The organism is Streptomyces sp. NPDC059816 (assembly GCF_042732055.1).
In the GTDB taxonomy this organism is placed as follows: domain Bacteria; phylum Actinomycetota; class Actinomycetes; order Streptomycetales; family Streptomycetaceae; genus Streptomyces.
Map to the genome: position 1 here is coordinate 402340 of NZ_JBHWIQ010000002.1, position 115343 is coordinate 517682.

Sequence of the window (115343 nt, forward strand, 5' to 3'; positions counted from 1 at the left end):
ACGGAGGTTTCCACCACCGGTGACGTCGCCGAGAAGGCCACGGGCCGTTTCCTGGCCGCGCCCGCCCAGCAGGGCGCCCAGGCGCAGTTGCGGGGCCGCAACGCGGACGGCAGCGTCCTGCACGCCCTGCACTAGGTGCGTCCCGACCCTTCCGGCGGCCCGCTCGGGCGGGCTGCCGGAAGGGTCGGTCGGGCGCTCACTTGCCGTCGATCAGCCGCCGCACCTCCGGCGGGAGCTCCGTACCGGAGTGGACGGCGACCAGCGTGACCTCGTCCGGGGTGGCGCCGACGGCGATGGCGACCTTCGGGGACACGCCCTCGACGGCGTAGGCCCTCTCCGTGGTGGCCCTCTCGTCGGCGCCGCTGTGGTCGTTGCAGGGCGGCGAGGTGGCCCGGCCCAGCTCGGCGCCGACGGGCACGTCCCCGGCCCCGATGTCGCCGACGCCGCCGTACGTCCGGTCCTGGTACGTCACCTCGTAGGCGCAGGCCGCGGCCTGGTTGCCCGTTGCGTCGTCGTCCACCGCGCACGCGGACAGCGACACCACCACGAACACGGCCGTCAACGCGCCGACGGACCGCACGGTCCCCTTCATGAACGTCCTCCTCGCCGGGCGCCGGACTCCGGCCGGCGCGCTCGTGCTCCTACGACGGGCGAGCCCGCGGAAACGTTCACCGCGGGAGAGACCCGCTACGGGTGGTGCGGGAGGAAGGAGCGCGCGTCCGGCGGGCGGGGCGGCTCCCAGCCGGTGAGGGCCGGGTCGTGGACCACGATCGGAACGGCGCGGCCCAGCAGGGCGGTCACCGTCCCGGTGGAGGTCAGGGCGTCGGCGGCCCGTTCGCAGGCGTCGGCGAACAGGCCGTAGAGGGCCTCCGCGCAGTCGTCCTCCTCGTCGTCGGTGAGGTCGTCCCCGTCCTCGTACCAGTAGCCGAGCCGTTCGGCCTCCGCCCGGAACGCCGCGGCGCCGTCGGGGTCCTCGGGGCCGCCGCCGATGCGTTCGACCTCGGGGAGCCAGTGCGCCGGGTTCCACCGGGCCTCGTCCGGCCCGTGCCGGTCCAACGCGGCGCGGAACCGGCTCTCGGTGTTGCGGCCGACCGCGAGGTACGGGCGGCGGGGGTCGTCGCCGAGGCGAGCGATGCGGAAGGAGACGACGTAGATCTCCGGGCGCAGGGCGTGGGGGAAGCGGCCGATGGCCTCGGCAGCGGCCCGGCGCAGGTGGTGGGGGTACCTGGTCATGGCGTCTTCGTGCTCCGGATGGTGGGGGGTGAAGGGCCGGTCGGGGTGGGGGGCGTCCGGCGGCCCTTCGTCGGACCATGGAGTACTTCACCACGGGTGGAGCGGCCGTGCGGTGCGGTCCGTCGAGAAACCCGGCCCGCGGTCGGTCGGGTTCCTCCGCCGGTCGGCGGACGCGCCCCGGTCCCGCCCGGAACTGGGAGCCGCGATCGGTACCGGAATCGGCCCTTCTCGCCTACGAACAGGGGGAGTTGGCACGTGGTACCTGAGGTTCCGGTAACGGTCCTCGGGCAGGGCCGGGCTCGCGGGACGGGTGCCGTTAGGGTGTTCCCCATGACGACCGGGGTGCGCCGCAGGATGGGTGTGGAGGAACGACGGCGGCAGTTGATCGGGGTCGCTCTCGACCTGTTCAGCCGCCGTTCGCCCGACGAGGTGTCCATCGACGAGATAGCCGCCGCCGCGGGGATATCCCGACCGCTGGTCTACCACTACTTCCCGGGCAAGCTGAGTCTGTACGAGGCCGCGCTGACCCGGGCCGCCGAGGACCTGGCGGGGCGCTTCGAGGAGCCGCACGAGGGTCCGCTCGGGGACCGGCTGCTACGGGTGATGCGCCGGTTCTTCGACTTCGTGGACGAACACGGGCCGGGGTTCTCGGCCCTGATGCGCGGGGGCCCCGCCATCTCCCTGGGCGAGTCGGTCCCGGTGAACACGGTCCCCGCGACCAACGCCCTGATCGACTCGGTGCGGCAGACCGCGTACGAGCACATCCTGTCCCATCTGTGGGTGGAGGCCACGCCGCCGCGGCTGGAACTCGTGGTGCGGTCCTGGATCTCGCTCGCCGAGTCGACGGCGCTGCTGTGGCTGGACAAGCGGCAGATCCCCCGCCACGAGTTGGAGTTGCAGCTCGTGCACGACTTCGCGGCGCTCCTCGCGGTCAGCTCCGCCTACGACGAGGAGATGGCCCGGATACTGGTCCGCATCCTGGCGGCCGAGCCGGTGGACGGTCCCTTCGGCGATCTCGTGGGCCGGCTGATGGCGTTGGCGCCCCGGGCCCCGGTCTGAGCCGAACCACCAAGGAATCGTTCCTGCACCTCCGGTGCGCCCCGACCCGCGTCCAGCGGTCGGGGGGCGCACGGGCCGGGCCTCAGGGAGAGGTCCACCAGGCGGTCGTGTCGGCGGGCAGTTCACCGTCCGCCCCCAGCGGGGCGCTCGACAGCAGCAGGGTGCCCGGACCCGTCCACGGCACCGGCGCGCCCGTCGTGTTGGCGGCGCAGACGAGGTCGCGCCCCCCGGCGGTGCGTCGGAAGGCAAGCACCCCGGCCGGGGCGTCCAGCCACTGCACCCGGTCGCCGGCGCCCAGCGCGGGGTGGGCCCGACGGGCCGCGAGGGCCGCCCGGTACAGCTCCAGCGTGGAACCCTCGACGCCGGTCTGCGACCGTACGCTCAGCTCGCCCCAGCCGGCGGGTTGCGGCAGCCAGGAACCGCCGGAGCCGAACCCGTACGAGGTGCCGTCCACCGTCCACGGGATCGGCACGCGGCAGCCGTCGCGGAAGCCGTCCTGTCCGGCGGCGCGGAAGAAGGAGGGGTCCTCGCGGACCTCGTCCGGCAGGTCGACCACGTCCGGAAGGCCGAGCTCCTCCCCCTGGTACACGTACGCCGATCCGGGGAGCGCCAGCATCAACAGGGTCGCCGCGCGGGCCCGGCGCAACCCCAGCTCGCGGTCGCCGGCGCTGCGCAGTTGGGTGCCGAGGCCGGGCGGGTTGGCGAAGCGGGTGGCGTGCCGGGTGACGTCGTGGTTGGAGAGCACCCAGGTGGTCGGGGCGCCCACGGACCTCATGGCGTCCAGGGACCGGTCGATGATCGTCCGCAGTTCGGCGGCGTCCCACGGGGTGGTGAGGTAGGGGAAGTTGAACGCCTGGTGCAGCTCGTCGGGGCGGACGTAGCGGGCGGTCCGTTCGATGGTGGGGGTCCACGCCTCGGCGACGAAGATCCGCTCCCCGGGGTACTCGTCGAGCACGGTGCGCCAGGAGCGGTAGACCTCGTGCACGCCGTCCTGGTCGAAGAAGGGTTTCGCCTCGCCGTCGAGCAGGCGCAGCTGTTCGCGGGTGCCGAGGTCGGGCAGGCCGGGGGCCTTGACGAGGCCGTGGGCGACGTCGACGCGGAAGCCGTCCACCCCCATGTCGAGCCAGAAGCGCAAGATGGAACGGAACTCGTCGCCGACGGCCGGGTGGTCCCAGTCGAAGTCCGGTTGTTCCGGGGCGAAGAGGTGCAGGTACCAGTCGCCCGGGGTGCCGTCGGGGTCGGTGGTGCGGGTCCAGGCGGGTCCGCCGAACACCGATTCCCAGTCGTTGGGCGGGAGTTCGCCGCCGGTCCCCCGGCCGGGGCGGAAGTGGTAGCGCTCGCGCAGTGCGGAGCCGGGCCCCTCGGCGAGGGCGCGCCGGAACCACTCGTGCTGCTCGGAGGAGTGGTTGGGGACCAGGTCCACGATGATCCGCAGTCCGTGGGCGTGGACGTCGCGGATCAGGGCGTCGGCGTCGGGCAGGGTGCCGAACACCGGGTCGACGGCGCGGTAGTCGGCGACGTCGTAGCCCGCGTCGGCCTGCGGCGAGGCGTAGAAGGGGCTGAGCCACACCGCGTCGACCCCGAGGTCGCGCAGGTACGGCAGCCGGGAGCGCACGCCTTCGAGGTCGCCCATGCCGTCGCCGTCGCCGTCGGCGAAGCTGCGCGGGTAGACCTGGTAGATGATCGCCTCGGTCCACCAGCCGGGGCTGGTCGCGGCCGGTCCGGTTCCGGACTGCGGCTGGTCGGCGGTGTGCTGACTCATGGTGTCCTCGCTGCGTCGGGGGCGGATGCGCTCGGGAGGTCTGCCGCGGGTCCGGCGGGTCGGGTGCCGGGAGCCGCGCGCGGTGCGGCCGGTGACGAGAGGCTTCGGGGGGCGCGGGGCGCGTGGGGCGACGGGGCGACGGGCTGCCGGGAACGGGGACGCACGGGGTCCGGGTCGGTCCGGCGGTGCGCACCGGAAGAGGTGAACGTAACAGCGGTGCCTTCCCCTACGAAATACCTTGCAGAAAGAATGCGCAAGAAGGTCGCCGTTCCTTCGCAAGGTCTTGCGGTGCGGGTGCGGGTTCGGGTGCGGGGCACGGCTCTTCGGGGCCACCGGGGCTACGCGGACATGCGGGGAGCCGCTCTTCGGGGCTACGTATACGTTGAGCAGGCGCGGGCCGACGGGCCGACCGTGCGTCGCCCGTGAGCGCCGCCCGGTCGGCCGACGTGCCGTCATGTCGCCCCAGCCGCACGCCCGTTCGGCACGAACACGAGGGAGCCCGATGAGCCAGCAGCCCGCGGCGCACCACCCCACCGACCCGGTGTCGCCCCCGGCCCGGGGGTGGGTGGACGACGGGCGGCCCGCGCCCCCGTCGGGGACGGCACGGCTCGCCGACATCGCGGCACGGGCGGGGGTCAGCGAGGCCACCGTCAGCCGGGTCCTCAACGGGAGACCGGGGGTCGCCGCGGCCACCCGCCGGTCGGTGCTCGCCACGCTCGACGGCCTCGGCTACGAACGGCCCCTGCGGCTGCGGCAGCGCAGCGCCGGACTGGTGGGGCTGATCATCCCGGAGCTGGACAACCCGATCTTCCCGGCGCTGGCCCAGGTGATCGCCCAGTCACTGACCGGGGAGGGCTACACCCCGGTGCTCGCCACCCAGGGCCCGGGCGGCTCCACCGAGGACGAGCTCACCGAGATGCTGGTCGAGCGGGGGGTGCGCGGGATCATCTACGTCTCCGGGCTGCACTCCGACACCACCGCCGACCCGGGGCGCTACGAGCGGCTGCGCGCCCAGGGGGTGCCGTTCGTGCTGGTGGACGGGTTCGCCCCGACGGTGCGGGCGCCGGCCATCTCCCCCGACGACCGGGCGGCGGTGGAGTTGGCCGTGACGCACCTGGTCTCCCTCGGTCACACCCGGATCGGTCTGGCGCTCGGGCCGGGGCGGTTCGTGCCCGTCCAGCGGAAGGTCGAGGGCTTCGTCCGGGCGGTGCGCGCGCAGCTCGGCCTCGACGAGGAGGAGATCACGGGGCGGCTGGTCCAGCACTCGCTGTTCTCCCTGGAGGGGGGTCAGGCGGCGGCCGGGATGCTCGTCGACCGGGGGTGCACGGCGGTGGTGTGCGCCAGCGACATGATGGCGTTGGGTGCCGTGCGCGCGGTCCGGCAGCGCGGTCTGGACGTGCCGCGTGACGTGTCCGTCGTCGGGTTCGACGACTCCCCGCTGATGGCGTTCACCGATCCGCCGCTCACGACGGTCCGCAAACCGGTCCCGGCGATGGGGCGGGCCGCGGTGCGCGCCCTGCTGGAGGAGATCGGGGGGACGCCCGCGCCGCCGAGCGAGTTCGTGTTCCTGCCCGAGCTGGTCGTCCGGGGGTCCACGGCCTGCGCACCCGGGCGGCCCGCCCCGCGAGCGGAGCCGCCCCGTACCCGTCCGTGAGCCGGGCCGTCCCCCGCGTCCGCGAGCCGGGCCCGGGCGCGTCCGGTCGTGTGGTGGACCGCGCCCGGGTGTCCCGTACTCCGCGCGGAGGAGGGACGACGGTACGTGAGGGGGACCGAGTGCGGGGTGGGCCCTCCCAAGGGATGATCAGACCTAGCACCATCATCTGGCAGACTCTTCCCCCATGGGTGAGACGACCGTGACACAACTGGAAGGCCGGCAGCAGGCCGCCAGCGGGGAGCCCGGTGCCGCTCCCCGAGGCGGCGTCGCACCCGTGGACGAGCAGGTCAGTGCCCCGCGGCGGACCGGGGGGCACGCTGCGCGCGGGCTGCTCGACCGGATGCGGGCGCCGCGCCGGCCCCGGCTGTGGTTCGAGGTCCTGCTGATCGCCATCAGCTACTGGACCTACTCGTTGATCCGCAACGCCGTGCCCGAGCGGGAAGCGCAGGCGATGCGGAACGCCCACTGGATCTGGGACCTCCAGCAGAGCATGGGGTTGGCCTTCGAGAAGGCGGTCAACCACGCGGTGGACTCGGTCACCTGGCTGGTCGTGGGGATGAACTACTACTACGCCACGTTGCACTTCATCGTGACGCTCGGCGTGCTCGTCTGGCTGTTCCGCAGCCATCCCGGCCGGTACGCGGCCACCCGCACGGTGTTGTTCGCGACGACGGCGGTGGCCCTGGTCGGGTACTACCTGTACCCGCTGGCGCCGCCGCGGCTGATGACCGGCGGCGGTTTCATCGACACGGTCCTCGTGCACGAGACCTGGGGGTCGATGGCCTCCGGGGACCTGAAGAACATGTCGAACCAGTACGCGGCCATGCCGTCGATGCACATCGGGTGGTCCCTGTGGTGCGGGCTCACCCTCTACTTCCTGGCGCGGGTGCCGTGGGTGAAGGTGCTCGCCCTGCTCTACCCGGTCGCCACGCTCGTCGTGATCGTCGCCACCGCCAACCACTTCTGGCTGGACGCGGTCGGCGGGATGCTCTGCCTCGCCTTCGGCTACGGCGTCGCCCGCCTCTGGTACGGCGACTGGCCCTCGCGGCTGCCGCAGACGGTTCCGGCGAGCGGCTGACCCCGCCGCCCACTGGAACCGCCCGCCGGAGCCGCGGGTCAGGTGCGGTGCGTCAGCTGCGGTGGGTGACGCGCCCTGCGACGGTGGTGAGCCTGACCTCCGCCTCGGCGACCTCGTCGGCGGGGGCCTCGACCGGGTCGAGGCCGAGCGCGGTGAGGTCGGCGCGGTAACCGGGGGCGATCCGGCCGGCGACGTCCGCCTCCCCGGCCGCGAGCGCGGCGTGCGAGGTGAGCCCCTCCAAGGCCATGAGCCCGGTGAGCCCGGCCCGGGCGGACGCCGCGCCGCGCGGTGCCCGGGCGGTGGCGAGCACGGACCGGGCGTCGAAGTGGGCGATCGGCCAGTCGGACCCGAGGGCGACCACCGCGCCCGCGTCCCGCAGGTCCCGCACCCGCCAGGCCCGCCCGGCCCGCTCGTCACCGAGCCGCCGGGACCACTCGTCGCTGTGGTCGGCGCGGGTGTAGGCGCTGTGCGGGGGCTGCATGGAGGCGATGGCGCCGAGGGCGGCGAAGCGGGGCAAGGTGTCGTCGGGCACGGTCTCGATGTGTTCGATCCGGTGCCGCAGCCGTCCGCTGTCGCCGAGCGAGGCGACGGTGTCCAGGACGTGCCGTACCGCCGCGTCGCCGATGGCGTGGGTGGCGGTGCGGACCCCGGCCGCGTGCAGGTGGCGCACGGCGTCCGCGTACGCCGCGGGGTCCGGCCAGAGCGCCTCGGTGCCCCGGCCGTGGCAGTCCGGGTGGTCCAGCCAGGCGGTGCCGCCCTCGACGGTGCCGTCCATGAAGAACTTCACCCCGCCGATCCGCCAGCCCCGGCCGCCGCGCCCCTGGAGGGCGATCAGCTCGTCCAGGGCGTCCCGGTCCGCGCCGGGCATGCACCAGGGGGCGAGCCGCAGCCGCAGCGGTAGGTCCGCCTCCTCGGCGACGGCGGCCAGCAGGGCCACGTCACCGGCGTCCATCACCTGGGCGCCGGTCAGCCCGGTGGCCGCCATGGACGACAGCAGCCCGAGCAGTCGGGCGCGCCGTTCGGCGTGCGGCAGCCGGGGCAGTACGGGGGTGAGGAGTTCCATCGCGGCGTGTTCGATCAGATGGCCGGTGGGCCCCTCGGCGTCGCACACGACCTCCGCGCGCTGGGTGAACTCCCGGGGCCCGGTGACGCCGGCCGCGCGCAGGGCGGCCCCGCTGGCCAGTGCGGAGTGGCCGTCGTAGAGGCGGAGCAGGGCCGGGGCGCCGGCCACCGCCTCCTCGATCAGCGCCCGGTGCGGGGCGGCGCCGCCGAAGGCGTTGTGGTCGAGGCCCCAGCCGAGGACCCAGCCGTCGATCCGGTCCGCGGCGGCGAGCGCAGCGCGCAGCCCCGCCAGGTCGGTGACCCCGGTCAGATCGGCTCCGGTGGCCATCTCCAGCCCCCACACGGGGTGGCTGTGCGCATCGGTGAGCCCGGGCACGAGGGTCGCCCCGGCGAGGTCGACGACCTCGGTGCGCGCACCGCGCCAGTCGCGGACGTCGGCGTCGTCGCCGACCGCGGTGATCACGCCCGCGCGCACGGCGACGGCGGTGGCCGCGGGACGGGCGGGGTCGAGGGTGCGGACCCGGGCTCCGGTCAGGACGAGGTCGGCGGCGGTGTCCGGGGCGGGGGCGGCGGGGTGCGGCATCGGATGCTCCTTCTCGCGGCGGGCGGCGCGGGTCACGGTTCCTCTCCCGTCCGGCCACCCGAAACCTAAAGGCTTTCGGTTTTGCCACGGTAGCCTGTGCCGGAGAGGCCCGGAAGGCCCGGTCCGCGCGGCCTCCGCGCCCCCGACGGAAGGCCCACGGCATGGGACGCCCCCGCACCCCGCTCCTCGACCGCGAGCGGATCACCACGACCGCACTGGAACTCGTCGACGAACAGGGCGACTTCAGCGTGCCGCGGATCGCCGCCCGGCTGGGGGCGCGGACCGCTTCCGTCTACCACCACGTCGACGGGCGGGACGGCATCGTGGAGCTGCTGCGCGAGCGGATCTGCGCGGCGATCGACTCCGGGACGCTCGACGCCGAGCCCTGGGAGCGGGCGCTGGCGGACTGGGCCCGCTCCTACCGCGCCGCCTTCGCCGCGCACCCCCGGGCGATCCCCCTGCTGACCACCTCACCGGTGCGCGCGCCCCGGGTGCTCGCCCAGTACGAACGTGCGGTCGTCCGGCTGCTGGGCGCCGGGTTCCGGCTCCCCGACGTGATGCCGGTCGTCATCGCCCTGGAGAACCTGGTGCTGGGCTCGGCGCTGGACCTCGCCGCCCCCGACCCGATGTGGGAGCTCCCCGACCGGACGCCCACCCCGCACCTCGCGGACGCCCTGGCCGCGGGGGGACCGGGGCGCGCGGACCGGGCCTTCGAGTTGGCGCTCACCGGTTTCGTCGCCCATGTCGCGACGCTGCGCGCACCGGGGGCCGACAGGTCGTGACCGGTCGGGGGCCGGGGCCCCGAACCGGCAACCGAACCTTTGCGCGGACGAGTTCGCTCTGAGACGATCACGAAAGTGTGGATCTTCGGCTCCACCCGGAGCGGCCGCCGGTCGTTCCGCCCGTGCGACTCACAGGAGTTCACCGTGCCCATCGAGGACTTCATCACCGGAGCGATCAGCGACGCCACCGACGCGGCCACCGAGGCGGCCACGGACGCGGCGACCGAAGCCGTCGAGTCGGCCACCGACGCGGTGACCGACCCGGTCAGCGACGCCTTCGGCTCGGTCGGCGGCCTCTTCGGCTGACGTCCGAGGGCGGTTCCCGGCTCCCGGCCCGTTGCGGTCCTCCGCTCCGGCCGGTGCCGGGACACGCCGCGGCTCCCCCTCCCCGCCGGACCGGACTTCGGCTGCGCGAGCGGGAGCGGGAGCGGGAAGGCTCAGGAGTCGTAGAACACCTCGTCGACCACCGCACGGGCCCGCCGGGTGACCCGTCGGTAGCCGTCGAGCATCTCGCCGACCTGGCCAGGACCGTAGCCCAGGTAACGCCCCACGGCGGCGAGTTCGCGCCCGTCGGACGGGAAGGTGTCCCCGGCCCGGCCGCGCACCAGCATCACCGCGTTGCGCACCCGGGAGGCGAGCACCCACGCCTCGTCGAGGACGGCTGCTTCCTCACCGCCCAGCAGCTCCGCCGCGCGGGCCGCCGCCAACGCCTCACGGGTCCGGGTGGTGCGCAGGCCCGGTTCCGCCCAGCCGTGCCGCAGTTGGAGCAGTTGCACCGTCCACTCCACGTCCGAGAGACCGCCGCGCCCCAGCTTGGTATGCAGCGTGGGGTCCGCGCCCCGGGGCATCCGCTCGGACTCCATCCGGGCCTTCAGCCGCCGGATCTCCCGGACCGCGTCCACCCCGACGCCCTCCGCCGGGTACCGCAGGGGGTCGACCAGTTCGATGAACCGCTGCCCCAGCTCGACGTCCCCGGCGACCGGTTCGGCCCGCAGCAGGGCCTGCGCCTCCCACACCAGCGACCAGCGCCGGTAGTACGCCGCGTACGAGCCCAGGGTCCGTACCAGCGGTCCGCTCTTGCCCTCCGGGCGCAGGTCCGCGTCGATGAGCAGCGGTGGGTCGGCGCTGGGGATCTGGAGCAGTCTGCGCAGTTCGGCGACGACGGTGTTCGCGGCCTTCGCGGCGACCTGTTCGTCCACGCCGGCGCGCGGCTCGTACACGAACAGGACGTCGGCGTCGGAACCGTAGGACAGTTCGTGCCCGCCGAAGCGCCCCATGCCGATGACGGCGAACCGGGCGGGCAGTTCGTCGCCCCAGCCGGCGCGGACGACCGCGCGCAGCGTGCCGGCCAGGGTCGCGGCCGTCAGGTCGGAGACCGCCCCGCCCACCAGGTCCACGAGCGCGCCCTGATCGGCGACGGCGGGCTCCTCCTCGGTGCCGTAGGAGGAGACGATGTCGGCGGCGGCGGTGCGCAGGAGTTCCCGGCGGCGCACCCCGCGGGCCGCTCCGACGGCCTGTTCCACCCCGTCCGCGCGGCGGACGGCGGCCAGGATCTCCTGTTCCAGCGCGGCCCGGCCCCGGGGCCGCAGTCCGCTGGGGTCACCGAGCAGGGCCACCGCCTCGGGGGCCCGCAGCAGCAGGTCCGGGGCCAGTCGCCCGGCGGACAGCACCCGGGCCAGGTTCTCCGCGGCGGCGCCCTCGTCCCGCAACAGCCGCAGGTACCAAGGGGTCTTGCCGAGCGCGTCGGACACCTTGCGGAAGTTCAGCAGCCCCGCGTCGGGATCGGCCGAGTCCGCGAACCAGCCGAGCAGCACCGGCAGCAGGGTGCGCTGGATGGCGGCCTTGCGGCTCACCCCCGAGGCGAGCGCCTCCAGGTGCCGCAGCGCCGAGGCCGGGTCGGCGTACCCGAGGGCCACCAGACGTTCCCGGGCCGCCTCGGTGCTCAACCGGACTTCTCCCGGGGCGAGTTGGGCGGCGGCGTCGAGCAGCGGGCGGTAGAACAGCTTCTCGTGGAGCCGCCGCACCACCGAGGTGTGCCGCCGCCAGGCCCGGTCGAGTTCCGTGATGGGTTCGGTGCGCATGCCGAGCGAACGGCCGATGCGGCGCAGATCGGCGTCGTCCTCGGGGACCAGATGGGTGCGGCGCAGCCGGAACAGTTGGATGCGGTGTTCCAGGGTCCGCAGGAAGCGGTAGGCGTCATCGAGTTGGGTGGCGTCGACCCGGCCGACGTAGCCGCCGCGCGCCAGTGCGTCGAGCGCGTCCAGGGTGGTGCCGCTGCGCAGGGAGGTGTCGGCGCGGCCGTGCACCAACTGGAGGAGCTGCACCGCGAACTCGACGTCCCGCAGCCCGCCGGGGCCCAGCTTGAGTTCCCGTTCGACCTCGCCCGCGGGGATGTTCTCGACCACGCGTCGCCGCATCTTCTGCACGTCGGCGACGAAGTTCTCCCGTTCGGCCGCCTGCCACACCAGGGGCGCGAGCGTGGCCACGTAACGCGCGCCGAGTTCCTCGTCCCCGGCGACGGGTCGGGCCTTGAGCAGGGCCTGGAACTCCCAGGTCTTCGCCCAGCGCTGGTAGTAGGCGAGATGGCTGGAGAGGGTGCGCACCAGGGGCCCGTTGCGGCCCTCGGGGCGGAGGTTGGCGTCGACGGGCCAGATGGTGCCCTCGACCGTGGTCTCGGAGCAGATCCGCATCAGGTGCGAGGCGAGCCGGGTCGCGGCGCGCAGCGCCTCGGCCTCCTCGCCGCCGTTGCCGTCGCGGCTGTCGTTACCGTCATGGCTGCCGTGACTGCCGTCGTGACTGCCGTTGGCGGCGGGCTCGGCGACGAAGATGACGTCCACGTCGGAGACGTAGTTCAGCTCGTGACCGCCGGTCTTGCCCATCGCGATGACCGCGAGCCGGCACTTGGCGGCGTCCTCGGGGGCCGCCGCGCAGGCCAGCCGCAGCGCGGCCCGCAGGGTCGCCGTGGCGAGGTCGGCGAGTTCGGCGGCCGTCTGGGCGACGTCGGTGGTCCCGCACACGTCCCGGGCGGCGATCGACAGCAGACAGCGCCGGTAGGCGACCCGCAGCGACACGGGGTCGGTGGCCCCGGCCAGCTGGCGGGTGAACTCCCCCACGCCCGGGTGCAGGTCCTGCGCCTCGTAGGTGGCCAGGGCCAGCCAGTCCCGGGGGTGCCGGGCCAGGTGGTCGGCGAGCGCCTCGGAGGCGCCGAGCACCCCGAGCAGCCGGTCGCGCAGGGGCTTCGCGGTGATCAGGGTGTCCAGCAGTTCCCGGGCGCCCACCTCGTCCGGCTGGGCCTCCACCAGCCGGGAGAGCCCCAGCAGGGCGAGATCGGGGTCGGCGGTGCGGCTGAGCGCGTCGAGCAGCACCGGGTCGGCGCGCACCGGGGCGAGCGCCGCGCCGTCCAGCAGCCGTTCGGCCGCGGAGGGGTCGGTGAAGCCGTGCCGCAGCAGCCGGGTGAACGTGCTGCTCCTGCGCCCCTGGGGCACCGTCATCGCCGCGTCCTTCCGACCGCCGTCGCGCCGGCCCGCCCGGGCGGTGCGCCCGCCGGCCCCGTGTTCCGTCCGTCCCGTCCCGCCATCGTTTCGCCGCCCGTCCCTTCCCGTGGTGCGGACCGTCCCGGAACCGGCCGGGAGATCACGCGGCACGCCGAGCCTACGTCGTGACCGATCGGTTCCGCCCGGGAGCACCGTCTACCCTGTGCCGCACCCCGTCGCCGGGGCGGGGGCCGGGCCGTGACGAAGGAGCCGCACCATGCCGCAGGGCGCACCGAACGCAGAACTCAACGCCGACTTCAGTTCGCCGGGGGCGAAGCCCACCGAGTGGTCGCGGGTGGAGGAGGTGCTGTCCGGCGCGGGGACGTTCTGGGTCTCGACGGTACGCCCGGACGGCCGACCGCACGTCACCCCGTTGATCTCGGTGTGGTGGGACGGCGCGCTGCACTTCGCGACCGGCCCCGGGGAGCGCAAGGCGCTGAACCTGGCGGAGAACCCGGAGGTGGTCCTCACCACCGGCACGCCCGCCTGGGACACAGGTACGGACGTGGTGGTGGAGGGCCGGGCCGAGCGGGTCACGGACGAGGCGGAGCTTCAGGAGCTGGCCGGCGCCTGGCAGTCGGCCTACGGGCCCGACTGGGCGTTCGAGGTGCGCGGGGGCGCCTTCGAGGCGGACGGCGGGGTCGCCTGGGTGTTCCGGGTCCCGCCGCGCACCGTCTTCGCCTTCGCCAAGGGGGAGCCGTTCGGCCAGACCCGCTGGCGGCTGGGCTGATCGGTCCGGTCGACGGACGCCGGGCCCCCGCATTCCCCGACGGCGGGCCCGGCCGTTACGGCAACCCGGATCAGCAGGCAGTATGGGCACTGAGCCACGGCGGGCGGCCGGTCGCGCACAGTCGGCCCCACGCCCGAAACGTGCCCGAAACCGTGTGAGGGGATGCTCGTGACCGGACCTTGTCCCATGGCACCGGAGCACGCGGCCTGACCAGCAAGGATGGGTGGAAGTCGACAATGGACAAGCAGCAGGAGTTCGTGCTCCGCACGCTGGAGGAGCGCGACATCCGGTTCGTACGCCTGTGGTTCACGGACGTGCTGGGCTTCCTGAAGTCCGTCGCGGTCGCGCCCGCGGAGCTTGAGCAGGCGTTCGACGAGGGCATCGGCTTCGACGGTTCCGCCATCGAGGGCTTCGCCCGGGTGTACGAGTCCGACATGATCGCCAAGCCCGATCCGGGGACCTTCCAGGTGCTGCCGTGGCGCGCGGAGGCACCCGGGACGGCCCGGATGTTCTGCGACATCCTCATGCCGGACGGTTCGCCGTCCTTCGCGGACCCCCGGTACGTCCTCAAGCGGGCCCTCGCCAAGGCGTCCGACCTGGGCTTCACCTTCTACACCCACCCCGAGATCGAGTTCTTCCTGCTGAAGGACCGGCCGCTGGACGGCTCCCGGCCGACGCCCGCCGACAACTCCGGCTACTTCGACCACACCCCGCAGAACGTCGGCATGGACTTCCGCCGGCAGGCCATCACCATGCTGGAGTCGATGGGCATCTCGGTGGAGTTCAGCCACCACGAGGGCGCCCCCGGGCAGCAGGAGATCGACCTGCGGTACGCGGACGCGCTGTCCACCGCCGACAACGTGATGACCTTCCGGCTGGTGATGAAGCAGGTCGCGCTGGAGCAGGGCGTGCAGGCGACGTTCATGCCGAAGCCGTTCTCCGAGCACCCCGGTTCCGGGATGCACACCCATCTGTCCCTCTTCGAGGGCGACCGCAACGCGTTCTACGAGTCCGGGGCCGAGTACCAGCTCTCCAAGGTGGGGCGCTCCTTCATCGCGGGCCTGCTGCGGCACGCCGCGGAGATCTCCGCGGTCACCAACCAGTGGGTCAACTCGTACAAGCGCATCTGGGGCGGCTCGGAGCGCACCGCGGGTGCGGGCGGCGAGGCGCCCTCGTACATCTGCTGGGGCCACAACAACCGCTCCGCGCTGATCCGGGTGCCGATGTACAAGCCCGGCAAGACCGGCTCGGCGCGGGTGGAGGTCCGTTCCCTGGACTCGGGGGCGAACCCGTACCTCTCGTACGCGGTGCTGCTGGCCGCGGGCCTCAAGGGCATCGAGGAGGGCTACGAGCTGCCGCCGGGCGCCGACGACGACGTCTGGGCGCTGTCCGACGGGGAGCGCCGGGCGATGGGCATCGAGCCGCTGCCCCAGAACCTGGGCGAGGCGATCCGGCTCATGGAGCGCAGCGAGCTGGTCGCCGAGACGCTCGGCGAGCACGTCTACGACTTCTTCCTGCGCAACAAGAAGTCGGAGTGGGAGGAGTACCGCTCCGAGGTCACCGCGTTCGAGCTGCGCAAGAACCTGCCGGTGCTGTAGGCGCGGTCGCGGACGGCCCGGGACGCCGATCGGCCCGGGCCGTCCGCGGGCCGTCGGACTCCGTGGAGTGTCAGTGCCTTGTCGTAGCCTCATGGGGTTGATCTTCTCGACCCACGGGGGTGGGCATGGCGACGTGGCTTCTGGCGTGCAACCAGGAGATGTTCGAGCTCGACCGGTACCGGCAGGACGGGCACAGCCTCGGCTCCTGGAGCGTCGGGCGGTACAGGACGGAGTTGGCCGCCGGCGATCGGTTCGTCATGTGGGTCACGGGGCCTCTCGGAGGACTCGTCGGCCGGGGGCGCATCACGGGTGTCCCGACGCAGCAGGCGAGTGCGCCGGACGAGTACTGGCAGGAGGACCCCGGAACGCGCTGGTACGCACCGCTGGTCATGGACGAATGGCTCCCCGGGGCGATCCCGCGGCAGCGGTTCACGGCGGATGCCCGCTTCGAGGAACAGTCGCCGCTGAACACGCTGTACGCCGCGAACCCGCACCGGGTGACGGAGGGGCAGTGGAGCGCCTTCGAAGAGGCCTTCGCCGACGGTCACGTCGTGGACACCCCACCCGCCTGGCACCTCCTGCCCGGCCAGACCGTCAAGCGCAAGGAGCTGCACGACCGGTACGGCGGCAGCCGCCAGGGCGGCATCAGCAAGTGCGCCAAGTCGAAGAACGTGCTGCTGTTCAGCGACCCCGAGACCGGGCACCAGCACGGCTACTTCGACACCTGGGCCGAAGACGGCACGTTCCACTACACGGGAGACGGACAGACCGGCCCGCAGACCTTCGACAGCCTGGGGAACGCATCCACGCGTGACCACGCGGGCCTCGGGCTCGCACTGCGGCTCTTCGAGGGGTCACGCGGCACCGTTCGGTACGTCGGCGAGTTCGCGGTGGACCCGGAACAGCCGTACTCCTGGGGTGAGGCGCCGGAGACGGGGGGAGGTCCGCTGCGGCCGGTCATCCGGTTCCACCTGGCGCCGGTCGGCAGGGCCACTCAGCCGGCGGGCGTCCCCGTCGGTCGTGGATATCGCGAGGCGGACGAGTCAGTCCAGCCGTCCCCCGCTCGGCCCGGCCCTGCGGACGCGGATCTCGTCGGGCGGAACCTCAAGGCGCACCGCAAGCTACAGAACGACTTGGCCGAGGCCGCTGCTGCGCGCGGACTGGAAGCCTTCTCGCCAGGTGTCGCGGACCCCGACTTCGACCTGGGGTGGCGGCGGAGCACTGCTGAGCTGACGGTGTGCGAGGTGAAGTCGCTGACGCCGGCCAATGAGACCCGTCAGCTTCGGACGGGGATCGGGCAGCTGCTCGACTACCACGACCGGCTCAGGGACAGGGCCACCTCCGTGGCGGCCGTCCTGTGGGTCGAGCGCGAGCCGTCGGATGCGCGGTGGGTCGCCCTGTGCGACCGCGTCGGGATCACTCTCGCTTGGCCCGGCCGTGAGGACGACGTGCTCATCTGATGCAGCTGCCGGTGCGGTCATCGCAGGTCGCGACCCGTCCGGGCCCGCGGCAGCCGTCCGTGGGCCCGCCCCCGGTCTGCCGCCGCCCCAGCCCCGTGCCGGCCCGGACGGGACATTGCGTCGGAGTGACGATTACACTGGGGGGGTGCCTCAACTACGTCTTGCCCTGAACCAGGTCGACTCCACGGTCGGCGCCCTCGCCAGCAACGCCGACGCGGTGCTCCGGTGGACCCGGCACGCCGCCGGGCAGGGGGCCCATCTGATCGCGTTCCCCGAGATGGTCCTGACGGGGTACCCCGTCGAGGACCTGGCGCTGCGCTCCTCCTTCGTGGAGGCGTCCCGCACCGCCCTGCGGGACCTCGCCCGACGCCTGGCCGACGAGGGCTTCGGACAGATCCCGGTGGTCGTCGGCTACCTCGACCGCTGCGAGACGGCGCAGCCGAAGTACGGCCAGCCCGCGGGCGCCCCGCAGAACGCGGCGGCCGTCCTGCACGGCGGCGAGGTGGTGCTCACCTTCGCCAAGCACCACCTGCCGAACTACGGGGTCTTCGACGAGTTCCGGTACTTCGTGCCGGGCGACACGCTGCCCGTCGTGCGGGTGCACGGGGTGGACGTGGCCCTGGCGATCTGCGAGGACCTGTGGCAGGACGGCGGACGGGTGCCGGCCGCCCGGAGCGCGGGGGCGGGCCTGCTGCTGTCGATCAACGCCTCCCCGTACGAGCGGAACAAGGACGACACCCGGCTCGAACTGGTCCGCAAGCGCGCGCAGGAGGCCGGCTGCACCACGGCCTACCTGGCGATGATCGGCGGCCAGGACGAGTTGGTCTTCGACGGTGACTCCATCGTGGTCGACAAGGACGGCGAGGTCGTCGCACGGGCCCCGCAGTTCGCCGAGGGCTGTGTGGTGCTGGACCTGGAACTGCCCGCGGCGAGCGAGGAGCCGCCTGCCGGGGTGGTGGACGACGGGCTGCGGATCGACCACGTGACGCTGTCGGCCGAGCCGCTGCCGCCGTACGAGGCGGAGCTGACCGGGGGGTACGCGGAGCGGCTGGACGACGACGAGGAGGTGTACTCGGCGCTGGTCGTGGGGTTGCGCGCCTATGTCGCGAAGAACGGTTTCCGCTCGGTCCTCGTCGGGCTGTCCGGCGGGATCGACTCGGCGCTCGTGGCGGCCATCGCCTGCGACGCGCTGGGCGCGGAGCACGTGTACGGGGTGTCCATGCCGTCGAAGTACTCGTCGGAGCACTCGAAGGAGGACGCCGCGGAGTTGGCGCGGCGCACCGGGCTGAACTTCCGCACGGTGCCGATCGCCCCCCTGTTCGACGCGTACATGGATGCGGTGGAGCTGACCGGGCTCGCGGAGGAGAACCTCCAGTCCCGGCTGCGCGGCACCCTGCTGATGGCGATCTCCAACCAGGAGGGCCACATCGTGCTGGCCCCGGGCAACAAGTCGGAACTGGCGGTGGGGTACTCCACGCTGTACGGCGACTCGGTGGGCGCCTACGGGCCGATCAAGGACGTGTACAAGACGACGGTGTTCCGGCTGGCCGAGTGGCGCAACCGGGCGGCGGTCGAGCGCGGCCAGGCCCCGCCGATCCCGGAGAACTCGATCAGCAAGCCGCCGAGCGCCGAACTCCGTCCGGACCAGGTGGACACGGACTCCCTGCCGGACTACCCGGTGCTGGACGGCATCCTCGACCTGTACGTGGACCGGGACCAGGGCGCGGACGCGATCGTGGCGGCCGGCTACGAGGCGGAGTTGGTGACCAAGACCCTGCGGATGGTGGACACCGCCGAGTACAAGCGGCGCCAGTACCCGCCGGGCACGAAGACCTCCGCGAAGGGCTTCGGCAAGGACCGGCGGCTGCCGATCACCAGCCGGTGGCGGGAGTCGGCCGCGCCCGCGGAGTGAGTCCGGCCCGGCCCGGGGACGTTCGCGTGCCGGGGCCGGGGTGCACAGCTCAGGGGTACGCGGGTCAGGGGTGCACAGCTCAGGGGTGCGCGGGGCAGGGGTGCGCGGCGGGGCTCAGAGCGTGATGCGGGCGGCGACCGGGAGGTGGTCGCTGGAGGTGCGGGGCAGGGTCCAGGACTTCACCGGTTCGACGCCCTTGACGAGGATCTGGTCGATCCGGGCCAGCGGGAACGCCGCGGGCCAGCTGAAGCCGAACCCGCTGCCCGCGGCGCCCTGGGTGGAACGCATCTGCGCGGTGACGCCGTTGAGGGCGCGGTCGTTCATGGTGCCGTTGAGGTCGCCGAGCAGCACCACCCGCTCCAGCGGTTCCCGGGCGATGGCCTCGCCCAGCGCGTCGGCGCTCTGGTCCCGACGGCTGGCGGTGAAACCGGCGTTCAGCTTCACCCGCACCGACGGCAGGTGTGCGGTGTACACGGCGACGGGGCCCTGCGGCGCGGTCACCGTGGTGCGCATCGCCCGGGTCCAGCCGAGCTTGATGTCGACGGGCCTGGTCCCGCTCAACGGGTACTTGCTCCACACCCCGACCGTGCCCTCGACCTCGTGGTAGCGGTAGGTGCTCTCCAGGACCCGGGAGTACACCGGCACGGCCTGCGGAGTCAGTTCCTCCAGCGCGACGACGTCGGCCCCGGAGGCGGCGACGCCCCGGGCGGTGGCGGCGGGGTCGGGGTTCTCGGCGTTGACGTTGTGGGTGACGACGGTGAGGTCCCCGCCGCTGCCCGTCTTGTCGGTGACGAGACCGCCGAAGAGGTTCGCCCAGGTGACGGCGGGGACCAGCACCGCGATCAGCGCGGTGGCGGACTTGCGGACCACGGCCAGCAGGAACAGCACCGGCACGAACACGCCGAGCCACGGCAGGAACGTCTCGTTGAGGCTGCCGAGGTTGCCGATGGAGTTGGGGATCTGCGCGTGCAGGATCATCACCAGCGCGAGCAGCACGGCGAGCCCGGTGAGGACCAGACCGCGCCGCCAGATCCCCGGATCGCCGCGCCAGCCGGTGAACAGGCGCCGCAGCCGGGAGGCGGGACGGCCGGTCCGCGTGTCGCCTTCGCCGCTGTCCGTGTCCGTCGCGTACGCCTGCTGCGCCATGGGGTCGCCTCACTGCCTGCTGTGCACTTCGTTGCCGCCTGTCATGACCCTAGGCGATGAACGCTGGTGTTCCCGCCCTCCCGCGGCGGCCTTACGGGCAGGAGAACGGCGATGTGCCCCGCGGGGGTTCCGGTACGGGGGCCACCACCGTTCACTGTGACGAAATGCGCACACGTGCCCGGGCGCGGCGACCATACTGCGCCGGGCCCGGGGTCGCCAGTAGGGCGACGGGAATCCGTGTCGCGGGGCCGTGACGTGGGGTCCCTCCGAAAGACGCGCCCCCGGGGACGCCCCGGGGGCGCCCGTCCCGGCTCCCCCGGGGCGGCTGCCCGACCGATCGCAGCGGGGCCGGGGGGACGGGAGTGGCCCGCCGGGTCGGGGGGAGCGGCGGCGCGCCGGGCCGATCCACCGCACCGGCGGCACCCGACTACCGCGGGGCGGCACGAGGTGCCACCATGGAGGTGATCCGGGGACGCCGTCAGGGCGCCTCGAGATGACATGAAGGAGCCGTTGCGATGACGCAACACGTGGCTGCCCGTACGGCCGGTCAGGAAACCGCACCACCACCCGCCGAGGACGGCAGGACGCTCTACGGGGGCAAGGGCACCCGTCGCATCACCGTCCGGGACATCGGCCTCGCCAAGGAACGCGGCGAGAAGTGGCCCATGCTCACCGCCTACGACGCGATGACCGCGTCCGTCTTCGACGAGGCCGGCATCCCGGTCCTCCTGGTGGGCGACTCCATGGGGAACGTCCACCTCGGGTACGAGACGACCGTACCGGTGACGATGGACGAGATGACCGTGTTGGCCGCAGCCGTCGTGCGCGGCACCAAGCGGCCCCTGATCGTCGCCGACCTGCCCTTCGGTTCGTACCAGGAGGGCCCCACCCAGGCGTTGCGCAGCGCCATGCGGCTGGTCAAGGACGCGGGCGTCGGCGCGGTGAAGCTGGAGGGAGGGGAGCGCTCGCACCGCCAGATCGAGTTGATCGTGGAGGCCGGCATCCCCGTGATGGCGCACATCGGGCTCACCCCGCAGTCCGTCAACACCATGGGTTACCGCGTGCAGGGCCGGGGCGAGGAGGCGGCCCAGCAGTTGCTGCGGGACGCCAAGGCCGTCCAGGACGCGGGCGCCTTCGCGGTCGTCCTGGAACTCGTTCCCGCCGAACTGGCCGCCGAGGTGACCCGTACGCTCCACGTCCCCACGGTGGGCATAGGCGCGGGCCCGGACACCGACGCCCAGGTGCTCGTCACCACGGACATGCTGGGCCTCACCAGCGGGCGCATGCCCCGTTTCGTCAAGCAGTACGCGCAGCTGCGCTCCGTGATGGGGGACGCGGCCCGCGCCTTCGCCGACGAGGTCATCGACGGGGCGTTCCCCGCCGAGGAGCACTCCGTCCACTAGCAGCACCCCCGTGACCGGTTCGGCGGCGCCGCCGTCGGACCGGCCCACCGGACCACTGCGGCACCGGGACAGCCCGTCGATCCTCCCCCGTCGACGGGCTGTCGCCGTTCCCGCCTCGGGTGGCTGCTCGGTGCCCGCCCGCTGACGGTACGATCCTCCTACTGCCTGCCCGGACGGCGGGTTTCCCACAGTGACGGGGCCGCGTTCCAACCGGCCCGTTTCCCACGTGGTTTGAGGAGGATTCCCGGGTGTCTTCGCGTCGACTGCCCTCGTGGGCCTGGGTCACCGGCCTACTCAGTGCGGCCCTGGTGGTCGTGGTGGGGCTGGCCGTACGGGTCGAGCCCCTGCCCGAGGGCGGGACCGGAGCCGCGGGTGCGACGGCGAAGCCGAGCGCCACGGCCGGCACCGAGAAGAAGAAACCGGCGGTGGCGCACCCCGTGCCCGAGGAGTCGGGGCAGGGACGGCGGGTGGTGTACTCGCTGGAACTGCGGCGGGTGTGGCTCGTCGACGGTCGGGACAAGGCGCTGCGCACCTTCGAGGTGTGGCCGGGGTCGGTGCACCCGGCGGAGGGCCCGTACAAGGTCTTCTCCCGACTGGAGACCGGCACCGGGACCGATGGCGTGAAGGTCGCGAACGTCGTGTACTTCGCCCGTAGCTCCCAGGTGACCATCGCCTTCTCCAACGCCGTGGACGGCGCCCGGCCGAAGGTCGACCTCGGGGTCCAGACCGGAGCGGTGCGCCAGGGGGTCGCCGACGGTGCGGCCCTGTGGAAGTTCGCCCCCGAGGGCACGCCCGTCCACGTCGTCACCTGACGCTCCCCCGGCCCCGCCGACCGGCGGGGCCGTACAGCACCTGTCGGTGATCTGTCGGTGATCTGTCGGTGGCGGGTGACAGCGTCGGGGCCATGACACGCATCGACGCATCCCAAGGCAGCTCAGCGGAGGACCTCGCGGTCTCCGTACGGGGGCTGGTCAAGCACTACGGGCCGGTGAAGGCCCTGGACGGCGTCGACCTCGACGTCCGCGAGGGCACGGTGATGGGGGTCCTCGGGCCCAACGGCGCCGGGAAGACCACCCTGGTGCGCTGCCTGGCCACGCTCATCGTCCCCGACGCGGGCACCGCGGTCGTCGCCGGCCGGGACGTCGTCCGCCAGCCCTACGCGCTGCGCCGCCGCATCGGCCTCACCGGTCAGTACGCCTCGGTCGACGAGAAGCTCTCGGGCCGCGACAACCTGATCCTCATCGGGCGGCTCCTCGACCTCTCCCGCCGGGACGCCCGGGCCCGCGCGGACGCCCTGCTGGAACGGTTCTCCCTCACCGACGCCGCTCAGCGGCCCGCCCGGACCTACTCCGGCGGCATGCGCCGCAGGCTCGACCTCGCGGCGTCCATGATCGGCCGTCCCGCGGTCCTCTACCTGGACGAACCGACGACCGGTCTGGACCCGCACACCCGCAACGAGGTCTGGGACGAGGTCAAGGCGATGGTCGACGAGGGCGTCACCGTGCTGCTGACCACCCAGTACATGGAGGAGGCGGAACAGCTCGCCGACGAGTTGACCGTCATCGACCACGGCAAGGTCATCGCGCACGGCGAGGTCCATGCGCTCAAGGCCCGGGTCGGCGGCCGGACCCTGCGGGTGCGCCCCGCGGACCCCGGCCAGTTGGAACCCCTCGCCACCGCGCTCGACGGCTCCGGCCTCATCGGACTCGGCCGGGCCACCGTCGACTCCGGCACCGGGACCGTCCTGGTGCCGATCCTCAGCGACGAACAGCTCACGGCCATCGTCGACGTCCTGTCCGCCCGGCGGTTCACGCTCGCCGGCATCTCCACCGAAATGCCCAGTCTGGACGAGGTGTTCCTCTCCCTCACCGGCCACCGTCCGGCCACCACGGAGCCCGTCCCCGCCCTTGAGGAGGCCGCCGTATGAGCGCCACGACCCTAACCACCGCTCCCACCGCTCCCACCACGGCCACCGAGCCCCCCGAGCCCGCCACGCGCGCGAAGGACGACGGCCGGATCGGGCTGCGCGCCCATCTGCGGCACACCGGCGCCCTGGCCCAGCGGAACGTGCTGGCGATCCGCCAGGACCCCCAGTCGATCCTCGACGCGGTGCTGGCGCCGATCATCCTGACGCTGCTGTTCGTCTTCGTGTTCGGCGGCGCGATCTTCCCGAGCCGGGACGCCTACGTCGACTACGTGGTGCCGGGCCTGATGGCGATGATGGGCCTGAACATCGCCATGGCCGTCGGCACCGGCTTCAACCAGGACTTCGAGACCGGGGTCATGGACCGCTTCCGGTCCCTGCCGATCGCCCGTTCCTCGGTGCTCATCGCCAAGATCGTGGTGGAGATCGGCCGGATGCTCATCGCCACGGCGATCCTGCTGGCCATGGGCTTCGCCCTCGGTCTGTCGGTGGACAGCGTCGGCGGTCTGCTGGCCGCGATCGGACTGGCCGTGCTCTTCGGCTCCGCCCTGATGTGGATCTTCCTCACGATGGGTGTCGTGATGAAGAACGCGCAGGCCATCCAGAGTTTGGGATTCCTCGTGTTGATGCCCCTCCAGTTCGGCTCGTCGATCTTCGCCCCCACGGACACCATGCCCGACTGGCTCCAGACGTTCACCGACTACAACCCGTTGTCGGCGCTCGCGGACGCGGCCCGTTCCCTGATCGGCGGCAACGGCGCCAGCGGACACGACCTGGTGGTCGTGCTGGCCTGGACGGCCGCCCTCACCCTGGTGATGGCGCCGGTGGCGATCCGGAAGTTCCAGACGAGGACCTGAGGGTGCGGCCGGCACCCGTCAGAGCAGGGCGGTGGCCGCCTCCAGGGTCAGGGCGGCGCCCTCGGCACGGGCGGCGGCACCGTCCGTCTCGCCCAGGGCGGCGCGGACGGCGGCGTCCGTGCGGGCCATCGTCTCCCGCTCGACCAAGGAGTAGTGGTGTCCGACCGGCCGACGCGCCGCGTGCGCCCCGAGGAGCCGGGCGGCGTCCCGCATCCGGGCGCCGCCGTCCCGCTCGCTGAGCAGGAGGGCCCCGGCCAGCAGGTTCGTGGCCGCCAACTGCGGGGCCATCATCAGACAGATGGGGTCGCCGGAGCGCTCCAGCGCGGTGCGCAACAGCGCGGTCGCGGAGTCGTACCGCCGGTCCAGTACGTCGAGCCAGCCCTCGATCCCGGTGATGTAGGAGTCGAAGACCACGAACCTGACGGCGCCGAACTTCTCCCGCAGCGACCGCACCTGGGCCCGCGCCTGGGGCACCCGCCCGGTGCGCCCCAGGTGCACCGCGAGGAAGAGCCGGGCCGCGGGCATGGCGCCCGTGACGCCGTCCTGTTGCTCGTCGACGATCTCGCGGAGCACGGCCTCCCCCTGGTCGGCCCGCTCCCCGCTCTCGATCCAGGCGCCCCCGAGCCGGGCCCGGAGCACGGCCACCTGACCGTAGGCACCGAGGCCGCGGGAGAGGGCTATGGCTTCCTGGTAGTCGGCCGCCGCCCGGGCGAAGTCGCCCCGCCGCTCTTGGGTCTCGGCCCGTGCGGAGAGCGCCTCCGCCGCGCCCCACGCGTCACCGCACTCACGGAAGATCCCGAGGGCCTCGTCGGCGTCCCGGAGGGGGTCGTGGCCCCGGTCGGACCCGCTGGCCGCCATGTTCGCCCGCAGGTGGAGGGCGTGGGCCAGTTCCCAGGTGTATCCGTAGGTCCGGCACGCCTCGACGGTCCCGTCCATGACGGCCGCCGTCCCTTCCGCGCCCTGGGTGAGGAGCACCGCGAAGAACCACAGGTAGCCGGGGTAGCGGCAGGTCTGCGGCAGGCCCGGCCGGTACGAGGCGACGACCCCCCGCAACCGGGCCATCGCCTCTTCGGTCTGCCAGGCGCCGAACTCCATGTCCATGCAGGCGAGGTGGACCAGGTGCACACCGCGGCGGGCCTCCATGAGCACGTCCGGCGCCATCGGCGGGGGCGCGGCGATCGTCGAGCCGTGCAGCGGTCGTGCCGGGGCGACGGGCGAGCTGAAGGGGTCGGGGCCGAGCGCCCCGGCCTCCCGCGCCCAGGTGCGGGCGTCGCCGCGCAGGTCGTGGATCTGCCAGAACCAGGCGAGGGACAGCACCAGGCACAGGGCCTCCTGCTCGTACCGGGCCGCGACGGCGTGCCGCAGGGCGGTGCGCAGGTTCTCGTACTCGGTGGTGAGCCGCTGGATCGCCGGGAGTTGACCGGCGCCCCGCAGCAGCGGGTCGGTGGTGCGGGCGAGTTCGCGGTAGTGGACGAGGTGGGCGCGTTCGGTGGCGGTCCGCTCGCCCGCCTCGTCGAGACGTTCCGCCGCGTACTCGGCGACGGTCTCCAGGAGCCGGTACCGCATGGTCGCGTCCGGGCCGGGCCCGGCCACCACCAGGGACTTGTCGACCAGGGAGCCCAGGACGTCCAGGGCGGCGGGTCCGCCCACCGCCTCAGCCGCCGCCAGGTCCCAGCCGCCGGCGAAGACGGCGAGCCGCCTCAGCACGGTGCGCTCCTCGACGTCGAGCAGTTCCCAGGACCAGTCGACCACCGCGCGCAACGTCTGTTGGCGGGGCAGCACGGTGCGGGCGCCGCCGGTCAGCAGCCGGAACCGGTCGTCCAGCCGGTCCGCTATCTGTCGGGGCGTCAGCATCCGGAGCCGGGCCGCGGCGAGTTCGATGGCGAGCGGCAGCCCGTCCAGCCGGCGGCAGATCTCGGCGGCGGCGGCCGGATCGTCCGCAGTGCGGAAGCCTGGGCGGGCCGCGGCACCCCGGTCGGCGAGCAACCGCAGCGCGAACGGCTCGGGAAGGGGCTCCACGGGCCGTACGAACTCCCCCGGCACGGCGAGGGGTTCGCGGCTGGTGGCGAGGACGGTCAGCCCCGGGCAGTGGGCGAGGAGCTGGGCGGCGAGCCGCGCGGCGGCGCCGATGACGTGCTCGCAGTTGTCGAGGACCAGCAGCAGTCGGCGTGACCCGCAGTACTCGGTGAGCCGCCGCAGCGGGCGCAGCGGGTCCTGGGAACGCTGCTCGGTGACGGCCCGCATCTCCTCGGCGCCGGCGCCGCGCAGCACGGTCTCCCGGGCGCCGAGGGCGGTGAGCACCGCCTCCGGTACGTCGTCGGGGTCCTCGACGGGGGCCAGCTCCACGAGCCAGGTGCCGTCCGGGAAGTCGGCGGCGACGCTCTCGGCGGCTTCCCACGACAGTCGGGTCTTGCCGGCGCCGCCGGGCCCCAGCAGGGTGATGAGTCGGGCCCGGCGGAGGTCGTCCCGGATGGCGTCGATGTCCGGCGTCCGCCCGACGAAGGAGGTCAGCCGGGCGGGCAGGTTGCCGAGACGGGGGGCGGCCGGGGCGGAGCCGGGCGGAGTGGACGGGGCCGGGGCCGGGGTGGCTGGGGGCCGGCCGGTGGGAGCCGGCGGGGCGGCGGTGCGCAGGAGTTCCTGGTGCAGGGCGCGCAGTTCGGGCCCGGGTTCACTACCGAGGCGTTCGGCGAGTTCCGCGCGGACGGCGCCGTACGCGTCGAGTGCCTGGGCGGCGCGTCCGGAGTCCCGTAGGGCGCGGATGCGCAGCGCCTGGAGCGGTTCGTCCAGGGGCTGCTGCGCGCAGAGCGCGGTGAGTTCGGGCAGCGCGGCGTGCGCGTCCCCGAGGGCGACGACGGCGGCGAGGCGGTCCCGGTGCGCGGCCAGGCGCAGGGTGGACAGCCGGGCGGCGTCGGCGGTGCGGTCGGGGAGGTCGGCGAGCGCGGGGCCGCGCCACAGGTCGAGCGCCCGGTCCAGGAGTTCGACCGCCTTGCCGGGGTCGCCCTCGGTGAGGGCGCGGGCGCCCTCGGAGGCCAGCCGTTCGAACCGGTGCAGGTCGACCCGGTCGGCGTCGACGCGCAGCCGGTAGCCGCCGTCCGCGGAGGCGACGGTGTCGGCGCCGAGCCCGCGGCGCAGCCGTCCCACGAGGGCCTGGAGCGCGCCCGTGGCGTCGGCCGGGGGGTCGGCGCCCCAGACGTCGTCGATCAGGAGCGACACCGGGACGGTCCGGTCCGGCCGCAGGGCGAGCGAGGTCAACAGGGCACGCAGCCGAGCGCCACCGACGGGGCGTACGGTTCCGTCGGCACTCAGTGCCTGGGTGGGGCCGAGGATGCGGTAGTGCACGGGTCCATTGTCCCCCGTCGCGGGAACGGGCCCGCGCCCGGAACCTCCGTCCCGTGGTGGGACGTTCTCTCCGTGGACCGGTACGGTCGGGCAGGCGGTGGCCTCCGGGCGGCCGTCGGTCCGCGGCGGATGCCGGCCCGGTGCCGTGTACCGCCCCGTCCGTACCCAGGAGACGTGTGAGATGACCACCGCTACGATCCCCCGCGGCGACCGCCGGATCAGCCCCGTGTTCCTGGGGATCGTCGCCGTGACCGCCGTCGCGGGGTGGGCGACCTGGACGGACTTCGCCCAGGTGCCCGGCCTCGCGGTGTTCCTGTTCGTGACCGGCGCGTGGATCGTCTCGCTGTGCCTGCACGAGTACGCACACGCGCGCACGGCGCTGCACGGCGGTGACCTCACGATCGGGGCCAAGGGTTATCTGACGCTGAACCCGCTGAAGTACACGCACGCCCTGCTGAGCGTCGTCCTGCCGGTGCTGTTCGTGATCATGGGCGGGATCGGTCTGCCGGGCGGTGCCGTCTTCATCGAGCGCCACCGCATCCAGGGGCGGTGGAAGCACAGCCTGATCTCGGCGGCCGGGCCGCTGACGAACGTGCTGTTCGCCGTCGTGTGCACGGCGCCGTTCTGGCTGGACGTGCTGGACGGGGTCCCGGCGACGTTCCGCTACGCGCTGGGGTTCCTGGCGTTGCTCCAGGTCACCGCGGCGATCCTGAACTTCCTGCCGGTGCCGGGGCTCGACGGCTACGGCGTCATCGAGCCGTGGCTGTCGCACCGGGTGCGGCGCCAGGTGGAGCCGTTCGCACCGTTCGGTCTGCTGTTCGTCTTCGCGGTGCTGTGGATCCCCGAGGTCAACCGGACGTTCTTCGACGTGATCGACGCGCTGTTGCGGTCGCTGGGCGTCGGGGACCTGGAGACGTACTGCGGATACGACCTGTTCCGGTTCTGGCGGGACACGAATCCGCTGTGCGAGGCGCCGTGAGCCCCGCGGGGGATCAGCCGCCGGCGGTCGGGGCGGTGCGGGCCCGCAGCCGGTCGCGCCGCACGTAGTACCAGGCCATGTTGGACGACAGTCCCGCCATCAGCACCCACAGGACGCCGAGCCAGCTGCCGTTGACGAACGACACGACCGCCGCGGCGACGGCGAGCAGGCAGACCACGAGGGCGAAGAGGGCGAGGCGGGACATGGGGGTCGGCTCCTGTCGGGGGACACTGCTTCGCTCCAGTGTCCCCCATCGGCCCCGGGCCGCCCGCACTCCCCCCGCCCGTCCGGCGCGCCCGGTGCCCGTACGGGTGACGGGCGGGCCGGCCGATCCGCGCGCCGCCGGTCAGACGTCCGTGACCCGCAGTCCGGCGTGCGCCTTGTAGCGACGGTTGACGGAGATCAGGTTGGCCACCAGCGACTCGACCTGGTGGGCATTGCGCAGTCGACCGGCGAACACCCCGCGCATCCCGGGGACGCGTCCGGCGAGGGCCTGGACGACGTCGGTGTCGGCGCGGGACTCCCCGAGCACCATGACGTCGGTGTCGATCTCCTCGATCGAGGTGTCCTGGAGGAGGACCGCCGACAGGTGGTGGAAGGCGGCGGTGACCCGGGACTCCGGGAGCAGCGCGGCGGCCTGCTGGGCGGCGCTGCCCTCCTCGGGCTTGAGCGCGTAGGCGCCCTGCTTGTCGAAGCCGAGCGGGTTGACGCAGTCGACGACGATCTTGCCGCGCAGTTCGTCGCGCAGCGATTCCAGGGTCTTGGCGTGGCCGTCCCACGGCACCGCGATGATCACGACGTCGCTGCGCCGGGCGCATTCCGCGTTGTCGGCGCCCTCGATCCCGAGGCCGAGTTCCGCGGCTGCGGCCTCGGCCCGTTCGGCGGCTCGGGACCCGATGACCACCCGCTGGCCGGCCCGGGCCAGCCGGTAGGCGAGGCCGCGCCCCTGGTCGCCGGTGCCGCCGAGCACGCCGATGACGAGTCCGGAGACGTCGGGCAGGGCCCGGGGGTCCTTGGCGGGCGCCTTCGCGGGAGGGGGCGTGGGGGAAGCGGACGGTGCGCTGTCGGTAGAAGTCATGCCCCGACCCTATGTGCCGCGGTGATCTCGTTCAGCGTGGCGGACCTCACGGCCCCGCGCGGCGGAGGTCGGGCCGCCGGCGACCGCACCGACCACCCGGCGCGCCAGCGGATCGCGCCCCAACTCCCGCGCCCAGAAGGTGTGTTCGGTTCGAGCCGGGCGGGCCGCGCGTACCGTTGCGGACAGCGCGCGGCCCCGCCGATCGGGCTCAGACCACCGTGGTGATGCAGAAGGGGTGGCCCGCGGGGTCCAGCAGGACGCGCCACCGGTCGGGTTCCGGCTGGACCGCGGGCTCGACGGCTCCCAGCGCGAGCAGCCGGGCCTGGGCGGCGTCCAGGTCGTCGACCCCCAGTTCCAGGTGGGCCTGCTTCTCCTGGGAGGGGTCCGGCCAGGTGGGGCGCCGGTAGTCGACCAGACGGTTGAGGCCCAGTCCGACCGAGCCCTCCCGGGCGAGCAGGACGAAGTCGTCGGTGGAGTAGGCGACGGGCAGGTCGAGGGCCTCGCCGTAGAAGCGGGCCAGTTCGGCGGGGTCCGGGCAGTCGAAGGTGACCACCGAGAAGCGGATCGCGGGTGTGGGTACGGGTGTCGCGCCAGTGCTCATGCGGCAGACGTTATGGCGCGACTAGGACGGCTGCGGTCCTGATCGTGAGGGCCAACGGCTGAGGGAGGTGTGCGGGCGGTTGGCCCGCACACCTCCCTCGGGGTGCGCTCATCGGTCACCGGGTGATCGGGTGCCGGTCAGGGTGGGTCGCGCCGGTCGAGCCGGTGCGGTGTTTCGTCGGGCGCGTCGCCGGTGTCGTCCGTGTGGTTCCCCCGACGTTCTGGTCCCCCCGGATTCCCCCCGGGGCGAGTGACGGCACGACCGGGGCCGTGCGCTTCACGTGTGCGGACGTCCGCCGTCCGCCGTGGACCGGGCTTCGCGCCCTCACGTCACGACGGTCGCGCTGCCGGGGAGCGGCCGGGCAGCGGTGGCGTCGTGGCGGATCACTCCCGGGTGGGTGCCCGGGAACCCTGACCGCAGCGGCGGCCGGGAGCGGCGAGGAATCAGCCGCGCAGGACGCGGCCGTCCTTGTCGGTGCGGTCGCTGCTCGTGAGGAACAGGATGCCGTCGATGAGGGCCCATATGCCCAGACCACCGCAGGTGAGGAGCTGAGCGACACCGACGCCGACGGAGCCGACGTAGAAGCGTCCGATGCCGAGCGTGCCCAGGAACAGCTGGAGGATGCCGGCGACGATCTTGGACTTGTCCGAGTAGGGACGGCCCTGGGGGTCGTACCCGAAGGGGGCGTCAGGCGTGGGGACGGCCATGAGTGTTTCTCCTGGTTTGAGCGGAACTGGTACCGAATCTGATTGTTCCGGTACGAACGCAGGAGGAAAGCCCGGCGTAGACCGCCGCACTCTGCATCGCCCCCCTGTGACGTGGCAGCGTAAAGAGCGCGACCCCTCTTACGGGAGGGGGTACGGGAGATCGTGCCCGTACCGTGATCAAACCAGTGATTCACGACACCCTTCCGACGGGTAGCCGTGGCCGCCGTCCGCCGGGTCCCGGCAGCTGTGCGCCAGGTCACACGGCGCGCACGGTCACACGGCGTGCACCGTCACACGATGTTGCGCACCACGGTCCACAGCACCGCGACGGAGAGGATCACGATCTGGGTCCGTCGGCTGAACGCGGGCCGCCAGCGACGTCCGCGCAGCCCCTCGAACGCCCAGCGGCCCAGGAGCGCCAGGGCGAAGGGCGCGGCGAGCAGCAGCATCCGGTTGTCGGCCCAGGCGGCGGCGAAGTGACCGTGCATCAGGTCGTAGACCATGCGGGTTCCGCCGCAGGCGGGGCAGAGCAAGCCGGTGACCAGGCGGAACGGGCAGCGCGGCAGGAACTGGCCGCCCTCGTGCGGATCGGTGACGTACAGGTAGCCGGCGCCCAGTAGCCCGGCGGTGAGCACCACCACGGGTGCCACCGCCGGGTTCCGCAGGAGCCGCGCCGCCGCACCGCGCGCGACCGGGGTGTCAGCCGCCACGCAGCGGCCGTCCCTGGGAGTCGGTCGTGTCGCTGCCGGCGAGGATGACGATGCCGTCGATGAGGGCCCAGATGCCCAGTCCACCGCAGGTGAAGAGCTGGGCGAGACCCAGACCGACGTGACCTATGTAGAAGCGTCCGACGCCGAAGCTGCCCAGGAGCAGCGAGAGCACCCCGGCGACGACCTTCGACTTCTCGGAGTACGGACGGCCCATGGGGTCGTAGCCGTAGGGGGCGTTGGGGTCACCCGTGTACGTGCCCGGGGGCACGTAGCCGCCCTGCTGCGGGTACCCGTAGCCCGCCTGCTGCGGATAGCCGTAGCCGGGCTGCGGCGGCGGGGCCTGCTGCTGGTAGGGGTTGGGCGTGGGGGCACCGTACGGGTTCTGGTCGTTCGGGCCGGGGCCCGGGTAGCCCGGGTGGCCGGACGGGGGCTGGGGAGGCTGCTCGCTCAAGGCTCCTGCTTCCGGTGCGCGCTGACGCGCTGACGGGGACGAAATCTCGGGTCATCTTGCAGGACGGAACGGCCTCGGGGAAATCCCCGGACGGTGGAGGCCCGCAGTCCGGTACGGGGGGTGACCGCCGTGACGGGACGGTCCCGGTGGACGGGGCAATTCCGGCCGGGTCGACCGGCGGGGCGGAAATCCGTTTGCCGGCGGGTCGACTCACCCCGGAAGATGGGGACGCGTGACTCCCGACCCCGTCAGGCCCGACGAACCGCCGCAGTCCGTCGCTCCCGGGGCCCCGGCGCCCCCGGACCCCGCCCCGCCGGGTCGGCTCCGTTCATTGCTGCCCGACCTCGCGCCCTGGCGGTCCACCCCGGACTTCCGGCTGTTGTGGACCCAGGGCCTGATCACCTACTGCGGTGCGGCGATGGCCCTCATCGCGCTGCCCCTCCAGATCAAGGACCTGACGGGGTCTCCCTTGGCGGTCGGGGCGATGGGTGCGGTGGAGCTGGTGCCGCTGGTCGTCTTCGGACTGTACGGGGGCGCCCTCGCCGATGCGGTGGACCGCCGCAAGGTGATCGTCGCGACGGAGGCGGGGCTCGGGTTCCTGGCGCTGGTCCTGTTGGTGAACGCGTTGTTGCCGGAGCCGCTGCTGTGGCCGCTGTACCTGGTGGCCGCGGGCGTCGCCGCGCTGGTCGGTCTCCAGCGCCCGGCGCTGGACTCGCTGATAGCCCGGATCGTCCCGCACGAACAACTCGCCGCGGCGGCGGCCCTCAACTCCCTGCGCTGGCAGGCCGGGGAGATCGCGGGCCCGACGCTGGCGGGGGTCGTGGTGGCGTTCTGGGGCAGCGCGGCGGCGTACGGGATCACCCTGTTCACGTTCGTGGTGTCGGTGGTGATGTGTCGACGTCTCGCTCCCGCACCGCCGTCCCACGACGCGGAGAAGCCGTCCCTGCGCGCGCTCACGGAGGGCGCCCGGTACGCCTGGTCGCGTCCCGTGCTGGTGGGCACGTACGCGATCGACCTCGCGGCGATGTTCTTCGCCTTCCCGAACGTCATCTTCCCCTTCCTCGCCGACGAGTTGGACGCCGAGTGGGCGCTCGGGCTGATGTACGCGGCGGGGGCGATCGGCTCGCTGGCCGTCAGCCTCACCAGCGGCTGGCTCTCCCGCTCCCGGCGGCACGGTCTGCTGGTGATCGGGGGCGCCACCCTGTGGGGGCTGTCCATCGCGGCGGCGGGCTGGTTCGACACGGTGTGGCCGGTGCTGCTGTGCCTCGCGTTCGCCGGGGCCGGCGACCTGATCAGCGGGCTGGGCCGGAGCACCATCTGGAACCAGACGATCCCGGACCACCTGCGCGGCCGGCTGGCGGGCATCGAGGTGCTGTCGTACAGCGTGGGCCCGCAGCTCGGGCAGGTCCGCGCGGGGGCGATGGCGAGCTGGACGGGGACCCGGGCGGCGTTCTGGTCCGGCGGGCTGGCCTGCGTGGCCTCGGTCGCCCTGCTGTCGGCCACCCTGCCGAAGCTGTTCACGTACGACGCGGAGACCGATCCCGACGCCCTGCGCAAGAAGGCCGCGACCGGCTCCGGGGACGCGGGGGCGTGAGCCGCGGGGGTACGGGGGCGTGAGGCTCCCGAGGTGCGGGGGTGTCACGCCCCCGCACCGGGACGGTCCCGCGTCACGGCGGGCTCAGCGGTCGTCGTCGTCCTCGCCGCGGGCCACCGCATCGTGCCATCGCGGGTCGTTCTCCCACTCGTGGTTGCGCTCGCGGGCGATCTCCATCGCCGCCCGGGCTTCCTCGGCGGAGGGGTACGGCCCGAGCCGGTCCTTGGCGGGACACTCGGGGCCCTCCTCCACCTTCTGGTGCTCCAGGCAGTAGTACCACTCCCCCGGCTTGCCCACCGCCCGCTTCTTGAACAGCGCCATGTGCCCATCTTCCTCTCCCGGCGCACATCGCGCCCGTCGCGCCCGGCGGGGCCTCGTGAACCGGATCGGCACCCGCCGTTGCGGTACCGCTGACCGCCTACCCGGCAGACGTTCGGGCCATGCCGCCCGGTCCGGCCTGGCTACACTCGCTGCATGTCTGCGCAGCCACTGCTCGTGCCCGGCGAGCTCTCCCCCACCCGTCCCGTCCCGGGGCACATCATCCGTCCGGCGTACGTGGGCAAGCCCGGCCCCGCCCCTTACACCGGCTCCGAGGTCCAGGACGCCGAGACCATCGAGCGGATGCGGATCGCGGGCAGCATCGCCGCACGGGCCATGGCCGCGGCGGCGAGCGCCATCGCACCCGGTGTGACCACGGACGCGCTCGACCGGGTCGCGCACGAGTACCTGTGCGACCACGGCGCCTACCCGTCCACCCTGGGCTACCGGGGGTTCCCGAAGTCGCTGTGCACCTCCGTCAACGAGGTGATCTGCCACGGCATCCCCGACTCGACGGTGCTGCGCGACGGCGACATCGTCAATCTGGACGTCACCGCGTTCATCGGCGGGGTGCACGGCGACAACAACGCGACGTACTTCGTCGGGGACGTGGACGAGGAGTCGCGGCTGCTCGTGGAGCGGACCCGGGAGTCCCTTGACCGGGCGATCAAGGCGGTCCGGCCGGGCCGGCAGATCAATGTGATCGGACGGGTCATCGAGTCGTACGCCAAGCGGTTCGGGTACGGGGTCGTCCGGGACTTCACGGGGCACGGGATCAACACGTCGTTCCACTCAGGCCTGATCGTCCCGCACTACGACAGTCCGCACGCCACGACGGTGATCCAGCCGGGGATGACGTTCACGATCGAGCCGATGCTGACGCTCGGCACGCACGAGTACGACCTGTGGGACGACGGGTGGACGGTCGTCACGAAGGATCGTCGGCGGACCGCGCAGTTCGAACACACGTTGGTCGTCACCGACAGTGGTACGGAGATCCTCACGTTGCCGTAGCCCTTCGGCTGCACCCGCTCTTGCTTGAGCCCGCTCCCGGTTTCGTCGTCCGGGGGCGGGCTCTTCGCTGTGCGTCCCCCTGTCGGGAACCTGCGGGTGCGCTGTGGTTGCTCGCGCCGTTCCCCGCGCCCCCTTCGGGTGCGTCCCGGCGCGGGTGCGCTGTTCCGCGCGGGTGCGGGGTGGTTGCTCGCGCCGTTCCCCGCGCCCCTTTCGGTGCGTCCTGGTGGGCGTGCGCTGTCCGGCGGGCGTGCGTCCCGCGTTCGCGCAGTTCCCCGCGCCCCTGATCGGGGCGCCTCGCTCGGGGTGCGCCGTCCCCTGCGGCACGACCCGGCCCACCGCAGCGCACCCCGCTGAACAACGCACCCCGACAAGGACGCACCTCAGGGGCGCGGGGAACTGCGCGGGCGGCCACGACGCACCCGCACGGAAGCAGCGCACCCGCACCGGGACGCGCCCGAAAGGGGCGCGGGGAACTGCGCGGACGGCCGGAGCGCACCCGCACGGGAACAGCACACGTCCCGTTCACGTGACTCCTACTTACCCTATGGTTCTATAGTGCTAGCTAACTAGATGAATAGAGAGGAGCGAGGGACAGCATGATCGAGTTCCACCTCGACACGCGATCGGGCGTGCCGCCCTACCGACAGCTCGTCGACCAGGTTCACCGGGCGCTGCGCCTGGGCGTACTGACGGAGGGCGACCGACTGCCGACCGTCAAGGAGGTCGCCGCCCAGATGGCGGTGAACCCCAACACCGTGCTCAAGGCGTACCGCGAACTGGAGTACGCGGGCCTGGTCGCACCCAGGCCCGGAGTCGGCACCTTCGTCACCCGCACCCTGGACGACACCGTCCACCCCGAGTACGCACCGCTCCGGCGCGAACTGGTCGACTGGCTGACTCGGGCCCGGGCGGCGGGGCTCGCCGAGGAGAGCATCGAGGCACTGTTCCAGAGCACGCTCGGGGACCGCACCGGTGACCCCCTGCCGGAGACCGGGGCCGCGCGATGAACACGGCGCCGGCACTGGAGGCCACCGGGCTCACCAAGCGGTACGGCCGACGCACCGCGCTCAGCGACTGCACCCTCAGCGTGCCCGCCGGTCACGTGGTCGGTCTCGTCGGGCCGAACGGCGCGGGGAAGTCCACCCTGTTGCAACTCGCCTGCGGGCTGCTCACCCCCAGCTCGGGCACCCTGCGCGTGCTCGGCGAACGGCCCGGCAGCGGTCCCGCCCAGCTCGCCCGGGTCGGCTTCGTCGCCCAGGACAGTCCCGTGTACGCGCGGCTGACCGTCTCCGAGCACTTACGGCTCGGCGAGCGGCTGAACCCGGGCTGGGACGCCCCGCTCGCGGCACGACGGATCGCCCGGCTCGGCCTCGACCCCGAACAACGGGCGGGGGGACTCTCCGGGGGCCAACGCTCACAACTCGCCCTCACCCTGGCCGTCGCCAAGCGGCCCGATCTGCTGATCCTCGACGAACCGGTGGCCGCGCTGGACCCGCTGGCCCGGCGGGAGTTCCACCAGGGATTGATGGAGCACGTGGCGGAGTACGGGACCTCCGTGATCCTCTCCTCCCATCTGATCACCGATCTGGAGCGCACCTGCGACCACCTGATCACCCTGGTCGGCTCGCGGGTCCGACTCGCCGGGGACGTGGAGGACCTGCTCGCCACGCACTTCCGGCTCACCACCGCCCGTCGGGACCCCGGCTCGCTGCCGCCGGGACTGGAGGTGGTCCGGGAACAGCACACCGAGCGGCAGAGCACCTTCGTGGTGCGGTCGGTCATCGACGTGCCCGACCCGACGTGGGAGATGGAGCCGCTCGGCCTGGAGGACCTCGTCCTCCTCTACATGGCCCAGGACCCGCAGGGCCGGACCGCGGGCGCACGGCGGAAGCAGGACCGGGAACAGGGGGTCCGCTCATGATGTGGCTGACCTGGCGGCAGTTCCGGGTGCAGGGCGCCGTGGCGCTGGGCGTGCTCGCGGCGTTCGGGGTGTTCCTGCTGGTCACGGGCCGGAACATGCGCACCGGGCTCACGGAGATCCGGGCCGCCTGCGGCACCGGGTGCGGGGACTCGCTCAACTCGTACGTCCAGGAACAACAGACGCTGGCCGGCCTGGTCGGGGTGGTGCTCATCGCGGCGCCCGCGCTGCTGGGCATGGTGTGGGGCGCTCCCCTGGTCGCGCGTGAGGTGGAGAGCGGGACGCACCGGCTCATCTGGAACCAGAGCATCTCCCGGACCCGTTGGCTGCTGGTCCGGCTGCTGATCGTGGGCGCCGCCGCGGTGCTGGTCACGGGGGTGCTCAGCCTGATGGTGACCTGGTGGGCCCGGCCGATCGACGCAATCACCCAGGACCGGTTCACCCCTCTGGTCTTCGAGGCGCGCGGAGTGGTGCCGCTCGGTTACGCGGCCTTCGCCTTCGCGGTGGGGGCGTGCACGGGGCTGCTGGTCCGCCGCACCGTGCCCGCCGTGGTCGTCACGATGGCCGTGGTGCTGGGGGTGCAGGTCCTGGTCCCGCTGGCGGTGCGCCCGCACCTCATGACGCCGACCACCGCGACGGTGCCGGTGACCGGTCCCGAGGACTGGTCGAAGTCCGGCATCACGGGCGTGGGCCTCCGGCACCGGGGTTCCGGCAGCGACACCCGCCTGGAGGTGACCGTCTCGATGGCGGGCGACTGGGTGGTGTCCGGGCCGGGCACCGCCGTCGACTCCTCGGGGAAGGTCGCCAGGGGCGCGGAGATCTGCGCCCACCAGGGATTCCCGCCCCCGGCGGAGTGCATCGAGGCGATGAAGATCTGGGTCGACGTGGCCTACCAGCCGAAGGACCGGTACTGGACGTTCCAGCTCCTGGAGGCGGGGATCTACGTCCTGCTCGCCGGATTGCTGACCTGGGGCGGCACGGCATGGCTGCGCAGGCGCCCGGCCTGAGGGGAAATGCTTCCCGGACGGGGGTGACCAACACACCCCCGTCCGGGTACATTTTTTCCCGACAGCCTGTCGGAATCCCGTTGACTTAGGTTAGCCTAACCATAGATGATCGGGGCACGCCGCTCCCCGTTCCCCGTCTCGCCGGCTCCCGGAGGTCCCATGGACACGACGTCGTTCTCCTCGCTCATCCGCACCGCGTCCCAGGACGCCCACACCGAGGCGGAGAGCTCCTCCTTCATGGGCGACCTGCTCGGCGGACGGCTGGGAATCGACGCCTACGCCCGTTACACCGAGCAGCTCTGGTTCGTGTACCAGGCGCTGGAGGACGGTGCGGACTCCCTGCGCAACGACCCCGTCGCCGGCCCGTTCGTGCAGCCCGAGCTGATGCGGCGCGAGGCGCTGGAGCGTGACCTCGCCCATCTGCGCGGCTCCTCCTGGCGCACGGGTCTGACCCCGCTGCCCGCGACCACCGCGTACGCGGACCGGGTCGCGCAGTGCGTGCGCGAGTGGCCCGCGGGCTACGTCGCCCACCACTACACCCGCTACCTCGGCGACCTCTCCGGCGGGCAGATCATCCGGGACCGCGCCGAGAAGGCGTGGGGCTTCGCCCGCAAGGGCGACGGCGTCCGGTTCTACGTCTTCGACGAGATCACCAACCCGGCCGCGTTCAAGCGGAACTACCGCGAACTGCTGGACGGGGTGCAGGCCGACGACCTGGAGAAGCAGCGGATCGTCATCGAGTGCAAGCGGGCCTTCGCGCTCAACACGGCCGTGTTCCACGCCCTGGGCGAGGAGTTCCCGCTCAGCGCCTGAGCCGTCACCGCACGTCGAAGGCCCCGCGCCCCGGTTCCGTCCGGGGGCGCGGGGCCTTCGACGTACACGCTAGTCGGGCAACGGCACGTCCGACTGGACCAGCCGGACGCGGCCCCCGACCTCCACCCACCCGTAGGGCTGCGGGGCGGTCAGGAGCTGGGAACCGGAACCCTGGCGGATGTTCAGGGCGCGGCCCAGTTCCGCAGTCAGCAGCAGGGCCGCCGCGCCGGTCGCCTCGTCCTCCTGGATGCCGTCGTCACGGCCGGGGAAGGCCCGCGCCCTGATCCGGCCCGCCCGTTCGTCCTCCCATGCCCAGGCGTAGATCCACTCGCCGGGCGGCGGCACCTCCAGGGCATCCACCTCCGCGGCCGACCCGTACTGCCGCAGGGTGCGTTCGGGTGCCCACTCGGGGAGCGCCTCGATCCAGGAGAACTCCCCGTCCTGGCGGGCGCCCACCACACCCGCCGGCGTGACGAGTTCGGGCACGTCCAGCAGCCAGGCCGCGCCGACGCAGGGGTGCCCCGCGAACGGGAGGCGCAGGGTGGGGCTGTAGATGTCGATCGCGCCGCGCTCGGGGTCGTCCACGAAGACGGTCTCGCTGAACCCGAGCTTGCCCGCGATCTTCTGGCGGGACGCCTCCTGAGGGAGGGGGGTGCCGTCCCGGACGACGCCCAGCTCGTTGCCGCCCCTGGCGCCGTCGGGGCCGCAGAAGACTCGTAGTACGTCGAGTTGGGTCACCGGTGCATTGTGCCTGGGCGGCGGGCCACTCGGAAATCCGGCGGTCGACCTCACGGACATCCGCCGGTGTGGGGGTGTCCGCGCGTAGTTCCCCGCCCCCTCCGGTGCACTCGGCTGCGGGTGCGTCGTTCCGCAACGTGCGCCGGGGGGTGCGCAGTTCCCCGTACCCCTGGCTGGTGGGTCCCGGTGGGCGTCCGCGTTCCACACGGCCGGTTGGGGGGTGGGGGGGTGGAAGGTCAGCATTCATGATCGCAAAATGCGATTACAGTTCCGCTGTTTCCGCACGTCAACGGATTGGACAGGTACTTTGCGCAGACGCACCAGCCGAAGCCTCGTGGCCCTCGCCACCGCCACACTGGGGGTGACCCTGCTGACTCCCACGGCCGCCCAGGCGGAGGAGGTCACCACGGGCAACTACACGGCGACCTTCAACTACACCAAGCCGAACGGTTCCAACGACACCTCGATCAGCACGGGCCTCGGCACCCTGATCGACCTCGCCAAGCCGGGCAGCACGCTGTACATGAGCATGTACTGGCTCAGCGACGCCAACGGGATCGAGGCGAAGCTGCTCGCCGCGCACGCCCGGAACGTCACGGTGAAGGTCGTCATCGAGAGCTTCACGAACGTTCCGCAGGCGCTGAAGACCGGCCTGACCGGCAACAGCAAGCTGACCGAGTGCTACCGGGGCTGTCTCGACAACCCCGACCCCGAAGACGACAAGGCCATCAACCACAACAAGTTCGTCGTCTTCGACGAGCTGACCGACGGCCGCACCAACGTGGTCTGGCAGTCCTCCCAGAACATGTCCCCGAGCCAGAACGGCGAGCTGAACAACGCCATCACCGTCTCGGGCAACGTCTCCCTGGCGATCAAGTACCGCGCGGCCTTCACCCGGCAGGTCTCGCGCGCGGGCGTCACCGGCACCGTCAAGTACAACAGCACCTACGACGCCCCGACCGCCTCGGTGGAACCCATCTTCTTCCCGCGGGACACGGGGACGGGACCGACCGACACCGGGTCCGACCACCAGGTGTACGGCAACCCGGACATCGTGGCCCACCAGATCGAGAAGGTGGACTGCGCGAAGAACGGTCGCATACGGCTGGCGACCTCGTCGCTGAACGGGAAGGCGCTGCGGCCCGCGATCTACACGGCGCTGGAGGACCGGCGCAAGGCGGGGTGCGCGGTCGACGCCGTGGTCCGCGACTTCGACGCCCTCGACGCGAACGCCGGTGTCAACGACATGACCGGCATCAACGTCAACGCCTACAGCATGCGTCCCGGCGGCTGCCGCTACATTCCGAGTGACGAGTCGTGCAACCACGGCACGGTGCACTCGAAGTACCTGCTCACCGAGTGGGAGAACGCCCAGGGGCAGCGCGTCCAGAACACGTACACCGGTTCCCACAACTTCACCAAGGGTGCCCTGGTACGCAACGACGAGACGCTGTTGCGCCTCAGCGACGCGGGCGTCTACGACGCGTTCGTCGCCAACTTCAACAAGCTCCGGTCGGCCGTCGTCGACATCGACGCGGCGAAGTACGGCAGCACCTCCCAGCACTACTCCCGGGTCAACGCCGCGTCGGCCGGTGACCAGCACGACAGCGCCACGGCCTCGAACGGCTCCGGGACCTCCACGTACCAGGCGGTCGTGTACGAGGACGGCGACAACCACAACCCCGCCGACACCCAGCTGGGCACCAATGCGTACCTGCGGATGTACAAGGACGGCGTACCGCTCTGGAACGAGAAGCAGCTGAGCGTCTCCGGCGCCGCGGGCACCTCCTGGTCGCATCAGAAGCCCGACGTCGGGGTGGACCGGAACGGCAATGCGATCGTCGTGTGGGCCGGTGACGACGACGGCAACAAGTACGCGAACATCGAGGTCCGCAAGATCGACCAGGCGGGCAACGTCACCGTGCTGCCCCGGCCGCACGCCTCCGCAGACGGTCACCAGCTGCGGCCCACGGTCGCCGTCGCGGACGACGGGTCCTACACGGTGGCCTGGGAGGACACGGCCAACGGCACCACCCTCAACCAGGTGAAGGCGAGCGGCTGGAGCGCCACCGGCACGCGGAGCCACCCCGACGTCCAGGTGAGCACCATCAACTCCGGTGCCACCGCGGGTTCCAACCGCCGCCCCGACGCCGCGGTCGACGGCGCGGGCAACACCGCGATCGTCTGGGAGGAGGACGCCGACGGCAACGGCGGCATCAACATCGGCCTCGCCAAGCTCAACGCCACGGGCGGCTTCGCCGTGCCGCGCAAGGTCGCGAACTCCCTCACCGACGGGCAGCAGACCGAGCCCGCCGTCGCACAGGCCGCGGACGGCCGGACCGTCGCGACCTGGGCCGACGTCTACGTTCCCGGGACCGGCAGCACCAACCCGGCTCGTGCCGCACGCATCCAGCACCGGACGTTCTCCGCGACCGGTGCACCGGTCGCTGCGGAGACGGTCACCACCCCGGGCGCGGACAGCAAGCGCGCCATCGGCGTCCAGGTCGACCCCGATGTGGCCGTGTCCGACGCCGGTGACTTCGTCGTCGCCTGGCGCGAGACGTTCGTGGACGGCAAGCAGGACGTGTGGGCCCGTGGCTTCAACGCGGACGGCGGCACCGGCGGTCGTCTGCCCACCACCCGGATGAACGTCGTCACCGGCCACGACCAGACGGACCCCGCGGTCTCCCTGGCCCCGAACGGTCGACTGGCGCTGACGTACTCCGACGACTACGACAACGACAGCGGCGGGTTCAACGAGCTGCGCCTGCGGGACGGCTTCCTCAACAAGTAGCCACCCGACGGACGGCGCCCCTCACGGCGCCGTCCGTTCCCCTTTCCGGGGTGGTGGCGCCGCCGTGGCCGCACGAAATCGGGTCGCCGTGCCGACCGCCCGGATGGCAGGGTGCGGCGCATGACGCCCCCGTATCAGATCCGTGCCGACTACGACGCCCGCACGATCGTGGTCTACCAGGCGTACCCGTCCGCCATCGCCGACGCGGCACTGCGGGAGGGCCGCTTCGTCGCGCCGTTCTCGTTCCAGCGGATGACGTGGATCAAGCCGTCGTTCCGGTGGCTGATGCACCGCAGCAACTGGGCCCGCAAGCCCGGCCAGGAACGCGTTCTCGCCGTGCGGATCACTCGGGAGGGCTGGGAAGAGGCCCTGTCCCAAGCCGTGTTGACGACCGCCGACCCGGCGGAGCTGGCCCGGGCGGCCGTGCACGTCCAGTGGGACCCGGAACGTTCGCCGCGGGGAGCGGCACTGAACCACTACAGCATCCAGGTCGGAATCGCCCGCCAACTGATCCGCACGTTCACCGACGACTGGATCGTCGATCTCACCGACCTCACCCCCCAGGTCCGCAAGGCCGCAACACTGATGCGAACCGGCCACGCCGCCAAGGCCCAACGGCTGTTTCCCGCGGAGCGCGCCTATCCGATGTCCCGGGCGCTGGAAGGCGTTACGGTCCGACCGTGACCATGAACGATCAACGCGAGGTGGCCATCGTCCGCTGGCCGGGCCGGACCCCTTCCGTCGAGGAGGGGCTGGCCGGTCTGTTGGCGGCCTACCACCTGCGGACGGAGGCCGAGAAGGGCCACGCCGTTGCCGCCGTGGACGAGTTGCCCGACCGCTACCGGGACGAGATCTCGGCTCCGCGGACCGCGTTCGGCGACGATTGCGTCCTGTTGGCCCTGAGCGGGGACACCGCCGTGGGGTGCGTGGTGGTGACCGCCCCCGCCGGCGGACGGTCGGAGATCAAGAGGCTCTGGACGGCCCCGGAGTTCCGGGGCCGGGGCATCGCCTCCGACCTGCTCGGCGCTGCACTCGCGCATGCCGCGGAAACCGGCGTGAGCGCTGTGCGGCTGTCGGTGTGGAAGTGGCGGACCGGGGCCGTCGCCCTGTACGAACGGCTCGGCTTCGCCCTCACCGAGTCGTGGGACGAACGGGATCAACTGGTCTGCATGCAGCGCGCGGTGTGAGTGGTCACCGCCACGCCTGGAGTTGCGTGCTAGGTGTCGCTGCCGTGGTTCGTGGTGCAGGGCCCCCTCGTGTTCACGTGCCGCGGGCACACCCGGTGCGTGACGAACGCCGGCCCGCTCGCACTGCTGTATCCGATCACCACGGGGGCCACGGTCCACTGTCCGCAGATGCAGCAGTGTGCGCCGGACGGTACGGGGGGCTCGTTGGTGAGCGCGTCACGGGTCATGCGGATGCCTCCGCGCTGTGCTGGGGGCTCGTGATGCGGTGGTCCATGGTCAGGTCTCCGGCTGAGGTGGCAGGGCCCCGCCCGTGCGTCATGGGGGAGGAACGCACGGGCGGGCGGGGCCCACACGAGTGCGGACCGTGTCGGCCGGTCGTCGTCACGGTTCGCCCCCGGTGCGGGGGACGATGACCCGGTACGGCGTACGGGGTGCTGGTGGAACGTTCTAGGCTCCGGCCATGTCTGAGCCCTTCATCGGCGACGTACACCACCTCGCGTGTGGCATCTGCCCGTCCCGGTCACACGCTGTCGGAGACTTCGACGTGTTCGAGCGGCCGACGAAGGCGTGCCCGTTCGACCCCGTCGACGGGCATCGGTACACAGCCGACGGGACGCCGGTGTGCGTCCACCCCGACCGGGTCGGTCTCCCCGCCGGGCGGTACAAGAGCGAGAACGTGCCGATCAAGGTCGAACTGTGCTTGCCCGCCGACGAAGCGGCGGTCGTCCCCTACTTGCACGACTTGCTGTACGGCGCAGCGCCGTTCCTGATCAATGACCTCATCGGGCAGGCCCACGTCGAGATCCGGCGGGCGTTCCCGAACCTCGACCCGGTCGCGACGCTGCGCCGCGCACTCAGCTAGGCAGTGGCGAAGTCGATCCGGTGCTCACGTCCGGACCGGTGCAGCCCGATGCGTTCGTACCGCTCGGCCAGGACGGCACGGCGCCGTTCCACTTCCGCGTGGTCCAGCCAGTACCGGGCAGGCGGCTCGATGGCCGCCAGGATCTCTCGGGCGCGTGCGGCCACTTCCTCAGGGGCCGGACGCCTCATGGCTACTGACACGGTGCACTCCTTCGTGGTCGGTGCTACGTGACCCGTCCGGCTGCCGTACCCCGGCGAGCCGTTCGGTGGATTTGTGGCCCCGGCCGTGCGGGCACGGGCAACGGCCGGGGCCGGGGGCGGGCATGCGTCCCGCTCCCCCTTCCCTCGGGTCGTGTGGCGAGCACGACGATCCGAGGGGGTGACCGCCCCGTGAGTCCTCCGCGGTGCCGATGGGGCACCGCCACCCGGGGCGGGGCTGGTGGTGGTCCGTTCAGATCTCAGCGCTGGTCCAGCGCCAGGGCGCACAGCAGGATCACCGAGACGAGGAACGCGCCCCAGAGGAACAGCGCGACGGCGTACGAACGCCACCTCACGTGGCCACTCCCTTGATGGTGCGCGGGTCGACGTCCTCGGGCGGGTCCCACTGGACGGTGTCGAACAGGACCCGGTCGTAGCGTCGGTGGCCGGTCTGCCGCAGGTGTTCTTCGGCCCAGGTGAGCACGCCGTCCGGCGTTCGCCGTTCCGCGGGTGAGGTGGCGCCGCACTGCGGGGTCCCCGACACGCACTGGATGTGCGCGCCGACGCCCCAGAACTCCAACCGTTTCAACGTCCAGGTGACGTGCCGGAACAGCCTGGTCACCCCCACGGCGAACCCCCGTACCTGCTACGGGCGTTGACCTCGGTCAGCGCGGGCCGCAACTGGTCCGTCACCGTGGCCGGACGAACGTCCTCGTACGGCGCGTCCCACTCGACTCCACCCCGGGGCGGCCGGAGGGAGTACCGCCCGGCGGTATCCGCATCCATGACCACCCCCAGCACGGCGCGGGCGGTGTCGTACGCGAGTTCGCCAACGCGCAGTTGGGGTGGCGGTTCCGCTACCTTCTTCCGGGACACGAGTTCGCTCCTCTCCGTAGTGGAATCACTACCCGGAGCACTCACGGTGACCTAGAGTCGGAACCTAATCAACGTGGCTGCGAGGACAGATCAGTTGGGGGATAGATGGTGAACCGCAAGGATTTGAACCCGGACGCGTCGCCGCAAGCAGCATTCGGAGCCCGTCTACGCAGCTCACGTGAGAAGCGCGGCTGGACGCAAGCGCAACTGTCCAAACTCACTGGCGTATCCAGCGGGCATATTTCAGGAGTTGAAACTACGCGCAAGTCGCCTTCTTTACACTTTGCGAAGGTTGTCGACACGGCGTTTGGCCTGACGGGTACGGATGCCACATTCGTACGTCAGTGGCACGAGATGCAGCACGGAAGCCTGCTGGAGGGATACCCGGAGTACGTCGGCTACCAGAGCCGCGCGGCAGAGATCCGACTATTTGAAACGGGAGCCATCCCTGGATTGCTCCAGACACGGGAGTACGCATCCGTGCTGGCAGACGCCGCGGTGCATCGGGGAGACATCACACCCGAACAAGCGGCTGAGCGTGTCAACGTCCAGATTGAGCAGCAAGCGACGCTTGCACGATCACCCTCGCCGCTCATCTTCGTAGTGCTAGACGAGAGTTGCATCCGCAACCCCATCGGCGGGCCGGACGTCATGGACCGGCAGTTCAGCCAACTTCTGGAGTTCGCCGAACAAGCTAGTACCTCCCTCCAAATCGCCCCGTACTCCATGGCGGAACGGAAACCATTCAGGCGACTGGTCTACCTTCTGACACTGCCAGATCGATCCCTGATGTCTTACGTGGAGTCGCAGACACAAGGGTCTCTGGATCGTGATCCGTCATCCGTACTCCCGCTGGTGAGGAACTACCATCAGCTACAGATCGGGGCAGCCTCTCAGGCGGAATCTGTCGCCATGATCGAACAGCTACGGAAGGGCACTCTGTGATGACCAAGACCAACTCCCCCCCGCTGTGGGTCAAGTCCTCATACAGCACCGACAACGGTGGCGCCTGCGTCGAGTGGGCACCGTCCAACGCCCCCGCAACCGGCATCGTCCCCGTACGCGACAGCAAGAACCCCGACGGACCCGTGCTGAACGTGTCTGCCCGCGCGTTCACCGGATTGGTCGACCTCGCCCGGTCCGCGAACCTGTAGCACACGCGCCTGAGCCCCGCCGCTCCATCCTCCGGAACAGCGGGGCTTTTGCGACCCCGCCTCAACGGGGAGTCATCACACCAGAGCCAGCGATCGAACACCTACGGAAGGGCACCCTGTGATGACCACGGCCGACTCCCCCACCCTGTGGGTCAAGTCCTCCTACAGCGTTGACAACGGTGGTTCCTGTGTCGAATGGGCCCCCATGCACGCCTCCGCGACCGGCATCGTCCCCGTACGCGACAGCAAGAACCCCGACGGACCCGTGCTGAACGTGTCCGCCACCGCGTTCGCCGGACTGGTCGCCCTCGCGCGCTCCGGCACCAGCCGCTAGCGAGCCGCGCCGAACCAGTCCGTGAGGGCGTCGCGCAAGCCGCGCACCGCCGTGGCCTCGGGTTCGTCGGGGGTCGCGGCCCAGGCGACGTGCGCGTCCGGGCGGATCAACAGGGCGTCGGCCGGGCGGTCATCGGCCTTGGCGGTGTGGACGTCGATCCGGTCGAGCCAGGGCCGGGCCGTCTCGCGGAGGTCCGGGCGGTCGGCGAGGTCGAGGAGGACGGGCCGTGCGGTGCGCGTGAGTTCGGCGAGGCTGGTGGTGCCCCGGTCGACGTGCAGGGTGAGGTCGGGGGCGAAGGCGCCGGTCAGGGGGTGCCCGTTGGGGTTGGGCAACGGGTAGCGGATGTCCGTACCGGCGATGAGGGCCCCGACGCGACGCAACGGCTGCTCGTCGGCGAACAGTTCCAGGAAGACGTCCCGGAGTGCTTCGGCGGCCGGGTCCTGTCCGCGCCGCAGCGCCACCTGGGCCTGGGTGTGCTTCAAGGTGCGCGCGCCGGCAAGGTGGCGTTCGCGGTGGTACGTGTCCAACAGCGCGGGCGGCGCCCACCCGTGGAGGTCCGCGGCCAGCTTCCAGGCGAGGTTGACCGTGTCGAGCAGACCCGCGTTGAGGCCCACGCCCGTCGCGGGGAACAGATGGGCCGCGTCGCCGGCCAGGAAGACCCGCCCGTCACGGTAGCGCTCGGCCTGCCGGGCCTGGAACGTGTAGCGCGACAGCCTGCGCGGCTCGCCCAACGGGAACTCCGCACCGAGCACGTGGCGGATGCTGTCCTGGAGTTCGGTCAGGGTCATCGGCACGTCGTCCGCGAGGTCGGTCGTCTCGTCCTCGGTGGTGGAGAGCAGCATGACCTCCGGGGTGAGCCAGCCGAACCCGAAGACACCGCGGTCCGTCCGGACGAAGGCGCCTGCGTGGACCCGGCCCAGCCCGGGGACGTCGACGTCACCGTCGTCGTGTCGGGTCACCGACTCGTGCAGGGTGAGCTGACCGAGCCGGTTGACCTCCGGGTGGGTGGTACCGGGGAACGCGATCCCCGCGGCGTCGCGGACCGTGCTGCGCCCGCCGTCGCAGCCCACCAGGTACCGGGCCCGCAGCCGGTACGAACCGTCCGCGCCGCGCACCTGCGCGGTCACCGCGGTGTCGTCCTGGGCGACGTCGACGATCTCCTGCCCCCGGCGTACCTCGGCACCGAGTTCGCGGGCGCGTTCGTCGAGCAGGCGCTCCAGTTCCGGTTGGGGAAGCGTCAGCCCCCGCAGCGGAGGGTGCGGCAGGGACGAGAAGTCGACGTGCACGCCGCCGAAGGGGTACTGCGGGGCCGGGTGGCTGGGTCCGGAACAGGCTGCTTCGAAGTGGTGCAGCAGTCCTCGGTAGTGGAGCAGTTCCAGGATCTGCCCGCCGAGCCCGTTGGCCTTGGGGATCTCTCCGCGCTGCGTCCGCCGTTCGAGGACGAGGGCCCGTACGCCGGCCAGGCCCAGTTCACCGGCGAGCATCAGCCCCGCCGGGCCGGCGCCCACGACGATCACATCGGCGTCCGTCACCGGCTGCTCCCCGCGCGGTCCGATCGTTGACGACAACACACCCATATCGCTGCTCCCTGGCTGAAGTTGATGGCCTGGGCCGTGGATTCTGCGTCATTTCAGGGGGCTTGCCGCAAGCCCCCCGGTGCGCTATACGTTGAACACGGTGAAGAGGGGGCGTCCCCGGTGCCCTGTGTGCACCGTCCGGTCTTTCGTTCCTCTGCTGTCGTCTCTCGTTCGCCCGTACGACAGAGCCCCGCTGTTCCATCCTCCGGAACGGCGGGGCTCTGTGCTGGTGGGGCCGGGCAGGGAGCCCGGGGGTCAGTTGGTGGTGCGGCGGCGTACCGCGAACACCGTTGCGGCACCGGCCGCGACGATCGCGCCCGCACCCGCGAGCAGGGACCCCGTGGGAACGTTCGCGCCGGTCGCGGCCAGCGCCCCGGAACCGCCCGCCGAGCCGCCGGCGGAACCGCCCGCGGAACCACCGGCCGAGCCGCCCACGGACCCACCGGCGGAGCCACCGGCAGAACCACCGGTCGAGCCGCCCGCGGAACCGCCGGACGTGCCGCCGGAGCCGGACGAACCGGAACCGGAGGCGCCACCGGAACCCTCGGGGATCTCGACGTCGTCGGTGAGCCCCAGGGCGATGGTCACCGGGTCGATCTCCATGCCCTCCTCGTACATGGAGCCCACGGTGTCGTTGGCGAACTGCTGGGCGCCCTCGGCCGTGAACGCGGTCGGGATCTCGTCGAGGAACAGCACCTCGTCCTTGACCTCGTACGAGATGCCGGACAGGTCCAGCGTCGCGAACTCGACGTCCTGGTTGGTGCGCTGGGGGGTGATGACGTCGACGATCAGGACGCCCTGGTCGCCGGAGGTCTTGACCCGGATGTCGGTGAAGGCCATGTCGATGGTGTGGCTCGGGAACAGGAACTGCATCGTGCCGTCGAAGGACATGTCCAGCTTGCGGGCATCGGAGTCGAGGTCGCCCTTGGCGTACGGGAAGTCGAAGTAGTCGCCCTGGTCGACGGCGCTTTCCGAGAGCTCGATGGAGCCGCCGGACTTGACGTACCTGCGGAAGGACTCCTTCATGCCCCAGGACAGGACACCGTGCGCGACGTCGTTCGGCTGGTCGGTACCGGGCTCGCCGGGCGTGGACGGAGTGCCGCTCGGCTCCTCGGACGGACCGCCCGTCGACCCGCCGTTGGGGTTCCCGGTCGGGGTGCCCGACGGGGTGCCGGACGGTTCACCCGACGGGGTGCCCGAAGGAGTGCCGGAGGGGGTGCCCGACGGAGTACCCGAGGGCTCACCTGACGGGGTGCCCGAAGGGGTGCCGGACGGCGTACCGCTCGGTGTGCCGCCCGCGTCGGGGGTGACGGTGAGGGTCGCCGGGTCGAGCGCGTCGCCCGCCTGGTAGAAGTTCTGGAACGCCTTCGCCCCGCCCGCGGTGAGCTTCGCGGGGATGTCCTTGAAGACCATCGCGCCGCCCGGGCCCGAGCCGGGCCGGACGCCGGTGAGGGTCAGCACGGCGAGCGGCACGTCCTGGTCGGTCGTGGTCCGGCCGTCCTTCTTGGAGGTGACGTCCGCGGAGATCGTGCCGTCGGTCCGGGTGGTCTTGACCTTCAGGTCGGACAGGACGATGTCGAGCACGCCGTGGTGGCCCTCGAACCGCACGTCGCCCTTGAACGTGGTGTCCACGTTGTGCGAGGTCCGGTCGTAGGTGCCGGTGCCGTCCACGAAGGTGAACGGGCCGTTGCCGGCGCCCTGCTTGGCCCCGTCGGAGACGGTGATCTTGCCCTGGGCGACCGGCGAGACCAGGTACTTGCGGAACGACTCCTTGAAGCCCCAGTCGAGGGTGCCGTTCTTCAGGCCGATCGGCGGGGCGGCGGGGGCCGCGTCGGCGGCCACGGCGGGGAGGGCCAGGGCGGTGGCGCCCAGGGTCACCGCGGTCGCGGCGCACACCACGAGCGCTGTCGGGCGGCGGCGGGGAGCTGCCATGGTCGGGGGTCTCCTTGGAACGTTCGGGGGGAGGGGAGGGGGAAGGGGGTCAGCTGCCGGGGGTCGCCTTGCCGCGGCGGGCGCGGACGATCACGTAGGCGACGGCGGCCAGGAGCAGGGCGCCGCCCGCACCGGCGGCCACGGGGACCACGGGGAATCCGGAGGAGTCCTCGCTGGACGCGGTCTTCTCGGTGGCGTCGGCCTGCTGGTCCGCGGCGGGGGCCGCGGACTTCTCGGCGGTGGCGCTCGGCGAGGGGTCGCTGCCGAGGTCGGGCAGCGCGGGGAGCTGTGCCTTGGCGTCGAGGGCGACCGCGAGGGAGACGGGGTCCATCTGCGTTCCGGCCTTGTACATGCCGCCGAACGCCTTGGCGCCGCCGGCGGTGAGTCGGGCCGGGGCCTCGGTGACCGTGACCAGTCCGTCGGTGGTCTTGAGGCCGGCGGTGTCGAAGGTCACCAGCGGGACCTTGGTGTCCTTCAGGTCGGAGCTCTTCACATCGGCGTACAGGGTGCCCTCGGCGCCCTTGGTGGTCACCGCGACCTTGCTGAGGGTCAGGTCGAGGCCGTGGTCACCGGTGAAGCGGAGGGACCCGTCGAAGGTGGCGTCGAGGGCCTTCTTCTCGTACGTGCCGGTGCCCTTGGGGAAGCGGAACAGCGCCCCGCCGTCCTGGGCACCGTCGGCGAGGGTCCACTCGCCGTTGGCGATGGAGCCGGTGACGTACTCGCGGAAGGTGCGGCGCACGCCCCAGTCGACGGCCGCGTCCTCGACACGGCCCGCCTTGGCGGCGGGCTTCTTCCGGTCGCGCTCGTCGTCCTTCTTGCGGTCGGCCTTCTGCTGGTCGTCGTCCTTGGTGCGGGGCTCCGCGGACTTCGCGGGCTTCTCGGCGGGCTGCTGTTGGGCCGGCCGGTCCGGGGCCTTGACGTCCACGGACAGGCTGAGCGGGTCCAACTCCGTGCCGGCGGTGTAGTAGCCGGCGAACGCCTTGGCGCCCTGGGTGGTGAGGGTCGCCGGGATGTTGGTGAGGGCGATCGGGGAGCCGCCGCCGCGCATGTTGACGCCGGAGAGGTTCAGCGAGGCCATGGGCACCTGGGAGAGGTTCGACACCTTCCCGGTCTTCAGTTCCTTGCTCACCATGTCGGCGTAGAGGGTGCCGGACCCGCCGGAGATCCGGACCGTGGGCCGTGAGATCGTGAGGTCGAGCTGGAGTGCGCCGCTCGGCTTCTGGTGGCCGGTGAACCGCACCCCGCCCGTGAAGCCGGCACGGAACGCTCCGGTGTCGGGGTCGTAGGTGCCGTTCGCCGAATGGAAGCGGAACTGACTTCCGCCGACGGTCGCAGCGCCGCCTTGCAGGGAGAAGTTCCCCTTGGCGATGGGCCCGGTGACGTACCGCTGGAACGAGGACTTGAGTCCCCAGTCCAGTCGACCTCCGTTCACCGTGCGCTCTTGTGCGTGCGCCGTCGACACGGGCAGCAGCAGCACTCCCATGAGTGCGGCGCCCGCCGTGGCGGCAACCGTACGGGTAACCCGTCCGGACAGCATCGATCCCCCCTCCTCGGGCCTGGTCATTAAGGTAAGGCTAACCTAAACTATCCCGGACGTGGCCGGAACCCTTCGGTCACCCCAACCTCATGACAAGCACGACAGGACGGTGCGATTCGTGCGCATCCCACGACTGGCAGGCGTCTTCACCGTCGTCCTCGCCCTTGGCCTCACCGGCTGCGGCGGCTCCCAGGACAACGACGACGGCGCCCCGGCGAAGGCCCGCGCGAAGACCGCAGCCGACCGGGTGGAGCCGCTGACCCAGGCGGCACAACCGCAACTTCCGGCCACGGTGGAGTCGGCCGACGGACGACGGGTGAAGGTCACCGACGTCAGCCGGATCGTCCCGCTCAGCGGCAGCCTCAACGAGATCGTGTTCACCCTCGGGCTCGGTGAGAAGGTCGTCGCGAAGGACATCACCGCGACCTTCGAACAGGCGGCCGACCTGCCGGTGGTGACCCGGGCGCACGACGTCTCGGCGGAGTCCGTGCTGTCCCTGCGGCCGACGGTCATCCTCGCCGACTCCACCACCGGCCCGGTCGAGGCGATCGACCAGATCCGGGACGCCGGCATCCCCCTCGTCGTCTACGAGGCGGCCAAGGGGCTCGCCGACGTGAGCACCCGCATCGAGGCGGTCGCCCGAACGCTGGGCGTGCCCGAGGCGGGTGACGCACTCGTCGCCCGCACCCAGGAACGCATCGAGAAGGTCCAGGCGGACATCCCGAAGCCCGCCGCCGCGGCGGACCGGCCCCGGGTCGCGTTCCTCTACGTGCGCGGTTCCGCGTCCGTGTACCTGCTGGGCGGCCGGGACTCCGGCGCCGCCTCGCTGCTGGAGGCGGCGGGCGCGGTCGACGCCGGCAAGGCGTCCGGACTCGACAAGGACTTCACCCCCATCACCAGCGAAGCGCTCGCCGAGGCCGCCCCGGACGCCGTCCTGGTGATGACCAAGGGCCTGAAGTCGGTCGGCGGCGTGGACGGACTGGTGAAGATCCCCGGCGTCGCCGAGACGCCCGCGGGGATGGACCGCAGGATCGTGTCCATCGACGACGGCGTGATGCTCAACTACGGCCCCCGCACCGACCAGGTGCTTCAGAGCCTGGTCGACCAGCTCTACGCGAAGGACGGCGCCCAGTGAGCACGCTCGCCGGGGCCGGCGGCCCGGGCGCGCCCGCGAAGACCCCGCAGGCCGAGGGCGCCGACGGGACCGGCAAGGCGGCGCCGCCCCCGAAACGGCGGGGCGCGGCGTCCCTGCTGACGATCGCTCTGATCGCCGCCGTGCTGGTGATGGCCCTGGTGTCCGCCGGGACCGGCGCTTACCACATCCCGATGGCGGACATCCTCGGTTCGGTGCAGCACCGGATGGGGCTCGGCGGCGAGGCGTTGGACCGGGTCGGCGAGAGCGTGCTGTGGAACGTGCGGCTGCCGCGGGTGGTGCTGGCGCTGCTGGTCGGTGCCTCGCTCGGCTGCGCGGGCGCCCTGATGCAGGGCGTCTTCGGCAACCCGTTGGCCGAGCCGGGAGTGATCGGCATCTCGGCCGGCGCGGCGGTCGGTGCGGTGGTGGCCATCGCGTTCGGGCTGTCGTTCCTCGGCAACTGGACGGTCACCGCGGCGGCGTTCGTCGCGGGGCTCATCACGGTGAGCCTGGTCTACCTGCTGTCGCGCTCCGGCGGCCGGACCGAGGTGGTGACGCTGATCCTGACCGGTATCGCCGTCAACGCGTTCGCCGGCGCGCTGATCGGTCTCTCGGTGTTCTTCGCGGACAACTCGGCGATCACCCAGATCACCTTCTGGCAGTTGGGCTCGCTCTCCCAGGCCACCTGGCCCAAGGTGCTCGCCGTGCTGCCCTGTGCGCTGTTGGGGCTGCTGGTCGCCCCGTTGTCGGCCCGCAAGCTCGATCTGCTCGCCCTCGGCGAACGTCCCGCCCGGCACCTGGGCGTCGACGTGGAGCGGCTGCGGATCACCATGATCCTGGTGGTGGCGCTGCTCACGGCCGCCGCCGTCGCGGTGGCGGGGATCATCACCTTCGTGGGGCTGCTCGTGCCGCACCTGCTGCGGATGGCGGCGGGGCCGGGGCACCGGTTCCTGGTGCCGGGCAGCGCGCTGGGCGGCGGGCTGGTGCTGGTGAGCGCCGACCTCGCGGCCCGTACCGTCGCCGCCCCCGCCGAACTGCCGCTCGGGGTGCTCACCGCCCTGTTCGGCAGCCCGTTCTTCTTCTGGCTGTTGCGCCGGACCCGTCGCAAGCAAGGAGGCTGGGCGTGATCAAGTCGCTGTTCGCCACCCGGACGCGGAACCTGCCCGACCCGGTCGCGCCCGGTGACGTGCTCGCCGAGGCACGGGAGTTGAGCGTACGGCTCGGGACGCGGCCGGTGCTCTCGGAGGTCAGTGTCACCGCGCGGGCCGGTGAGGTGCTGGCGCTCGTCGGGCCGAACGGCGCGGGGAAGTCCACCCTGCTCGCCGCGCTCGCCGCCGACCAGGAGCCCGCCGAGGGCACGGTACGGATCGCCGGACGGCCCGCCGGCGACTGGTCGGCCGCGGACCTCGCCCTGCGGCGGGCGGTGCTGCCGCAGGCGGCGACGCTGTCGTTCCCGTTCCCGGTGGAAGACGTCGTCCGGATGGGCCGCGCCCCGTGGGTCGGCACCGAGCGGGAGGACGAGGACGAGGAGGCCGTGGCGTCGGCGATGACGGCGACCGAGGTCACCGAGTTCATCGGACGATCGTTCGCGGGGCTGAGCGGGGGCGAGCGTGCGCGGGTCGCGCTGGCCCGGGTGTTGGCGCAGCGGGCGCAGCTGCTGCTGCTCGACGAGCCGACCGCGGCGTTGGACCTGCGGCACCAGGAGCTGGTGTTGCGGGTGTGCCGGGAGCGGGCGGCCTCGGGTGACGCGGTCGTGGTGGTGCTGCACGACCTGGGATTGGCCGCGGCGTACGCGGACCGGGTCGCGGTGTTGCGGGAGGGCCGGCTCGCGGCCGAGGGCGAACCGGGGCGGGTGTTCACCGAGTCGTCCCTGACGGAGGTGTACCGGCAGCCGGTCGAGGTGTTCCCGCATCCCCGTACCGGCGCCCTGTTGGTCGTACCCCGCCGGGACTGAGCGGCGTGCCCGGGCCGGGCGGCCGACCGGCCACGGTTCCCGTCCCGTCGGCCGGCCACCGGTTCCGGGCCGGTCGACCGCCCGCCCCCCGGTGGGCGGTCGACCGGAGCGGGGTGCGGGTCAGCCGACGCGCTGCATGGCCCGTTCGCGGCGGGCGCCCACCGAGGAGCCCGACTCCTTGCGGGCCATCCTGCGCAACACCACGGGCGCCACGGCCAGGCCCACCACCGCCCAGGCGGCGAGCACGCCCACCGTCTGCCCGGTGCGCCAGGCCCCGGACACCTCGACGGCGGCCATCGCGTCCGGCAACAGTGCGGAGCGGGTGCCGAGCCCGAGCCAGTACACCGGGAACACCTGGGCCAGCGCCTGGGTCCAGCCGGGCAGTGCGGTCAGCGGGTAGAACACCCCGGAGATCCCGATCACCGCCAGTACGGGGATCTGGACGAGTCCCTGGGCCCGGGTGCTGGTGAACAGCGCGCCGAGCACCGCCCCGGCCGGGAGGGTCGCCGCCATCCCGAGCGGCAGCACCCAGGCGAGCGTCAGCCAGGACCCGGCGCCGCCCACGGTCAGTCCGTCGACGAGCAGCGTTCCGGGCACCAACAGGATCAGCAGGTCCGCGAGGAGCGTCCCGGTGACGGTCACGACCTTGCCGGTGAGGTAGGCGCGCATGCCGTGCGGTACGGTCCTGGCCCGGAGCAGGGTGCCGTCCTCCCGGTCCGCGGTGAGGAGTTGACTCATCGTCAGCATGCCGAGGGCGATGTTCATGCCGAGGATGCCGGGCAGGGCCAGCGTGCCCAGGGCGAAGTCCGTCCCGTCGAACTCCCGCTCGCGCAGGTACCAGAGGGCGACCAGCATCAGCAGCGGCCACACCAGGTGGGAGGCGAGGTCGGGTCCGCTGGTGAAGGACTGCCGGAACTCCACGAGACCCCGCGCCCAGCCGAGTCGCAGCGCTCCGGGTGCCGTCCGCGGTGCGGTGCCCCGGCTCACCGTCCGGCCTCCGCCGCGGCGACCAGCTTCAGATAGGTGTCCTCCAGGGTGGCCCGGTGGACCTCCAGTTCGGCGATCTCCTCGCCGTGCGCGTCGAACAGTCGGCGGACGAAGGCGGTGGAGTCGCCGACGGAGCGGGTGAAGCGTTGGCCGGCCCGGGTCCACCGGACCTCGTCCTCGCCCGCGATGAGTCGGGCGAGTTCCGCGGCGGTGCCGTCGGCGACCAGTCGCCCTCCGGCGAGGACCACGATGCGGTCGGCGAGCCGGTCGGCCTCGGCGAGGTCGTGCGTGGTGAGCAGGACCGTGGTGGCCCGGTCGGCGGCGAGCGAGGTGACCAGGTCGTGGAACTCGTACCGGGCCTTGGGGTCGAGTCCCGCGGTCGGCTCGTCGAGGAACAGCACCTCGGGCCGGCCGACGATGCCGATGGCCACGTCGAGTCGGCGCCGCTGTCCGCCGGACAGGGTCCGGATCTGCCGGTCGGCGTGTTCGGTGAGCCCCACCGCGTTCAACAACTCGGCTCTCTCCCAGGGGGGTTGACGTTTCCCGGTGCCGTACCTGGTGTAGTGGGCGCCCAGGTGGGCGAGGAGTTCACCGACCCGCCACTTGCCGTGGTCGCGCCAGGACTGGAGGACCACGCCCACCCGGGAGCGCCAGTGTTCGTCACCGTGTTCCGGATCGACGCCGAGCACGGTGGCCCGCCCTGCCGAGCGGGCACGGAAGCCCTCCAGGATCTCGATCGTGGTCGTCTTGCCCGCGCCGTTGGGTCCGAGCAGGGCCAGCACCTCACCACGGCGGGCGCGGAACGTCACCCCGCGCAGCACGTCATGGGTCCCGTACCGCATGCGCAGTCCGTGGGCTTCGAGGGCGAATTCGGGGTCGTCGCTCGTCGTCATCCGTTCACCTCCACCGGCACGCCGCAACGCACCTCCTCGCGATCTTTCAGAATCGAGTGAAAGCTATGGGGCGGCTCGGGAGCGGTCAACGGACTTGCCCCCCAATACCCCTACTGAGGTGCGTGATTGCCAGGTTTCATTGCAACCACGATGACAGCGAAGGCAACGATCCCCGGGGAGTCGTTGCAATGACATGCCGCTGAACGCATACTGGGCCGCACAGGGGGAGGCGATCGGATGCCGGGAGGCAGGCTCAGTCAGGAGGAGCGGCGGGCCATCGGCGCGGGGCTCGGCGACGGGCTCGGTTACGCGGAGATCGCCCGGCGGCTCGGCCGGCCCACCTCGACGGTGAGCCGGGAGGTCGCCCGCAACAGCGGTCCCGGTGGTTACCGGGCGGAGCACGCCCACCACGCCACCGGACGGCGGGCCCGGCGCGGCACCCCGCGCCCGGGAGCCGGGGGCGCGGCGGGCACCGCGGACTCCGATGCGGGGGACTCCGGCGCCACGGACCCCGCCGCCCGTGACCGCGCCGCCGTGGACCCCGCCGTCACGGACTTCGCGGAGGAGTTCGCCGCGATGATGACCGCCAACGGGCTGCCGAGGATGGCCGCCCGGGTCCTCGCCCGGCTGTTCACCACGGAATCGGGTGCGCTCACCGCGGCCGAGTTGGTGCGGCAGTTGCGGGTGAGCCCCGCCTCGGTGTCGTCGGCGGTGGGACGTCTCACGGAACTCGCCGTGGTGCGGCGGGAGCGGGTGCCGGGGCGGCGGCAGGAGCGGTACGTCCTCGACGACGCCCTGTGGTTCCGGGCCTGGGAGAACAGCTCCCGCAGCCATGAGCGGTGGGCCCGGGCCGCGCGGCGCGGGGTGGACGTGGTGGGGTCCGGGACGGACGCCGGGCGGCGGCTGGCCCGGATGGCCCGGTTCCTGGGCGAGTTGAGCGAGGACATGGCCGGGGGCTCCACGGCCGAGGTGTTCGGGGACGCGGTGGCGGTGACCGCGGCCCTGGTGCAGGCACGGGTGCCGATCACCGCCGACCGGTTGGCGGAGGGCCTCGGCTGGGAACCGGACCGGGTGGCGCTCGCACTGGACACGGCGCTCGCCCACGCCGGGGTACTGGGCGCCGTGTCCGTCGAACGCCCCTCCCCCGGTACGTTCACCGCCGTGCCGGTGGGCCTCACCGCCGCACAGCGGGCGGCCTTCGCCCCCGGCTGAACGACCCGGTGAACGACCCGGGGCCGCTCATTCGCCCTTGGCGCCGGTGAGCCCCTGGATGCGGCTCAGGATCGCGACCCCGGAGCCGGGCGTCGAGCGGGGCGGGACGTGGACCGCCTGGTTGGAGGTGTGCTCCAGGGTGACGGACTGCTTCGCGTCACCGCGCAGCAGGGCCCGTACCGCGGGTTCCAGCTTGAGGTCGCGTCCCGGGGCCACGGTCTGCTTCTCGAAGTGGCGGGTGGAGAAGAAGACCAGCGCACCGCCGTCCTGCGCGCGCAGTCCCACCGGTGCGTGGGCGCCGCCTTCGAGGGGCTGGTCGACGTACTGCCGGGCGAGCCCCGGCCGGCTCGCCCCGCGCTCGCGCTCGCCCCGCCACCCGGTGGTGTGCGGCCCCTCGGCGAAGCCGCGGCCACCCTCGGCGAGGTACGTGGTGTACCGCTCGCCCAGTTTCCCGGGCGGCACCGTGAGGTCGTCGGTGTCCAGGGCGACGGGGGTGGCGAGGCCGTCGTCGTCGGTGCGCAGTTCGGGGACCTCGTCGGGGCTCAGCACCGTGAGGTACGCGGCCTTCCACCCGGCGTCGGGGCCGGCCTTGGTGAACACGAACAGCCAGCGCGTGTCCTTGCGCGCGTCACCGTCCACGTCCCGGTCCGAATCGGTGTCCGCGACGAAGAACTTGGGCCAGCCCGCCATCTTCGGGACGGCGAACTCGACGTCCGTCAGTTTCAGCGGGACGTGGGCCCGGTTGCCGTCCGGGGCGAGGGCCCGTCGGGCCCGTAGCCCCGCCTGGTCGATCGCGCCGAGCGGGCCGGCGACCCGGTCGGCGTCCGCGGCGGGGTCGTTGGTCCGGTCGGCCTCGTTGTACGCGGTCAGGAACCCCTTCAGCGCCCGGCTCGCCTCGGCCTCGGTGGCCGCCGGGATGACCTCCCGCTCCCCGTGCACGGTCACGCAGCCGCTCGCCGTCAGGGTCAGGGCCGTCACCGCCACGAGCACGGCGGGCGTCCCGACCGCGGGGCGCCGGGGCGTTCGGTGCCCGACCTCCCCCACGGTCCCGGTGGTTCGCGCTGCTGGTCCTGCTGGCGTTGCTCGCATCGGGCCCCTTCACCGTCCCCTTCCCGGCCCCGAACCCTACCCGGGCCGGCAGCGGCGGGGGCGCCGGGACCGACAGCCCCCGCGCCCCCGCCGGCGTGCCGGAGGTGCTGCCCGCGGGGTCCCTAGAATGGTGCCGGTGAGCCGTACTCTTGCCGCGACCAGCACCGCCCCCCTCCGCGAAGCCCTCGACGGGCTCCTCGGCGGGCTCCCCCCGAAGCAGGCCGCGCAGGCCGTCGACCGGCTGATCACCACGTACCGCGGTGAGACCCCGACCGGGGCCCCGGTGCTGCGGGACCGGGCGGACGTCGCCGCCTACGCCGCGTACCGCATGCCCGCGACCTTCGAGGCGGCCCGCAGCGCACTGGAGGCGCTGGCCACCGCGGTCCCCGAGTGGACGCCGGCCGGCCACACCGACGTGGGCGGCGGGACGGGCGCCGCCACCTGGGCCACCGAGGCGACCTGGCCGGGCCCGCGCCCGGTGACGGTCCTCGACTGGGCGGAACCGGCCCTGCGGATCGGTGCGGAGATCGCGACGGCGAACCCGGCGCTGCGCGGCGCCCGCTGGCAGCGCGCCCGGATCGGCGACGCGCTGGACCTCGCGGACGTGGACCTGGTGACCGTCTCCTACGTCCTGGGCGAGCTGACCGCGGCGGACCGCACCGCGGTGGTGGACGCCGCGGCCCGCGCGGCCCGGGCGGTGGTCGTGGTGGAGCCGGGGACCCCGGACGGTTACCTGCGCGTGCTCGACGCCCGGCGTCGACTGGTCGAGGAGGGGTTCCGGGTGCTCGCCCCGTGCCCGCACAGCGACGCCTGCCCGATCGTGCCGGGTACCGACTGGTGCCACTTCTCGGCGCGCGTCAGCCGCTCCTCCCTGCACCGCCGGGTGAAGGGCGGCTCGCTCCCGTACGAGGACGAGAAGTTCAGCTACGTGGCCGCCGTCCGCTTCCCCGGCGCCCCCGCGGCCGGGCGGGTGGTGCGGCGACCGCAGATCCGCAAGGGCCAGGTGCTCCTGGAACTGTGCGGCGAGGACGGCGCACTGCGCCGCGAGACGGTGACCAAACGCCACGGTGCCCGGTACCGCGCCGCGCGCGACGCGGACTGGGGCGACGTCTGGCCACCGTCCGACGAGGACTAGCTAGGGCCTCAGCTCCAGGGTGCAGCACTTCACGCTGCCGCCGCCCTTGAGCAGCTCCGACAGGTCCATCCCGATCGGTTCGTAGCCCCGCTCCCGTAGCGGCTCGAACAGTCCGAGGGCGGCCTGCGGCAACAGGACGTGCAGCCCGTCGGAGACGGCGTTGAGTCCGAGCGCCGCCGCGTCCCGTTCCGCGACGACCAGCGCACGGGGGAAGAGGCGTGCGAGTACGGCCCGGCTGCCCGGTGAGAAGGCGCCCGGGTAGTACATGACGTCGTCACCGCGGTCGTCGAGCACGGACAGCGCGGTGTCGAGGTGGTAGAAGCGGGGGTCGACGAGGTCCAGGCCGATGACCGGGCGCCCGAAGTACTCCTGCGCCTCGCCGTGCGACAGCGGACTGGCCCGGAAGCCGCGGCCGGCCAGGACGTAGGAGGCGGTGACGGCGAAGTCGCCCTCGCCCTCGTTGACGTGGACGGGTTCGCGGACCTCGCGCCAGCCGCGGGATCGGAACCAGGCGAGGTGGGCGCCGGCCTCCGCCGCGCGCTCCGGGTGGGCGAAGCGGGCGCCGAGCACCCGCCCGTCGATGACGGTCGCGCCGTTCGCGGCGAAGACCATGTCGGGCAGTTCGGGGTGGGGTTCCAGTTCCTCGACGGTGTGGCCGAGCGAGCGGTACCTGTCCCGCAGCTCCTCCCACTGGGCGACGGCCAGCGGAACGTCCACGGGCTTGGTGGGGTCCATCCAGGGGTTGATGGAGTACGTGACCTTGAAGTGTGCCGGTGGGCACAGGAGGAAACGCCGGGGTGTGGCGTGGTGACGGGGCAATGAGGGCTCCTCACGACCGCAGGGTGCCGCCCCGATCGGGGGCGGTGTTGACCATGGTGCGGCAGTACGGCTCCCGGGGGGAGACGTACGTCACCGTGGTGCGGTGCGAGGAGCCCTCAGCGCTGCGGTCCGAACGGGTGGTCACCCGGGACGCGGAGTGCGCGCGGTGTCCTGGCAGGCGGCCTGCCGGGCAGCCTGTTCGGCGTCCCGCCGGGCGTCCTTCCGGGCGGCCTGCCTGGCGTCCTTCCGAAGGGCGCGGGCACGGGGATCACGGGGTCACTCCGCGTCGGCGGCGGGGCTCGCGTCCTCCTCGCTGGCGGCGGGCTGCGTGTTGTCCTTCGCCGCGCGGGCCTCCTGGAGCTTGCGCAGCAGGTCCCTCTTCTGCGCGGCGGGGTCCGTGCCGGCGCCGGGTACGGCGCCGCGCCCCCCGCGCAGGTTCTTCCGGGAGAGGTTGCTCCGGGTGCCCCCCACGCCGAGCAGGTTTCCGTTCCGGGCCATGTGCCCTCACCTCCGTGTGTCGATGCCGCTGGCGGTGCGACCGAATGCCGCACCCCTCAAGTACGAGACGAAGCGTCTCATGCTGACGTGACTCAACCTAGACGAGACGGTGCGTCTCGTCAAGTGAATAAAGACGGTGCGTCTCGCCGGGCGGTAGATTCGACCCATGCCCACTGACTCCAGTTCCCCGACCGCCACGCCCGGACCTCCTGGTCAGGACCCCACCGGCCGCAGGGGCGGCCCGGACGCCACCCGCCGCAGCGAACGTTCCCGCCGCGCCATCTATGACGCCGCGCTCGCCCTGGTGAGCGAGGTCGGCTACCAGCGCACCACCATCGAGGGCATCGCCGCCCGCGCCGGCGTCGGCAAGCAGACCATCTACCGCTGGTGGCCCACCAAGGGCGACGTCCTGCTCGAAGCCTTCCTGGACCTCAGCGAACAGGCGTCGGAGGCCGGGGGCGGCACCCCCTGGGAGTTCCCCGACACCGGGGACCTCGCGGCCGACCTGGCGTTCGTGCTGCGCGCCACCGTCGATGAACTCCTCGACCCCAAGTTCGAGGCCCCCACCCGCGCCCTGGCCGCCGAAGGCGTGGTGAACGCCCGGCTCGGCGAGGAGTTCGTCGCCAAGCTCATGGAACCCCAGCTCCAGCTCTACGTGGGGCGCCTGCGATCCGCGCAGGACAACGGGCAGGTGCGCACCGGAATCGATCTGCGGATCGCCGTGGAACTGTTCGTCGCACCGCTCGCACAGCGCTGGCTCCAGCGCAGCGGACCCCTCGACCACGCCTACGCCGACGCCCTCGTCGACTACGCGCTGCACGGCCTCGTCCCGCGCTGAGCGCACCCCGCCTGCGGACTGCGGCCACCCTGGGCGCAGGATGGTGGGACCATGGAAGGCCACGGATGCTGTGGGGGCCCACGAGAAGCCCACGGCCGTCCGTGCCGACCGGCGCCTACGCCGCGCCGGACTCGGGACTACGGACTGGGTGAGGGGATACATGGGCGTGGAGAACGGCCGCCGACCGGGCGGGCAGAGCAGGATTTCCCAGTGGCTGCGAGGCCGCCGACCCCGAGACGCCGGGGACGCTGCGGACGACGGCAGCCGGGAGCGTCTGCTGCTGGCCGTCGCCGCGGCCGGGCTGCCCCTCGCGCCCGCCGCCCACCCCGCCGGCTACAGCTGTTCCTGTGACCGGGTGGGCTGTCCCACTCCGGGACAGCACCCCGTCTCGTTCGCCTGGCAGACGCAGTCCACCACGGACCGCGCCCAGGTGGAACGCTGGGTGCAGAACCAGCCCGAGGCCAACTTCATCACCGCGACCGGCATGGTCCACGACGTCCTGGACGTGCCGATCGCCGCGGGCCGCGAAGCCCTGGAACGGCTCCTCGGGGCCGGGATCGACGTCGGCCCGGTCGCGGAGTCCGGCGGGGACCGGATGTTCTTCTTCACCGCGACCCGGGGCACCCCCGAGGACGAGGACGAGTGGTGGCCCTGTGCGCTGGACTGCCATCCGGAGACGATGGACGAACACCCCGGGCTGCGCTGGCACTGCCGCGGCTCCTACGTCCTGCTCCCGCCCTCGAAGCTCCCCGGGGAGCGCTCGGTGGAGTGGGTGCGCGGCCCCGAGCACCCGTTGCCCGATCCGCTGACCCTGTTGGAAGCCCTGACGGAGTCCTGCGCCAAGTACGCGGGCGACTCCACCGGCGTGGCCTGGCCGTCGCACGGCTGACGCCCCCTGCCCCGGCCGTCTGCGGAAGGTGACACGCGACGGCGGGGCCGGGCGGACGCGGCGGAACCCTCAGATCTCGTCGGAGCGGGCGCCGGTGGCGGCCGGGGTGCCACTCGCGGTCAGCCGGGGGCGGGCCGGGCCGACGGGGGACGCGGTGTCCACGGTGAGGTGGAGGCGGGTGTCACCGTCGAGGCCGGGATAGCTGCGCTGTTCCGCGCCGGCGAAGCATTCGCGCAGCGCCTGGGCGACCGCCCGGGCCGCTTCGGGCGTCCGCGCGATGATCCGGACCTCGGCTTCTCCGAGCGACGGCAGTGTCTGGGTCTCGATGTACTTCACGTAGGGGTGTTCCCTTCGAAGTGGGTGTGGGGTCGGCCGGTGGGGCGCCGTGGCGCCGCGGTCTGAGCCTTGGGGAGGTACGCCTGCGCCGGTTCGTGGGCGAACGGGCCGCCGCCGGGTTCTTCCGGCTGACCGGGAGGTCTCGGCAGCGGGTCGCTGAAGTGGTGGGCCGCGATCCGCTCCTCGTGCTGCCCGTTCAGCCGGTGGATCAGCAGCATCCCGATGCCGATCGCGAGGACGACCACCACGACGAAGATGACGGTCTCCATGTCGTTCACCTCCACGGGTTCTCGGACAGGGGAAGGGCGCCCATGTCCGTCGGGAGCGTCCGGTCGGCCACAAGAACCGAGTGCGGAACGACGGGCCAGCGGCCGGGTTCACGGTGACGCGGGTGAAGCGGACCCGGGCTTCGTCGAGTGCGGGCACGAGCGGAAGGAGCTCGATCGCAAGGTCGCGGAAGCGGGGCCACCAGGCCGCAGACCTGCCCACGGGCCGCCCTACGGCAGCCCGGCTCTCGTGATCACCGGAAATGACGCCCGCTGGAAGCAGGCGCGCGAAGGACTCCCGGTGTTTTCACTGTACGCCCGTTCGGCTCACCCGCCCCGTCTTGACCAGCTATTTTTCGGGCGGTCCTGGCGGCGGGCCCCGGCGACGGGCACGGGCACGGGCGCCGGGAGTACCGTGAAACGACGACGGCACCACGCCCAGCAACACCGGCACCGGCGGGGTGCGGCCGTCCCCGTAGACGGGTGGACCACCATGGCTGACTCCGACACTCCCCGCGAAGCGTCCCCCCTCCTCCTGCCGGACGCGATCCACACCGCGGTCCGGCCGGGTACGGCCCTGCTGCGGCTGGTGACCACGCGGTCCCGGGAAGGGGTTCTGGACGGTGCGTGGTGGCCGCGCACACGGAACGTCGAAGCCGAACTGCCCGCGCTGCTCGGCGCACTGACCGAGCACCTCGGACCGATCACCCGCGTCGGACTCGACGCGTCCGCGTGGAACGAGCTGCCGACCCGCTTGGTCGTCGAGGGCCGCGTGGTGCATCTCGACTCCGATCCGGTCGGCGACGACACCGTCCTCATCACCCGCGGCGACAACGACCACTTCGCCCTGTTGGTGGTTCCCCCGGGCACCGCCCTCGACACCGCCCGCGAAGCGATGGCCCGAGCGGTCCGCGCCGACAACGTCACCCGGGCCGCCGAGATCCTGATCGCTGCCCTTCCCGATCTCGGGAACGAGGGCGGGGCGCCGGCCTGAGCGGAAGGGCGGGCCTACCAGGTGCAGTCGGCGCGGAGGTCGTGGATGCCGTCGGCCAGTTCCGCCGGGCGGGCGGGCCAGTTCGTGGCGTGCCAGTGCGCGATGCGCCAGCCCAGGCGCTTCGGCCAGAGCGCGGTGGTGGGCAGCTCGTCCAGCGGGATCCAGGTCGGCGTACCGCCGTGGTTGTCCAGTTCCTCGCGGGGGCCGATCCGCCCTTCGGCTTCCAACAGGAAGTAGTGCTCACGGCGGCCGTCCTTCCAGACCCGCGCGACCTCCCGGCGCACGCGCACCGTCAGACCGGTCTCCTCCCGCAGCTCGCGGACCACCGCCGCGGGCGGTTCCTCGCCGTCCTCGACCCCGCCGCCGGGTATCTCGTAGAACGGCTCCCCGTCCTCCTCGAAGCCGATGAGCAGCATCCGCCCGTCCCGGATCACGATCCCGCCGGCCCGGACCCGCACCGGTCGACCGGCGGTCGGGTCGTCCCAGGGCACCGTCCCCGGTGGCGTGCGTCCCGTCGCCCAGTCCCGTAGCACGGTCTCGGCGGTGGTGAGGGGCCGGATGCGCGCGTGCAGCGCCTCGGCCAGGGGCAGGACGCAGGGCGTGCCGTCGGGCGTCCGCCCCCGGCCGGGCCCCCGGCGAGGGAAGGAGTACGTCGCGTCCTCGTCAACGTGCCGCACCAGGGCCAGGCCGGTTCCGTCCAGTTGCACGCGCGCGCTCGGGGGGTCGTCGGTCATCCGCTGAGACTAACGGCGGCCCGCCGGGGACAGGTCGCCCGTCAGACCAGCTGGTCGGGCGCCTTGCCGCGGGTTCGGGCGAGGGTCAGGAACGCCGTCGCCGCGGCCAGGCCGGCGACGAGCTGGACGAGCGCCATCGGGACGGCGGTGTGCTCACCGGCGATGCCCACGAGTGGGGAAGCGATCGCGCCGATCAGGAAGGACGAGGTCCCGAGCAGGGCGGAGGCGGAGCCGGCGGCGTGGCCCGCACGTTGGAGGGCGAGCGTGTTGGTGTTGGGCATGACCAGGCCCATCGCCGACATCAGGACGAACAGCGCGGCGGCCACCGGCACGAGTCCCGTCTCGCCGAAGGCACCGGAGGTGATCAGCAGCAGCGCCACCGCGGCCAGCACGATCACCGCGAGCCCGAGGCCGAGGACCCGGTCGAGGCTGACGCGGCCCACCAGGAGCCGGCCGTTGACCTGGCCGACGATCACCAGGCCGATGGAGTTGAGCCCGAACAGCATCGCGAAGGTGTTCGGGGACGCCCCGTAGATCTCCTGGATGACGAACGGCGAGGCCGACACGTACGCGAACAGCGCCGCGAAGCTGAAGCCGCCCGCGAGGGTGTACCCGGTGAACGGGGCGTCGCCGAGCAGCCCGCGCATGGTGCGCAGCGCGGCGAGGACCCCGCCCGCGTGGCGCCGTTCGGGTTCCAGGGTCTCGGGCAGCCGGAACCGGACGAGCAGGGTGAGCAGCACCCCGACGAGGGCGAGCACCCAGAAGACGCCCCGCCAGTCGGTGAACCGGAGGACCTGGGCGCCGATCACCGGGCCGATGATCGGCGCGACCCCCGAGATCAGCATGAGCGTGGAGAAGAACCGGGCCATCGCCACGCCCTCGTAGAGGTCCCGGACGACCGCGCGGGCGATGACGATGCCCGCGGCGCCCGCGAGGCCCTGCACGAGCCGGAAGGCGATGAGGAGTTCGACGGTCGGTGCGATCGCGCAGGCGACGGTCGCGAGGACGTAGAGCAGCATGCCGATCATCAGCGGACGGCGGCGGCCCCACTTGTCGCTCATCGGTCCGACGACGAGTTGGCCGAGCGCCATGCCGGCGAGGCAGGCGGTGAGCGTGAGTTGCACGGTGGCGGCGGAGGCGCCGAGCACCCCGGTGACCTCCGGCAGGGCCGGCAGGTACATGTCCATGGACAGCGGTGGCAGGGCGGTGAGGCCGCCGAGCACCAGGATCACCAGGAACGCGGTGCGGCGGCCGGCGCCGGGTGGGGCGGGCGGGGGCACCACGACCGGTGGGAAGACCTCCGGTGCGGTGGCCGCCGTCACGGCGGCCCGTTGCTCGCTCCCCCGCGCACCGGTGCCTATGTGGTCCGGTCCGGTTTCCCCGTCGGGTACGGCGCCGCGCTCGGGCATGTTCCCTCCCCTGTCCGTGGCACCGTTTCCCGGCCGCCCATGGAGTTCGTCGATTCCGTTCTCTATGCTCGCAGTCCGGATCGGATGGTTGAGACCATTTATCCCCGTCCGACCCGTCTCCGTGCCCGCGGTGCCGTCAGTGCCGTGCTGCGCCGGGCTGCGCCGGGCGGTTCGCGCTCGGGGTTTGTCGGTCCTACAGGGCGGGGCGCAGTGCGCCACGAACGGACGGAGGGGGTCGCATGGCCGAGGAACGGGTGCGATGGGGAATCCTGGCGACGGGCGGGATAGCCGCGTCGTTCACGGCGGACCTGCTGGACATGCCGGACGCGGAGGTCGTCGCGGTGGCCTCGCGCACCGAGGCGGGCGCGAGGGCGTTCGCCGAACGGTTCGGGATACCGCGCGCGTACGGGGACTGGTCCTCGCTCGCGGCGGACGAGGACGTGGACGTGGTGTACGTGGCCACCCCGCACTCCGCGCACCGCACGGCCGCCGGGCTCTGTCTGGAGGCGGGCCGCTCGGTGCTGTGCGAGAAGGCGTTCACGCTGAATTCCGCGGAGGCGGCGGAACTGGTGGCCCTGGCCCGGGCCCGTGGCCTGTTCCTGATGGAGGCCATGTGGATGTACTGCAATCCGCTGGTGCGCCGGCTCAAGGCCCTGGTCGACGACGGGGCGATCGGTGAGGTCCGGGCGGTGCACGCGGACTTCGGCATCGACGGTTCGTTCCCGGCGACGCACCGGCTGCGCGATCCTGGGCAGGGCGGCGGAGCGCTGCTGGACCTCGGGGTCTACCCGGTGTCGTTCGCGCACCTGATCCTCGGGGAGCCGTCCGGGGTGACGGCACGGGCCACGCTGTCGCCGGAGGGCGTGGACCTCCAGACGGGCATGGTCCTGTCGTACGACAGCGGTGCGCTGGCGGTGCTGCACTGCGCGGTGAACGCCCACACGCCGGTCATCGCCTCGATCACCGGCAGCAAGGGCCGGGTGGAGATCCCCGCAGGGTTCTTCTACCCGGACCGGTTCGTGCTCCACCGCGACGGCCGTGACCCCGAGACGGTGACCGCCGCCGCGGAGGCCGGGCCCCGGGACACCCTGCGGCACGAGGCCGCCGAGGTGATGCGGTGCCTGCGGGAGAAGGCCACCGAATCGCCGCTCGTTCCGCTCGACGGTTCGCTCGCCGTGATGCGGACGTTGGACGCGGTGCGCGACCGGATCGGGGTCCGTTACCCCGGCGAGCGCCGCTGAGCGGTCGAGCGGCGGCCCCTCACAGGATCTACACAAGCGGAATGAATGCTTCCGTACGGTACCGCCCAGTAGCCCTCATATGCTCAACGTCCCTTCATAAGTTGGTTCATCACATCTTCACAACCGGGGTTCGTGTTGCGTATTCGCTCTGTCATACCCGTCGTCGCTGCCCTCGCCCTCGCGGCCCCGCTGCTCGCCGCCACGCCGGCCGCCGCGGCTCCCCACCAGAGGGGGCTGCACCTGGGCACCATCCAGTACGACAGCCCGGGTTCGGACCGGCCCACGACGGGGGCCAAGCTGAACGCCGAGTGGGTGAACATCCACAACAGCTCGCGCTCGGCGATCCAGCTCAAGGGGTACAAGCTCAAGGACAACACGGGCTACACCTACACGTTCGGTAGCTACAAGATCGGGGCCGGCAAGACCGTCAAGGTCCGCACCGGCAAGGGCGCCAACGCCTCCGGCGTCCGCTACTGGGGCCGCGGCAACTACGTCTGGAACAACGACGGCGACAAGGCCCGGCTGCTCAAGCCCAACGGTTCGGGGCTGGACTCCTGCTCCTGGAACCGGATCGGCAGCGGCACCGTCTCCTGCCACTGAGCCACCCCGGAGGGGATCGGGCGATCGTTCCGGGGCAGGTCGGGGGAACTCCGTCCCCGTGCGACCGGAACCGTGCGGACTACGGGAACGACCCGTGCCGCGGGACGATCGCCGCACCGTGCGAACGGCCCTCCTCCGCGTCCCGCGCAGGGCGGGGACACCGGGTCCGCCCCGGAGGTCCCCGCCCTGCGCCACGTCCGGACACCCGAACGCTGCCGCGGGCTGCGGAGCGGCCCCGGAGGTGCCACCGTGGAGAGACGGAGGTCAGGCACCCCTGAGGAGGAAGGCCATGTCCGGCTGTTTCCACGTACACCACCGCCGTGACCTGGGGCTGCTGCTGCTCCGGCTCGGCGTCGGCGGCGCACTCGCGGCCCACGGCACCCAGAAGTTGTTCGGCTGGTTCGGCGGCCACGGCATCGAGGGCACCGGCAACGCCATGGAGTCCATGGGGTACGCACCGGGCAAGCCCAGTGCGATCGCCTCCGGGCTCGCGGAAGCCGGCGGCGGCACGCTGCTGGCGGTGGGGCTGGCGACGCCGTTCGCGGGCGCGGCGGCGGCCGGCGGCATGGCGGGCGCCGCCGCCGTGCACGCGCCCCACGGGTTCTTCGCGGCCGACGGCGGCTTCGAACTCCCGGTCACCTTCGGGCTGGTGGGCGCGGCCCTCGCCCTCACCGGTGCCGGACGCTACTCGCTCGACCACGCGACCTGCCACGTCCTCGACCGCGACTGGATGGTCCCGTTGGCGTTGGCGGCGACCGCGACGGCGGCGGTGTGCGTGGTGGGCTCCCGACAGCGTCGACTGCGCAACGGCGCCGAGGAACCCTCCGGCCCGACCGAGGAAACTTCCGGTCCGGCCGCCGAGTGAGCCGCACGGCGGGCGCCACCCGTACGGCGTAACCGGTGTGGAGGTCACGGCGACGGGGGGACGAGGCTGATCCGTGCGGGGGCAGACCCGCACCACGTCCAGGGAGGTCCCAGGTGAACGCGAACGAACGAGACGCACCGCGCAGGCAGCCGCCCCGGGACGCCCGGGCTCCCCGGGAGCCGGATGCCGAGGACCCGAAGCCGCCGCAGCCCCCGCAGAACACCGCGAGGCCGGGCGACCGTCCGTCCCGGCGGGTGTTCGAGGTGGACCGCACGGGCACGGCACGGTCGGCGCCGCCCGAGGGGGGATGACCGCGGATTTCCCGGAACCGCGGGCCCGGACCGTACGCCCTACGTAGGGTCGGATCATGACCGAGACTTGGGACGAAGGCGCCCCGGGCGTACTGCGGTTGCCCTCGGGGCGACTGGTGCGCGGGCGCGGACTGCGGAACGGAACACCGCAGGGGACGGCGCCGGAGTACGGGGTGTACCTGCTGGGGCAGCAGCCGCCCGCGACCGACTGGCCGGCGGACTGGATCCGATGGCCCGACTTCCGGCTGCCCAAGGACCGCGGCGCGGCTCTCACCGTCCTCACCCGGGCCTGGGAGCGGTGCGCGGACGAACGCGTCGAGCTGGCCTGCGAAGGCGGTCGGGGGCGCACCGGCACCGCGCTGGCCTGCCTCGCCGTGCTCGACGGGGTCCCGCCGCAGGAGGCGGTGGCGTTCGTCCGTGCGGGCTACGACCGGCGGGCCGTGGAGACGCCCTGGCAACGGCGCTACGTACGGGACTTCCGCCCCTCGGCAGCCCGGGCCGAGGGTTCGCCCTGAGCGTGAGCGCTTGCGCCGTGCGGGCGCGGCACCGCACCGTTCGAAGATGACCGTGTCCCTCGCGCACCTCAGCGATCCGCACCTCACCACCGGCCCGCTGGCCGGCGCGCCCGCCGAAGCACTGGGCCGGGCGCTCGGTCGGGTGCTCGCCCTCGATCCGCTGCCCGACGCCGTGGTGATCACCGGGGATCTGGCGGACCGGGGCGAACCGGCCCAGTACGCGGCGCTGCGCCGGATCGTCGACGACTTCCCGCTGCCGCTGCACCTGGTCGCCGGCAATCACGACGAACGCGGGGCGCTGCTGGCGGAGTTCGGCGGTACGCGTTTCCTGGGCGAGGGGGCCGCGAGCCACTACGCCGTGGACCACCCGGCGTTCACCCTGGTCGCCCTCGACTCGTCGGTGCCCGGCCGCCCCGGTGGCCGGCTGGGACCGGAACAACTGGCCTGGTTGGACGGGGAACTCGCCCGCAGGCCGCACGTACCGGCGTTCGTCTGTCTGCACCATCCGCCGCTCGCGGTCGGCATCCCGTTCCTGGACGGGATGCGGTTGGCGGACGGCGAGGCACTGGCGGACGTCATCGCCGAACACCACAATGTGGCGCGGGTCCTGGCCGGCCATGTGCACCGGCCCGTCACCGCGGGCTTCGCGGGCACCCTCATGGCCGTCGCCCCCAGTACGCACCTCCAGAGCGGGCTGGCGCTGACCGGTGGGGTCCCCCAGTACTTTCCGGAGCCGACGTCCTTCCTGCTGCACCGGCTCAGTGGTGTCACCTGGATCACGCACACCGTCGCGGTGAGCCACGCCGCGGCGCCGATTGCCGGCTTCTGAAACCCGTGCCGGTACGGGATCGGCCCGAGGGCGCCGTCATTGCCGGAACTCGGAAGCTGAGAGCGCGGTTCACTTGCCCGTTACCCCTCTGGTCCGGGGCCGGGAAGCCAGCGGAGACTGTGGCTGCGGGCCCGACCGTCGTCGCAGGGTCGGGGTCCGGGAACGGTACGGAGGTGTGATCGGTGACAGTGACGGAACCAGACGTCGCGCCCGGAACGGGTCAGGCGCCCCAGCCCGGGTGGTCCGCGAGGCGGTCCCCGCGGCAGAACCGTCACGACGGTGTCGGACTCATCACAGTGGCCCTCCTCGCCGCGCTGGCCTGCTACGCCGCCTTCGCCCTCTGGCTGCCCCATGACAGCGAGCGGTATCGGGACTTCGCGGCGGCCGAGCCGTGCCCTGCCGATACTGCGGCACCGGGGCCGGAGGACTGCCTGCGCATGCTGACCTTCACGGTGCAGGACGCCACAGTCAAGGCCCGTGGCAAGAACAACCGCTACCGGGCCACCCTGCACCGCGCCCCGGCCTGGACCGAGACCGTGTCCTTCGGCGATCCGCGCCCCCTGCTGGAAGGGCTCCGGCCGGGCGACCGGGTCATCGGCACGGTCTGGCGCGGCCAGATCGCCGCTGTCGACCGGGGAGGCGTGCGGCAGGAAACCTCCGAGCATCCGCGTGACAACCCTCAGCTGGCAGCCTCCTTCGGCACCCTCGCGGGGCTCTTCGCCGCACTCAGCTTCGGCTTCGGCGCCGTTCGGTTGGCCCGCCCCCACCGCCCCGAACCCTTCGTCTGGCGCGGATACGGCAAGCAGCTGTTCTTCACGGTGTTGATCCTCTGCCCCGTCACGGGGTTCCTGGCCCTCTGGCTAAAGCTCCCCTGGTGGCTGGTGCCCGCCGCCGTGGTGCCCTTCGTGGCGTACTCGGCTCGGGCGTTCTACCAGTACCGGCTTCGGGTGCCGGTGACGGGCGCCGCCTGATCCGCGCGGCGGGTGGTCCGTCGCCGGCTAGGCCCAGATGTACTCCTCGGCGATCGCCCCGTCGCGCCACTTCGCGACGGTGACCATGCGACCGCCACCCTCGAACTCGCCGATGACGCAGGTCCAGTCACCCGACCCGAAGGCGATGGGATGCGCAGCGATCTGCGGGGGCGTGCCACCCGCCGAATCGACGTAGGCCTTCATGGCGTCGATGTGCTCCCGGACCCCATGGGTCGGAGGCTGACCCTTCCAGTCCACCAGGACGTCGGCGGTGTGGTGGTGGGCGAAGACACCGTCCCAGTCGGCCCTGTTCCAGCCGTCGAAATCGAGATCGTCCATGCCCTTGAGATTGCGGCTGACCTGGTCCTCGGCCATCGGTCTCGCTCCGTTCCTCGCCACATCCGTACGATGTGGGACTGATCGCCGGGTTCGGCACCCCGGCGCTGCGAGCCTATGGGCGGCTCCTGCATCACGCACCCGCAGCGGAGGGCAGGAACTCGACGTGGCCGTCGGTTCCGTGCACGCGGATGAGCTGCCCGTCCCGGATCAGCCGGGTGGCGCGGTCCACGCCCACCACGGCCGGCAGGCCGTACTCCCGGGCGATCACCGCGCCGTGGGTCATCAGGCCGCCCACCTCCGTCACCAGGCCCGCGATGCCGACGAACAGCGGCGACCAGCTGGGGTCGGTGAAGGTCGTGACCAGGATGTCGCCCGCTTCGAGATCGGCCTCCGCGATGTCGAGGACGACCCGCGCCCTTCCCTCGACGGTCCCGGCGGAGACCGGCAGGCCGATCAGGGCACCGGCCGGCACGTCCGCGCGCCGGTACGTCCCGGTGACGGCCTCGCCGTCCGAGGTGAGCACCCGGGGCGGGGTGAGCGCGGCGTACGACCGGAACTCCTCCTTGCGCCGCCGGAGCAGCCCGTCGTCCACCCGCTGCGAGCGCACGACCTCGTGGAACTCCCGGAAGGTGAGGAAGAAGACGTCCTCCCGCTCGCTCAGCACGCCGGCCCGCACCAGGCGCCCGGCCTCCGCCAACAGCGCGCGCCGGTAGACGAGGAGGCGACGGACGATGTCGTACTTCGGGTACTCCCGGTAGCCGATGAAGGTCCGCACCCGGTCGATCATCCGCTCGGTCTCGTCGGCCTTCCGGTCCCCGTCCGGCAGGGCCCGCAGCCGTGACAGCACGTCGAGTTCCTTCTCCCGTGCCTTCTGCCGCCCCTGTGCGAAGCGCCGGCCGGCGGCGCCCGGGCCGAAGTTCCTGACGTTGTCGAGGATCGCCGGAACGAGTGTGGCGGGCCGCTCGCACCAGCGCGGTCGCGTGAGGTCGATCTCGCCGACGCAGCGCATGCCGTACCGGTCGAGATAGCCCGCCAGGGCCTCGCGCGCCTCGGCTCCGCCCGGCAGCTCCGCCAACCCGTCGAGTCCGTCCGGCCCTTGGGGGACGTCCTCGTCCCCGATGCCCCGCAGGTACTCCACCACCTGCGGGTGCGGCCGGATCGCGTCCGCGACGTCGAGCAGCTCCAGTCCCATCTCGGAGGTGATGTTGCCGGGGGCGGACAGGGAGAGCGTGTCGGCGGCGTTCTTCTCGCCCAACCATTCCTGCAACCGGTCGTTGAGCCACCAGGTGGCCTCCATCCCGGCCATGATCACCTGAAGGCTCAGCGGATGGGCGAGCACCCGTTTGTGCTCCTCGAACGCCTCCCCCAGGAAGTCGAACAGCTCCGGTCCGGTCTTCGTCCGGACCTCGCGCTCCAGGGCCGCGACGGAGGCCCGGCTGCGGGCGACCAACTCGATGACGACGGCCGGATCCGTCGCGACCGGGGCGGGCGGAGCGCCGTCCGTGGCCAGCAGCCCGCTCGGGTCCGGGTCCGGGAGCAGGGGGATGAAGTCGTCGCGGTCCAGGACGGTCTCCAGCGCGTCCCTGACCAGCGGGTCGCCCCTGCCGATGAGGTCCAGGAGACCGGCCCGGCTCGTGGGCGAGGTGAGCCGCGCGGTGGCGTCGACGAACAGCCGCCCGCCGGCCTCCCGCATCGGCACCATGGCCGTCAACTGCCACACGGACAGGCCCAGGGGCTTCATGGGGTCGGTCATCATCTGCTGATGGCCGACCGAGACGTAGACCCGGTTCTCCGGCTCGCCGTCCCCGGCGACGGGTACGGGTACGGGTACCGGGAACAGGGTGGTGATCGGCCGGCTCTGGACGATCCGGAAACCGTCCTCGACCAGGCACCACTCGATGTCCTGCGGGCGGCCGAAGTGCGCCTCGATCCGCCGCCCGAGCCGTACGAGCCGTACGACCTGCGCATCGGTCAGCGCCGGCTGCCGCTGCTGCCGCGGGTCGACCGCCACCTCCCGGGTGCCGCCGGTGGGCAGGGCGTGGACGGCCCGCTGTTTGGCGGCGACGGTCCTGGCGACGACCTCGCCGTCCCGCACCGCGAAGACGTCCGGGTTGACCAGACCGGAGACCAGCGCCTCGCCGAGGCCGAAGCCGGCGTCCACGGTGGCGACCTTCCGGTTGCCCGTGACGGGGTCGGCCGTGAACAGGATGCCGGACGCGTCCGGGAACACCATCCGCTGCACGACCACCGCCATGTGGACCGTGCGGTGGTCGATGCCGTTGCGCTGCCGGTAGACCACGGCCCGTTCGGTGAACAGCGAGGCCCAGCAGCGGCTGAGGTGGCGGAGCACCGACGCCGGGCCCACCACGTTCAGATACGTGTCCTGCTGCCCGGCGAAGGAGGCCGTGGGCAGGTCCTCCGCGGTCGCGCTGGACCGTACGGCACGGGCGGCGGCGGGGTCTCCGTGCCGGGAGAGCGCGCCGGTGACCGCCTGCGCGATGTCGTCCGGGACGGGAGTCCCTTCGACGGCCCGGCGGATCTGGGCGCTGAGCGTGCGGATCGCCTCCCGGTCGTCCGGGTCCGCCCGCGCCAACCGGTCGAGCCGGTCGCCGATCGACGGGACGTCCGCCATCACCCGCCGGAAGGCGTCCGTCGTCACGCAGAAGCCGTCCGGCACGCGGATGCCGTCGATCCGTGACAGCCCGCCCAGGTGCGCGCCCTTGCCGCCGACGAGCGCGGTCCGCGTCTCGTCGACCTCGTGAAGATCCAGCACGTACGTCTCCGTCATCGCGACCGGCGCCTCCCCGTCCGTCACACCACCCTGGTGGTGGCGTCGGTCGACGATCTTCCGCCGAGACCGGGGCCTTGTGGCAAGCCCCCCGGTGCGCTATAAGTTGAGCACGGCAAGGAGAGCTCTCTCCTTGCCTTTGTTGTTGGTTCGGGGCCAGTGGGGCTGGTGGCCCGCCCCGCCCCGGCCGCGGCACGCCGCGTGCTCCTGGCTAGTCGCCGACCAGGGCGCCGAGTTGCATCAGGCTGTCAATCTGCCAGTCGGCGGCGGCGACCACATCGGGGTCGTCGGCCCAGAGGTGCCCCCAGGGTCCGCGCCGCAGATGCGCGACCCGCAACCCGGCGGCCTTGGCGGGGAAGACGTCGTCGCCCGGGTGGTCACCGACGTAGAGGGTGGTCGCGGCGGGCGTCCCGGCGAGCGCGAGCGCCCGTTCGAAGAACTCGCCCTTCGGTTTGGCGACGCCCCACTCGGCGGTGTCCGCCACGAGGTTGACGGGCAGGTCGAGCCCGCGCAGCAGTTCGGCGCAGCGGACGCTGGCCGCGCCCGCGACGATGATCCGTACGCCGCGTTCCCGCAGCGCTCCCAGCGCGGGCCGCACATCGGGGTACAGGTCCCGTTCGTCCAGGTACTCCCCGCGGCCGGCGGCCTCCCGGGCGCGGGCCGCGGATTCCACGTCCATGTCGGGGTTGATCAGTCGGAGCGCGTCGTGGGCGGCCCGCCCCTGTGCGACCACCGCGCCCACCAGCGCCGACACGGTGTGCCGGGGAACCTGGAGCCAGTCGGCCCACCCGTCCCAGTACCGGCCCCGGCGCAGCAGGGTCTCGTCCACGTCCAGCAGGATGGTTTCGATCACCACCGGAACATAGGCCCCACCGGTTCCCGCGCCCCGCGGGCCGTGCCGAGGCGCGCGGGAATTCAACTCGGACCACGTACGTGCGCGACCCCGAACGGCACAGGGCCTCGGGGTGCGCCCCCGGGCCGCCGTCCGGGCGGGGGTCCGCCGTGCGCCGCGGTCGCCACCGCCACCGCCACCGCCACCGCCACCAGGGACAGGGCCAGCCCGACGGCGAGCGTGCGCGGGGTCGTCACCGAGCGCGCCGCCCAAGTAGCCGAGGCCGACCGCGTATCCGACCGGGACGGTTTCGGGCGGGTCGTTCGTCCCGGCGGGCCGCGCGGCGGCAGGTGCCCGGGCGGCGGACTCCCGTCCGGGGCCGGGCCCGCCGGGCGGGCGGTGGTCGGCGCCGCCCCCGGCGGACCCGCTCCCCCGTAAGCAGTAACCTACACTATCGATAGTTCCACTATCACTAGCTTCTAGGTGGGGGTCATGACCGAAGTGACGCTGTTCTTCCAGGAGTTCACCCGGGCCCGGCGGGAAACCGGAGCCATCGCACCCAGCAGCCCTTCCCTGAGCAGCGCCCTGACCCGCTTCGTGATCCCCAGCCCCGACCATCCGCGCCGGGTGCTGGAGGTCGGCCCGGGCACCGGCGCCGTGACCCGACGCGTCCGGGCCACCATGGGCCCGTGGGACACCCTCGACCTGATCGAGGCCAACCCCCGCTTCACCGACCTGCTGCGCCACCGGTACGCGGACGACCCCCGGGTCCGCCTGTTCACCGGATTCGTCCAGGAACACGAACTGGGGACGTACGACACGATCGTGTGCGGACTGCCCTTCGCCAACTTCGACGCCCCGACCGTCACCGACCTCTTCGACCGGCTGCTCGGTGCGCTGCGCCCCGGCGGAACCCTCTCCTTCTTCGCCTACGCGGGACTCCCCGCCCTGCGTCGCGCCCTCACCGGACCCGGCACCCGGGGGCGCGCACTGCGCACCCAGTCGGTCATCGCCCGCACCCTGGAACGGCACCGCTTCCGCACCGAGACGGTGCTCCGCAACCTCCCCCCGGCCCGGGTGCACCACCTGGTCCCGGTGGGCCCGCCGGCCGAAGGCAGCCCCGTCTACCCGGGGTGAGCGAGCCGCGCCGAAGCACTCTCCTGGGCCATCCGGCGCAGGGCCGCCATCGCCGCGTCGCCCAGCACGGTACCCAGCACCACGCTCTCGACCTTGCCGTCCGCGGTGGGCACGGCGGCCACCGCGGACAGTTCGGCCCGGGCCAGGCCCTCGGCCGCCGTGGCGTACGCGTCCAGCAGCGCCAGCAGGTCGTCCCGGTCCAGGTCGTGGTAGGTGACGATGAGTTGGACCAGTGCGACGCGGCCGGGGTTCCCCGGTTTGACGGCCCAACCGTGCCGCCGGACCAACGCGTCCGCGACCCGCTCGGCCCGCTCCCGCTGCGCCTCGGTACCGCGTTCGACGCCGGATCCGCTGACCGCAGACTGGGCGACCCCGAGGACCCCGTGGACGGTGCGCCCGGGAACGTCCACCCGCTCCAGCACCTCGCGGACCGCGGCCACGGACATCCCGCCGACCTCCAGCATCGCGCGGATCAGCTTGAGCCTGGACACGTGCGGATCGGCGTAGCGCACCTGGTTGGGGCCGATGCGTTCACCGGGCGGCAGCAGGCCCTCACGGGTGTAGTACTTGATCGTGGGGATCGGCACTCCGGTGCGCTGCGCCAACTCTCCGATACGCATGGCGTCAGCGTACTGTGCGCCCGTTTCGCCCGGTCAACGCACTGAGAGCGGGGTCAGTGGCTCCAGGGGCGGCGTCGACCACGGAGGGCGGCGGGACCGGCCGGGCTGCGGGGGATGTCAGCCCGGCCGGTCCGCACCGCCGAACCGGGGCGCGCTCGATGCTTCCCCGGTCCACCGCCTGGCCCACCGCCCTTTCGGCGGGCCGGACAGGTCTCGTGAACTTTCTACCGGAGCGAGGGTTTCGGGAGGGTATCGGCGCCCGACCCGGACTTCCGCTCAGGCCTGCGCGACCACGACCCGCTGGCCCGCGTCCAGCCCCTCACCGGTGATCTGGACCCGCCCGGCGACGGAGTCGAACAGTCCCGTCTCCACCGGGACGAGCCGGCGTTCGCCGCCCGCGTCGACCCGCTCGACCGCGTAGCCGCCGCCCTGCTGGGCCAACAGCGCCCGCACCGGCACCGACAGCACGTCCTTCACCTCGGTGTTGACGATCGACACCTCGACCGGGGCGCGGTCGAACCGCCGGGTCGCCTTGGCCTCGGTCGGCTCGATCAGCACCTTGACCGCCATGCCGTCGCCCGCCCGCTCGGCCACCTTCCCGACGGACGCGACCACCCCGGGGGTGGACTTGCCGTTGGGCAGCGCGATGCTCACCTTGTCGCCGACCCGTACGTCCGCCTGCTGGCTCGCGCCGAGGTCCACGGTCACCTGGCGACGGGTCGAGGAGCCCTCCACCACCACGGAGCCCTTCCCGGCGGCGCTGCCCGCGGAACCGCCGAGGCCGGTCACGCGTATCTCCCGCTCGGGCACGAACACGGCCTGACCGCGCTTGAGTTCGCCGTTCTCCTCGACGCCCAGATCGTCCTGGAGCTTCTTGAGGGCTCGGTACGTCGACCAGCCGAAGTAGTCGGGGTCGTCCTCGAAGTCGTCCCGGTCGGCGTGACCGAGGGCGACCAGCGCGGCGTTCAACTGCCGCACGTCGGCGCCCTCCGCCCCCCAGGACAGGTCCCGGTGGACGGGCACGGACCCCTTCAGCATGATCACCGGTTCGTCGTCCACCGAGTAGAGCCGCTGGCCCTGGCGGACGACCTGCCCCACCGAGGGCAGGTCCGTGAAGGTGCCGCTGAGGTTGTTGACCACCTTGTGTTCACCGGCGTAGCCGAGGGTGCCCTTCTGGAGGGTGCGTACGGCCAGCGCCCCCCGGGTCACCTTCGCCACCGCCGTCGACGCGTCGACGCGGGCGGTCGAGCCGGTGTCCTGCGCGCCGCTGTCGAGGGGGTCGGCGAACACGAATCCCGCACCGCCGGCCACCGCCAGCGCCAGGGTGATCGCCGTGGCCACCCGCCGTCCGCGACGGCCTCTCGGGCGCCCCTTCGTCTCCGCCGCCACCGGCTGCGGCTCCGCCGGTTCGACGGTCCGCTCCGCGGTCCGCCCGTCCGGGTCTGATTCCTCGACCGGGTCCGGGGCCGCGCCGTCGGCGGTCACCACCGGCCCCGGGGGGCTTGGTCTCGGTCGGTCCCGGGGTTCGCGATGACTGTCATGGACCTCTCCACAGCTCGCCGGACTGTGTCACCCCTCCTTTGTACGCGGACGGCGGTTTCGGCAGGGTTTCACCGACCGGAACGAGCCGTCGTCGCGGCCACGCCCATTCGGGGGAACGGGAGTTGGTCGATGCCGGTCGACGTATCGATTGAACCCCGGGCCGCGCCATGGGGTAGAAACATCCCGTGCGGGCCCGTCAGGATGCCCGTGTCCGACGCGTACGGCGGCGAAGGGGCTTACAGCGTGCGAGTGCTCGTGGTGGAGGACGACGAGGAGATGGCCCAGACCGTGGCCATCGGTCTGCGTCGGGCGCAGATGGCCGTCGACGTCGCGTTCGACGGGCAGGACGGCCTCGACCGGGCGCTGTTCAGCGAGTACGACGTGATCGTGCTCGACCGCGACCTACCGGGGCTGCACGGGGACGAGGTGTGTGCCGAGCTGGTCGCCTCCGGGTGCCGGAGCCGGGTCCTGATGCTGACCGCCGAGGCGTCCGCCGAGGACCTGGTCGACGGGCTCAACCTGGGCGCCGACGACTACCTGGCCAAGCCCTTCGACTTCCCGGTGCTGGTCGCCCGGATCGGTGCGCTGGCCCGCCGTGCGCACCCGGCGGTGCCGCCCGTGGTCCGCCACGGCGACCTGGTGGTCGACACCGCCCGCCGCACCGCCAGCCGGGGCGGCCGTCCGCTGGAACTGGCGCCCAAGGAGTTCGGGGTGCTGGAACTGTTGCTGGCCTCCCGGGGCCGGGCGGTCTCCGCGGAGGAACTGCTCCAGCGGGTCTGGGACGAGGCCGCCGACCCCTTCACCAGCGCGGTGAAGATCACGATCAGCCGGTTGCGGGCCAAACTGGGGGACCCCCAGGTCATCGAGACGGTGGCCAAGCGCGGCTACCGCATCTGAACGCCCGACCGCCGGGCACCCCCAGGTGCCCGGCGGTACGACCCCGGCGCCGCCACTCCCACCCCACATGGGCGACGTCGCACCCCCCGACCGGACGGCGGGGCGGTGCGACGTCGGCAGCGCCGAGGACGTTACTTGGGACCGCCCGTCTGGAACTCCCGCGGGCCGCTCGCGACCTTGTCCAGGATCGGCTTGCACTTCTTGTCGGCGTCCTTGTACGCCTGGCTGTTCGGGTCGACACCCAGCGAGTCGCCGTTGATGTCGATGCCGCCCTCGGAGTTGGGGTCCGGGAACTTGGGCACCCCGTTGGTCCGCATGCACTTGGCGTACTTCACGGACGCCTCCTGCACCTCGGCGGGCGGCTTGGCGTCCATCGGCGGCAGCAGCGGCTTGCACGCCTTGTCGGCGGCCTGCGCCACGGCGGACTTCATGTCGACCTTGGTGCCGTCGATGTCCAACCGGCCCTGCTCGTTGGGGTCCGGGAAGTTGCTGACCCCCTTCTCCCGCATGCACTTGGCGTAGGCGAGGGTGCTCTTCTCGCCCGCCTCGCCCCCCTTCCCCTTGGCCTTCGCCGAGGCGGAGGTTCCGGAGTCGGCAGGGGTTTCCTTGTCGGTGGAGCAAGCGCCCGCGAGCAGTACGACGGCCGTCACTCCGACCATGGAGGCGAACAGCCGGGCCCGCCGCGGCCGGCCCGTACGGTTGCCGTCCAGGCGACCATAGCCAGAGGCACCTTGCATGTCATTCTCCATCTCTCGTGGGAGTTCCTACGGCTTCGTCAGCGACCGGGCGCTGTCGTAGCCAGGACGCTTGATACGAGGTTAGGGAAGAGAGGGTTTCGGCGAGGTATCACGATCGACCGTCCTCCAGCCGCACCGAAATGACCCGGGCGATCTCCGCCACCGGTTCGCCCGTGACGAGCTGCCGGTGATCGCACTCAAGGGTGTGCACCTCGACGCCGTCCGCATAGGGGTGCCAGGCTTCCGGGGCGGCCTCGGCCGTCATCATTTCCGGGCGCCCCAGGGCCGCCACGAATAGGAGGACGTCCCCGCGGAACGATTCCGGGGTAAAGGCCCGCAGCAACTGGAGGTTGTTGTTCGCGACCCGTTGCGCGGCCGGCAGCGAATCGTCGGGGTGTGCCCCGTCGACCAGCTCCGTAGTGGCCGGAGCAGGCCCGTCGGGCACCTTGCCACCATCGATGAGCTGGGTGGGGCCCTCATCGGGACGCAGCTCCCCGAATGCCTCGAATTCCGTTCCCGGCGCCTCGGTCCGGGCGATCTCCCGATGGGGATATCCATCGAGAACGGCGAGGGTGGCGACGGATTCGCCCTGCCGTTGGAGTTCCGTGGCGACGGCGTGCGCCAGCACTCCGCCGAATGACCATCCGATCAGATGATAGGGCCCGTCCGGTTGGATGGAACGAATCCGTCCGACGTAGTCGGCGGCCATTTCCCCCAGGCTTTCCGGCAGGTTTTCCGTCGTGGTGAGGCCCCGTGCCTGTACGGCGTAGACCGGCTGGTCGGCGGGAAGGTGGGCGGCCAGGGCCGCGTATTGCCAGCCGAGGCCGCCTCCGGAATGCAGGCAGAACAGCGGCGGCCGGTCCCCGCCCGTCCGCAGCGGCAGCACCCCCGCGTAGTCGTCGACGGCGGCGGTGTCCGCCTGGAGCGCCAGGGCGAGCTGGGCCACGGTGGGCCCGGCGAACAGTTCCCGAACGCCGATCTCGGTGCCGAAGGCCGCTCGGACGCGTTCCACCAGCCGCATCGCCAGCAGGGAGTCACCGCCGAGGTCGAAGAACGACTCCTCCGCGCCGACCCCCCGGTCCAGGCCCAGCGTCGCGGCGAACAGACCGCTCAGCGTCACCTCCGCGAGGGTCTGCGGCTCCCGTCCGGTGTCGGTGTCCTTTGCCGCCGGGTCGGGCAGGGCCAAGCGGTCGAGCTTCCCGTTGGCGGTGACGGGCAGGGCGTCCAGGGCGACCACGGCCGAGGGCACCATGTAGTCCGGCAGCTTGGTCGCGGCGTACTCCCGCAGTGCTCCGCCGTCCAGTTCGGGGCCGGCGGGCACGGCGTAGGCGATCAGTTGCGGGGAGCCCTGCCGGTCGGGGCGGACCACCACCGCGACCTGCCCGACCGAGGCGTGCTCGGCGAGCACCGCCTCCACCTCGCCCGGCTCGATCCTGAAGCCCCGGATCTTCACCTGGTCGTCGGCGCGGCCCGCGAAGACCAGTTCGCCTTCGCCGGACCAGCGCGCGAGGTCACCGGTGCGGTACATGCGGGCGCCGTCGCCGGCGTACGGCGAGGCGACGAACCGCTCGGCCGTACGGCCCGAGTGGCCGGCGTAACCGCGGGCCAACCCGGCGCCGGCGACGTACAGTTCGCCGGTCACTCCGGGCGGCGCCGGGCGCAGGAACTCGTCCAGGACGTAGGTCCGGCTGTTGTCCATGGGGCGGCCGATGGGCACGTTCGCCGGGACGGTACCGGCACTGGTGTACGCCGTCTGGGTGGTGAACGCGGTGGTCTCGGTCGGCCCGTAGGTGGTGCGGACGACCAGATCGGGATGCGCGTCGAGGAGGGTGCGGATCGCGGCGGACGACACCAGGTCGCCGCCCGTAGACACCTCGCGGACCCCGGCGAAGATCTGCGGGGACTCCTCGGCCAGGAGCCGGAACAGCCCGGCGGTGGCGTGCACGTTGGTGACGCCGTGCTCGGCGATCAGTCGGCCCCGTTCGGCGGCGCCCGCGTCGCCCGGCGGCAGCAGCACCAGCCGCCCGCCGTGCGCGAGGGTCGCCCAGATCTCGTAGGTCGACGCGTCGAAGGCGTGGTTGGCGTGCACCAGGACCCGTTCGAGGACGTCCCCGCGCCAACTGCGGTCGGTGGCGAACCCGACGACGTTGCGGTGGGTCACCGCGACGCCCTTGGGCCGGCCCGTCGAACCGGAGGTGTACATCACGTAGGCGAGGTGTTCCGGGCGCAGCGGGGCCGTCCGGTCGTGGTCCCCCGGCGCGGTCGCCGGGTAGCCCGCCATGTCGGCGACGGTGTCCTCCCACACCACCTGCTCGGGTGCCCCGGCAACAGTGCCGGCGTCGGTCTCGGTATCGGTGCCGGGGTCCGCCGTCGCCGCGGTGGCCCGGGTGCAGAGCACCAGTGCGGGCGCCGCGTCGGCGAGGACGAAGGCGTTGCGGTCCGCGGGGTGGGACGGGTCCACCGGCACGTACGCGGCACCCGCCTTCACCACGCCCAGGAGCACCACCAGCAGGTCGGGCGACCGGTCCATCACCACGGCAACCCGGTCGTCGGGGCCCACGCCCCGCCCGATCAGCCAGTGCGCGACCCGGTTGGACAGCGCGTCGACCTGGCCGTAGTCGAGGGTGAGGTCGTGGGAGACGACGACCGGGGCCCCGGGGGTGTCCACGGCCCGCCGTTCGAAGAGCTCGGGCAGGGTGGCGACGGGCAGCGATGCGGTGGTGTCGTTCCACCGTTCCAGCACCGTGTGCCGTTCCTCGGGCGCGATGACGTCGAGGTCGCGCAGGTGGACCCGCGGGTCGTCGGCGATCTGCCGCAGCACCGCGGAGAACCGCTCGGACAGGGTCCGCGCGGTGTCCTCGTCGAACAGGTCGGCGGCGTACTGGATGGCCCCGCCGATGCCGTCGGGCGCCCCGGACCCGTCGCGCTGTTCGCCGAGGGTGACCGACAGGTCGAAGCGGGCGGCGACCTCGTGGTCCGGGCTCAGCTGCCGGACCGAAAGTCCGGGCACGTTCCAGGCGTCGCCGGCGTCGACGGCCGGGCGACCGCCGGAGTGCACGGCCAACATGATCTGGAACAGCGGCTGCCGGGCGAGCGAGCGGGCGTGGTCGAGGTCGTCGACGAGCCGCTCGAACGGCAGGTCCTGATGGGCGTAGGCCGACAGGTCCGCGTCGCGCACCCGGGCCAGCAGGTCCTCGAACGTCGGGTCGCCGCTCACATCGGTGCGCAGCACCAGCGTGTTGACGAAGAATCCGGCCAGATCGTCCAGCGAGCTGTCACCGCGGCCGGCGACGGCGGTGCCCAGCGGGATGTCGGTACCGGCACCGAGCCGCGACAGCAGGGCCGCCAGCGCGGTCTGGATCACCATGAACATCGTGGCCGAACCGCGCCGGGCCAGCTCCACCAGCCGGGCGTGCGCCTCGGCGTCGAGACGGAACGGAACGTGTCCGCCGCGGAAGGAGGCGGTCGCGGGTCGGGGCCGGTCGGTCGGGAGGACCAGTTCCTCGGGGAGTCCGGCGAGCGCCTCGCGCCAGTAGCCGAGTTGGGCGCTGATCAGGCTGTCCGGGTCGGTCAGCTCGCCCAGCACCTCGCGCTGCCACAGGGCGTAGTCGGCGTACTGCACGGGCAGCGGCGCCCAGTCGGGGGCCGCACCGCCGGAGCGGGCCAGGTAGGCCGTCCGCAGGTCGCGTTCCAGGATGCCCATGGACACCCCGTCGACGGCGATGTGGTGGGCGACGACGACCAGGGCGTGTTCGGTGGGCGAGAGGGTCACCAGCTCCGAGCGCCAGGGCAGTTCGGCCCCGAGGTCGAAGCCCTTGCCCATCAGTTCGCCCACCACGCCGTCGACCTCGTCCGGGGTGCTCTCCCGGCGGGCGAGCGGCGGCCGGTCCCCGCGGACCTCCTGTCGGGGCACCCCGTCCGTGGAGGGGAAGACGGTGCGCAGGGTCTCGTGCCGCTCGGCGAGGTCACCGAGCGCCGCTTCGAGTGCGTCCACGTCGAGTGTGCCGGTGATGCCGAGGGCGAGCGGCACGTTGTAGCCGGCGCCGGCGCCCGACTGTTCGATCCGGTTGAGGAACCACATGCGCTGCTGTCCGTACGACAGCGGCAGCACCTCGGGGCGCTCCCCCGCGACCAACTGCGCCCGGACGACGCCCTGCCCCTCCTCCACCAGTCGGGCGAGCCCCTCCACGGTCGGCGCACCGAACACGTCACGGATGTTCACTTCGGCGCCCAGTTCGGAGCGGATGCCGGAGATCAGCCGCATCGCGAGCAGCGAGTCACCGCCCAGCTCGAAGAACGAACGGTCCGCGCTGACCCGTTCGTGCCCGAGGATGCCGGCGAACAGCCCGCACAGCGCTTCCTCCAGCGGGGTCCGCGGCTCGCGGCCCCCTTCGGTGTCGAACTCGGGGGCGGGCAGGGCGGCCCGGTCCAGCTTCCCGTTCACCGTCATCGGCAGCGCGTCCAGCACCACGAACGCCGACGGCACCATGTAGTCGGGCAGCCGTTCCGTGGCGTGCTCCCGCAGCGCCCCGTCGGCCAGCGGCTCACCGGCCGGGACCACGTACGCCACCAGCCGCTTCACCTCCGGCTGGTCCTCCCGCACCACCACCGCCACCTGACCCACACCCTCATGGGCCGCGAGCGCCGCTTCGACCTCACCCGGCTCGATCCGGAAGCCGCGCACCTTCACCTGATCGTCCGCGCGACCCCCGAACACCAACTCCCCGTCCCGGGTCCACCGCGCCAGGTCACCCGTCCGGTACATCCGCCCCCCACCGAACGGCGACGCCACGAAACGCTCCGCCGTCACCCCCGCCCGACCCGCGTAACCACGGGCCAGACCGGGCCCGGCCAGGTACAGCTCGCCGAGGACGCCCGGTGCCACCGGGCTCAGGAACTCGTCCAGGACGTAGGCGCGGGTGTTGTCCAGCGGCTTCCCGATGGGCAGTACGGCGGGGGCGTCCACGCCGGGCTCGACGAGGAACGCGGTGGCGCACAGGGTCGCCTCGGTGGGCCCGTACAGATGCCGTATCCGCAGGTCGGGCAGGGTCTCCCGGATGCGGGCCACCGAGCCGGCGGGGACGGTGTCGCCACCGGTCAGTACCTCGGTGAGGCCCGTCAGCGCCTCGGGCGACGCATCGGCGAGCACCCCGAACAGCCCCGCGGTGACATGGACGGTGGTCAGTGCGTGCTCGCCGACCAGCCGGCCCAGGGCCTGACCGTCGACCACGCCGGGCGGAGCGACGACGACCGCGGCGCCGGACACCAGGGGCACCCAGATCTCGAAGGTGGACGCGTCGAAGGCGTGCGGTGCGTGCAGCAGCACCCGGTCGCCCGGCTCCACCGCCCAACTCCGGTCGCGCACCAGGTCGGTGACCCCGCGGTGAGTGGTGACGATCCCCTTGGGTTCGCCCGTGGAGCCGGAGGTGAACATCACGTACACCGGCGATTCGGGGCCCGCGGCGGACACCGGGACCGGCCCGGTGGCCCGGGCGACCTCCGCGGTGACCTCGGGGTCGTCCCAGAGCACGGGGACGACGTCCGCGTCAGCGAGGCGATCCGTCAACCCCGTTTCGCTGAGGACGAGTTCGGGGGCGGCGCCGGTGAGGACGCGGGCGATCCGCTCGGCCGGATGCGCCGGGTCGAGCGGTACGTAGGCCGCGCCCGCCTTCACCACGCCGAGCAGCACCACCAGCAGTTCCACCGACCGGTCCAGCAGCACGGCGACCCGGTGTTCCGCGCTCACGCCGCGGTCCCGTAGCCACCGCGCCACCCGGTCCGCGCGGGCGTCCAGTTCGGCGTAGGTCAGCGCGGGGCCGCCGGCGGCGTCGACCAGGGCGGTGGCCCCGGGGGTCCGGGCGACCTGCTCCGCGAAGAGCGCACCGAGGGTGGCCCCGGTCTCGGGGCGGGCGGTGTCGTTCCAGTCCGTGAGGACCCGTTCCCGCTCGGTGTCCTCCAGGACCTCCAGCCCGCTCAGGCTGCGGCCCCGGTCGGCGGCCACCTGTTCCAGTACGCGGACCAGCCGGGCGGCGATGGCCTCGGCCGTGGCCGGGTCGAACAGGTCGGTGGCGTAGAGGAGCCCTCCGGAGATCCCGGCCGGAGCGCCCTGCTCGTCCCGGGCCTCCGCCAGGGTGAAGGACAGGTCGAACCGGGCGGCGACGGACTCCTCCGCCGGCACGGGCCGCACGTCGAGGTCGGGCAGGTCCCAACCCGAGCCCTCCTGCGGCAGGTTCTGGAGGACCAGCATGACCTGGAACAGGGGGTGCCGGGCCAGCGACCGCACCGGGCTCACCTCGTCCACCAGCCGCTCGAACGGCACGTCCTGGTGCCCGTAGGCCGACAGGTCCGCGTTGCGCACCCGCGCCAGGACCTCTTCGAACGTCGGGTCGCCGCTCACGTCGGTGCGCAGCACCAGCGTGTTGATGAAGAACCCGGCCAGTTGGTCGAGCGCCCGGTCCGCGCGACCGGCGACGGCCGTGCCGACCGGGATGTCGTGGCCGGCGCCCAGCCGGGCGAGCAGCATCGCCAACGCGGCCTGGACCACCATGAACATGGTCGAGGAGCTCTGCCGCGCCACCTCCACCAGCCGGGCGTGCACGGCCGCCGGAACCTCCACCGGCACCGAGGCGCCCCGGTGCGAGGAGGTCGCGGGCCGGGTGCGGTCCGCCGGCAGCGTCAGTTCCTCGGGGAGCCCGGCCAGCGCCTCGCGCCAGTAGCCGACCTGGGCGCTGATCAGGCTGTCCGGGTCGTCCAGCTCGCCCAGCACCTCGCGCTGCCACAGGGCGTAGTCGGCGTACTGCACCGGCAACGGCACCCAGTCGGGGGCCGCACCACCGAGGCGGGCCCCGTACGCGGCCCGCAGGTCTCCGGCGAGGACGCCCATCGACCAGCCGTCGACGGCGATGTGGTGCGCCACCAGCACCAGGACGTGTTCGGTCGCCGACAGCGACAGCAGCTCGGTGCGCCAGGGCAGGTCCCGGGTGAGGTCGAAGGTGTGGCGCGCCACCCCGTCCACGGTCGCGTGCAGTTCGTCGGGGACGACGTTGCGCACCGGCAGGTCGGTGCCCCCGGCGGGCAGGATGCGCTGTGCGGGCACGCCGTCCGTCTCGGGGAAGACGGTGCGCAGGGTCTCGTGCCGCTCGGCGACGTCGTGCAGCGCGGACCGCAGGGCCTCGATGTCGAGTGCGCCGGTGAGTTCCAGGGCGAGCGGCACGTTGTAGCCGGCGCCGGCACCGGACTGCTCCATCCGGTTGAGGAACCACATGCGCTGTTGCCCGTACGACAGCGGCAGCACCTCGGGGCGCTCCCCCGCGACCAACTGCGCCCGGACGACGCCCTGCCCCTCCTCCACCAGTCGGGCGAGCCCCTCCACGGTCGGCGCACCGAACAGGTCGCGTACGCTCACCTCCGCGGTCAGCTCGGAGCGGATGCTGGCGATCAGCCGCATCGCCAGCAGCGAGTCACCGCCCAGCTCGAAGAACGAACGGTCCGCACTGACCCGTTCGTGCCCGAGGACCCCGGCGAACAGCCCGCACAGCGCCTCCTCCAGCGGGGTCCGCGGCTCACGCCCCTCACCGCCGTCGAACTCGGGGGCGGGCAGGGCCGCCTTGTCCAGCTTCCCGTTCACCGTCATCGGCAGCGCGTCCAGCACCACGAACGCCGACGGCACCATGTGGTCCGGCAGCCGCTGCGCCGCGTGCTCCCGCAGCACTCCGTCGGCCAGCGGCTCACCGGCCGGCACCACGTACGCCACCAGCCGCTTCACCTCCGGCTGGTCCTCCCGCACCACCACCGCCACCTGACCCACACCCACGTGGGCCGCGAGCGCCGCTTCGACCTCACCCGGCTCGATCCGGAAGCCGCGCACCTTCACCTGATCGTCCGCGCGACCCCCGAACACCAGCTCCCCGTCCCGGGTCCACCGCGCCAGGTCACCCGTCCGGTACATCCGCCCCCCACCGAACGGCGACGCCACGAAACGCTCCGCCGTCACCCCCGCCCGACCCGCGTAACCACGGGCCAGACCGGGCCCGGTGACGTACAGCTCGCCCGTCACACCGGGCGGCACCGGGCGCAGGAAGTCGTCCAGCACGTACGAGTTGCTGTTCCACACCGGGGTGCCGATGGGCACCGAGGTGCGGTCCGGGTCGGGGGCCAGCGGGGCGGACATGGTGGCGCAGACGGTGGTCTCGGTCGGCCCGTACGCGTTGATGAAGTCCACCTGCGGGGCCCAGGCGTCGACCAGGGCGGGCGGGCACGCCTCACCGGCGACGACGACGGTCCGCAGCGAGGCGGGCAGCCGGTCCGCGGAGGCCAGCACCGAGGGCGGCAGCGTGACGTGGGTGATCCCGTAGTCGTCCAACAGGTCAGCCAGCGGTCCGAGCGGCGGCATCCGGTCGGCGGGGGCGGTCACCAGGGCCGCGCCCGACGTCAACGCCATGACGAGTTCCCAGACGGAGGCGTCGAAGCCGAGCGCCGCGAACTGGAGCACCCGGGAGCCCGGGCCCACCCCGAACCGTTCGATCTGGCTCCCGGAGAGGCTGGCGACCCCCTGGTGGGTGACCTCCACGCCCTTGGGGGTGCCCGTCGACCCGGAGGTGTGGATCACGTACGCGGGGTGCCGGGGGCTCAGTCCGACGTCCGGAGCGCTCGCCGGGGCCCCGGCGACCTGCGCGAACGTCGCGTCCTCGTCCCACACCACGCGTTCTGCATCCTCGGCGGCCTCGGCCAGCAGTCCCGCGGTGCCGCTGGTGCACAACACCAGCGCGGGCGAGGCGTCGGCGAGGACGAACCCGATGCGTTCGGCCGGGTACGCCGGGTCCATCGGCAGGTACGCCGCACCCGACTTCAACACGCCGAGCAGCACGGTGACCAGGTCCGGGGAGCGTTCCATCAGCACGCCGACCCGGGACTCCGGGCCGATGCCCCGGGCGATCAGCCAGTGCGCGATCCGGTTGGTCCGCCGGTCCAACTCCGCGTAGCTGAGCTCGGTCTCCCCGATCACGGCGGGCGCGTCGGGGGTCCGTGCGACCTGCGCCCGGAACAGCTCGGGCAGCGTCGCGGGGGGCGCGCTGCGCGCGGAGTCGTTCCAGTCGGTGACGACCTGCGTCCGCTCGACGTCCTGAAGGACCTCGATCCGGCTGAGGCGCACCCCCGGGTCGGCGGCGAACTGTTCCAGCACCCGGACCAGCCGGCCCGCGAGGGCCTGCACGGTGGACTCGTCGAACAGGTCCGTCGCGTACTGGAGGCTGCCGACGAGACCGAGCGGGGTGCCCTGTTCGTCCCGCTGCTCGGAGAGGCTGACCGACAGGTCGAACCGGGCGGCGACGTTCTCGTCCACGGGCACCGGCTCCACCGCCAGACCCGGGACCTCCCAGGGCGACGACTGGGAACGCGGCACGTTCTGGAGGACCAGCATCACCTGGAACAGCGGGTGCCGGGCCAGCGACCTGGCCGGGTTCAGCTCGTCCACCAGCCGCTCGAACGGCACGTCCTGGTGCCCGTAGGCCGACAGGTCCGCATTGCGCACCCGCGCCAACAGCTCCTCGAACGTCGGATCACCGCTGACGTCCGTGCGCAGCACCAACGTGTTGACGAAGAACCCGGCCAGGTCGTCCAGCGAGGTGTCCCCGCGCCCGGCGACCGCCGTGCCGACGGGGATGTCCGTGCCCGCGCCGACCCGGCTCAGCAGTACCGCCAGGGCGGCCTGCACCACCATGAACACCGTGGCGGAACCCCGCTCGGCGGCCTTGACCAGCGCCGCGTGCGTCTCGGCACCGACCTGAACCCGGACCGCCCGGCCCTCGAAGGAGGCAGCCGCCGGCCGCGGCCGGTCCGTCGGCAATGCCAGCTCGGCCGGAAGGTCCGCCAACGCCTCACGCCAGTGCGCGAGTTGCGCGCTGATCAGGCTGTCCGGGTCCTCCAGCTCACCCAGCACCTCACGCTGCCACAGGGCGTAGTCGGCGTACTGCACCGGCAACGGCACCCAGTCGGGCGCGGCGCCGCCGGCACGGGCCGCGTACGCGGTCCACAGGTCGCGGGCCAGCACGCTCATGGACCAGCCGTCGACCGCGATGTGGTGCGCCACCACCACGAGGACGCGTTCGGTCGGGGAGGTCTCCAGGAGTTCGATCCGCCACGGCAGGTCGGAGGCCAGGTCGAAGGGGCGACCCGTCGCCGCGGCGAGCAGCTCCGGCACCTGGGCGGAGGTCGCCGCCCGGACGATCGGCACCGGCCGGGCCGCCGGGCCCTCCAGGACGTGTTGCCTGGGCACGCCCTCCGTGTCGGGGAAGACCGTGCGCAGGGTCTCGTGCCGCTCGGCCACATCACCGAGCGCCGCCTCGAACGCCGCGAGGTCCAGGTCACCCACCAGCCGCACCGGCAGCGAAATGCTGTACGCGGCACCGGCGCCGGCCTCCTCCAGCCGGTTCAGGAACCACATCCGCTGCTGCCCGAACGACAGCGGCACCACATCAGGGCGCTCCCCCGCCACCAACCGCGCCCGCACCACACCGCGGTCCGCCTCCACCAACCGCGCCAACCCGGCCACCGACGGCGCACCGAACAACGCCGCGATGCTCACCTCCGCCTCCAACACCGAACGCACCCGAGCGATCAACCGCATCGCCAACAACGAATCCCCACCCAACTCGAAGAACGAATCCTCCGCCCCCACCCGCTCCAACCCCAACACCTCACCGAACAACCCGCACAGCACCTCTTCCAACGGGGTCGCGGGCCCCCGGCTGACCGAGGCCCTGGCTTCCGGCTGGGGCAGGGCCGCCCGGTCCAACTTCCCGTTCACCGTCACCGGCAGGGTGTCGAGCGCCATCACCGCGGACGGCACCATGTACTCCGGCAGCTCGCCCGCCACCAGCTCCCGCAGCGCCTCGGCATCCAGCGTGCCACCCGCCGCCACCACGTACGCCACCAGCCGTTGGGTGCCCGGCTGGTCCTCCCGGACGATCACCGCCACCTGCGCCACCGACGCGTGGCCGGCGAGCACCGCTTCCACCTCGCCCGGCTCGACCCGGAACCCGCGCACCTTCACCTGGTCGTCGGCGCGCCCCGCGAACAGCAGCTCACCGCCGGCCGTCCAACGGGCCAGGTCACCCGTCCGGTACATCCGCCCGCCGTAGGGCGAGGCGACGAAACGTTCAGCGGTGAGTGCGGGACGGTCGTCGTATCCGCGGGCCAGTCCGGCGCCCGACAGGTACAGCTCACCCGTCACACCGGGCGGGACCGGGCGCAGGAACTCGTCCAGGACGAGGACCCGGGTGTTGTCCATCGGCCGGCCGATCGGCACGTTGGCCGGGACCTCGTCGCCCGCACGGTACGGGATCTGCGTCGTGAACGCCGTCGTCTCGGTCGGACCGTACGTCGTCCGCACGATCAGATCAGGGTGCGCATCGAGCAGGGCACGGATCGCGGACGCCGACACGACATCGCCACCCGTCGACACCTCACGCACACCCGCGAAAATCTCCGGCGACTCCTCCGCCAACACCCGGAACAAGCCCGCCGTCGCATGGACATTGGTGACCCCGTAATCAGCGATCAAACGACCCCGCTGAGCCGCGTCCAGATCACCCGAGGGCGCCACGACCAGCTGACCACCACGCGCCAACGGCACCCACAACTCATACGTCGACGCATCGAAAGCATGGTTGGCCTGCACCAACACCCGCTCCACCACATCATCACGCCACGCCCGATCCGCCACGAACGCCGCGACGTTGCGATGGGTCACGGCCACACCCTTGGGCCGACCCGTCGAACCGGACGTGTACATCACGTACGCGAGGGATTCCGGAGACACCACGGGCGCCGTGGTGAGCGGGGCGGCATCGAGCAGATCGGCCACCGGGACCGTCTCCAGCCCCTCCCACACCCGGTCCGCGACCACCACCGACACCCCGGCCTCGGACACCACGCCACGCAACCGCTCCACCGGGTGCGCCGCGTCCAACGGCACGTACGCCGCACCCGACTTCAACACACCCAGCAACACCGCCACCAACTCCGGCGAACGCTCCAGCACCACACCGACCCGGTCGCCGGACCCGCCCAGCTCCCGGGCGGCCAGCCAACCCGCCACCCGGTCCGAGCTGGCGTCCAGCTCGCGATAGGTCAGTGCGGTGTCCCCGCCCACGACGGCCGCCGCGTCCGGGGTCCGTGCCACCTGGGCGGCGAACAGCGCGGGGACCGTCTCCAACGGGATCGCGTGATCCGTGTCGTTCCAGGCCTGGACGACCTTCCACTCCTCATCGGCGTCCAGCACGTCGAGAGCGCTGACCCGAAGTGCGGGATCGGCCGCCACCTGCTCCAGCACCTTGCGCAGCCGATCGGCCAGGGCGCGCGCGGTGGACCGGTCGAACAGGTCCGTCGCGTACTGGACCGTGCCGCGCATTCCGGCGGGCGTGCCCGCGTCGTCGCGGATCTCGTCCAGTCCGATCGACAGGTCGAACCGGCTGACGACCCGGTCGTCGGCGGGCATCGGCCGCGCCGTCAGCCCCGGCAGCTCCCAGGCCGCGTCGCCGCCGGCACCGGCGTTCTGCACGGCGAGCATGATCTGGAAGAGGGGGTGCCGGGACAGCGAACGGACGGGATTCAGGTCCTCCACCAGTCGCTCGAACGGTACGTCCTGGCGGGAGTAGGCGGCGAGGTCGGCGTCACGGACCCTGGCCAGGAGTTCCTGGAACGTCGGGTCGCCGCTGGCGTCCGTCCGCAGGACCAGGGTGTTCACGAAGAACCCGGCCAACTCTTCCAGCACGCTGTCGGGACGGCCCGCGACCGCCGTGCCGACCGGGATGTCGGTCCCGGCGCCCAACCGCACCAACAGCATCGCCAGCGCCGCCTGGACCGTCATGAAGGTCGTCGCCGAAGCCCGCTGGGCCAACGCGATCAGTCGGGCGTGCGTGTCGGCGCTCACGTCCACCGGCACCTCGCCCCCGATGAACGACGGCGCCGCGGGCCTGGTGCGGTCGACGGGGAGTGCCAGTTCCTCGGGCAGTTCCGCGAGCGCTTCACGCCAGTGCGCGAGTTGCGCGCTGATCAGGCTGTCCGGGTCGTCCAGCTCGCCCAGCACCTCCCGCTGCCACAGGGCGTAGTCGGCGTACTGCACCGGCAGGGCGGGTCGCTCGGACGGGGCGTCGGTGACGCGGCGCGCGGCGTAGGCGTCCTGGAAGTCCCGGGCCAACACGCCCATGGACGCACCGTCGACCGCTATGTGATGCACGGTCAGGAGCAGGACGGCGTCGAAGTCGGACTCGGGGCCGACGGGCCCGGTGGCCGAATCGGACCGTTCCTCTCCGGTACCTGTGCCTGTGCCTGTACCCGCGTCCGCGTCCGTGAGGATCAGGAGGTCCGTGCGCCAGGGGAGGTCCTGGCTCAGATTGAAGGACCGCTGCGACAACTCACCGAGCACCGAACGGAGTTCACCGCGGTGCGTGGTCCGGGTGACCAGCTCGGTCCGGCCGTCGGCACCGTCCAGGATCTGCTGCCTGGGCACCCCGCCGGTCGCGGGATACACCGTGCGCAGGGTCTCGTGCCGGTCCGCGACGTCGTGCAGTGCCGCCTGGAGGGCCGCGACGTCGAGTTCACCGGTCAGGCCCAGCGCCAAGGAGATGTTGTACGCGGCGCCGGCGCCGGCCTCCTCCAGCCGGTTCAGGAACCACATCCGCTGCTGCCCGAACGACAGCGGCACCACATCCGGGCGCTCCCCCGCCACCAACCGCGCCCGCACCACACCGCGGTCCGCCTCCACCAACCGCGCCAACCCGGCCACCGACGGCGCACCGAACAACGCCGCGATGCTCACCTCCGCCTCCAACACCGAACGCACCCGAGCGATCAACCGCATCGCCAACAACGAATCCCCACCCAACTCGAAGAACGAATCCTCCGCCCCCACCCACTCCAACCCCAACACCTCACCGAACAACCCGCACAACAACTCCTCCACCGGAGTCTCCGGGCCCCGACCGGCCGACACCACCACCCCGGGCTCGGGCAGGGCCGCGCGGTCCAACTTCCCGTTCACCGTCACCGGCAGGGCGTCCAACGTCACGAACACCGACGGCACCATGTACTCCGGCAACCGCCCGGCCGCGTGCTCCCGCAGTTCCTCGGAGTCCACCGGGTCCGCCGGGTCTCCGGCCGCGACGACGTAGGCGACCAAGCGCTTGGTCCCCGGCTGGTCCTCCCGGACGATCACGGCGACCTGCCCCACCGACTCGTGGTCGGACAGTGCCGCCTCCACCTCGCCCGGCTCGATCCGGAAGCCCCGGATCTTCACCTGGTCGTCCGCCCGCCCGCCGAACAGCAGCTCACCGCCCACCGACCACCGGGCCAGGTCACCCGTGCGGTACATCCGGCCACCGGTATCGGCGAAGGGGTGGGCGATGAACCGCTCAGCGGTCAGTCCCGGGCGGCTGTCGTAGCCGCGGGCGAGTCCGGTGCCCGCCAGGTACAGCTCGCCCGTCACACCGGGCGGCACCGGGCGCAGGAACTCGTCCAGGACGTAAGCCTGGCTGTTGTCCATCGGCCGACCGATCGGCACGGTCGCCGGGACCGCGTCCCGGGTCGTGTACACCTGTCGCGTGATGAACGCCGTCGTCTCGGTCGGGCCGTAGTTCGCCACCACCGTCATGCCCGGGTGAGCCGCCAGGACGGCACGGACCGCCGACGACGACACCACGTCCCCGCCCGTCGCCAGCTCCCGCACACCCGCGAAGATCTCCGGTGACTCCTCCGCCAACACCCGGAACAGACCCGCCGTCACGTGCACGTTCGTCACCGCGTGCTCGGCGATCAACCGGGCCTGCTCGGCCGCATCGGCCTCGCCGGGCGGGACCAGTACCAAGCGCCCGCCACGCACGAGCGGCACCCACAGCTCGTAGGTCGACGCGTCGAAGGCGTGGTTGGCCTGCACCAACACCCGCTCCACCACGTCATCACGCCACGCCCGGTCCGCCACGAACGCCGCGACGTTGCGATGGGTCACGGCCACGCCCTTCGGCCGACCCGTCGAACCGGACGTGTACATCACGTACGCCAGCCCGTTCGGAGACACCACAGGCGCCGAAGCCAGCGGGGCGGCATCCAGCAGATCGGCCACCGGGACCGTCTCCAGCCCCTCCCACACCCGGTCCGCGACCACCACCGACACTCCGGCCTCGGACACCACACCGTTCAGCCGAGCAACCGGATGCCCCGCGTCCAGCGGAACGTACGCCGCACCCGACTTCAACACGCCCAGCAACACCGCCACCAACTCCGGCGAACGGTCCATCACCACGCCCACCCGGCCGCCCGCGCCCACACCACGGCCCGCCAGCCACCCCGCGACCCGGTCCGAGCGGGTGTCCAGCTCGGCATAGGTCAGCCGCACGCCGTCGCCCACCACGGCCAAGGCGTCCGGGGTCCGCGCCACCTGCGCCGTGAACAGCCCGGGCACCGTGTCGTCCGGGATCTCGTGGTCGGTGTCGTTCCAGTCCTGGACGACCTTCCACTCCTCGTCGGCGTCCAGCACGTCGAGGGCGCTGATGCGCAGCCCGGGGTCCGCTGCGACCTGCTCCAGGACCCGCATCAGGCGGTTGGCGAGCGCTTCGGCCGTGGAGTGGTCGAACAGGTCCCTCGCGTAGTGGATCTCCCCGCCCATTCCGGCGGGCGTGCCCTCGTCGTCGCGGTGCTCGGTGAGGCTGACGGTGAGGTCGACCCGGGCGTCGACCGTGTCGCGCGCCTGCATCGGTGTGACGGTCAGGCCCGGCAGCACCCAAGGAGCGGCCGTCCGGGGGATGTTCTGGAGCACCAGCATGATCTGGAAGAGCGGGTTCCGGGACAGCGACCGCACGGGGTTGAGATCGTCCACGAGCCGTTCGAACGGCAGGTCCTGGTGGCTGTAGGCGGCGAGGTCGACGTCACGGACCCGGGAGAGCAACTCGGTGAAGGTGGGGTCACCACTGGCGTCCGTCCGCAGGACCAGGGTGTTCACGAAGAACCCGGCCATCTCGTCCAACGCGCTGTCGCCACGTCCGGCGACCGTGGTGCCCAACGGGATGTCGGTTCCGGTGCCGAGCCGGACGAGCAGCATCGCCAGCGCCGCCTGGGCCACCATGAACATGGTCGCCGAGCCCTGCTGGGCCACCTCCACCAGCTGGGCGTGCGTGTGCCCGTCGATCCGTAGGGGCAGGGCACCGCCCTCGAAGGACGACACCGGGGGCCGGAGCCGATCGACCGGGAGGGACAGTTCCTCGGGGATGCCGGCGAGGTTGTCCCGCCAGTAGCCGAGCTGGGCACTGATCAGGCTGTCCGGGTCGGCCAGCTCGCCCAGCGTCTCCCGCTGCCACAACGCGTAGTCGGCGTACTGCACCGGCAACGGGGACCAGTTGACGGCCGATCCGGCGTGTCGAGCCGCGTACGCGGCCTGGACGTCCCTGGCCAGCACGCCCATGGACCAGCCGTCCACGGCGATGTGGTGGGCCACCAGCAGCAGGGTGTGGTCGGTGGGCGACGGGGCGAGCAATTCCACGCGCCACGGCAGTTCGCGTGCCAGGTCGAAGCCCCGCACGGTGCCGGCCTCCAGCGCCCGGGGCAGCTCCTCCTCGGCGATCTCACGGACCGCGACCGGGGGGTGCCCGTCCCGACCGTCGACGATGACCTGTCTGGGGACGCCCTCGGTCTCCGCGTAGAGCGTCCGCAGCGACTCGTGTCGATCGGCCACGTCGGCGAGGGCGGCCGTCAGGGCCGGCAGGTCGAGGTCCCCGACCAGCCGGAGCACCAGTGAGATGTTGTACCCGGCCCCCGCGCCCGCCTCCTCCAACTGGTTGAGGAACCACATCCGCTGCTGCCCGTACGACAGCGGCAGCACCTCGGGGCGTTCCCGGGCGGCGAGCGGTGCCCGCACCTGCCCCTGGTGCTCGGCCACCAACCGTGCCATCTCGGCCGGCGAAGGGGCGCCGAACAGCTCACGGATGCTGACCTCGGCGTTGAGCACCGCACGGATGCGGGGGATCAGCCGCATGGCGAGGAGCGAGTCACCGCCGATGTCGAAGAACGAGTCCTCCGCGCCCACCCACTCCAGGCCCAGCACCTCGCCGTACAGCCCGCACAGCACCTCTTCCAACGGGGTCGCGGGTCCCCGACTGACCGAGGCCCTGGCTTCGGGCGCGGGGAGGGCGGCCCGGTCGAGCTTGCCGTTCACCGTGACGGGCAGGGTGTCGAGGGCGATGACCGCGGACGGGACCATGTACTCCGGCAGCTTGCCGGCGACGTGTTCGCTCAGCGCCTCCGTGTCGAGGGAGTCGGCTGCCGCGACCACGTACGCGACGAGTCGCTTGGCGCCCGGCTGGTCCTCCCGAACGATCACCGCGGCCTGACCCACCGACTCGTGCGCGGCAAGCACCGCCTCGACCTCGCCCGGCTCGATCCGGAAGCCCCGGATCTTCACCTGGTCATCGGCACGCCCCGCGAACAGCAACTCACCGCCGGTCGTCCAGCGGGCCAGGTCACCCGTGCGGTACATCCGCCCACCACCGTGGGGCGAGGCCACGAAACGTTCGGCGGTGAGACCCGGGCGGTTGTCGTAACCACGGGCGAGACCGGCTCCCGACAGGTAGAGCTCGCCCGTCACACCGGGCGGGACCGGGCGCAGGAACTCGTCCAGGACGTACGCCCGACTGTTGTCCATCGGGCGACCGATCGGGACGTTGGCCGGGACCTCGTCGCCCGCGCGGTACGGGATCTGCGTCGTGAACGCCGTCGTCTCGGTCGGACCGTACGTCGTACGCACGGTCAGATCGGGGTGCGCATCGAGGAGAGCGCGGATCGCGGACGCCGACACGACATCGCCACCCGTCGACACCTCACGCACGCCCGCGAAAATCTCCGGCGACTCCTCCGCCAACACCCGGAACAGACCCGCCGTCGCATGGACATTGGTGACCTTGTGCTCGGCGATCAACCGACCGCGTTCAGCCGCGTCCAAGTCACCGGAGGGCGCCACGACCAGCTGACCACCACGCGCCAACGGCACCCACAACTCATACGTCGACGCATCGAAGGCATGGTTGGCCTGCACCAACACCCGCTCCACCACATCATCACGCCACACCTGATCCGCCACGAACGCCGCAACATTGCGATGCGTGACCGCAACACCCTTCGGCCGACCCGTCGAACCCGACGTGTACATCACATACGCCAGCGCATCCGGAGACACCACGGGCGCCGAAGCCAGCGGAGCAGCATCGAGGAGTTCCGTCACCGAGACGGTTTCCAGCCCCTCCCACACCCGGTCAGCGACCACCACCGAAACGCCGGCCTCGGACACCACACCCTTGAGACGAGCAACCGGGTGCGCCGCATCCAACGGCACGTACGCCGCACCCGATTTCAGTACGCCCAGGAGCACCGCCACCAACTCCGGCGAACGGTCCAGCACGACGCCCACCCGACCGTCCGGGCCCACGCCGCGGCCCACCAGCCCGCCCGCCACACGATCGGAGAGGGCGTCCAACTCGGCGTAGCTGAGGCCTTCCCCGTCGGCCCCGGTCACGGCGACCGCGTACGGAGTCCGGGCGGCCTGGGCCGCGAACAGCTGGGGGACGGTGTCGCTCGGGTCCTCGTCGAGGGTGTCGTTCCACTCGGTCAGCCGGGTCCGCTCGGCCGGGTCGAGGACGTCCAGCTGGGCCAGCGGTCGGCTGGGGTCCTCGGCTATCTGCTCCAGGAGCCGGACCATCCGGTCACCCAACGCCTGCACCGTCTCGGCGTCGAACCGGTCGCGGTGGTAGTCGAGGCGGAGTTCCATGTGCTCGCCCGGGACGACACCGAGGATCAGCGGGTAGTGCGCGGTGTCCGAGCTGGACGAGCCCGTGATCTGGAGGCCGTCACCGGAGGGTGCGAGGTCGCCCTGAGCGGGCACGGGGTAGTTCTGGTAGACGAGGAGCGTGTCGAACAACTCCCCCTGACCCACCACCCGCTGGATCTCCGCCAACCCCAAATGCTGATGCTCCAACACCCCCGCCTGCCGCTCCTGCAACTCCCCCAAGAACCCCTCCACCGACCGATACGGATCCACCACCACCCGCACCGGAACCGTATTGATGAACAACCCCAACATCCGCTCCACACCCACCAACTCAGCCGGACGACCCGCCACCACCGCCCCAAACACCACATCCGACCGACCCGTCAACACCCCCACCAACACACCCCACACACCCTGCACCACCGAGTTCAACGTCAACCCACGCTCACGCGCCACCCCACGCAACACACCCACCAACCCACCACCCACCCGCACCACCACATGACCCACACCACCTACACCCTCACCGTCACCGTCACCGTCACCCTCAGCAGAAACCACACCACCCACACCCGCCGACCCCACCAACGTCGGCTCCACCACACCCTCCAACAACCCACCCCACGCCAACCGCGCCGCACCACGATCCTGACGCCCCAACCACGCCAAATACTCCCGATACGACGTCACCACCGGCAAAACCGAAACATCACCCCCAGCCCCATACACCTCAGACAACTCACCAAACAACACCGGCAACGACCAACCATCCATCAAAATATGATGCAACGTCAAAACCAACTCAAACCGCGACTCATCCAACCGCAACAACAACACCCGCAACAAAGGCGGCACACCCACATCAAACCGCCGACCACCCTCCTCCGCCTTCAACCGCGCAGCCTCAACCCCCACCTCCCCCACCGACAACCCCGACAGATCCACCTCACGCCACGGCAACTCCACACCCTGGGCCACGACCTGCACGAACTGCTGCATTCCGGCGGGCTGCTGGAACCCCACCCGGAGGCTGGCGTGGCGGTCGAGGAGCGCTTGGAGGGACGCCCGCAGAACCGCGGGGTCCAGCGGAGCCGCCAGACCGGTCACGAACTGCTCGACGTAGACGTCGTCGGCCTGCTCGTCGTACTGGGAGTGGAACAGTAGCCCTTCCTGAAGGGAGGACAAGGGCCACACGTCCTCGATACGCAACTCGCTCACTGCGTCACTCACTCCTTCTCGCCTGAGAGCTTGCTCTGAAGCGCATCGATCTGGCTCTGTGCCAGGGCGACGAGCGGAAAGTCCGAAGGTGCCTGCTTGTCTTGGTGCGTTTCCGGGTGGTGGGCCGCGAGCCCCGTGAGCATCGCCACCCACCCGTCGATCAGGTCCTGGAGGGCCGCCTGATCGAGGGGTCCGACCGGGCAGACCAGGGAGACCGTCAGTTCGGGGCCTTCCGGCAGGTCCCGAACGATGCCGCCCGCCTCCAGCAGATGGGCGGCGGGAGTGTCCGCATCGGCCGTGCCGCCGAGCACCGAGTCCCCCGCCGGCTGCCAGGCGGTGTCCCCCTGCGGGTCCGCCTGGCCGGCGCCGAACCGGCCCAGGTAGTTGAAGCCGATCTGGGGGCTCGGCAGCCCGGCCAGCGCCTCGGAGGTCTTGGGGTTGAGGTGGCGCAGCAGCCCGAAGCCCAGCCCGTCGCCGGGCACGGCCCGCAACTGCTCCCTGACCCGACGGACCAGTCGGGCCACCGCTGGGCCCCCGGAGCGGATCACCGCGTACTCGGTGGTGCCGGGGTCGAGCCGCACGGGGTGGCTGCTCGTGAACCAGCCGACCGTACGGGTGAGGTCCATGTCGTCGGAGAGCGGCTCACGGCCGTGACTCTCGATGTCGACCAGTACACCGCCCGCCAGGTTGCGACCCTTGCGGCGCCGCCATTCGCCGACGGCTGCCACCAGGCCGGCCAGCAGCACGTCGTCGACGCCGGCGTCGAAGGCCGCCGGGACACGGGTGAGGAGGTCATTCGTGACCGGAACCGGGAGCCTGGCCTCGATCAGCCGCACCCCGCCGGCGACGGTGTCCACCGCGGGGTCGAGTGCGCGCTTGCCGAGCAAGGGGTTGGGTCCGCGCAGGGAGCGCGTCCAGGTGGACAGTTCGGCGGTCCGCTCGGAGCTCAACGCCTCGTTCTCCAGGGTCCTGGCCCAGCGCCGGTAGGACGTTCCGCGCACCAGGTCCGGAGTCCCGCCGTCGGCCAGGGCCGCGGCTGCGGCGGCGAGGTCGGGCACGAGCACGCGCCAGGAGACTCCGTCGATCACCAGGTGGTGGGCGACCAGCAGCAGACGCCCGGGGGCGTCGGGTCCCGCGTCGAACCAGACCGCCTGGAGCATCGCGCCGGCCCGCGGGTCCAGCCGGTCCACCGCGCGGCGCCCCTCTGCCTGGAGCAGTTCGGCGGCCGTTTCGACGTCCAGCCCCGCGGTGTCCACCCGCAGTAGGCGTTCGGCCGCCGGGACCGGTCCGGGTACCTCCAGGTAGGTGGAGTCGTCGGTGACGAGCCGGGCGCGCAGGATCTCGTGGTGGTCCAGCACCGCTTGGAGGGCCGATTCCAGCAGGGTCAGGTCGAGGCCGGCGGGAGTTTCGATCAGCATCGACTGGGACAGCACCCCGGTCAGTGCCGCGGGGCCGGAGCGCTCCACCAGGTCCAGCATGACCGGGGTGAGCGGGGCCCGTCCCGTGCCGATGTCGTCCTCTCGGGGGCCCGCGCCCGCCTCGTGGGCATCGGTGGTCACGGCGACCGCGGCGAGCGCGGCCGGGGTCTTCCGTTCGAACACCTGTCGAGCGGTGATCACCACACCGGCGCGCCGGGCCCGGGCCACCATCAGCATCGACATGATCGAGTCGCCGCCGAGTTCGAAGAACGAGTCCTCCGCGCCGACCCACTCCAGGCCCAGGACGTCGCGGAACAGCCCGCACAGCAGTTCCTCGACCGGGGTCTGTGGACCCCGACCGGCCGACACCGTCACCTCGGGCGCGGGCAGGGCCGCCCGGTCGAGCTTGCCGTTCACCGTGACGGGCAGGGTGTCGAGCGCCATGACCGCGGACGGCACCATGTACTCCGGCAACCTGCCCGCGACGAGCTCGCGGAGCGCGTTGGTGTCGAGCGAGTCGCCCGCCGCGACCACGTACGCGACGAGCCGCTTGGCGCCCGGCTGGTCCTCCCGGACCACCACCGCCACCTGACCGACCGACTCGTGCGCGGCGAGGACCGCCTCGACCTCACCCGGTTCGATCCGAAAGCCCCGGATCTTCACCTGGTCGTCCGCCCGCCCGCCGAACAGCAGCTCGCCCCGCTCGGTCCACCGTGCGAGGTCACCCGTGCGGTACATCCGCCCACCGAACGGCGAGGCGATGAACCGCTCGGCGGTCAGTCCCGGGCGGCTGTCGTAGCCGCGGGCGAGTCCGGCGCCCGACAGGTAGAGCTCGCCCGTCACACCGGGCGGGACCGGGCGCAGGAACTCGTCCAGGACGTACGCCCGACTGTTGTCCATCGGCCGACCGATCGGCACCGCATCAGGCACGACATCGGACACGGTGTACGGAATCTCCGTGGTGAACGCCGTCGTCTCGGTCGGGCCGTACGTCGTCCGCACGATCAGATCGGGGTGCACTTCGAGGAGGGCCCGGATCGCGGACGCGGAGACTACGTCACCACCTGTCGAGACCTCACGGACCCCGGCGAAGATCTCCGGCGACTCCTCCGCCAACACCCGGAACAGACCCGCCGTCGCGTGGACGTTGGTGACCCCGTAATCGGCGATCAACCGACCGCGCTGAGCCGCGTCCAGATCACCCGAGGGCGCCACGACCAGCTGACCACCACGCGCCAACGGCACCCACAACTCGTACGTCGACGCGTCGAAGGCGTGGTTGGCCTGCACCAACACCCGCTCCACCACATCATCACGCCACGCCCGGTCCGCAACGAACGCCGCAACATTGCGATGCGTGACCGCAACACCCTTCGGCCGACCCGTCGAACCCGACGTGTACATCACGTACGCGAGGGATTCCGGAGACACCACGGGAGCCGTGCTGAGCGGAGCAGCCGCCAGAACATCGGTCACCGGGACGGTTTCCAGGCCCTCCCACACCCGGTCAGCGACGACCACCGACACCCCGGCTTCGGACACCACACCCTTGAGGCGAGCAACGGGATGCGCCGCGTCCAGCGGAACGTACGCCGCACCCGACTTCAGTACGCCGAGGAGCACCGCCACCAACTCCGGTGAGCGGTCCATCAGCACGCCCAGCCGGCCGCCCGGGCCCACGCCGCGGCTCGCCAACCATCCCGCCACGCGGTCGGAGAGGGCGTCCAACTCGGCGTAGGACCAGTGCGCTTCGCCTCCCACCACGGCCGCGGCGTCGGGCGTGCGTGCCATCTGCGCCGCGAACAGGGCCGGGACCGTCGAGGCGGGCAGCTCCCGTTCCGTGGCGTTCCAGTCCTGGACGACCGTGCGTTCCTCGTGGGGTTCCAGTACGTCGAGGTCGGCGAGGCGCAGTCGCGGGTCGGCGCCGACCTGGTCCAGGATCCGTGCGAGCCGTTCGGCCAGGGTCTTGACCGTCGGTCCGTCGAACAGGTCGGCGGAGTACTGGACGCCGCCGCCGAGGCCGGCCGGTGCGCCGTGGTCGTCGTGGTGTTCGGTGAGGTTGACCGAGAGGTCGAAGCGGGACGGGAGGGCGGCGTCCGGGAGGGTTTCGGACTCCTGCTGCTGCATGGTCAGTCCGGGCAGTCCCCACTCCGCGGTGGGGATGTTCTGGAGCACCAGCATGATCTGGAACAGCGGGTGGCGGGCGAGGGAGCGTTCGACGCCGATGTCGTCGACGAGCCGTTCGAAGGGCACGTCCTGGTGGGCGTAGGCGGCGAGGTCCGCCTCCCGGACCCGGGTCAGGAGCTCCTCGAACGTCGGGTTGCCGGTCGTGTCGGCGCGCAGCACCAGGGTGTTGACGAAGAAACCGGCGAGGTCCTCCAGTGCGGAGTCGCCGCGTCCGGCGACGGCGGTGCCGACGGGGATGTCGGTGCCGGCGCCGAGTCGGGTCAGCAGCATGGCGAGGGCGGTCTGCACGACCATGAACAGGGTTGCGGAGCCTCGTCGGGCCGCGTCCAGCAGGCCCGCGTGGGTGGCCGGGCCGAGGTCGAGCGGTACGGAGCCGCCCCGGAACGTGGGAATGGCGGGGCGGGTCCGGTCGGTGGGGAGGGCCAGTTCCTCGGGGATTCCGGCGAGGGCGTCGCGCCAGTGGGCGAGTTGGGCGCTGATCAGGCTGTCCGGCTCGTCGAGGTCGCCGAGGACCTCGCGCTGCCAGATGGCGTAGTCGGCGTACTGGACGGGCAGCGGCTGCCAGTCGGGGGCGGAGCCGTCGCGGCGGGCCCCGTAGGCGGTGCGCAGGTCGCGGGCGAGTACGCCCATGGACCAGCCGTCGACGGCGATGTGGTGGGCGACCAGCATCAGGACGTACTCGGCGGAGGTTCCGGACGGCGTGTCCGTGGTGGTTGCGTCGGCGTCCGTGGTGGTGAGGTCCGTGCGGACCAGGAGTTCCGTTCGCCAGGGCAGGTCACGGGCGAGGTCGAAGCCGCGGGTGGCGGCGTCGGCCAGTGCGTCGGGCAGTTCGGGTCCGGTGACGTGTCGGACGCGCAGTGGCGGCGCCGAGTCGAGCAGTCGGGGGCGCGGGCTGCCGCCGGTGGCGGGGAACACGGTGCGCAGGGTCTCGTGCCGGTACGCGACGTCCCGTAGGGCCGCTTCGAGGGCTTCGACGTCCAGCGGGCCGGAGAACCAGAGGGCCAGCGGCACGTTGTCGGCCGACTGGGCTCCGCTCTCCTGGAGTTGGTTGAGGAACCACATGCGTTGCTGTCCGAACGACAGCGGGAGGACTTCGGGGCGTTCGCGGGCGACGAGGCCGGTGCGGGTGCCGTCCTCGTTGGCCTCGACCAGTCGGGCGAGTGCGGCGACGGTCGGGGTGCCGAACAGCTCCCGCACGGTGATCTCGGTGTCCAGGACCGCGCGGACGCGGACGACGAGCCGCATCGCCAGCAGGGAGTCGCCGCCGAGGTCGAAGAAGGAGTCGTCGGGGCCGACCCGGTCCAGGTCCAGTACCTCGGCGTAGAGCGCGCAGAGCGCTTCTTCCGCCGCGGTGGCGGGTGCCCGTCCGGTGTCGGCGGCGTACTCGGGGGCGGGCAGGGCGGCGCGGTCGAGCTTGCCGTTCACGGTGAGCGGCAGGGCGTCCAGTTCCACCACGGTGGGGACCATGTACTCGGGCAGGTGCTCGGCGGCGAAGTCCCGTAGTCCGGTGAGGTCGGCGTCCGCCCTGGGCACGGCGTAGGCGACGAGGCGCTTGACGCCCGGGGTGTCCTCCCGGGCGAGCACGCCGACCTGGGCGACGGCGGGGTGCCGGGTGAGGACGGCCTCGATCTCGGCGGGCTCGATGCGGAAGCCGCGGACCTTCACCTGGTCGTCGGCGCGCCCCACGAACTCCAGCGTGCCGTCGGGCAGCCAGCGTACGACGTCGCCGGTGCGGTACATGCGGGCGGCGGCGGGTGCGAAGGGGTCGGCGAGGAACCGTTCGGAGGTCAGGGCGGCGCGGTCGAGGTAGCCGCGGGCGAGGCCGGTCCCGGCGATGTACAGCTCGCCGGGCACCGCTTCGGGCACGGGCCGCAGGGCGCCGTCGAGCACGTACACCCGCATGTTCGCCATCGGGCGGCCGATGGGGACGGAGTCGGGTACCCCCTCGGCCCGGGTGAGGGGGTGCGCGGTGGCGAAGGTGGTGGTTTCGGTGGGGCCGTAGCCGTCGACGACGGTGGTGCCGGGGGACGCTTCGAGGACCCGGCGGACCGCTGCGGCGGGCACGGCCTCGCCGCCGGTCCACACCTCGCGGACGCCGTGGAAGCAGCCGGGCGCCTCTTCGGCCAGCAGCCGGAAGAGTCCGGCGGTCAGCCACAGTGCGGTGATCCCCCGGTCGGGGACGAGGCGTTCCAGGGCGCGGGCGTCCACGTCGGGGGGTGCCACCACGAGGGTGCCGCCGCCGAGGAGGGGGACCCACAGTTCGTAGGTGGAGGCGTCGAAGAACTGCGGCGAGTGCAGCAGGACGCGTTCCCGGCTGCCGCTGCCGTCCCAGCGGGGGTCCAGGGCCAGTCCGATGACCGCGCGGTGGGTGACCGCGACGCCCTTGGGGACGCCGGTGGAGCCGGAGGTGAACATCACGTACGCGAGTTGCTCGAGGTGGCCGGGCCGGTCCGGGTCGGAGGTGGGGTCGGTGGCGGTGGTCGCCGGTTCCCGGGCCGTGTCGGACGGTTCGGCGTCGACGAGGACGACGGTGTCGGCGCGCTCGGCCGCCGCGGAGGTTAGCAGGGCGCGGTCCGTCAGCAGGACGGTGGCCGAGGCGTCGTCGACGATGCGTCGGAGCCGGTCGGCCGGGGCGTCGGCGTCCAGGGGCACGTAGGTCCCGCCGGCCTTCAGCACGGCGAGGATCGACACGATCAGTTCGGGGGACCTGCGGTGCAGTACGCCGACCCGGTGTTCGGGGCCCACGCCGAGGGCGATCAGCCGGTGGGCCAGTCGGTTGGCGCGGCGGTTGAGTTCGGCGTAGGTGGTGGGGGTGCCGTCGTGGTCGACGGCGATCGCGTCCGGGGAGCGGCGGACCCGCTCTTCGAAGAGTTCCGGCAGGGTCGCTTCGGGCAGCGGGTGCGCGGTGTCGTTCCACCGGGTGACCAGCCGCTCGTGTTCGGATTCGAGGAGGAAGCGGATGCGGCTGGTCGGGGCGTCGGGGGCGGCGGCCATCGCGGTGAGGATGCGCCGGGTGCGGTCCACCAGGGTCTGCACGGTCGCCTCGTCGAAGAGGTCGGGCCGGTAGTCGAGGCGCAGTTCGAGTCGGTCGGCCGGGGACGCGATCAGGGTGAGCGGGTAGTGGCTGGCCTCGTCGCCGCTGCCCCCGGTGATCCGCAGTCCGCCGAGTCGTTCGCCGGAGTCCGGGTCGTGGGGGTAGTTCTCGTAGACGACGAGGGTGTCGAAGGTCGCCCCGGGGCCGGCCAGGCGTTGGATCTCGGTGAGGCCGGTGTACTGGTGGGCGATGAGTCCGGCCTGCTCGGCCTGGAGGGCGGTGAGCAGGTCGAGGACGCTCTGCCCGGGGTCGATGCGGACCCGGACGGGGACGGTGTTGATGAACAGCCCGAGCATCCGCTCGACCCCGGGTATCTCCGCGGGCCGCCCGGCGACGGTCGTCCCGAAGACGACGTCGTCACGGCCGGTGAGCAGGGCGACGAGCACCGCCCAGGCGCCCTGGACCACGGTGTTCAGGGTGAGGCCCTGGGCCCTCGCCGTCTCCCGCAGTGCGGTGGTGACCCGGGCGTCGAGCAGGGCGGTGACGTGCTGGGAGCGCAGGGGTTCGGCGTCCCGGTCCATCCGGGTGACCAGGGTCGGTTCGGTGACGCCGGACAGGGCGGTCCGCCACGCCTCGGCGGAGACCTCGCGGTCCTGGCGGTCCAGCCAGGCCAGGTAGTCGCGGTACGGGGTGACGGGCGGCAGTCCGGAGGCGTCGCCGCCGGCCGCGTAGACCTCGGACAGTTCGCCGAACAGCAGCGGCATCGACCAGCCGTCCAGGACGATGTGGTGCATCGTCATGACGAGGCGGTGACGGGCCGGCCCGGTCCGCAGGAGCAGGAAGCGGAGCAGGGGCGGGGTGGTCAGGTCGAACCTGGTGTGTTCCTCCGCGGCGAGCCGCAGTGCCTCGGTCTGCGCTTCGGCCGGGGGCAGCGACGACAGGTCCACCTCCCGCCAGGGCGGCCGGACGCCGGTGGCGACCACCTGGACCGGGGTGCCCGCCCCGGTCCGCTGGCGGATTCCGGTGCGCAGGCTGGCGTGGCGGTCCAGCAGGGCCTGCCAGGAGGCGCGGAGGGTCGCCGGGTCGAGGTCGCCTTCGAGGTCGAGGGTCCGCTGGCCGACGTACACGTCCTTGGTGCCCTCGTCGTACCGGGCGTGGAAGAGCATTCCCTCCTGGAGCGGGGACAGCGGCCAGATGTCGGTCAGGTCGGGGACCGCTTCCTCCAGCTCCTCCACTTCGTGCTGGTCGAGGTCGACGAGCGGGAAGTCGGAGGCGGTGTGTCCGCCGCCCGCCGGGTCGGCGGCGCGGGTGGCGAGACCGGTCAGCATCGCGACCCAGTGGGAGGTGAGTTCCTGGAGCGCCTGCTGCTCGACGAGTCCGGCGGGGCTGCCCAGGCTGAGGGTCATCTCGGGGCCGTCCGCCAGGTCACGGACCAGGCCACCGGCTTCGAGGGCGTGCAGCAGGGCCATCCGGGGATCGGCGGCGCCACCGAGGACCGTACTGGAGTCGGGACTCCAACTGCCGCCCGTGTCTGTGTTGTTGGCGGTGTTGGTGGTGAAGCGGCCCAGGTAGTTGAAGCCGATCTGCGCGCTGGGCAGGGCGTCGAAGGCCGCTGCCGTCGCCGGGTTGGCGTACCGGAGCAGACCGTAGCCGAGGCCGTCCCCGGGGACCGCCCTGATCTGTTCCTTGACCGTCTTCAGCAGCCGGGCCGCCTCCGGGCCGCCCGCCCGGACTCCGGCGCCGTCGACGCCCTCGGCGTCCAGGCGCAGCGGGTGGGAGCTGGTGAACCAGCCGACCGTGCGGGTGAGGTCCATGAACTCGGCGAGCGGCTCCCGGCCGTGGCCCTCCACGTCGACGAGTACGGGGCCGGGGGTGCCGCGCCATTGCTGCACGGCGGCGACCAGGCCGGCCAACAGGACGTCCTCGATCCCGGCGTGGAAGGCGGCGGGCACCCGGGTCAGCAGGTCGGCGGTGACCGACGCCGGGACCCGCACCTCGACCTGGTGGGCGCCCGCGGCTGCCGTGTCGACGTCGGGGTCGAGCGCCCGGCCGCCGAGCGGGGTGTCCGAACCCTCCAGGATCGCCGTCCACTGCGGGAGTTCGGCGAGCCGGTCGGCGCTGGTGGCCTCCCGGGCGAGCGCCAGCGCCCACTGGCGGAACGACGTTCCCACCGGGTCCGGGCGGTGGTCCGCCGACGGTTCGCCCGCGGCGTCGTAGGCCGCGGCGAGGTCCGGTACGAGGACCCGCCAGGACACTCCGTCGACCGCGAGGTGGTGCACCACGAGCAGCAGCCGACCGGTGGTGTCGGGGCCCCGGTCGAACCAGACCGCACGCATCATCGGGCCGGTGACCGGGTCGAGTTGCTGCACGGCGGTGCGCTCGGCGCCGCGGATCAGTTGGGTGAGGTCCCCGTCGCTCGCGTCGACACGGTCCACCGGCACGGTGACGGTTCCCGCGTCGGGGACGGTCAGTCGGTCCGGTGCGCCGTCGACCAGTTCCAGTCGGGCGCGCAGTACGTCGTGGTGGTCCACGACCGCGTGGAGTGCCGCCTCCAGTCGGGGCAGGTCCAAGCCCGCCGGTACCTCCACGGCCGTCGACTGGGAGAAGGTGCCCGTCAACGCCACCGGCCCGGCCCGTTCGACCAGTTCGCGCATCACCGGTGTCAACGGCACCGCGCCGACCGCCGGCACCGCGGCGCCGTCCGGCGCCCCGGCGCCCGACAGTTCCCGGGCGACCACGGCGAGCCCGGCCGGGGTCTTCCGCTCGAAGACCTCGCGCGCCGTGATCACCACACCGGCCCGCCGCGCCCGCGCCACCACCAGCATCGACATGATCGAGTCGCCGCCCAGCTCGAAGAACGAGTCCTCCGCGCCGACCCGGTCCAGGCCCAGCACCTCGCCGAACAGGCCGCAGAACAGTTCCTCCACGGGTGTCCGCGGACCCCGGCCCTCGGACACCCGGATCTCCGGGGCCGGCAGGGCGGCCCGGTCCAGCTTCCCGTTGACCGTCACCGGCAGGGCGTCCAGGACGACGAACGCGGCCGGCACCATGTACTCCGGCAGGGTCAGCGAACCGTGCTCCCGGAGCGCTTCCGTGTCGACGCCCTCGCCCGCCGGGACGACGTACGCCACCAGGCGCTTCACGCCCGGCTGGTCCTCCCGGACGACCACCGCCACCTGGCCGACCGACGCGTGCGCGGCGAGGACGGACTCCACCTCGCCCAGCTCGATGCGGAAGCCGCGGATCTTCACCTGGTCGTCGGCCCGGCCCAGGTAGACCAGCTCGCCGTCCTTGGTCCAGCGCGCCAGGTCTCCCGTCCGGTACATCCGCTCGCCGGGAGCGCCGAACGGGGAGGCGACGAAACGTTCGGCCGTTAGCCCCGGGCGCCCCGCGTACCCGCGGGCGAGTTGGACGCCCGCGAGGTGGAGTTCACCCGACACCCCCGGGGGCACCGGCCGCAGGGAGTCGTCCAGTACGTACGTCTGCGTGTTCCACACCGGTCGGCCGATCGGCACGGGGCCGGCGGGGGCCCCGTCGGTGCCGTCCCAGGCGGTCACCTCGACCGCCGCCTCGGTCGGTCCGTACAGGTTGTGCAGGCGCACCCCGATCCGCTCGCGGAACTCCGCCACCAGCTCGCCCGTGAGGGCCTCGCCGCTGGCGAAGACGCGGCGCAGTCCCGGGCAGTCCCCCGGGCCGACCTCCTGGAGGAACGCCCCCAGCATCGACGGCACGAAGTGGATCACCGTCACCGCGCGGCGTTGCACGACGTCGACCAGGTAGGCCGGGTCCCGGTGCCCGCCCGGCCGCGCCATCACCAGCGCGGCGCCCGTGAGCAGCGGCCAGAACAACTCCCACACGGAGACGTCGAAACCCGTCGGCGTCTTCTGGAGCACCCGGTCCTCGGCGGTGAGGCCGTAGGTGTCCTGCATCCACAGCAGCTTGTTGGCGATGGACCGGTGGCTGACCACCACGCCCTTCGGACGGCCGGTGGACCCCGAGGTGTAGATGACGTACGCCGCGGTGCCCGGGGTGGGCGGGGTACCCGGTGCCGTGGTGGGGTACGAGGCCACGTCCCGGACGGTGTCGGGCGCGTCCCACACCGTCCAGCCGTCGGCACCCGCCCGGTCGCCGCCGGTGGAGGCGGTGCACAGGACCACGGTGGGCGCCGCGTCGTCCAACACGTAGGCGATGCGCTCGGCCGGGTGGTCCGGGTCCACCGGAACGTACGCGGCCCCGGCCTTCAGCACGCCCCACAGCACCACCGACAGGTCGACGGACCGCTCCAGCAGCAGCGCGACCCGACTACCGGGGCGCACCCCGCGGGCGCCCAGCCAGTGCGCGACCTGGTTGGCGCGCTCGTCCAACTCCCGGTACGACAGCGTGGACCCTTCGTCGGTGACCGCCACCGCATCGGGGGTCCGCCGGGCCTGGGCCACGAACAGGTCGGGCAGGGTGGTGGGTTCGACGGGCCGCCCGGTGTCGTTCCAGGTCCGGACGACGAGGTCGCGCTCGTCGGCGCTCATGACCTCGAACTCGTCGGCGTGCCGGCCCGGGGCCCGGGCCACCTGGTCGAGGAGCCGTTCGAGCCGCACGGCGAGGGTGCGGGCGGTGTCCTCGTCGAACAGGTCGACCGCGTACTGGAAGCCACCCTCGATGCCGGTGGGCGCGCCCTGCTCGTCGCGGCGTTCCACCAGCCCGAGGGAGAGGTCGAAGCGGGCCGAGAACGTCTCGTCGGCCAGCACGGGACGGACGTCCAGACCGTCGAGGCCCCAGGAGGCGTCGGCGCCGGGCGTGTTGTCGACGGTGAGCAGCACCTGGAACAGGGGGTGCCGGGACAGCGACCTGGCCGGGCTGAGGTCGTCCACCAGCCTCTCGAACGGCACGTCCTGATGGGCGAAGGCGGCGAGGTCCGCCTCCCGGACCCGGGCGAGCAGCTCCTCGAAGCTCGGGTTCCCGGCCGTGTCCGTGCGCAGCACCAGGGTGTTGACGAAGAACCCGGCGAGGTCGTCGAGCACCGGATCGGGGCGCCCCGCGACGGGTGTGCCGACGGGGATGTCCGTGCCCGCGCCGAGCCGGCTGAGCAGCAGGGCCAGTGCCGCCTGCACCACCATGAACACCGTCGCCGAACCGCGTCGGGCGACGGCCGCGAGTCCGGCGTGGGTGTCCGGGCCGACCGTCATCGGGACCCAGCCGCCGCCGAACGTTCCGACGGCGGGCCGGGGCCGGTCCGCGGGGAGGTTCAACTCGTCGGGAAGTCCGGCGAGCGCCGTCCGCCAGTAGCCCAGCTGGGCGTTCAACAGGCTGTCCGGGTCGGTCAGTTCGCCGAGCGTCTCGCGCTGCCACAGGGCGTAGTCCGCGTACTGGACCGGCAGCGGGGACCAGTCGGGGCCCGCACCGTCGAGACGCGCCGCGTACGCGGTCCGCAGGTCCTCGGACAGGACGCCCATCGACCAGCCGTCGACGGCGATGTGGTGGGCGAGGAGGAGCAGAACGGACTCCGACTCGGAGACCGCCAGCAACTCGGCCCGCCACGGCAGGTCCCGGGTCAGATCGAACGGCTGGCTCGCCAACTCCGCCATGACACGCGCTAGTTCGGCTTCCGTGACCGTCCGAGTGCGTAAGGCGGGGCGCCCGTCGGGTCCCTCGACGACGAGTTGTCGGGCGACGCCCTCCGCCGCGGGGAAGACGGTGCGCAGGGTCTCGTGCCGGTCGGCCACGTCCCCCAGGGCCGCTTCCAGCGCGCCCGTGTCCAGCGCACCGGTCAGTCGCAGCGCCAACGGCATGTTGTAGGCCGCGGCGGCACCCGACTCCTCCAGCCGGTTGAGGAACCACATCCGCTGCTGTCCGAACGACAGCGGCAACTCGGCGGGGCGCTGCTCCCGGGCGACGATCCCGGGCCGCGCCGGACGCCCCGGGACCTCGGTGATCCGTGCGGCGAGACCGGCCACGGTCGGGGTCGTGAACAGTTCACGGATGCCGACCTCGGTGTCCAGGGCCGCGCGGATCGACGCGACCAGCCGCATGGCGAGCAGCGAGTCACCGCCGAGTTCGAAGAACGAGTCCTCGACGCCCACCAGGTCCGCTCCGAGGACCTCGGCGAACAGTCCGGCGAGGATCTCCTCCAGGGGGGTGGTGGGCGTCCGGCCGGAGGTCGGTTCCTGGGTCGGAGCGGGCAGGGCGGCCCGGTCCAGCTTGCCGTTGGGCGTCAGCGGAACGGCGTCCAGGACCACGACCGTCGACGGCACCATGTGGTCGGGCAGGGTCAGCGCCGCGAAGTCCCGCAACGCCTTGCCGTCCAACGGCACGGGAGCGGCGGAGGGCGCGGGCACCACGTAGGCGACGAGGCGTTTCACGTCCGGTTGGTCCTCGCGCACCACCACCACTGCTTGGCCCACGGATTCGTGGGAGGCCAAGGTCGCCTCGACCTCACCCGGCTCGATACGGAACCCCCGCAGCTTCACCTGGTCGTCCACACGCCCCACCACGACCAAGCCGGCAGCACCGCCGCTGTCGCCGTCGCTGTCGCTGTCGTTGGCCCAGCGGACCAGGTCACCCGTCCGGTACATCCGCTCACCCGCACCACCGAACGGGCACGCCACGAACCGCTCCGACGTCAAACCCGAACGACCCACATACCCCCGAGCAACCCCACCACCCCACACATACAACTCACCCACCACACCACGCCCCACCGGACGCAACCACTCATCCAACACCGCCACGCCCGCACCCCACACCGGCCCACCCACAGCCACGCCCACGCCGGTAGTCGTGGTGGGCGTCAGCGCGTGCGACATCGTCGCGCACACCGTCACCTCGGTCGGCCCGTACGCATTGACCAAGCCGCCCGACAATCCGGGGCCCCAGCGCTCCACCAACCCCGGCGGGCACACCTCACCCGCCACCACCACCGACACCACCGAACCCGGCAACGACCCCACCCCACCCAACACCGACGGCGGCAACGTCACATGCGTCACCCCGAACTCCCCCAACACCACCTCCACATCCACAAACGGCGGCATCCGATCACCCGGCACCACCACCAACGCAGCACCCGACCACAACGCCATCCCCACCTCAGACACCACCGCATCAAAACCCAGCGCCGCGAACTGCAACACCCGCGAACCCACCCCCAACCCCAACCGCTCCACCTGCGCACCCACCAAACCCCCCAACCCCACATGCGACACCACCACCCCCTTCGGCACACCCGAAGACCCCGACGTAAACACCACATACGCCCCATTCGCCGGCACCAAAGGCCGCAACCGATCCCCATCCACAACCTTGGCCGACGACAACCCCGCCAGTTCCTCAAGCCCCCACACCCACCGCTCCACACCCTCAGGAACCAACCCCACAGTCCCCGCCTCACACACCACCAACCCCACACCCGCACCCTCAAGAATCAACCCCACCCGACCCGCCGGATAACCCGGATCCACCGGCACATACACCCCACCAGCCTTCAACACACCGATCATCACGACAACTTGATCGATCGAGCGATCCATCACCACCGCCACCCGATCCTCCGCACCCACACCCCGCGCAATCAACGCACGCGCCACCCGATTCGCCCGACCATCCAACTCCTCATACGACAACGAACCACCCACACCCACCACAGCCACCGCACCAGGAGTCCGCGCCACCTGCGCCTCAAACCCCTCCGACCACAACACCACCGGCGCTACCCCATCACCCACCACCGGCACCGGATCACCCTCAACCACCACACCCAACCCACCCACCCGCACCCCAGAATCC

General features: G+C 72.4%; 84 protein-coding genes and 1 pseudogene (2 of these 85 only partly in view). 44 read left to right on the forward strand and 41 right to left on the reverse strand.

Annotation, left to right across the window (positions count from 1 at the left end; translation table 11 throughout):
• Positions 1 to 135, forward strand: the 3' portion of a protein-coding gene (locus ACFV88_RS04395; RefSeq protein WP_385485842.1) for a hypothetical protein. Its footprint begins 1812 nt before the window's first position; 135 of the gene's 1947 nt are visible here — the last part of the coding sequence; its start codon lies off the left edge, out of view; it ends in the stop codon at positions 133 to 135.
• A gap of 61 nt (positions 136 to 196) precedes the next feature.
• Here the strand turns inward: ACFV88_RS04395 and ACFV88_RS04400 are convergent, their stop codons facing one another.
• Both ACFV88_RS04400 and ACFV88_RS04405 read right to left on the reverse strand, forming a co-directional pair.
• Entirely contained in the window at positions 197 to 592 is a 396-nt protein-coding gene (locus ACFV88_RS04400; protein WP_385485844.1) for a DUF6281 family protein, read from the reverse strand.
• A 95-nt stretch (positions 593 to 687) separates the two neighbouring features.
• Complete coding sequence (locus ACFV88_RS04405; RefSeq protein ID WP_385485846.1) at positions 688 to 1233, reverse strand: hypothetical protein; 546 nt, start codon at positions 1231 to 1233, stop codon at positions 688 to 690.
• A gap of 330 nt (positions 1234 to 1563) precedes the next feature.
• Between ACFV88_RS04405 and ACFV88_RS04410 the strand changes: the two genes are divergently transcribed.
• Positions 1564 to 2292 (forward strand): TetR/AcrR family transcriptional regulator, encoded by a 729-nt coding sequence (locus ACFV88_RS04410; RefSeq protein WP_385485848.1) that lies wholly within the window; start codon positions 1564 to 1566, stop codon positions 2290 to 2292.
• 82 nt (positions 2293 to 2374) lie between these two features.
• On the opposite strand, the gene ACFV88_RS04415 is transcribed toward ACFV88_RS04410, so the two are convergent.
• Positions 2375 to 4054 (reverse strand): glycoside hydrolase family 13 protein, encoded by a 1680-nt coding sequence (locus ACFV88_RS04415; RefSeq protein WP_385485850.1) that lies wholly within the window; start codon positions 4052 to 4054, stop codon positions 2375 to 2377.
• A 502-nt stretch (positions 4055 to 4556) separates the two neighbouring features.
• Here ACFV88_RS04415 and ACFV88_RS04420 point away from each other — a divergent pair.
• Together ACFV88_RS04420 and ACFV88_RS04425 are read left to right on the forward strand one after the other, a co-directional pair.
• The gene (locus ACFV88_RS04420) at positions 4557 to 5708 is read left to right on the forward strand and encodes a LacI family DNA-binding transcriptional regulator (protein WP_385485852.1); all 1152 of its coding nucleotides are present in this window, start codon (positions 4557 to 4559) and stop codon (positions 5706 to 5708) included.
• A gap of 184 nt (positions 5709 to 5892) precedes the next feature.
• A complete protein-coding gene (locus ACFV88_RS04425; RefSeq protein ID WP_385485854.1) occupies positions 5893 to 6786 on the forward strand; it encodes a phosphatase PAP2 family protein in 894 nt (297 codons plus the stop codon).
• A gap of 52 nt (positions 6787 to 6838) precedes the next feature.
• Here the strand turns inward: ACFV88_RS04425 and ACFV88_RS04430 are convergent, their stop codons facing one another.
• Positions 6839 to 8431 carry an amidohydrolase gene (locus ACFV88_RS04430; RefSeq protein WP_385486044.1) on the reverse strand — a complete coding sequence of 531 codons (1593 nt, stop codon included), beginning with the start codon at positions 8429 to 8431 and terminating at the stop codon, positions 6839 to 6841.
• A gap of 161 nt (positions 8432 to 8592) precedes the next feature.
• On the opposite strand from ACFV88_RS04430, the gene ACFV88_RS04435 reads away from it, so the two are divergent.
• Together ACFV88_RS04435 and ACFV88_RS04440 are read left to right on the forward strand one after the other, a co-directional pair.
• Positions 8593 to 9213, forward strand: coding sequence for a TetR/AcrR family transcriptional regulator (locus ACFV88_RS04435; RefSeq protein WP_385485856.1), 621 nt, complete (start codon positions 8593 to 8595; stop codon positions 9211 to 9213).
• Between the two features lie 144 nt (positions 9214 to 9357).
• A complete protein-coding gene (locus ACFV88_RS04440; RefSeq protein ID WP_385485858.1) occupies positions 9358 to 9519 on the forward strand; it encodes a hypothetical protein in 162 nt (53 codons plus the stop codon).
• A gap of 131 nt (positions 9520 to 9650) precedes the next feature.
• Here the strand turns inward: ACFV88_RS04440 and ACFV88_RS04445 are convergent, their stop codons facing one another.
• Positions 9651 to 12704 carry a bifunctional [glutamine synthetase] adenylyltransferase/[glutamine synthetase]-adenylyl-L-tyrosine phosphorylase gene (locus ACFV88_RS04445; protein ID WP_385485860.1) on the reverse strand — a complete coding sequence of 1018 codons (3054 nt, stop codon included), beginning with the start codon at positions 12702 to 12704 and terminating at the stop codon, positions 9651 to 9653.
• 259 nt (positions 12705 to 12963) lie between these two features.
• Here ACFV88_RS04445 and ACFV88_RS04450 point away from each other — a divergent pair, with 259 nt between their 5' ends.
• The 4 genes from ACFV88_RS04450 to ACFV88_RS04465 all read left to right on the forward strand — a co-directional run bounded on the left by ACFV88_RS04450 (position 12964) and on the right by ACFV88_RS04465 (position 18446).
• A complete protein-coding gene (locus ACFV88_RS04450; RefSeq protein WP_385485862.1) occupies positions 12964 to 13476 on the forward strand; it encodes a pyridoxamine 5'-phosphate oxidase family protein in 513 nt (170 codons plus the stop codon).
• A gap of 236 nt (positions 13477 to 13712) precedes the next feature.
• Positions 13713 to 15074, forward strand: coding sequence for a type I glutamate--ammonia ligase (gene glnA, locus ACFV88_RS04455; protein ID WP_385485864.1), 1362 nt, complete (start codon positions 13713 to 13715; stop codon positions 15072 to 15074).
• Positions 15075 to 15199: 125 nt separating this feature from the next.
• Positions 15200 to 16534 carry a hypothetical protein gene (locus ACFV88_RS04460; RefSeq protein WP_385485866.1) on the forward strand — a complete coding sequence of 445 codons (1335 nt, stop codon included), beginning with the start codon at positions 15200 to 15202 and terminating at the stop codon, positions 16532 to 16534.
• Between the two features lie 145 nt (positions 16535 to 16679).
• Entirely contained in the window at positions 16680 to 18446 is a 1767-nt protein-coding gene (locus ACFV88_RS04465) for an NAD+ synthase (RefSeq protein WP_385485868.1), read from the forward strand.
• 114 nt (positions 18447 to 18560) lie between these two features.
• Here ACFV88_RS04465 and ACFV88_RS04470 read toward each other — a convergent pair whose 3' ends face one another.
• Positions 18561 to 19592 carry an endonuclease/exonuclease/phosphatase family protein gene (locus tag ACFV88_RS04470; protein WP_385485870.1) on the reverse strand — a complete coding sequence of 344 codons (1032 nt, stop codon included), beginning with the start codon at positions 19590 to 19592 and terminating at the stop codon, positions 18561 to 18563.
• Between the two features lie 515 nt (positions 19593 to 20107).
• Between ACFV88_RS04470 and panB the strand changes: the two genes are divergently transcribed.
• The 4 genes from panB to ACFV88_RS04490 all read left to right on the forward strand — a co-directional run bounded on the left by panB (position 20108) and on the right by ACFV88_RS04490 (position 23776).
• Positions 20108 to 20995: a 3-methyl-2-oxobutanoate hydroxymethyltransferase gene (gene panB, locus ACFV88_RS04475; RefSeq protein WP_385485872.1), complete on the forward strand. Its 888-nt coding sequence runs from the start codon at positions 20108 to 20110 to the stop codon at positions 20993 to 20995.
• A gap of 248 nt (positions 20996 to 21243) precedes the next feature.
• Positions 21244 to 21807, forward strand: a complete 564-nt coding sequence (locus tag ACFV88_RS04480) for a hypothetical protein (protein ID WP_385485874.1) — start codon at positions 21244 to 21246, stop codon at positions 21805 to 21807.
• Positions 21808 to 21899: 92 nt separating this feature from the next.
• Complete coding sequence (locus tag ACFV88_RS04485) at positions 21900 to 22922, forward strand: ATP-binding cassette domain-containing protein (protein WP_385485876.1); 1023 nt, start codon at positions 21900 to 21902, stop codon at positions 22920 to 22922.
• Positions 22919 to 23776, forward strand: coding sequence for an ABC transporter permease (locus tag ACFV88_RS04490; RefSeq protein ID WP_385485878.1), 858 nt, complete (start codon positions 22919 to 22921; stop codon positions 23774 to 23776). The genes ACFV88_RS04485 and ACFV88_RS04490 overlap by 4 nt, the downstream gene beginning before the upstream one ends.
• Before the next feature lie 18 nt (positions 23777 to 23794).
• On the opposite strand, the gene ACFV88_RS04495 is transcribed toward ACFV88_RS04490, so the two are convergent.
• Positions 23795 to 27115: a BTAD domain-containing putative transcriptional regulator gene (locus tag ACFV88_RS04495; protein WP_385485880.1), complete on the reverse strand. Its 3321-nt coding sequence runs from the start codon at positions 27113 to 27115 to the stop codon at positions 23795 to 23797.
• Positions 27116 to 27296: 181 nt separating this feature from the next.
• Here ACFV88_RS04495 and ACFV88_RS04500 point away from each other — a divergent pair, with 181 nt between their 5' ends.
• On the forward strand, positions 27297 to 28094 hold the full coding sequence (locus tag ACFV88_RS04500) for a site-2 protease family protein (protein ID WP_385485882.1): 798 nt from the start codon (positions 27297 to 27299) through the stop codon (positions 28092 to 28094).
• A gap of 13 nt (positions 28095 to 28107) precedes the next feature.
• On the opposite strand, the gene ACFV88_RS04505 is transcribed toward ACFV88_RS04500, so the two are convergent.
• The 6 genes from ACFV88_RS04505 to ACFV88_RS04530 form a co-directional block, all read right to left on the reverse strand.
• Positions 28108 to 28299: a hypothetical protein gene (locus ACFV88_RS04505; protein WP_385485884.1), complete on the reverse strand. Its 192-nt coding sequence runs from the start codon at positions 28297 to 28299 to the stop codon at positions 28108 to 28110.
• A gap of 141 nt (positions 28300 to 28440) precedes the next feature.
• Entirely contained in the window at positions 28441 to 29172 is a 732-nt protein-coding gene (npdG, locus tag ACFV88_RS04510) for an NADPH-dependent F420 reductase (protein WP_385485886.1), read from the reverse strand.
• Positions 29173 to 29380: 208 nt separating this feature from the next.
• On the reverse strand, positions 29381 to 29773 hold the full coding sequence (locus ACFV88_RS04515) for a VOC family protein (RefSeq protein ID WP_385485888.1): 393 nt from the start codon (positions 29771 to 29773) through the stop codon (positions 29381 to 29383).
• Between the two features lie 443 nt (positions 29774 to 30216).
• Positions 30217 to 30480: a TM2 domain-containing protein gene (locus ACFV88_RS04520; RefSeq protein ID WP_385485890.1), complete on the reverse strand. Its 264-nt coding sequence runs from the start codon at positions 30478 to 30480 to the stop codon at positions 30217 to 30219.
• A gap of 290 nt (positions 30481 to 30770) precedes the next feature.
• The gene (locus ACFV88_RS04525) at positions 30771 to 31190 is read right to left on the reverse strand and encodes a DUF2752 domain-containing protein (RefSeq protein ID WP_385485892.1); all 420 of its coding nucleotides are present in this window, start codon (positions 31188 to 31190) and stop codon (positions 30771 to 30773) included.
• Positions 31180 to 31641: a TM2 domain-containing protein gene (locus tag ACFV88_RS04530; RefSeq protein ID WP_385485894.1), complete on the reverse strand. Its 462-nt coding sequence runs from the start codon at positions 31639 to 31641 to the stop codon at positions 31180 to 31182. The genes ACFV88_RS04525 and ACFV88_RS04530 overlap by 11 nt, the downstream gene beginning before the upstream one ends.
• Before the next feature lie 334 nt (positions 31642 to 31975).
• Here ACFV88_RS04530 and ACFV88_RS04535 point away from each other — a divergent pair, with 334 nt between their 5' ends.
• Positions 31976 to 33235 carry an MFS transporter gene (locus ACFV88_RS04535; RefSeq protein ID WP_385486046.1) on the forward strand — a complete coding sequence of 420 codons (1260 nt, stop codon included), beginning with the start codon at positions 31976 to 31978 and terminating at the stop codon, positions 33233 to 33235.
• 84 nt (positions 33236 to 33319) lie between these two features.
• Here the strand turns inward: ACFV88_RS04535 and ACFV88_RS04540 are convergent, their stop codons facing one another.
• A complete protein-coding gene (locus ACFV88_RS04540) occupies positions 33320 to 33556 on the reverse strand; it encodes a hypothetical protein (protein ID WP_385485895.1) in 237 nt (78 codons plus the stop codon).
• Between the two features lie 153 nt (positions 33557 to 33709).
• Between ACFV88_RS04540 and map the strand changes: the two genes are divergently transcribed.
• The 5 genes from map (at position 33710) to ACFV88_RS04565 (ending at position 38305) form a co-directional block, all read left to right on the forward strand.
• Positions 33710 to 34567 (forward strand): type I methionyl aminopeptidase, encoded by an 858-nt coding sequence (gene map, locus ACFV88_RS04545; protein WP_385485897.1) that lies wholly within the window; start codon positions 33710 to 33712, stop codon positions 34565 to 34567.
• Between the two features lie 596 nt (positions 34568 to 35163).
• Positions 35164 to 35574, forward strand: a complete 411-nt coding sequence (locus ACFV88_RS04550) for a GntR family transcriptional regulator (protein ID WP_385485899.1) — start codon at positions 35164 to 35166, stop codon at positions 35572 to 35574.
• The gene (locus ACFV88_RS04555) at positions 35571 to 36488 is read left to right on the forward strand and encodes an ABC transporter ATP-binding protein (protein ID WP_385485901.1); all 918 of its coding nucleotides are present in this window, start codon (positions 35571 to 35573) and stop codon (positions 36486 to 36488) included. Before ACFV88_RS04550 ends, ACFV88_RS04555 begins: the two co-directional genes overlap by 4 nt.
• Positions 36485 to 37492 (forward strand): ABC transporter permease subunit, encoded by a 1008-nt coding sequence (locus tag ACFV88_RS04560; RefSeq protein ID WP_385485903.1) that lies wholly within the window; start codon positions 36485 to 36487, stop codon positions 37490 to 37492. The genes ACFV88_RS04555 and ACFV88_RS04560 overlap by 4 nt, the downstream gene beginning before the upstream one ends.
• A 159-nt stretch (positions 37493 to 37651) precedes the next feature.
• Positions 37652 to 38305, forward strand: a complete 654-nt coding sequence (locus ACFV88_RS04565) for a heme oxygenase (biliverdin-producing) (protein WP_385485905.1) — start codon at positions 37652 to 37654, stop codon at positions 38303 to 38305.
• Positions 38306 to 38374: 69 nt separating this feature from the next.
• Here ACFV88_RS04565 and ACFV88_RS04570 read toward each other — a convergent pair whose 3' ends face one another.
• Entirely contained in the window at positions 38375 to 39043 is a 669-nt protein-coding gene (locus ACFV88_RS04570; RefSeq protein WP_385485907.1) for a PhzF family phenazine biosynthesis protein, read from the reverse strand.
• Positions 39044 to 39350: 307 nt separating this feature from the next.
• Between ACFV88_RS04570 and ACFV88_RS04575 the strand changes: the two genes are divergently transcribed.
• The 3 genes from ACFV88_RS04575 (at position 39351) to ACFV88_RS04585 (ending at position 43024) form a co-directional block, all read left to right on the forward strand.
• Entirely contained in the window at positions 39351 to 41837 is a 2487-nt protein-coding gene (locus ACFV88_RS04575) for a phosphatidylserine/phosphatidylglycerophosphate/cardiolipin synthase family protein (protein WP_385485909.1), read from the forward strand.
• Positions 41838 to 41957: 120 nt separating this feature from the next.
• The gene (locus ACFV88_RS04580; RefSeq protein ID WP_385485911.1) at positions 41958 to 42521 is read left to right on the forward strand and encodes a DUF4291 domain-containing protein; all 564 of its coding nucleotides are present in this window, start codon (positions 41958 to 41960) and stop codon (positions 42519 to 42521) included.
• 2 nt (positions 42522 to 42523) lie between these two features.
• A complete protein-coding gene (locus ACFV88_RS04585) occupies positions 42524 to 43024 on the forward strand; it encodes a GNAT family N-acetyltransferase (protein WP_385486048.1) in 501 nt (166 codons plus the stop codon).
• 29 nt (positions 43025 to 43053) lie between these two features.
• Here the strand turns inward: ACFV88_RS04585 and ACFV88_RS04590 are convergent, their stop codons facing one another.
• Positions 43054 to 43251, reverse strand: a complete 198-nt coding sequence (locus tag ACFV88_RS04590) for a hypothetical protein (protein WP_385485913.1) — start codon at positions 43249 to 43251, stop codon at positions 43054 to 43056.
• A 233-nt stretch (positions 43252 to 43484) separates the two neighbouring features.
• Between ACFV88_RS04590 and ACFV88_RS04595 the strand changes: the two genes are divergently transcribed.
• A complete protein-coding gene (locus ACFV88_RS04595; RefSeq protein ID WP_385485915.1) occupies positions 43485 to 43886 on the forward strand; it encodes a hypothetical protein in 402 nt (133 codons plus the stop codon).
• On the opposite strand, the gene ACFV88_RS04600 is transcribed toward ACFV88_RS04595, so the two are convergent.
• From ACFV88_RS04600 to ACFV88_RS04610, 3 genes are all read right to left on the reverse strand, one after another.
• Positions 43883 to 44086, reverse strand: a complete 204-nt coding sequence (locus tag ACFV88_RS04600) for a hypothetical protein (RefSeq protein ID WP_385485917.1) — start codon at positions 44084 to 44086, stop codon at positions 43883 to 43885. The genes ACFV88_RS04595 and ACFV88_RS04600 overlap by 4 nt on opposite strands.
• Positions 44087 to 44435: 349 nt before the next feature.
• Positions 44436 to 44705 carry a hypothetical protein gene (locus ACFV88_RS04605; RefSeq protein ID WP_385485919.1) on the reverse strand — a complete coding sequence of 90 codons (270 nt, stop codon included), beginning with the start codon at positions 44703 to 44705 and terminating at the stop codon, positions 44436 to 44438.
• Positions 44702 to 44959: a hypothetical protein gene (locus ACFV88_RS04610; RefSeq protein WP_385485921.1), complete on the reverse strand. Its 258-nt coding sequence runs from the start codon at positions 44957 to 44959 to the stop codon at positions 44702 to 44704. The genes ACFV88_RS04605 and ACFV88_RS04610 overlap by 4 nt, the downstream gene beginning before the upstream one ends.
• Before the next feature lie 105 nt (positions 44960 to 45064).
• Between ACFV88_RS04610 and ACFV88_RS04615 the strand changes: the two genes are divergently transcribed.
• The 3 genes from ACFV88_RS04615 to ACFV88_RS04625 all read left to right on the forward strand — a co-directional run bounded on the left by ACFV88_RS04615 (position 45065) and on the right by ACFV88_RS04625 (position 46447).
• A complete protein-coding gene (locus ACFV88_RS04615; protein WP_385485923.1) occupies positions 45065 to 45904 on the forward strand; it encodes a helix-turn-helix domain-containing protein in 840 nt (279 codons plus the stop codon).
• Positions 45904 to 46113, forward strand: a complete 210-nt coding sequence (locus tag ACFV88_RS04620; RefSeq protein WP_385485925.1) for a DUF397 domain-containing protein — start codon at positions 45904 to 45906, stop codon at positions 46111 to 46113. The genes ACFV88_RS04615 and ACFV88_RS04620 overlap by 1 nt, the downstream gene beginning before the upstream one ends.
• A 121-nt stretch (positions 46114 to 46234) precedes the next feature.
• Positions 46235 to 46447, forward strand: a complete 213-nt coding sequence (locus ACFV88_RS04625; protein WP_385485927.1) for a DUF397 domain-containing protein — start codon at positions 46235 to 46237, stop codon at positions 46445 to 46447.
• Here ACFV88_RS04625 and ACFV88_RS04630 read toward each other — a convergent pair.
• From ACFV88_RS04630 to ACFV88_RS04640, 3 genes are all read right to left on the reverse strand, one after another.
• Positions 46444 to 47979 (reverse strand): FAD-dependent monooxygenase, encoded by a 1536-nt coding sequence (locus tag ACFV88_RS04630; RefSeq protein ID WP_385485929.1) that lies wholly within the window; start codon positions 47977 to 47979, stop codon positions 46444 to 46446. The two genes, ACFV88_RS04625 and ACFV88_RS04630, sit on opposite strands and share 4 nt — an antisense overlap.
• Positions 47980 to 48279: 300 nt before the next feature.
• Positions 48280 to 49956: an HtaA domain-containing protein gene (locus ACFV88_RS04635; protein WP_385485931.1), complete on the reverse strand. Its 1677-nt coding sequence runs from the start codon at positions 49954 to 49956 to the stop codon at positions 48280 to 48282.
• Positions 49957 to 50005: 49 nt separating this feature from the next.
• On the reverse strand, positions 50006 to 51493 hold the full coding sequence (locus tag ACFV88_RS04640) for an HtaA domain-containing protein (protein ID WP_385486050.1): 1488 nt from the start codon (positions 51491 to 51493) through the stop codon (positions 50006 to 50008).
• Positions 51494 to 51611: 118 nt separating this feature from the next.
• Here ACFV88_RS04640 and ACFV88_RS04645 point away from each other — a divergent pair, with 118 nt between their 5' ends.
• Genes ACFV88_RS04645 through ACFV88_RS04655 form a run of 3 tightly spaced genes read left to right on the forward strand, consistent with a single transcriptional unit; the run spans position 51612 to position 54579 of the window.
• Positions 51612 to 52628 carry a hemin ABC transporter substrate-binding protein gene (locus ACFV88_RS04645; protein ID WP_385485933.1) on the forward strand — a complete coding sequence of 339 codons (1017 nt, stop codon included), beginning with the start codon at positions 51612 to 51614 and terminating at the stop codon, positions 52626 to 52628.
• Positions 52625 to 53752 (forward strand): FecCD family ABC transporter permease, encoded by a 1128-nt coding sequence (locus ACFV88_RS04650; protein ID WP_385485935.1) that lies wholly within the window; start codon positions 52625 to 52627, stop codon positions 53750 to 53752. Before ACFV88_RS04645 ends, ACFV88_RS04650 begins: the two co-directional genes overlap by 4 nt.
• Positions 53743 to 54579 carry a heme ABC transporter ATP-binding protein gene (locus tag ACFV88_RS04655; protein WP_385486052.1) on the forward strand — a complete coding sequence of 279 codons (837 nt, stop codon included), beginning with the start codon at positions 53743 to 53745 and terminating at the stop codon, positions 54577 to 54579. Before ACFV88_RS04650 ends, ACFV88_RS04655 begins: the two co-directional genes overlap by 10 nt.
• 120 nt (positions 54580 to 54699) lie before the next feature.
• Here ACFV88_RS04655 and ACFV88_RS04660 read toward each other — a convergent pair whose 3' ends face one another.
• On the reverse strand, positions 54700 to 55566 hold the full coding sequence (locus ACFV88_RS04660; protein WP_385485937.1) for an ABC transporter permease: 867 nt from the start codon (positions 55564 to 55566) through the stop codon (positions 54700 to 54702).
• The gene (locus ACFV88_RS04665) at positions 55563 to 56459 is read right to left on the reverse strand and encodes an ABC transporter ATP-binding protein (RefSeq protein WP_385485939.1); all 897 of its coding nucleotides are present in this window, start codon (positions 56457 to 56459) and stop codon (positions 55563 to 55565) included. The genes ACFV88_RS04660 and ACFV88_RS04665 overlap by 4 nt, the downstream gene beginning before the upstream one ends.
• Before the next feature lie 237 nt (positions 56460 to 56696).
• Here ACFV88_RS04665 and ACFV88_RS04670 point away from each other — a divergent pair, with 237 nt between their 5' ends.
• Complete coding sequence (locus tag ACFV88_RS04670; protein WP_385485941.1) at positions 56697 to 57671, forward strand: helix-turn-helix domain-containing protein; 975 nt, start codon at positions 56697 to 56699, stop codon at positions 57669 to 57671.
• A gap of 27 nt (positions 57672 to 57698) precedes the next feature.
• Here ACFV88_RS04670 and ACFV88_RS04675 read toward each other — a convergent pair whose 3' ends face one another.
• Positions 57699 to 58661, reverse strand: a complete 963-nt coding sequence (locus ACFV88_RS04675; RefSeq protein WP_385485943.1) for a hypothetical protein — start codon at positions 58659 to 58661, stop codon at positions 57699 to 57701.
• Between the two features lie 226 nt (positions 58662 to 58887).
• Between ACFV88_RS04675 and ACFV88_RS04680 the strand changes: the two genes are divergently transcribed.
• Positions 58888 to 59895, forward strand: a complete 1008-nt coding sequence (locus tag ACFV88_RS04680; protein WP_385485945.1) for a small ribosomal subunit Rsm22 family protein — start codon at positions 58888 to 58890, stop codon at positions 59893 to 59895.
• Here the strand turns inward: ACFV88_RS04680 and ddaH are convergent, their stop codons facing one another.
• From ddaH to ACFV88_RS04695, 3 genes are all read right to left on the reverse strand, one after another.
• Positions 59896 to 60714 carry a dimethylargininase gene (ddaH, locus tag ACFV88_RS04685; RefSeq protein WP_385485947.1) on the reverse strand — a complete coding sequence of 273 codons (819 nt, stop codon included), beginning with the start codon at positions 60712 to 60714 and terminating at the stop codon, positions 59896 to 59898. It lies immediately after the preceding gene.
• 10 nt (positions 60715 to 60724) lie between these two features.
• Complete coding sequence (locus tag ACFV88_RS04690) at positions 60725 to 60859, reverse strand: hypothetical protein (protein ID WP_385485949.1); 135 nt, start codon at positions 60857 to 60859, stop codon at positions 60725 to 60727.
• A gap of 131 nt (positions 60860 to 60990) precedes the next feature.
• Positions 60991 to 61212 carry a DUF6243 family protein gene (locus ACFV88_RS04695; RefSeq protein ID WP_385485951.1) on the reverse strand — a complete coding sequence of 74 codons (222 nt, stop codon included), beginning with the start codon at positions 61210 to 61212 and terminating at the stop codon, positions 60991 to 60993.
• 166 nt (positions 61213 to 61378) lie between these two features.
• Here ACFV88_RS04695 and ACFV88_RS04700 point away from each other — a divergent pair, with 166 nt between their 5' ends.
• Together ACFV88_RS04700 and ACFV88_RS04705 are read left to right on the forward strand one after the other, a co-directional pair.
• Positions 61379 to 62050, forward strand: a complete 672-nt coding sequence (locus ACFV88_RS04700; RefSeq protein ID WP_385485953.1) for a TetR/AcrR family transcriptional regulator — start codon at positions 61379 to 61381, stop codon at positions 62048 to 62050.
• A gap of 160 nt (positions 62051 to 62210) precedes the next feature.
• A complete protein-coding gene (locus tag ACFV88_RS04705; protein WP_385485955.1) occupies positions 62211 to 62939 on the forward strand; it encodes a bifunctional DNA primase/polymerase in 729 nt (242 codons plus the stop codon).
• A 69-nt stretch (positions 62940 to 63008) separates the two neighbouring features.
• Here ACFV88_RS04705 and ACFV88_RS04710 read toward each other — a convergent pair whose 3' ends face one another.
• From ACFV88_RS04710 to ACFV88_RS04720, 3 genes and pseudogenes are all read right to left on the reverse strand, one after another.
• On the reverse strand, positions 63009 to 63275 hold the full coding sequence (locus tag ACFV88_RS04710; protein ID WP_385486054.1) for a hypothetical protein: 267 nt from the start codon (positions 63273 to 63275) through the stop codon (positions 63009 to 63011).
• Positions 63272 to 63544 carry a hypothetical protein gene (locus tag ACFV88_RS04715; protein ID WP_385486058.1) on the reverse strand — a complete coding sequence of 91 codons (273 nt, stop codon included), beginning with the start codon at positions 63542 to 63544 and terminating at the stop codon, positions 63272 to 63274. Before ACFV88_RS04715 ends, ACFV88_RS04710 begins: the two co-directional genes overlap by 4 nt.
• Positions 63545 to 63671: 127 nt before the next feature.
• Positions 63672 to 63764 (reverse strand): annotated as a pseudogene (locus ACFV88_RS04720) (hypothetical protein); the annotation flags it as partial.
• A 270-nt stretch (positions 63765 to 64034) separates the two neighbouring features.
• On the opposite strand from ACFV88_RS04720, the gene ACFV88_RS04725 reads away from it, so the two are divergent.
• Positions 64035 to 64535 carry a DUF5994 family protein gene (locus ACFV88_RS04725; RefSeq protein WP_385485957.1) on the forward strand — a complete coding sequence of 167 codons (501 nt, stop codon included), beginning with the start codon at positions 64035 to 64037 and terminating at the stop codon, positions 64533 to 64535.
• Positions 64536 to 64549: 14 nt separating this feature from the next.
• On the opposite strand, the gene ACFV88_RS04730 is transcribed toward ACFV88_RS04725, so the two are convergent.
• Positions 64550 to 65269, reverse strand: a complete 720-nt coding sequence (locus tag ACFV88_RS04730) for an NUDIX domain-containing protein (protein WP_385485958.1) — start codon at positions 65267 to 65269, stop codon at positions 64550 to 64552.
• Between the two features lie 41 nt (positions 65270 to 65310).
• Positions 65311 to 66678: a multidrug effflux MFS transporter gene (locus tag ACFV88_RS04735; protein ID WP_385485960.1), complete on the reverse strand. Its 1368-nt coding sequence runs from the start codon at positions 66676 to 66678 to the stop codon at positions 65311 to 65313.
• 239 nt (positions 66679 to 66917) lie between these two features.
• On the opposite strand from ACFV88_RS04735, the gene ACFV88_RS04740 reads away from it, so the two are divergent.
• From ACFV88_RS04740 to ACFV88_RS04765, 6 genes are all read left to right on the forward strand, one after another.
• Positions 66918 to 67919, forward strand: coding sequence for a Gfo/Idh/MocA family protein (locus ACFV88_RS04740; RefSeq protein WP_385485962.1), 1002 nt, complete (start codon positions 66918 to 66920; stop codon positions 67917 to 67919).
• Positions 67920 to 68054: 135 nt separating this feature from the next.
• Positions 68055 to 68519: a lamin tail domain-containing protein gene (locus ACFV88_RS04745; RefSeq protein WP_385485964.1), complete on the forward strand. Its 465-nt coding sequence runs from the start codon at positions 68055 to 68057 to the stop codon at positions 68517 to 68519.
• A gap of 289 nt (positions 68520 to 68808) precedes the next feature.
• Positions 68809 to 69384, forward strand: coding sequence for a DoxX family protein (locus tag ACFV88_RS04750; protein WP_385485966.1), 576 nt, complete (start codon positions 68809 to 68811; stop codon positions 69382 to 69384).
• 367 nt (positions 69385 to 69751) lie between these two features.
• Entirely contained in the window at positions 69752 to 70210 is a 459-nt protein-coding gene (locus tag ACFV88_RS04755) for a protein-tyrosine phosphatase family protein (RefSeq protein WP_385485968.1), read from the forward strand.
• 46 nt (positions 70211 to 70256) lie between these two features.
• Positions 70257 to 71039, forward strand: a complete 783-nt coding sequence (locus ACFV88_RS04760; protein ID WP_385485970.1) for a phosphodiesterase — start codon at positions 70257 to 70259, stop codon at positions 71037 to 71039.
• 296 nt (positions 71040 to 71335) lie between these two features.
• Entirely contained in the window at positions 71336 to 72010 is a 675-nt protein-coding gene (locus ACFV88_RS04765; protein WP_385485972.1) for a hypothetical protein, read from the forward strand.
• 27 nt (positions 72011 to 72037) lie between these two features.
• Here the strand turns inward: ACFV88_RS04765 and ACFV88_RS04770 are convergent, their stop codons facing one another.
• The 3 genes from ACFV88_RS04770 to ACFV88_RS04780 form a co-directional block, all read right to left on the reverse strand.
• Complete coding sequence (locus ACFV88_RS04770; RefSeq protein ID WP_385485974.1) at positions 72038 to 72385, reverse strand: hypothetical protein; 348 nt, start codon at positions 72383 to 72385, stop codon at positions 72038 to 72040.
• A gap of 94 nt (positions 72386 to 72479) precedes the next feature.
• On the reverse strand, positions 72480 to 75137 hold the full coding sequence (gene rph / locus ACFV88_RS04775) for a rifamycin-inactivating phosphotransferase (RefSeq protein ID WP_385485976.1): 2658 nt from the start codon (positions 75135 to 75137) through the stop codon (positions 72480 to 72482).
• A gap of 211 nt (positions 75138 to 75348) precedes the next feature.
• Positions 75349 to 75987: an HAD family hydrolase gene (locus ACFV88_RS04780; RefSeq protein WP_385486056.1), complete on the reverse strand. Its 639-nt coding sequence runs from the start codon at positions 75985 to 75987 to the stop codon at positions 75349 to 75351.
• 474 nt (positions 75988 to 76461) lie between these two features.
• On the opposite strand from ACFV88_RS04780, the gene ACFV88_RS04785 reads away from it, so the two are divergent.
• The gene (locus ACFV88_RS04785) at positions 76462 to 77106 is read left to right on the forward strand and encodes a class I SAM-dependent methyltransferase (RefSeq protein ID WP_385485978.1); all 645 of its coding nucleotides are present in this window, start codon (positions 76462 to 76464) and stop codon (positions 77104 to 77106) included.
• On the opposite strand, the gene ACFV88_RS04790 is transcribed toward ACFV88_RS04785, so the two are convergent.
• Positions 77094 to 77726 (reverse strand): MerR family transcriptional regulator, encoded by a 633-nt coding sequence (locus ACFV88_RS04790; RefSeq protein WP_385485980.1) that lies wholly within the window; start codon positions 77724 to 77726, stop codon positions 77094 to 77096. The genes ACFV88_RS04785 and ACFV88_RS04790 overlap by 13 nt on opposite strands.
• A 276-nt stretch (positions 77727 to 78002) precedes the next feature.
• Positions 78003 to 79211, reverse strand: coding sequence for a hypothetical protein (locus ACFV88_RS04795; protein ID WP_385485982.1), 1209 nt, complete (start codon positions 79209 to 79211; stop codon positions 78003 to 78005).
• Positions 79212 to 79511: 300 nt separating this feature from the next.
• On the opposite strand from ACFV88_RS04795, the gene ACFV88_RS04800 reads away from it, so the two are divergent.
• Positions 79512 to 80165, forward strand: a complete 654-nt coding sequence (locus ACFV88_RS04800) for a response regulator transcription factor (protein WP_385485984.1) — start codon at positions 79512 to 79514, stop codon at positions 80163 to 80165.
• 131 nt (positions 80166 to 80296) lie between these two features.
• On the opposite strand, the gene ACFV88_RS04805 is transcribed toward ACFV88_RS04800, so the two are convergent.
• The 3 genes from ACFV88_RS04805 to ACFV88_RS04815 form a co-directional block, all read right to left on the reverse strand.
• Positions 80297 to 80902 (reverse strand): hypothetical protein, encoded by a 606-nt coding sequence (locus ACFV88_RS04805; protein ID WP_385485986.1) that lies wholly within the window; start codon positions 80900 to 80902, stop codon positions 80297 to 80299.
• Positions 80903 to 81011: 109 nt separating this feature from the next.
• Positions 81012 to 100928: a non-ribosomal peptide synthase/polyketide synthase gene (locus ACFV88_RS04810; protein WP_385485988.1), complete on the reverse strand. Its 19917-nt coding sequence runs from the start codon at positions 100926 to 100928 to the stop codon at positions 81012 to 81014.
• Positions 100929 to 100936: 8 nt separating this feature from the next.
• Positions 100937 to 115343: the 3' portion of a non-ribosomal peptide synthase/polyketide synthase gene (locus ACFV88_RS04815; protein ID WP_385485990.1), read on the reverse strand. Its footprint extends 4607 nt past the window's final position; only the last 14407 of its 19014 coding nucleotides appear in the window; the start codon falls outside the window, past its right edge; it ends in the stop codon at positions 100937 to 100939.

Coding starts and splice junctions, on each gene's coding strand:
- ACFV88_RS04635 (WP_385485931.1), bottom strand. CDS start 49,956: ATGGCAGCTCCCCGCCGCCGCCCGACAGCGCTCGTGGTGTGCGCCGCG.
- ACFV88_RS04735 (WP_385485960.1), bottom strand. CDS start 66,678: ATGCCCGAGCGCGGCGCCGTACCCGACGGGGAAACCGGACCGGACCAC.
- ACFV88_RS04805 (WP_385485986.1), bottom strand. CDS start 80,902: ATGCAAGGTGCCTCTGGCTATGGTCGCCTGGACGGCAACCGTACGGGC.
- ACFV88_RS04730 (WP_385485958.1), bottom strand. CDS start 65,269: ATGACCGACGACCCCCCGAGCGCGCGCGTGCAACTGGACGGAACCGGC.
- ACFV88_RS04670 (WP_385485941.1), top strand. CDS start 56,697: ATGCCGGGAGGCAGGCTCAGTCAGGAGGAGCGGCGGGCCATCGGCGCG.
- ACFV88_RS04695 (WP_385485951.1), bottom strand. CDS start 61,212: ATGGCCCGGAACGGAAACCTGCTCGGCGTGGGGGGCACCCGGAGCAAC.
- glnA (WP_385485864.1), top strand. CDS start 13,713: ATGGACAAGCAGCAGGAGTTCGTGCTCCGCACGCTGGAGGAGCGCGAC.
- ACFV88_RS04640 (WP_385486050.1), bottom strand. CDS start 51,493: ATGCTGTCCGGACGGGTTACCCGTACGGTTGCCGCCACGGCGGGCGCC.
- ACFV88_RS04615 (WP_385485923.1), top strand. CDS start 45,065: ATGGTGAACCGCAAGGATTTGAACCCGGACGCGTCGCCGCAAGCAGCA.
- ACFV88_RS04595 (WP_385485915.1), top strand. CDS start 43,485: ATGTCTGAGCCCTTCATCGGCGACGTACACCACCTCGCGTGTGGCATC.
- rph (WP_385485976.1), bottom strand. CDS start 75,137: ATGACGGAGACGTACGTGCTGGATCTTCACGAGGTCGACGAGACGCGG.
- ACFV88_RS04410 (WP_385485848.1), top strand. CDS start 1,564: ATGACGACCGGGGTGCGCCGCAGGATGGGTGTGGAGGAACGACGGCGG.
- ACFV88_RS04420 (WP_385485852.1), top strand. CDS start 4,557: ATGAGCCAGCAGCCCGCGGCGCACCACCCCACCGACCCGGTGTCGCCC.
- ACFV88_RS04700 (WP_385485953.1), top strand. CDS start 61,379: ATGCCCACTGACTCCAGTTCCCCGACCGCCACGCCCGGACCTCCTGGT.
- ACFV88_RS04425 (WP_385485854.1), top strand. CDS start 5,893: ATGGGTGAGACGACCGTGACACAACTGGAAGGCCGGCAGCAGGCCGCC.
- ACFV88_RS04725 (WP_385485957.1), top strand. CDS start 64,035: ATGGCTGACTCCGACACTCCCCGCGAAGCGTCCCCCCTCCTCCTGCCG.
- ACFV88_RS04515 (WP_385485888.1), bottom strand. CDS start 29,773: ATGAGCACTGGCGCGACACCCGTACCCACACCCGCGATCCGCTTCTCG.
- ACFV88_RS04665 (WP_385485939.1), bottom strand. CDS start 56,459: ATGACGACGAGCGACGACCCCGAATTCGCCCTCGAAGCCCACGGACTG.
- ACFV88_RS04750 (WP_385485966.1), top strand. CDS start 68,809: ATGTCCGGCTGTTTCCACGTACACCACCGCCGTGACCTGGGGCTGCTG.
- ACFV88_RS04770 (WP_385485974.1), bottom strand. CDS start 72,385: ATGGCCGAGGACCAGGTCAGCCGCAATCTCAAGGGCATGGACGATCTC.
- npdG (WP_385485886.1), bottom strand. CDS start 29,172: ATGACTTCTACCGACAGCGCACCGTCCGCTTCCCCCACGCCCCCTCCC.
- ACFV88_RS04560 (WP_385485903.1), top strand. CDS start 36,485: ATGATGTGGCTGACCTGGCGGCAGTTCCGGGTGCAGGGCGCCGTGGCG.
- ACFV88_RS04785 (WP_385485978.1), top strand. CDS start 76,462: ATGACCGAAGTGACGCTGTTCTTCCAGGAGTTCACCCGGGCCCGGCGG.
- ACFV88_RS04540 (WP_385485895.1), bottom strand. CDS start 33,556: ATGGCGCTGTTCAAGAAGCGGGCGGTGGGCAAGCCGGGGGAGTGGTAC.
- ACFV88_RS04580 (WP_385485911.1), top strand. CDS start 41,958: ATGACGCCCCCGTATCAGATCCGTGCCGACTACGACGCCCGCACGATC.
- ACFV88_RS04565 (WP_385485905.1), top strand. CDS start 37,652: ATGGACACGACGTCGTTCTCCTCGCTCATCCGCACCGCGTCCCAGGAC.
- ACFV88_RS04435 (WP_385485856.1), top strand. CDS start 8,593: ATGGGACGCCCCCGCACCCCGCTCCTCGACCGCGAGCGGATCACCACG.
- ACFV88_RS04490 (WP_385485878.1), top strand. CDS start 22,919: ATGAGCGCCACGACCCTAACCACCGCTCCCACCGCTCCCACCACGGCC.
- ACFV88_RS04590 (WP_385485913.1), bottom strand. CDS start 43,251: ATGACCCGTGACGCGCTCACCAACGAGCCCCCCGTACCGTCCGGCGCA.
- ACFV88_RS04715 (WP_385486058.1), bottom strand. CDS start 63,544: ATGGAGACCGTCATCTTCGTCGTGGTGGTCGTCCTCGCGATCGGCATC.
- ACFV88_RS04620 (WP_385485925.1), top strand. CDS start 45,904: ATGACCAAGACCAACTCCCCCCCGCTGTGGGTCAAGTCCTCATACAGC.
- ACFV88_RS04405 (WP_385485846.1), bottom strand. CDS start 1,233: ATGACCAGGTACCCCCACCACCTGCGCCGGGCCGCTGCCGAGGCCATC.
- ACFV88_RS04450 (WP_385485862.1), top strand. CDS start 12,964: ATGCCGCAGGGCGCACCGAACGCAGAACTCAACGCCGACTTCAGTTCG.
- ACFV88_RS04470 (WP_385485870.1), bottom strand. CDS start 19,592: ATGGCGCAGCAGGCGTACGCGACGGACACGGACAGCGGCGAAGGCGAC.
- ACFV88_RS04555 (WP_385485901.1), top strand. CDS start 35,571: ATGAACACGGCGCCGGCACTGGAGGCCACCGGGCTCACCAAGCGGTAC.
- map (WP_385485897.1), top strand. CDS start 33,710: ATGTCTGCGCAGCCACTGCTCGTGCCCGGCGAGCTCTCCCCCACCCGT.
- ACFV88_RS04485 (WP_385485876.1), top strand. CDS start 21,900: ATGACACGCATCGACGCATCCCAAGGCAGCTCAGCGGAGGACCTCGCG.
- ACFV88_RS04400 (WP_385485844.1), bottom strand. CDS start 592: ATGAAGGGGACCGTGCGGTCCGTCGGCGCGTTGACGGCCGTGTTCGTG.
- ACFV88_RS04445 (WP_385485860.1), bottom strand. CDS start 12,704: ATGACGGTGCCCCAGGGGCGCAGGAGCAGCACGTTCACCCGGCTGCTG.
- ACFV88_RS04740 (WP_385485962.1), top strand. CDS start 66,918: ATGGCCGAGGAACGGGTGCGATGGGGAATCCTGGCGACGGGCGGGATA.
- ACFV88_RS04705 (WP_385485955.1), top strand. CDS start 62,211: ATGGGCGTGGAGAACGGCCGCCGACCGGGCGGGCAGAGCAGGATTTCC.
- ACFV88_RS04755 (WP_385485968.1), top strand. CDS start 69,752: ATGACCGAGACTTGGGACGAAGGCGCCCCGGGCGTACTGCGGTTGCCC.
- ACFV88_RS04430 (WP_385486044.1), bottom strand. CDS start 8,431: ATGCCGCACCCCGCCGCCCCCGCCCCGGACACCGCCGCCGACCTCGTC.
- ACFV88_RS04680 (WP_385485945.1), top strand. CDS start 58,888: ATGGTGCCGGTGAGCCGTACTCTTGCCGCGACCAGCACCGCCCCCCTC.
- ACFV88_RS04460 (WP_385485866.1), top strand. CDS start 15,200: ATGGCGACGTGGCTTCTGGCGTGCAACCAGGAGATGTTCGAGCTCGAC.
- ACFV88_RS04505 (WP_385485884.1), bottom strand. CDS start 28,299: ATGTCCCGCCTCGCCCTCTTCGCCCTCGTGGTCTGCCTGCTCGCCGTC.
- ACFV88_RS04585 (WP_385486048.1), top strand. CDS start 42,524: ATGAACGATCAACGCGAGGTGGCCATCGTCCGCTGGCCGGGCCGGACC.
- ACFV88_RS04790 (WP_385485980.1), bottom strand. CDS start 77,726: ATGCGTATCGGAGAGTTGGCGCAGCGCACCGGAGTGCCGATCCCCACG.
- ACFV88_RS04500 (WP_385485882.1), top strand. CDS start 27,297: ATGACCACCGCTACGATCCCCCGCGGCGACCGCCGGATCAGCCCCGTG.
- ACFV88_RS04415 (WP_385485850.1), bottom strand. CDS start 4,054: ATGAGTCAGCACACCGCCGACCAGCCGCAGTCCGGAACCGGACCGGCC.
- ACFV88_RS04520 (WP_385485890.1), bottom strand. CDS start 30,480: ATGGCCGTCCCCACGCCTGACGCCCCCTTCGGGTACGACCCCCAGGGC.
- ACFV88_RS04550 (WP_385485899.1), top strand. CDS start 35,164: ATGATCGAGTTCCACCTCGACACGCGATCGGGCGTGCCGCCCTACCGA.
- ACFV88_RS04625 (WP_385485927.1), top strand. CDS start 46,235: ATGACCACGGCCGACTCCCCCACCCTGTGGGTCAAGTCCTCCTACAGC.
- ACFV88_RS04760 (WP_385485970.1), top strand. CDS start 70,257: ATGACCGTGTCCCTCGCGCACCTCAGCGATCCGCACCTCACCACCGGC.
- panB (WP_385485872.1), top strand. CDS start 20,108: ATGACGCAACACGTGGCTGCCCGTACGGCCGGTCAGGAAACCGCACCA.